General features: G+C 65.8%; 105 protein-coding genes and 2 pseudogenes (1 of these 107 only partly in view). 45 read left to right on the top strand and 62 right to left on the bottom strand.

Features of this window, described 5'->3' with window-relative positions; translation table 11 throughout:
* Positions 1-1,047, bottom strand: the 5' portion of a protein-coding gene (locus tag QW861_RS06170) for an ATP-binding protein (protein ID WP_316192828.1). The gene continues 321 nt to the left of window position 1, outside the view; only the first 1,047 of its 1,368 coding nucleotides appear in the window; the start codon lies at positions 1,045-1,047; its stop codon lies off the left edge, out of view.
* A complete protein-coding gene (locus QW861_RS06165; RefSeq protein ID WP_316192827.1) occupies positions 1,034-1,804 on the bottom strand; it encodes a response regulator in 771 nt (256 codons plus the stop codon). Before QW861_RS06165 ends, QW861_RS06170 begins: the two co-directional genes overlap by 14 nt.
* A 230-nt stretch (positions 1,805-2,034) precedes the next feature.
* On the opposite strand from QW861_RS06165, the gene QW861_RS06160 reads away from it, so the two are divergent.
* The 3 genes from QW861_RS06160 to QW861_RS06150 are packed head-to-tail and all read left to right on the top strand — an operon-like array spanning position 2,035 to position 6,796.
* A complete protein-coding gene (locus tag QW861_RS06160; protein WP_316192826.1) occupies positions 2,035-3,510 on the top strand; it encodes an efflux transporter outer membrane subunit in 1,476 nt (491 codons plus the stop codon).
* Positions 3,511-3,551: 41 nt separating this feature from the next.
* Positions 3,552-4,835 carry an efflux RND transporter periplasmic adaptor subunit gene (locus tag QW861_RS06155; protein WP_315713464.1) on the top strand — a complete coding sequence of 428 codons (1,284 nt, stop codon included), beginning with the start codon at positions 3,552-3,554 and terminating at the stop codon, positions 4,833-4,835.
* Positions 4,835-6,796 (top strand): MacB family efflux pump subunit, encoded by a 1,962-nt coding sequence (locus QW861_RS06150; RefSeq protein WP_316192825.1) that lies wholly within the window; start codon positions 4,835-4,837, stop codon positions 6,794-6,796. Before QW861_RS06155 ends, QW861_RS06150 begins: the two co-directional genes overlap by 1 nt.
* Positions 6,797-6,842: 46 nt before the next feature.
* Here the strand turns inward: QW861_RS06150 and QW861_RS06145 are convergent, their stop codons facing one another.
* Genes QW861_RS06145 through cyoA form a run of 7 tightly spaced genes read right to left on the bottom strand, consistent with a single transcriptional unit; the run spans position 6,843 to position 13,789 of the window.
* Positions 6,843-7,376, bottom strand: coding sequence for a response regulator transcription factor (locus QW861_RS06145; protein ID WP_315713466.1), 534 nt, complete (start codon positions 7,374-7,376; stop codon positions 6,843-6,845).
* Positions 7,366-8,718, bottom strand: coding sequence for an ATP-binding protein (locus QW861_RS06140; RefSeq protein ID WP_315752399.1), 1,353 nt, complete (start codon positions 8,716-8,718; stop codon positions 7,366-7,368). Before QW861_RS06140 ends, QW861_RS06145 begins: the two co-directional genes overlap by 11 nt.
* Before the next feature lie 46 nt (positions 8,719-8,764).
* Complete coding sequence (locus tag QW861_RS06135; protein WP_316192824.1) at positions 8,765-9,598, bottom strand: SURF1 family protein; 834 nt, start codon at positions 9,596-9,598, stop codon at positions 8,765-8,767.
* Positions 9,598-9,957, bottom strand: coding sequence for a cytochrome o ubiquinol oxidase subunit IV (cyoD, locus tag QW861_RS06130; protein WP_315752397.1), 360 nt, complete (start codon positions 9,955-9,957; stop codon positions 9,598-9,600). Before cyoD ends, QW861_RS06135 begins: the two co-directional genes overlap by 1 nt.
* Positions 9,954-10,583 carry a cytochrome o ubiquinol oxidase subunit III gene (gene cyoC / locus QW861_RS06125; protein ID WP_316169827.1) on the bottom strand — a complete coding sequence of 210 codons (630 nt, stop codon included), beginning with the start codon at positions 10,581-10,583 and terminating at the stop codon, positions 9,954-9,956. Before cyoC ends, cyoD begins: the two co-directional genes overlap by 4 nt.
* Positions 10,580-12,589 (bottom strand): cytochrome o ubiquinol oxidase subunit I, encoded by a 2,010-nt coding sequence (gene cyoB, locus QW861_RS06120; protein WP_316192823.1) that lies wholly within the window; start codon positions 12,587-12,589, stop codon positions 10,580-10,582. Before cyoB ends, cyoC begins: the two co-directional genes overlap by 4 nt.
* 24 nt (positions 12,590-12,613) lie before the next feature.
* The gene (cyoA, locus tag QW861_RS06115; protein ID WP_315752394.1) at positions 12,614-13,789 is read right to left on the bottom strand and encodes a ubiquinol oxidase subunit II; all 1,176 of its coding nucleotides are present in this window, start codon (positions 13,787-13,789) and stop codon (positions 12,614-12,616) included.
* A gap of 154 nt (positions 13,790-13,943) precedes the next feature.
* Here cyoA and QW861_RS06110 point away from each other — a divergent pair, with 154 nt between their 5' ends.
* Positions 13,944-15,254 (top strand): MFS transporter, encoded by a 1,311-nt coding sequence (locus QW861_RS06110; RefSeq protein ID WP_316192822.1) that lies wholly within the window; start codon positions 13,944-13,946, stop codon positions 15,252-15,254.
* 4 nt (positions 15,255-15,258) lie between these two features.
* On the opposite strand, the gene QW861_RS06105 is transcribed toward QW861_RS06110, so the two are convergent.
* The 7 genes from QW861_RS06105 to QW861_RS06075 all read right to left on the bottom strand — a co-directional run bounded on the left by QW861_RS06105 (position 15,259) and on the right by QW861_RS06075 (position 23,232).
* The gene (locus tag QW861_RS06105) at positions 15,259-16,971 is read right to left on the bottom strand and encodes a thiamine pyrophosphate-binding protein (protein ID WP_316192821.1); all 1,713 of its coding nucleotides are present in this window, start codon (positions 16,969-16,971) and stop codon (positions 15,259-15,261) included.
* A 28-nt stretch (positions 16,972-16,999) separates the two neighbouring features.
* Positions 17,000-17,938 (bottom strand): AEC family transporter, encoded by a 939-nt coding sequence (locus tag QW861_RS06100; RefSeq protein WP_316192820.1) that lies wholly within the window; start codon positions 17,936-17,938, stop codon positions 17,000-17,002.
* A gap of 37 nt (positions 17,939-17,975) precedes the next feature.
* Positions 17,976-19,529, bottom strand: coding sequence for an AMP-binding protein (locus tag QW861_RS06095; RefSeq protein WP_315752390.1), 1,554 nt, complete (start codon positions 19,527-19,529; stop codon positions 17,976-17,978).
* Between the two features lie 81 nt (positions 19,530-19,610).
* Positions 19,611-20,243: a hypothetical protein gene (locus QW861_RS06090; protein ID WP_315752389.1), complete on the bottom strand. Its 633-nt coding sequence runs from the start codon at positions 20,241-20,243 to the stop codon at positions 19,611-19,613.
* A complete protein-coding gene (locus tag QW861_RS06085) occupies positions 20,240-20,770 on the bottom strand; it encodes a c-type cytochrome (protein WP_315752388.1) in 531 nt (176 codons plus the stop codon). Before QW861_RS06085 ends, QW861_RS06090 begins: the two co-directional genes overlap by 4 nt.
* Positions 20,771-20,837: 67 nt before the next feature.
* The gene (locus QW861_RS06080; protein ID WP_315825300.1) at positions 20,838-22,616 is read right to left on the bottom strand and encodes a PQQ-dependent dehydrogenase, methanol/ethanol family; all 1,779 of its coding nucleotides are present in this window, start codon (positions 22,614-22,616) and stop codon (positions 20,838-20,840) included.
* Positions 22,617-22,707: 91 nt separating this feature from the next.
* Positions 22,708-23,232 carry a copper chaperone PCu(A)C gene (locus QW861_RS06075; RefSeq protein ID WP_316192819.1) on the bottom strand — a complete coding sequence of 175 codons (525 nt, stop codon included), beginning with the start codon at positions 23,230-23,232 and terminating at the stop codon, positions 22,708-22,710.
* Positions 23,233-23,372: 140 nt separating this feature from the next.
* On the opposite strand from QW861_RS06075, the gene QW861_RS06070 reads away from it, so the two are divergent.
* Positions 23,373-24,086 (top strand): GntR family transcriptional regulator, encoded by a 714-nt coding sequence (locus QW861_RS06070; protein ID WP_315713481.1) that lies wholly within the window; start codon positions 23,373-23,375, stop codon positions 24,084-24,086.
* A 100-nt stretch (positions 24,087-24,186) separates the two neighbouring features.
* On the top strand, positions 24,187-24,873 hold the full coding sequence (locus QW861_RS06065) for a GntR family transcriptional regulator (RefSeq protein WP_315825303.1): 687 nt from the start codon (positions 24,187-24,189) through the stop codon (positions 24,871-24,873).
* A gap of 121 nt (positions 24,874-24,994) precedes the next feature.
* Here QW861_RS06065 and QW861_RS06060 read toward each other — a convergent pair whose 3' ends face one another.
* The 29 genes from QW861_RS06060 to QW861_RS05920 form a co-directional block, all read right to left on the bottom strand.
* Complete coding sequence (locus QW861_RS06060; protein ID WP_316192818.1) at positions 24,995-26,362, bottom strand: sensor histidine kinase; 1,368 nt, start codon at positions 26,360-26,362, stop codon at positions 24,995-24,997.
* Positions 26,337-27,794 carry a sigma-54 dependent transcriptional regulator gene (locus QW861_RS06055; RefSeq protein ID WP_315713484.1) on the bottom strand — a complete coding sequence of 486 codons (1,458 nt, stop codon included), beginning with the start codon at positions 27,792-27,794 and terminating at the stop codon, positions 26,337-26,339. The genes QW861_RS06060 and QW861_RS06055 overlap by 26 nt, the downstream gene beginning before the upstream one ends.
* Positions 27,795-27,802: 8 nt before the next feature.
* On the bottom strand, positions 27,803-28,843 hold the full coding sequence (gene hypE / locus QW861_RS06050) for a hydrogenase expression/formation protein HypE (RefSeq protein WP_315825305.1): 1,041 nt from the start codon (positions 28,841-28,843) through the stop codon (positions 27,803-27,805).
* Positions 28,840-29,967, bottom strand: coding sequence for a hydrogenase formation protein HypD (gene hypD / locus QW861_RS06045; RefSeq protein ID WP_315825306.1), 1,128 nt, complete (start codon positions 29,965-29,967; stop codon positions 28,840-28,842). The genes hypE and hypD overlap by 4 nt, the downstream gene beginning before the upstream one ends.
* Positions 29,964-30,200 (bottom strand): HypC/HybG/HupF family hydrogenase formation chaperone, encoded by a 237-nt coding sequence (locus QW861_RS06040; protein ID WP_315713487.1) that lies wholly within the window; start codon positions 30,198-30,200, stop codon positions 29,964-29,966. The genes hypD and QW861_RS06040 overlap by 4 nt, the downstream gene beginning before the upstream one ends.
* Positions 30,200-32,467, bottom strand: a complete 2,268-nt coding sequence (gene hypF, locus QW861_RS06035) for a carbamoyltransferase HypF (protein WP_316172368.1) — start codon at positions 32,465-32,467, stop codon at positions 30,200-30,202. The genes QW861_RS06040 and hypF overlap by 1 nt, the downstream gene beginning before the upstream one ends.
* A complete protein-coding gene (gene hypB, locus QW861_RS06030; RefSeq protein ID WP_315752376.1) occupies positions 32,464-33,438 on the bottom strand; it encodes a hydrogenase nickel incorporation protein HypB in 975 nt (324 codons plus the stop codon). Before hypB ends, hypF begins: the two co-directional genes overlap by 4 nt.
* Positions 33,438-33,779, bottom strand: a complete 342-nt coding sequence (gene hypA / locus QW861_RS06025; RefSeq protein ID WP_315752375.1) for a hydrogenase maturation nickel metallochaperone HypA — start codon at positions 33,777-33,779, stop codon at positions 33,438-33,440. The genes hypB and hypA overlap by 1 nt, the downstream gene beginning before the upstream one ends.
* Positions 33,772-34,872, bottom strand: a complete 1,101-nt coding sequence (locus QW861_RS06020; protein WP_315752374.1) for a nickel-dependent hydrogenase large subunit — start codon at positions 34,870-34,872, stop codon at positions 33,772-33,774. Before QW861_RS06020 ends, hypA begins: the two co-directional genes overlap by 8 nt.
* The gene (gene hybE, locus QW861_RS06015; protein ID WP_315752373.1) at positions 34,869-35,369 is read right to left on the bottom strand and encodes a [NiFe]-hydrogenase assembly chaperone HybE; all 501 of its coding nucleotides are present in this window, start codon (positions 35,367-35,369) and stop codon (positions 34,869-34,871) included. The genes QW861_RS06020 and hybE overlap by 4 nt, the downstream gene beginning before the upstream one ends.
* The gene (locus QW861_RS06010) at positions 35,366-35,578 is read right to left on the bottom strand and encodes a rubredoxin (RefSeq protein WP_315752372.1); all 213 of its coding nucleotides are present in this window, start codon (positions 35,576-35,578) and stop codon (positions 35,366-35,368) included. The genes hybE and QW861_RS06010 overlap by 4 nt, the downstream gene beginning before the upstream one ends.
* A complete protein-coding gene (locus QW861_RS06005) occupies positions 35,575-36,438 on the bottom strand; it encodes a hydrogenase expression/formation protein (RefSeq protein ID WP_315752371.1) in 864 nt (287 codons plus the stop codon). Before QW861_RS06005 ends, QW861_RS06010 begins: the two co-directional genes overlap by 4 nt.
* On the bottom strand, positions 36,435-36,881 hold the full coding sequence (locus tag QW861_RS06000) for a hydrogenase accessory protein (protein WP_315752485.1): 447 nt from the start codon (positions 36,879-36,881) through the stop codon (positions 36,435-36,437). The genes QW861_RS06005 and QW861_RS06000 overlap by 4 nt, the downstream gene beginning before the upstream one ends.
* Before the next feature lie 237 nt (positions 36,882-37,118).
* Complete coding sequence (locus QW861_RS05995; RefSeq protein WP_315736711.1) at positions 37,119-37,409, bottom strand: HypC/HybG/HupF family hydrogenase formation chaperone; 291 nt, start codon at positions 37,407-37,409, stop codon at positions 37,119-37,121.
* Between the two features lie 22 nt (positions 37,410-37,431).
* Positions 37,432-38,019, bottom strand: coding sequence for a HyaD/HybD family hydrogenase maturation endopeptidase (locus QW861_RS05990; RefSeq protein WP_315752370.1), 588 nt, complete (start codon positions 38,017-38,019; stop codon positions 37,432-37,434).
* Positions 38,020-38,033: 14 nt separating this feature from the next.
* Entirely contained in the window at positions 38,034-38,777 is a 744-nt protein-coding gene (gene cybH / locus QW861_RS05985; RefSeq protein ID WP_315752369.1) for a Ni/Fe-hydrogenase, b-type cytochrome subunit, read from the bottom strand.
* A gap of 13 nt (positions 38,778-38,790) precedes the next feature.
* On the bottom strand, positions 38,791-40,581 hold the full coding sequence (locus tag QW861_RS05980; protein ID WP_315713498.1) for a nickel-dependent hydrogenase large subunit: 1,791 nt from the start codon (positions 40,579-40,581) through the stop codon (positions 38,791-38,793).
* A 21-nt stretch (positions 40,582-40,602) separates the two neighbouring features.
* Positions 40,603-41,694, bottom strand: coding sequence for a hydrogenase small subunit (locus QW861_RS05975; RefSeq protein WP_315713499.1), 1,092 nt, complete (start codon positions 41,692-41,694; stop codon positions 40,603-40,605).
* Between the two features lie 233 nt (positions 41,695-41,927).
* Positions 41,928-43,367 carry a nickel-dependent hydrogenase large subunit gene (locus QW861_RS05970; protein ID WP_316192817.1) on the bottom strand — a complete coding sequence of 480 codons (1,440 nt, stop codon included), beginning with the start codon at positions 43,365-43,367 and terminating at the stop codon, positions 41,928-41,930.
* Positions 43,364-44,380, bottom strand: a complete 1,017-nt coding sequence (locus QW861_RS05965; protein ID WP_315752484.1) for a HupU protein — start codon at positions 44,378-44,380, stop codon at positions 43,364-43,366. Before QW861_RS05965 ends, QW861_RS05970 begins: the two co-directional genes overlap by 4 nt.
* 15 nt (positions 44,381-44,395) lie before the next feature.
* A complete protein-coding gene (locus QW861_RS05960) occupies positions 44,396-45,517 on the bottom strand; it encodes a HoxN/HupN/NixA family nickel/cobalt transporter (RefSeq protein ID WP_315752367.1) in 1,122 nt (373 codons plus the stop codon).
* 176 nt (positions 45,518-45,693) lie between these two features.
* The gene (locus tag QW861_RS05955) at positions 45,694-47,010 is read right to left on the bottom strand and encodes a trypsin-like serine protease (RefSeq protein ID WP_315713502.1); all 1,317 of its coding nucleotides are present in this window, start codon (positions 47,008-47,010) and stop codon (positions 45,694-45,696) included.
* 146 nt (positions 47,011-47,156) lie between these two features.
* Positions 47,157-47,864, bottom strand: a complete 708-nt coding sequence (gene phoB / locus QW861_RS05950) for a phosphate regulon transcriptional regulator PhoB (protein WP_315713503.1) — start codon at positions 47,862-47,864, stop codon at positions 47,157-47,159.
* A 16-nt stretch (positions 47,865-47,880) separates the two neighbouring features.
* Positions 47,881-48,597, bottom strand: coding sequence for a phosphate signaling complex protein PhoU (gene phoU / locus QW861_RS05945; RefSeq protein WP_315713504.1), 717 nt, complete (start codon positions 48,595-48,597; stop codon positions 47,881-47,883).
* Positions 48,598-48,627: 30 nt separating this feature from the next.
* Positions 48,628-49,449, bottom strand: a complete 822-nt coding sequence (gene pstB / locus QW861_RS05940; RefSeq protein ID WP_315713505.1) for a phosphate ABC transporter ATP-binding protein PstB — start codon at positions 49,447-49,449, stop codon at positions 48,628-48,630.
* Complete coding sequence (gene pstA / locus QW861_RS05935) at positions 49,446-50,327, bottom strand: phosphate ABC transporter permease PstA (RefSeq protein ID WP_315713506.1); 882 nt, start codon at positions 50,325-50,327, stop codon at positions 49,446-49,448. Before pstA ends, pstB begins: the two co-directional genes overlap by 4 nt.
* A 3-nt stretch (positions 50,328-50,330) precedes the next feature.
* Positions 50,331-51,329: a phosphate ABC transporter permease subunit PstC gene (gene pstC, locus QW861_RS05930; protein WP_315713507.1), complete on the bottom strand. Its 999-nt coding sequence runs from the start codon at positions 51,327-51,329 to the stop codon at positions 50,331-50,333.
* Positions 51,330-51,426: 97 nt separating this feature from the next.
* On the bottom strand, positions 51,427-52,437 hold the full coding sequence (pstS, locus tag QW861_RS05925) for a phosphate ABC transporter substrate-binding protein PstS (protein ID WP_315713508.1): 1,011 nt from the start codon (positions 52,435-52,437) through the stop codon (positions 51,427-51,429).
* Between the two features lie 949 nt (positions 52,438-53,386).
* Entirely contained in the window at positions 53,387-54,316 is a 930-nt protein-coding gene (locus QW861_RS05920; RefSeq protein WP_315752365.1) for a LysR family transcriptional regulator, read from the bottom strand.
* Between the two features lie 117 nt (positions 54,317-54,433).
* Between QW861_RS05920 and QW861_RS05915 the strand changes: the two genes are divergently transcribed.
* The 9 genes and pseudogenes from QW861_RS05915 to QW861_RS05875 all read left to right on the top strand — a co-directional run bounded on the left by QW861_RS05915 (position 54,434) and on the right by QW861_RS05875 (position 62,892).
* Positions 54,434-54,760 (top strand): Dabb family protein, encoded by a 327-nt coding sequence (locus tag QW861_RS05915; RefSeq protein WP_315713510.1) that lies wholly within the window; start codon positions 54,434-54,436, stop codon positions 54,758-54,760.
* Between the two features lie 68 nt (positions 54,761-54,828).
* Positions 54,829-55,731, top strand: a pseudogene (locus QW861_RS05910) (NAD(P)-dependent oxidoreductase); the annotation flags it as partial.
* A gap of 13 nt (positions 55,732-55,744) precedes the next feature.
* Positions 55,745-56,629, top strand: coding sequence for an intradiol ring-cleavage dioxygenase (locus QW861_RS05905; RefSeq protein ID WP_316192816.1), 885 nt, complete (start codon positions 55,745-55,747; stop codon positions 56,627-56,629).
* A gap of 64 nt (positions 56,630-56,693) precedes the next feature.
* A complete protein-coding gene (locus QW861_RS05900; protein ID WP_316166180.1) occupies positions 56,694-58,088 on the top strand; it encodes an FAD-linked oxidase C-terminal domain-containing protein in 1,395 nt (464 codons plus the stop codon).
* On the top strand, positions 58,085-59,608 hold the full coding sequence (locus QW861_RS05895) for a sugar ABC transporter ATP-binding protein (protein ID WP_316165907.1): 1,524 nt from the start codon (positions 58,085-58,087) through the stop codon (positions 59,606-59,608). The genes QW861_RS05900 and QW861_RS05895 overlap by 4 nt, the downstream gene beginning before the upstream one ends.
* Positions 59,601-60,551, top strand: coding sequence for an ABC transporter permease (locus QW861_RS05890; RefSeq protein WP_315713513.1), 951 nt, complete (start codon positions 59,601-59,603; stop codon positions 60,549-60,551). The genes QW861_RS05895 and QW861_RS05890 overlap by 8 nt, the downstream gene beginning before the upstream one ends.
* Positions 60,548-61,525: an ABC transporter permease gene (locus QW861_RS05885; protein WP_316169848.1), complete on the top strand. Its 978-nt coding sequence runs from the start codon at positions 60,548-60,550 to the stop codon at positions 61,523-61,525. The genes QW861_RS05890 and QW861_RS05885 overlap by 4 nt, the downstream gene beginning before the upstream one ends.
* Before the next feature lie 38 nt (positions 61,526-61,563).
* Positions 61,564-62,538: a sugar ABC transporter substrate-binding protein gene (locus QW861_RS05880; RefSeq protein WP_316192815.1), complete on the top strand. Its 975-nt coding sequence runs from the start codon at positions 61,564-61,566 to the stop codon at positions 62,536-62,538.
* Positions 62,539-62,604: 66 nt separating this feature from the next.
* Positions 62,605-62,892: a YciI family protein gene (locus QW861_RS05875; protein ID WP_315752359.1), complete on the top strand. Its 288-nt coding sequence runs from the start codon at positions 62,605-62,607 to the stop codon at positions 62,890-62,892.
* 156 nt (positions 62,893-63,048) lie between these two features.
* Here the strand turns inward: QW861_RS05875 and QW861_RS05870 are convergent, their stop codons facing one another.
* The 7 genes from QW861_RS05870 to QW861_RS05840 form a co-directional block, all read right to left on the bottom strand.
* Positions 63,049-63,942 (bottom strand): NAD(P)-dependent oxidoreductase, encoded by an 894-nt coding sequence (locus QW861_RS05870; RefSeq protein WP_315752358.1) that lies wholly within the window; start codon positions 63,940-63,942, stop codon positions 63,049-63,051.
* Complete coding sequence (locus QW861_RS05865) at positions 63,939-64,343, bottom strand: carboxymuconolactone decarboxylase family protein (protein ID WP_315713518.1); 405 nt, start codon at positions 64,341-64,343, stop codon at positions 63,939-63,941. The genes QW861_RS05870 and QW861_RS05865 overlap by 4 nt, the downstream gene beginning before the upstream one ends.
* 210 nt (positions 64,344-64,553) lie before the next feature.
* On the bottom strand, positions 64,554-66,014 hold the full coding sequence (locus QW861_RS05860) for an aldehyde dehydrogenase family protein (protein WP_316184072.1): 1,461 nt from the start codon (positions 66,012-66,014) through the stop codon (positions 64,554-64,556).
* A gap of 361 nt (positions 66,015-66,375) precedes the next feature.
* Positions 66,376-67,353 (bottom strand): HEAT repeat domain-containing protein, encoded by a 978-nt coding sequence (locus tag QW861_RS05855; protein WP_316192814.1) that lies wholly within the window; start codon positions 67,351-67,353, stop codon positions 66,376-66,378.
* Positions 67,354-67,355: 2 nt separating this feature from the next.
* Positions 67,356-67,589 carry a ferredoxin family protein gene (locus QW861_RS05850; RefSeq protein ID WP_006609939.1) on the bottom strand — a complete coding sequence of 78 codons (234 nt, stop codon included), beginning with the start codon at positions 67,587-67,589 and terminating at the stop codon, positions 67,356-67,358.
* A 21-nt stretch (positions 67,590-67,610) separates the two neighbouring features.
* Positions 67,611-69,353, bottom strand: a complete 1,743-nt coding sequence (locus QW861_RS05845; RefSeq protein WP_316192813.1) for a fumarate reductase/succinate dehydrogenase flavoprotein subunit — start codon at positions 69,351-69,353, stop codon at positions 67,611-67,613.
* Positions 69,354-69,459: 106 nt separating this feature from the next.
* Entirely contained in the window at positions 69,460-70,233 is a 774-nt protein-coding gene (locus QW861_RS05840) for a ferredoxin--NADP reductase (protein ID WP_316192812.1), read from the bottom strand.
* A 254-nt stretch (positions 70,234-70,487) separates the two neighbouring features.
* Here QW861_RS05840 and QW861_RS05835 point away from each other — a divergent pair, with 254 nt between their 5' ends.
* The 6 genes and pseudogenes from QW861_RS05835 to QW861_RS05810 all read left to right on the top strand — a co-directional run bounded on the left by QW861_RS05835 (position 70,488) and on the right by QW861_RS05810 (position 76,038).
* Positions 70,488-70,778: a gamma-butyrobetaine hydroxylase-like domain-containing protein gene (locus QW861_RS05835; RefSeq protein WP_315713523.1), complete on the top strand. Its 291-nt coding sequence runs from the start codon at positions 70,488-70,490 to the stop codon at positions 70,776-70,778.
* Positions 70,779-70,852: 74 nt separating this feature from the next.
* Entirely contained in the window at positions 70,853-71,638 is a 786-nt protein-coding gene (locus tag QW861_RS05830) for a Crp/Fnr family transcriptional regulator (RefSeq protein WP_315752353.1), read from the top strand.
* Positions 71,639-71,801: 163 nt separating this feature from the next.
* Positions 71,802-73,217: an ABC transporter substrate-binding protein gene (locus QW861_RS05825; RefSeq protein ID WP_315752352.1), complete on the top strand. Its 1,416-nt coding sequence runs from the start codon at positions 71,802-71,804 to the stop codon at positions 73,215-73,217.
* On the top strand, positions 73,214-74,101 hold the full coding sequence (locus tag QW861_RS05820) for an ABC transporter permease (protein ID WP_315752351.1): 888 nt from the start codon (positions 73,214-73,216) through the stop codon (positions 74,099-74,101). Before QW861_RS05825 ends, QW861_RS05820 begins: the two co-directional genes overlap by 4 nt.
* Entirely contained in the window at positions 74,098-74,970 is an 873-nt protein-coding gene (locus tag QW861_RS05815; protein WP_315752350.1) for an ABC transporter ATP-binding protein, read from the top strand. The genes QW861_RS05820 and QW861_RS05815 overlap by 4 nt, the downstream gene beginning before the upstream one ends.
* 308 nt (positions 74,971-75,278) lie before the next feature.
* A pseudogene (locus tag QW861_RS05810) lies at positions 75,279-76,038 on the top strand (SDR family NAD(P)-dependent oxidoreductase).
* Between the two features lie 13 nt (positions 76,039-76,051).
* Here the strand turns inward: QW861_RS05810 and QW861_RS05805 are convergent.
* Positions 76,052-77,077, bottom strand: coding sequence for a LacI family DNA-binding transcriptional regulator (locus QW861_RS05805; protein ID WP_316192811.1), 1,026 nt, complete (start codon positions 77,075-77,077; stop codon positions 76,052-76,054).
* Between the two features lie 18 nt (positions 77,078-77,095).
* Positions 77,096-77,362, bottom strand: a complete 267-nt coding sequence (locus QW861_RS05800) for a hypothetical protein (RefSeq protein ID WP_316192951.1) — start codon at positions 77,360-77,362, stop codon at positions 77,096-77,098.
* Between QW861_RS05800 and QW861_RS05795 the strand changes: the two genes are divergently transcribed.
* From QW861_RS05795 to QW861_RS05775, 5 genes are all read left to right on the top strand, one after another.
* Positions 77,301-78,440, top strand: a complete 1,140-nt coding sequence (locus QW861_RS05795; RefSeq protein ID WP_316192810.1) for a sugar ABC transporter substrate-binding protein — start codon at positions 77,301-77,303, stop codon at positions 78,438-78,440. The two genes, QW861_RS05800 and QW861_RS05795, sit on opposite strands and share 62 nt — an antisense overlap.
* A gap of 76 nt (positions 78,441-78,516) precedes the next feature.
* The gene (locus tag QW861_RS05790; protein WP_316192809.1) at positions 78,517-80,058 is read left to right on the top strand and encodes a sugar ABC transporter ATP-binding protein; all 1,542 of its coding nucleotides are present in this window, start codon (positions 78,517-78,519) and stop codon (positions 80,056-80,058) included.
* On the top strand, positions 80,055-81,035 hold the full coding sequence (locus QW861_RS05785; protein ID WP_315713531.1) for an ABC transporter permease: 981 nt from the start codon (positions 80,055-80,057) through the stop codon (positions 81,033-81,035). The genes QW861_RS05790 and QW861_RS05785 overlap by 4 nt, the downstream gene beginning before the upstream one ends.
* The gene (locus tag QW861_RS05780; protein ID WP_316192808.1) at positions 81,032-82,012 is read left to right on the top strand and encodes an ABC transporter permease; all 981 of its coding nucleotides are present in this window, start codon (positions 81,032-81,034) and stop codon (positions 82,010-82,012) included. Before QW861_RS05785 ends, QW861_RS05780 begins: the two co-directional genes overlap by 4 nt.
* A gap of 389 nt (positions 82,013-82,401) precedes the next feature.
* A complete protein-coding gene (locus QW861_RS05775; RefSeq protein WP_316192807.1) occupies positions 82,402-83,457 on the top strand; it encodes a phosphatase PAP2 family protein in 1,056 nt (351 codons plus the stop codon).
* 74 nt (positions 83,458-83,531) lie between these two features.
* On the opposite strand, the gene QW861_RS05770 is transcribed toward QW861_RS05775, so the two are convergent.
* The 7 genes from QW861_RS05770 to QW861_RS05740 form a co-directional block, all read right to left on the bottom strand.
* Positions 83,532-84,227 carry an ABC transporter ATP-binding protein gene (locus tag QW861_RS05770; protein ID WP_315713534.1) on the bottom strand — a complete coding sequence of 232 codons (696 nt, stop codon included), beginning with the start codon at positions 84,225-84,227 and terminating at the stop codon, positions 83,532-83,534.
* Complete coding sequence (locus QW861_RS05765) at positions 84,227-84,976, bottom strand: ABC transporter ATP-binding protein (protein ID WP_316192806.1); 750 nt, start codon at positions 84,974-84,976, stop codon at positions 84,227-84,229. The genes QW861_RS05770 and QW861_RS05765 overlap by 1 nt, the downstream gene beginning before the upstream one ends.
* The gene (locus QW861_RS05760) at positions 84,973-86,265 is read right to left on the bottom strand and encodes a branched-chain amino acid ABC transporter permease (RefSeq protein ID WP_316192805.1); all 1,293 of its coding nucleotides are present in this window, start codon (positions 86,263-86,265) and stop codon (positions 84,973-84,975) included. Before QW861_RS05760 ends, QW861_RS05765 begins: the two co-directional genes overlap by 4 nt.
* Positions 86,262-87,209 carry a branched-chain amino acid ABC transporter permease gene (locus QW861_RS05755; RefSeq protein ID WP_315713537.1) on the bottom strand — a complete coding sequence of 316 codons (948 nt, stop codon included), beginning with the start codon at positions 87,207-87,209 and terminating at the stop codon, positions 86,262-86,264. The genes QW861_RS05760 and QW861_RS05755 overlap by 4 nt, the downstream gene beginning before the upstream one ends.
* A gap of 117 nt (positions 87,210-87,326) precedes the next feature.
* On the bottom strand, positions 87,327-88,559 hold the full coding sequence (locus tag QW861_RS05750; RefSeq protein WP_315713538.1) for a branched-chain amino acid ABC transporter substrate-binding protein: 1,233 nt from the start codon (positions 88,557-88,559) through the stop codon (positions 87,327-87,329).
* Positions 88,560-88,805: 246 nt separating this feature from the next.
* The gene (locus QW861_RS05745; protein ID WP_316192804.1) at positions 88,806-90,077 is read right to left on the bottom strand and encodes a serine hydrolase domain-containing protein; all 1,272 of its coding nucleotides are present in this window, start codon (positions 90,075-90,077) and stop codon (positions 88,806-88,808) included.
* 119 nt (positions 90,078-90,196) lie between these two features.
* Positions 90,197-91,417 carry an ABC transporter substrate-binding protein gene (locus tag QW861_RS05740; RefSeq protein WP_316192803.1) on the bottom strand — a complete coding sequence of 407 codons (1,221 nt, stop codon included), beginning with the start codon at positions 91,415-91,417 and terminating at the stop codon, positions 90,197-90,199.
* 282 nt (positions 91,418-91,699) lie between these two features.
* Here QW861_RS05740 and QW861_RS05735 point away from each other — a divergent pair, with 282 nt between their 5' ends.
* Both QW861_RS05735 and QW861_RS05730 read left to right on the top strand, forming a co-directional pair.
* Positions 91,700-92,392, top strand: a complete 693-nt coding sequence (locus QW861_RS05735; protein ID WP_315713541.1) for a TetR/AcrR family transcriptional regulator — start codon at positions 91,700-91,702, stop codon at positions 92,390-92,392.
* Between the two features lie 51 nt (positions 92,393-92,443).
* Positions 92,444-94,489 (top strand): acetoacetate--CoA ligase, encoded by a 2,046-nt coding sequence (locus QW861_RS05730; protein WP_316192802.1) that lies wholly within the window; start codon positions 92,444-92,446, stop codon positions 94,487-94,489.
* A 21-nt stretch (positions 94,490-94,510) separates the two neighbouring features.
* Here QW861_RS05730 and QW861_RS05725 read toward each other — a convergent pair whose 3' ends face one another.
* Positions 94,511-95,416 carry a ribonuclease Z gene (locus QW861_RS05725; RefSeq protein ID WP_316192943.1) on the bottom strand — a complete coding sequence of 302 codons (906 nt, stop codon included), beginning with the start codon at positions 95,414-95,416 and terminating at the stop codon, positions 94,511-94,513.
* Positions 95,417-95,648: 232 nt separating this feature from the next.
* Here QW861_RS05725 and dinB point away from each other — a divergent pair, with 232 nt between their 5' ends.
* The 17 genes from dinB to QW861_RS05640 all read left to right on the top strand — a co-directional run bounded on the left by dinB (position 95,649) and on the right by QW861_RS05640 (position 114,733).
* Positions 95,649-96,755, top strand: a complete 1,107-nt coding sequence (dinB, locus tag QW861_RS05720) for a DNA polymerase IV (protein WP_316192801.1) — start codon at positions 95,649-95,651, stop codon at positions 96,753-96,755.
* Positions 96,756-96,920: 165 nt separating this feature from the next.
* A complete protein-coding gene (locus QW861_RS05715) occupies positions 96,921-97,742 on the top strand; it encodes a sulfurtransferase/chromate resistance protein (protein ID WP_315713545.1) in 822 nt (273 codons plus the stop codon).
* Entirely contained in the window at positions 97,739-99,130 is a 1,392-nt protein-coding gene (gene chrA, locus QW861_RS05710; protein WP_316192800.1) for a chromate efflux transporter, read from the top strand. Before QW861_RS05715 ends, chrA begins: the two co-directional genes overlap by 4 nt.
* Before the next feature lie 51 nt (positions 99,131-99,181).
* Positions 99,182-100,096 carry a DUF1259 domain-containing protein gene (locus QW861_RS05705; protein WP_315752338.1) on the top strand — a complete coding sequence of 305 codons (915 nt, stop codon included), beginning with the start codon at positions 99,182-99,184 and terminating at the stop codon, positions 100,094-100,096.
* A 262-nt stretch (positions 100,097-100,358) separates the two neighbouring features.
* Positions 100,359-101,027, top strand: coding sequence for a Crp/Fnr family transcriptional regulator (locus QW861_RS05700; protein WP_315752481.1), 669 nt, complete (start codon positions 100,359-100,361; stop codon positions 101,025-101,027).
* Positions 101,028-101,115: 88 nt separating this feature from the next.
* Positions 101,116-101,319 (top strand): DUF2892 domain-containing protein, encoded by a 204-nt coding sequence (locus QW861_RS05695; RefSeq protein WP_315752337.1) that lies wholly within the window; start codon positions 101,116-101,118, stop codon positions 101,317-101,319.
* Between the two features lie 70 nt (positions 101,320-101,389).
* On the top strand, positions 101,390-102,277 hold the full coding sequence (locus QW861_RS05690) for an MBL fold metallo-hydrolase (RefSeq protein WP_315752336.1): 888 nt from the start codon (positions 101,390-101,392) through the stop codon (positions 102,275-102,277).
* 151 nt (positions 102,278-102,428) lie between these two features.
* Positions 102,429-102,776 carry a hypothetical protein gene (locus QW861_RS05685; RefSeq protein WP_315752335.1) on the top strand — a complete coding sequence of 116 codons (348 nt, stop codon included), beginning with the start codon at positions 102,429-102,431 and terminating at the stop codon, positions 102,774-102,776.
* 177 nt (positions 102,777-102,953) lie between these two features.
* Complete coding sequence (locus tag QW861_RS05680; RefSeq protein WP_315752334.1) at positions 102,954-105,068, top strand: protein-disulfide reductase DsbD family protein; 2,115 nt, start codon at positions 102,954-102,956, stop codon at positions 105,066-105,068.
* The gene (locus tag QW861_RS05675; protein ID WP_315752333.1) at positions 105,065-105,703 is read left to right on the top strand and encodes a DsbA family protein; all 639 of its coding nucleotides are present in this window, start codon (positions 105,065-105,067) and stop codon (positions 105,701-105,703) included. The genes QW861_RS05680 and QW861_RS05675 overlap by 4 nt, the downstream gene beginning before the upstream one ends.
* A gap of 497 nt (positions 105,704-106,200) precedes the next feature.
* Positions 106,201-107,103 carry a LysR substrate-binding domain-containing protein gene (locus QW861_RS05670; RefSeq protein WP_315713553.1) on the top strand — a complete coding sequence of 301 codons (903 nt, stop codon included), beginning with the start codon at positions 106,201-106,203 and terminating at the stop codon, positions 107,101-107,103.
* Positions 107,104-107,237: 134 nt separating this feature from the next.
* Complete coding sequence (kdgD, locus tag QW861_RS05665) at positions 107,238-108,182, top strand: 5-dehydro-4-deoxyglucarate dehydratase (protein WP_315752332.1); 945 nt, start codon at positions 107,238-107,240, stop codon at positions 108,180-108,182.
* A 156-nt stretch (positions 108,183-108,338) separates the two neighbouring features.
* Positions 108,339-109,694, top strand: a complete 1,356-nt coding sequence (gudD, locus tag QW861_RS05660) for a glucarate dehydratase (RefSeq protein ID WP_316192799.1) — start codon at positions 108,339-108,341, stop codon at positions 109,692-109,694.
* Positions 109,695-109,747: 53 nt separating this feature from the next.
* Positions 109,748-111,196: an aldehyde dehydrogenase family protein gene (locus QW861_RS05655; protein ID WP_315713556.1), complete on the top strand. Its 1,449-nt coding sequence runs from the start codon at positions 109,748-109,750 to the stop codon at positions 111,194-111,196.
* 147 nt (positions 111,197-111,343) lie between these two features.
* A complete protein-coding gene (gene garD / locus QW861_RS05650; RefSeq protein WP_315752330.1) occupies positions 111,344-112,885 on the top strand; it encodes a galactarate dehydratase in 1,542 nt (513 codons plus the stop codon).
* A gap of 174 nt (positions 112,886-113,059) precedes the next feature.
* Positions 113,060-113,863 carry a class II aldolase/adducin family protein gene (locus tag QW861_RS05645; RefSeq protein WP_316192798.1) on the top strand — a complete coding sequence of 268 codons (804 nt, stop codon included), beginning with the start codon at positions 113,060-113,062 and terminating at the stop codon, positions 113,861-113,863.
* Positions 113,864-114,154: 291 nt separating this feature from the next.
* Entirely contained in the window at positions 114,155-114,733 is a 579-nt protein-coding gene (locus tag QW861_RS05640) for a hypothetical protein (RefSeq protein ID WP_315752328.1), read from the top strand.
* The last annotated feature ends 317 nt before the right edge of the window (positions 114,734-115,050 follow it).

Genomic DNA, 115,050 nt, shown 5'->3' with positions numbered 1-115,050 from the left:
GACCACGTTGGTGACGGCGCGCGACAGCGCCCGCGCCCGGCCCTCGCAGACCAGCCGCGACGGTCCATCGAAGCTGACGGCGTGGCCGACATCGGCGAAGTCGCAGCAGATCGTCTCGAGCAGGCTCGCCAGCTCGATCCGCGCCGGCTGCTCGGCCTTGGTGTCGTCGCGCAGGTAGTCGAGCGTCTCGTCGAGCATGCGGCTGACCTGGTCGATGTCGCGCAGCATCGCGCTGCGCATCTCCCCCTGCCCGATGCGCTCCGAGCGCAGCCTGAGCCGCGTCAGCGGCGTGCGCAGATCGTGGCTGATGGCCGCCAGCATGCGCGTGCGGTCATCGAGCAGCGCGCGGATGCGCGCCTGCATCTCGTTCAGTGCGTCGGCGACCTGCACGATCTCCTTCGGCCCGCGCCGGCCGAGCGGCTCCTGCGCCCCCGGCGAGCGGCCGAACGCGGCCGCCGCGCGCGCCATGTCCGACAGCGGCCTGATGATCGCGCGCGCCGCGTAGATCGACAGCAGCACGCCGAGGATCAGGATGAGAAACAGGAATACGGCGGTCGGCTTGAGCACGATCGACCAGAATTCCAGCCGCGGTACGTCGTCAAACACCAGCGCGCGCTCGCCATCGACCTGGACGATGATCTGGGTCGGCGGCGCCGCGCCATAGCCGACGCCGTGCAGCAAGGTGACGTCGCGCAGCACGCCGAGCTGGCGGCGCGCGAGTTTCGATGTCAGCGGCACGCTGCGCTCGGGCTTTGGCAGCGAGGTGAGCGCCGTCAGAGGCACCAGCTCGACCTGGATGCCGGAGCTGCGCAGGCTGGACAGGCTGCTCTCGACGGCGACGGGATCGTTGGCGGCGCGGACGAAATGCACCGCCTCGCTGACGCGGGCGACACCATAGGCCGGCGATTCCTGCTCGTCGGGCGGATCGAAGAACAGCAGCACCGCCGCGATCATCACGACCATGCCGAACAGCACCGACAGCGACGCCAAGGTCACGATCTGCGTGGTGAGGCCGAGGCGCGGGCACGGCTTGCTATCTGGCGTCATCGGTGGTCTCGACTCTTGGCGTGAAGACGTAGCCGCCGAGGCGCACCGTCTTGATCAGGGTCCAGCTCCTGGCGCCGGGCTCGATCTTCTGGCGGATGCGGCTGATGTGAACGTCGATGCTGCGCTCGACCGGCCCGGCCTGCCCGCCGTGCGCAAGCTCGATCAGTTGCTCGCGCGACAGCACGCGGCCGGCATTGCGGCAGAACGCCAGCAGGATGTCGAACTCGGCGCTGGTCAGCGTGATCTTGACGCGGTCGGGATCGAACAGCGTACGCGTCGCCGGCTCGATGCGCCAGCCGTCGAACGTCATCGGCGCCTGCCGCGCCGCGATCACGGCGGGATGCAATTGCGATCGGCGCAGCAGCGCTCGGATACGCGCCACCAGCTCGCGCGGATTGAACGGCTTGACGACATAGTCGTCGGCGCCGAGCTCGAGGCCGAGGATGCGGTCGATGTCCTCGCCTTTTGCGGTCACCATGATGATCGGCACGGTCGAGATCTGGCGCAGGCGGCGGCAGATGCTCATGCCGTCGTCGTCCGGCAGCATCACGTCGAGCATGATGAGGTCGACCTGCTCGCGCTGCAGGAGGTCGTTCATCGCGGCTGCGGAGGACACGAAGCGCGGCGCGAAGCCGTGCTCCTGCAACAGCTCGGTGAGCAGCGCCGCAATCTCCCGGTCATCTTCGACGCAGAGAATGCGCGCGGCTGCCGGCATGTTTGCGTCTGCGGCCACGACGGTATTGTGTGACGACATCATGCGCGGAACATGGTCGATTTTGGTCGAAAAGAACAGCCCGAAGCGGCGCGCGATCGTGGCGAAAGTAAGCTGTATTGTTAAGGCGGAAACATTTCTTCACGCGACTTAACCCTGCGCAATCGTTAACCTGCCTAGGCTCTGCGCATCAAACAAACACCAACGGGGAAGTCCTGCGGCGTGGCCGACCAGCCGGCGCGGCCTCCTTTCGAACCGCGATAGTATCAGCCGCCGTGAAGCCCGTTTTGCTCGCACTCTGCCTCGCCACGCCGCTGCTCGCCGGCTGCGCCGTCGGCCCCGATTACGTGACGCCAGAGTTCGGCGTGCCGAAGCGCTGGAGCAGCGACCGCAATCGGCCGGCGCAGATTCTGAAGCTCGCGCATTGGTGGCGCAACCTCAACGATGACCTGCTCGATCAACTGATCAGCGAGGCGGTTGCCGGCAATCTCGACGTCGCCGCCGCCAAGGCGCGCATCCGCGAGGCGCGGGCGACGCAGCGCCAGGCCGTCGGCGCGCTGTTTCCCACGGTGAGCGGCACCGGCACCGCGACGGAGACCCGCAGCGCCAGCAGCTCGACGAGCGGCATCGCGATCGCTCCGACCACCTACAGCCAGTACCAGGCCGGCTTCGATTCGAGCTGGGAGCTGGATCTGTTCGGCGCCAACCGCCGTGCGGTCGAGGCCGCGACCTACGGCGTCGATGCCGCCGAGGACGATCTGCGCGCGACCTTGCTGACGCTGGTCGGCGACATCGCCTCCAACTACATCGATGCCCGCGCCTACCAGGCGCGCGCGGCACTGGCGCGGCGCACTGCCGCCTCGCAGCGCGAGACCGCGGCGCTGACCGAGCGCAAGCAGAATGCCGGTTCGGCCTCGGCCGTCGACACCGCCAAGGCGAGCGCGCTGGCCGCCAGCACCGAAGCAACCATCCCGACCTATGAGAGCAGCTATCAGCAGGCCGTGCACCGGCTCGGCGTCCTGCTCGGCCGCGACCCGACGGCCCTGAATCTCCGCCTGTCGCGCGCGACACCGATCCCATCGCCGCGCCTGCCGCTGCCGAAGGGCATCCCGGCCGACGTGCTGGTCATGCGGCCCGACGTGCGCAAGGCCGAACGGCAGGTCGCGCAGTTCACCGCGAAGATCGGCCAAGCCACCGCCGCGCTGTACCCGGATGTCAGCCTGACCGGCACGGTCTCGACCACGGCGCTGAAGCTCGGCGATCTCGGCAAGAGCTCGACGATCGGCTGGTCGATCGGCCCGAGCGTCTCGGTGCCGATCTTCAACGGCGGCAAGCTGCAGGCCGCCGTCGAGGTCGCGGAAGCGCAGCGTGACGAATACCACGTCGCCTGGCGCAGCGCGGTGCTGAGCGCGCTCGAAGACGTCGAGAACGCCATCGTGAGCCTCGGCCAGGAGCGCATTCGCATCCGCAGCCTGAGCGAGTCGGCGCGGCGCTATGGCGAGGCCGCGCGGCTGTCGCGCTCGCTCTACCAGACCGGCTCCAGCACGTTCCTCGACGTGCTCGATGCCGAGCGCTCGCAATTCACCGCCGAGGACAGCCTGCTCGCGAGCCGCGCTACGCTCGCGAAGAACTACGTGGCGCTGGCCAAGGCGCTGGGCGGCGGTTGGACCGCAGCGATCGACAGCTCGCTGCCCGAGGTCGTCGACAGCGGCACCGGCCCGCATCTCGCACAGGCCGTCGCGCCCAAATAATCTACGATCTGAACTTCAAAAAGTGCCTCCGAAGTGATCCGATGAACGCACCCTTATCCCACATGCCCCGACCGGTCGCGGTCGATGGCGGCCTCGCGCCGGCGCCGAAGCCGAAGCGGCCACGCCGCTGGCCGCTGCTGATCGCCGGAGCGCTCGTCGTTCTGGCCGCCGCGATCGTGCTGGTCATGAGGCTGACCAGCAATCCCAACGCCAATCTCGTCACCGCGCCCGTCACGACCGGCGACATCGAGCAGACCGTGCTCGCCACCGGCACGCTGAAGCCGGTCAAGCTGGTGGCGGTCGGCGCCCAGGCGTCGGGACGGCTGGTCGCGCTCAACGTCAAGCTGGGACAGAAGGTCAGGGCCGGCGATCTGATCGCCGAGATCGACTCGCTGACGCAACAGAACACGCTGCGCACCAACGAGGCGAGCCTGCGGAGCGTACGGGCGCAGCGTGACGAGAAGGTCGCCACCCTGGCGCTGGCCGAGGCGAACCTGGCGCGGCAGCAGGTCACGCTGGCGCAGAAGGCCTCGTCGCGCGCCGACTACGACAGTGCCGAGGCGACCGTCAAACAGACCCAGGCCCAAATCGCGCAACTCGACGCGCAAATCGTCGAGGCCGAGGTCGCGATCGAGACCGCGCGCGTCAACCTCGGCTACACCAAGATCACGGCCCCGATCGACGGCACCGTGCTGTCGATCGTCACCCAGCAGGGCCAGACCGTGAATGCGGTGCAGTCGGCGCCGACCATCGTCGTGCTCGGCCAGGTCGAGACGATGACCGTGCGGGTGGAGATTTCCGAGGCCGATGTCGTCAAGGTCAGGCCCGGACAGAACGTCTATTTCACCGTGCTGGGCGAGCCCGATCATCGCTACGAGGGCACGCTCGGATCGATCGAGCCGGCGCCCGAATCGATCAAGAGCGATTCGAGCTTCTCGTCGAGCACGACGACCACGTCGAGCAGCAGCTCGTCCTCGTCCACCACGTCCTCCGCGATCTACTACAACGGCGTGTTCGACATCGCCAATCCGGACGGGCGGCTGATGACCTACATGACGGCCGAGGTTCACATCCTGCTCGGCGAGGCCCGCAAGGTCCCGACCATTCCGTCGTCCGCGCTTGGCAACGCCAATCCCGATGGCAGCTACACGGTGCGCGTGCTGACCGGCGCAGGAACGCTGGAGAAGCGCACCATTCGCGTCGGCCTCAACAACAAGATCCGGGCCGAGGTGCAGTCCGGCCTGCGCGAGGGCGAGCGGGTCGTGATCTCGGCGCCCGAGGAGGGCACGAAGCGAACCGTGATGCCCCCGCCCGGAGGCGCGTGATGACGGAGGTCCTGATCGACCTGCAGAATGTCGGGAGGCGCTACGCGTCCGGCGAAGGCACGGTCCATGCTTTGCGTGGCGTCGACCTCCAGATCGCGCGCGGGGAGATGGTGGCGATCATCGGCCAGTCGGGCTCCGGCAAGTCGACGCTGATGAACATTCTGGGCTGCCTCGACCGCCCGACATCCGGCAGCTACCGGATCGCCGGCCGCGAGATGGGCTCTCTCGATCCGGACGAACTGGCGGCGTTGCGGCGCGAGCATTTCGGCTTCATCTTCCAGCGCTACCATCTGCTGGGCGAGCTCAGCGCCGCCGACAATGCCGAGGTGCCTGCGGTCTATGCCGGGCTCGGCCCGGCGGCACGCCACCGCAAGGCCGAGGCGCTGCTGCAGCGGCTCGGCATGGGCAGCCGTACCGACCACAAGCCGGGTCAGCTCTCGGGCGGCCAGCAGCAGCGGGTCTCGATCGCCCGCGCGCTGGTCAACGATCCCGACGTGATCCTGGCCGACGAGCCGACCGGCGCGCTCGACCGCGCCAGCGGCGAGGAGGTGCTGCGCATCCTCGACGAGATCAGCGCCTCCGGGCGCACCGTCATCATCGTCACGCACGATCCGAGCGTCGCGCAGCGCGCCCGGCGCATCATCGAGATCGAGGACGGCCGCGTCATTTCAGACCGGCTCAATCCGCGGACTTCGGAACCCGCGCCAGCCGCAGCGACCGAAGACCACGCAGCGCAGGCGGCGTCGTGGTGGCGCAGCCAGCTCTACCGTTTCCGCGAGGCCGCGCGGATGGCGCTGCTCGCCATGAATGCGCACCGGATGCGCGCATTCCTCACCATGCTCGGCATCATCATCGGCGTCGCCTCGGTCGTGCTGGTGCTGGCGCTCGGCAAGGGCTCGCAGGCCAAGGTGCTGAAGGACATCAACCGGCTCGGCACCAACACGCTGGAATTCTTTCCCGGCAAGGATTTCGGCGATACGCGCTCCAGCAAGATCAGGACGCTGGTGCTCGCCGATGCCAAGGTCATGGCGCAGCAGCCTTATGTCGATGCGATCTCGCCGACGGTCTCGACCACCAGCACGCTGCGGTTCGGCGCGATCGAGGTCAGCGCCCAGATCTCCGGCGTCGGCGAGCAGTATTTCCGGGTCAAGAACACCGAGCTTGCCGAAGGCAGCTATCTCGATGCCGATACCGTGCGCTCCTACGCCCAGGACGCCGTGATCGACGACAATGCGCGCAAGGCGCTGTTTCCCGATCCCGACGTCAGTCCGCTCGGCAGCGTGGTCCTGATCGGCAAGGTGCCCTGCCGCGTCGTCGGCATCACCAAGCAGCAGCAGGCCGGCTTCGGCTCCAGCTCCACGCCGATCGTGTACCTGCCCTACACGACCGTGCAGGCGCGCTTCCTCGGCAACCAGGTGCTGCGCAGCATCAGCGTCCGCGTCGACGAGGCGACGCCGATGGCGGCGGCCGAGCGCGCCGCAACGGCGCTGCTGACGGCGCGGCACAACGCCAAGGACTTCTTCGTGCTCAATACCGACGACATCCGCAAGACCGTCGAGAGCACGACGCAGGTGCTGACCCTGCTGGTGGCGGCCATCGCCGTGATCTCGCTCTTGGTCGGCGGCATCGGCGTCATGAACATCATGCTGGTGTCGGTGTCCGAGCGCGTCGGCGAGATCGGGGTGCGCATGGCGGTCGGCGCCCGCCGCAGCGACATCCTGATGCAGTTCCTGATCGAGGCGGTGCTGGTCTGCCTGCTGGGCGGTGCGCTGGGCCTTGCGCTCGCGGTCGGCTTCGGCACGGTCTTCAACGCGCTCGACGTCGGCTTCCAGCTGATCTATTCGCCGCTCGCCATGGTCGGCGCCGCCGTCACGTCGATGGCGATCGGCATCGGCTTCGGCTACATGCCCGCCCGCAGCGCCTCGCGGCTCGATCCGGCAACGGCTCTGGCAAGGGAGTAGGTCGGAAAGAATGAGCTCCACTCCTCCGGACAACAACCGGATCGATCTACTTCACCGGGCGCTTCTCCAGCTTGCGCGCGAGCGTCCGGCGATGCATGCCGAGCCTCCTCGCAGCTTCGGAGATGTTGAAGTCGGTCTCGATCAGGGTCTGGTGGATGCGCTCCCATTCCAGGGTCTTGATCGAGGTGGAGCGCTCCGCCAGGGCCACTTGCGCATTGCCCTGCGCCTTGCGGAACGCCTCCTCGATGTCGTCGGTGTTCGACGGCTTGGCCAGATAGTGGCAGGCGCCGAGCTTGATCGCCTCGACAGCAGTGGCGATGCTGGCAAAGCCGGTCAGCACCACGATCAGCATCTCCGGATCGTGCGCATGCAGCTTCTCGACGCAGACGAGGCCGGAAGCCCCGCCGAGCTTGAGATCGACGACGGCATAACCGAACGTCTTCTCCTTGAGGATCTCGTCGACGTCCTCGAGCGAGCCGGCGACGACGGCCTCGTAGCCGCGCCGTTCGAACGAGCGCTTCAGGGTGCGTGCAAAACCGTCATCGTCCTCGACGATCAGGAGGGACAGGTCATTCGCCATCGCGCTCTCCAATGACAAGCGTCGACAACGGCAGTGACAGCCGGACGGTCGCTCCACGTCCCCGGTGGTTCCAGGCGGAAACGCTGCCGCCCAGCTTGCGGATCACGTTGACCACCAGGAAAAGGCCCAGGCCGCGGCCCGGGCGGCCCTTGCTCGACTGATAGGGACGTCCGAGTTGCCCCAGCATCGCCGGATCAAAACCCGGCCCGCGATCGCTGACGCTGAGCAGCAGCTGATCACCATCTCGTTCGACCACGAACTCCACCCACTCGCGCGAGACTTCGAACGCGTTGTCGAGCACGTTGACGATCGCCTGCTTCAGGGCGACGTCGGAGACGATCGCCGGATCCGAGCCGAACTCGTTGCGGAACATCAGATTGCGCGCCGAGCGCGCCGCGCTCCATTCGGCGACCAACGTCGTCAGGAACGCCTTCAACGTCGTCGGCGCCGAGCCTTCGCCGCGCGCCTGACCGGCCGAGACCAGGATGTCAGTCACGATCGACTTGCAGCGCTGCACCGCCGCTTCCATTTCGGTGAAATCCTCCGCGAGCGTCGGATCGGCAGAGATCACGGTCATGCGCCGCCAATCGTTCAGGATGACCGAGATCGACGCCAGCGGCGTGCCGAGCTCATGCGCGGCGCCTGAGGCGAGCAGGCCCATGCGGATGATGTGATCCTGCTCGACGGCGTGCTGGCGCAGATCGGCGAGTTTGGCGTCGCGCTCGCGCAGGTTCCGGTTGATGCGGGTGACGAAGACGACGAGCAGCACGGCGTCGAGCATGAAGCCGACGAACATGCCGGTGATGTGCAGGGTGAAGGCATCGCTGACATGATGCTGCGGCAGTTGCAGCGGGCGGTACTCGATGGTGAGCCAGATGAAGCTGAGCACCGTCAGCGCAACCAGCGACCAGGACGAGCGCGCGTCGAGCAGCACGGCCCCCAGCGTCACCTGCAGCAGATAGAGGCACGTGAACGGGTTCGACGCGCCGCCGGTGAGATAGAGCTCCGATGTCAACGCCACCACGTCGAGCATCAGCGCGATCAGCAAATGGCGATTGCCGACGTCGTCGCGCCTGCGCAGCCAGATATGGCTGGCGATGTTGAGCGCCACCAGCGCGCAGATGATCGCCGCCATCGGCAGCACCGGCAGCGCAATGCCGAACCAGGTGGTCACGAAGCCGATGGTGACGATCTGGCCGACCACGGCGATCCAGCGCAGCTGGATCAGCAGCACCATGTTCTTGCGGTTGGTCGCGTCCTTGGTCGGCAGCGGCGCGTTGATCTCGGGTGTGGCGATCGCGGCCACGACTCCGAACGGCAGATTGGGGGCCTCGCTGCTCATGAGGGCCCGTCCGATCTCCGCCGGCAGAACGGCAAGCGTCGATCGCTCAAGACGCCGTCCCGCATCCACCCATGTCCTGCCGCTGCTGATCCCATTCCACATCCTGCGCTGCCGGCGCGCCGGGCTCACGCTGCGCGCGGCGGAGCCGCTGCAGCCCGGCGCCGGCCAGCATGAGGGCCAATGTAAACCAGGTCAGCGCGTAAACCAGATGGTTGTTCGGAAACGAGATCACGGTGAGTCCGCCGATTGGAAGTCCGCCAGGATTCGGGGTCGCATCGGCGTCGACGAAGAATGGTGCGACGTCGGACAGACCGCGCGCCGCCGCGATCGCCGCGACGTCACGTGAATACCAGCGATTCTCCGCGGGATCGTTGTGGCGCAGGAAGCCGCCGCCAGGCTCGGAGATCCGCAGCAGTCCGGTCACGCTGACCGTGCCATTCGGGTTCCCGGCGCTGCGGCTTGCGGGCGCGCGGCGATCCGCGGGCACGAAGCCACGATTGACGAGCACGGCGCCGCCGGCGGTCTGCAGCGGCGTCACCACCCAATAGCCGGAGCCCTCGACCGTCAGCGCCTGGACCAGCGTCTCGCGGTCGTTGAGGAAGCGGCCGCTCAACGTTATCAGCTTGTACTCGTCGCGACTGCGATCGATGGCCGGCCAATCCGCCGGGCTCGGCGCCGGCACGGGCGCGGCATGAACGCGGCGCTCGACGCGATCGATCAGGTCGAGCTTCCAGGCCCGCCGCTCGATCTGCCAGACGCCCAGCGCCAGCAGCATCGCGACGCAGGCAACCCACGCCGCACCGATCGCGAGCCGCTGCGCGCCGGATCGCCCGCGGCTGGCCTCGTCGCGTTCCCCTGCCCCGTCGGCAGGAGCTGACATCACGGCGTCTGGCCCATCTCGTGCACCGGCATCATGTTGGTGGTCAGGTGATGCATGACCCAGAGCGAGCCGCTGAGCGCGATCACCACCATGATGATGGTGAAGATCAGCGCCATCATGGTCCAGCCGCCCTCGGCCTTGGTGTTCATGTGCAGGAAGAAGATCATGTGGACGACGACCTGCACGGCCGCGAATGCCATGATGATCAGCGCCGTGGCCTGCTTGTCGAGCGACCCGTTCATGACCAGCAGAAACGGAATCGCCGTCAGGACGACGGAGGCGCCGAAGCCGATCAGTTGGCCCGAGCGCGTGCCGGCATGGTCGTCCGCCGAACCGTGCGCATGTGCATCAGAGCTCATCGAAGCATCCCCATCAGATAGACGAAGGTGAAGACACCAATCCAGATCACGTCGAGGAAGTGCCAGAACATGCTGAGGCAGACCAGCCGGCGGCGGTTGGCCTCGATCAGGCCGTGGGTCCTGACCTGCACCATCAGGGTGACCAGCCAGACCAGACCGAACGTCACATGCAGGCCGTGGGTTCCTACCAGCGTGAAGAACGACGACAGGAAGGCGCTGCGCTGCGGCGTCGCGCCCTCGTGGATCATGTGCGCGAACTCGGTCAGCTCGATGCCGAGGAAGGCGAGGCCGAACAGCCCGGTCACCACGAGCCAGGCCTGCATCGCGCCAACGCGGTTCCGCTGCATCGACAGCATCGCGAAGCCATAGGTGAGCGACGACAGCAGCAGGAACGAGGTGTTGACCGCGACCAGCGACAGGTCGAACAGATCCTTCGGCGCCGGCCCGGCGGCGTACTTGGCGCCGAGCACGCCATAGACGGCAAACAGGATCGCAAAGATGAGACAGTCGCTCATCAGATAGATCCAGAAGCCGAGCATCGTGCTGCTGCCTTCGGGATGCTCGTGCTCGTCGACGACATAGAAGACCGGCTCCCCGGCCTTCATCGTGCCCATCGCAACGGTCATGACTTGGCTCCTGCCACGAGCAGCTTGGTGCGCGCGCGCTCGACGCTTATGACCTCATCGGCCGGAATGTGGAAGCTGCGGTGATAGTTGAAGGTGTGGCCGATCGCGACCGCGAGCAGCGCGACGAAGCTGCCTGCCGCCATCCACCACATGTACCAGATCAGTCCGAATGCCATGGTGGTGCTGAGGCCCGCCAGAATCACGCCGGTACCGGTGTTGCTCGGCATGTGGATCGCCTTGAAGCCGGCGAGCGGACGCGCGTAACCGCGGCGCTTCATGTCCCACCAGGCGTCGTTGTCGTGGACGACGGGCGTGAAGGCGAAGTTGTAGGCCGGCGGCGGCGACGACGTCGCCCATTCCAGGGTGCGCGCATTCCAGGGATCGCCGGAGACGTCGGCGAGCTGCTCGCGGCGGAGGATGCTGACCGCGATCTGGATCAGGAAGCTCGCGATGCCCAGCAGGATCAGGAACGCGCCGATGCCGGCGATGATGAACCATATCTGCAGGCTCGGATCGTCGAATGTGCGCAGCCGACGGGTCACGCCCATCAGGCCGAGCACGTAGAGCGGCATGAAGGCGAAGTAGAAGCCCACCGTCCAGAACCAGAACGACATCTTGCCCCAGAACGGATCGAGCCTGAAGCCGAACGCCTTGGGGAACCAGTAGGCGATGCCGGCGAACAGGCCGAACAGCACGCCGCCGATGATCACGTTGTGGAAATGCGCGACCAGGAACAGGCTGTTGTGCAAGACGAAGTCGGCCGGCGGCACGGCGAGCAGCACGCCGGTCATGCCGCCGATCACGAAGGTCAGCATGAAGGCGACCGTCCACATCATCGGCAGCTCGAAGCGGATGCGGCCGCGATACATCGTGAACAACCAGTTGAACATCTTCGCGCCGGTCGGGATCGAGATGATCATCGTGGTGATGCCGAAGAACGAGTTCACGCTGGCGCCGGAGCCCATCGTGAAGAAGTGATGCAGCCAGACCAGGTAGGACAGGATGGTGATGACGACGGTGGCGTAGACCATCGAGGTGTAGCCGAACAGCCGCTTGCCCGAGAAGGTCGAGGTCACCTCGGAGAAGATGCCGAAGGCCGGCAGGATGAGGATGTAGACCTCCGGATGGCCCCAGATCCAGATGAGGTTGACATACATCATCGGATCGCCGCCGAAATCATTGGTGAAGAAGTTGGTTCCGACGTAGCGATCGAGCGATAGCAGCGCCAGCACCGCCGTCAGCACCGGGAAGGAGGCGACGATCAGCACGTTGGTGCACAGCGAGGTCCAGGTGAAGACTGGCATCTTCATCATGGTCATGCCGGGCGCACGCATTTTCACGATCGTGCAGATCAGGTTGACGCCGGACAACAGCGTGCCAACGCCGGCGACCTGCAGCGCCCAGATGTAATAGTCGACGCCGACATCCGGACTGTAGGAAAGGTTCGACAACGGCGGATAGGCCAGCCAGCCGGTGCGCGCGAACTCGCCGACGAACAGCGAGCACATCACCAGAACGGCGCCCGACGTGGTCATCCAGAAGCTGAAATTGTTGAGGAACGGGAACGACACGTCGCGTGCGCCGATCTGCAGCGGCACGACATAGTTCATCAGGCCGGTGACCAGCGGCATCGCCACGAAGAAGATCATGATCACGCCGTGCGCCGTGAACACCTGATCATAATGGTGCGAGTTGAGATAACCTTCGGAGCCGTTGAAGGCGATCGCCTGCTGCAGCCGCATCATCAGCGCATCGGCGAAGCCGCGCAGCAGCATGACGATGCCGAGCACCATGTACATGATTCCGATGCGCTTGTGGTCGACGGTCGTGAGCCACTCCTTCCAGAGATAGCCCCACAGCCGGAAATAGGTGATGGCGCCGAACAGCGTGAGGCCGCCGAGCGCGACCATCGCGAAGGTGCCGACGATGATCGGCTCGTGCAACGGCAGCGACTCCAGCGTCAACCGGCCGAAGATGAACCTGGTGAGATTGGCAGTGTCGAACATGATGTGACCCTCGCGAATCCGACGTCACGAATCCGATTTGGAGGTTGTTCCCGTGATGAAGGTTGCCTTGGACGGCCGCAGCAGGCCGGGCCGCTCCAATCCACGGCCCTGCAGCGGCGTCCAGTCGAGCGGCGCCAGGACCGTCGGCGAGGAATCGTCGGCCATCCGCGTGACCTGATCGCCCGGTAGGCAGACGCCGCCGGCAACGAAGCTCGGCTCGGCGCCGAACACGGCGCCGCGCCCGGCGAACTTGTCGTAGGCGAGCGGCAGCGTGTTGCGGACGCCGGCCATGCCCATGCCGCCTCTCGCGTCGATCGCCATCATCTCGCTCATGCACATCTTGCCGGGCTCGACGCACATGTTGAGGATGGCGCGAAACAGGTCGCTATCCACCGATGCGTAGTAGCGGACCGGCTCGTTCGCGCTGGGACGCTCCAGCTTGAGATAGTCCGGCTTGCCAAGCCCGGCACCGCTGGCCTTGGCCTTCTCGATCCAACCGGCGAATTCGACATCAGACAGGCCATGAAAGGCAAAGCGCATGCCGGAGAAGCCGGCGCCGCTGTAGTTCGCCGAGAAGCCGCGATAGACGCCGGGCTTGTTGATGATGGCGTGCAGCCGGCTCTGCATGCCCGGCATCGCATAGATCTGGCCGGCGAGCGCGGGGATGTAGAACGAGTTCATCACCGACGACGAGGTGATCCTGAAATCGAGCGGCCGGTTCACCGGCGCCGCAAGCTCGTTGAGGCTGGCGATGCCATATTCGGGATAGATGAACAGCCACTTCCAATCGAGCGCGACGACGTCGACCTCGAGCGGCTTGTCCTGCGGCGTCACCGCGCGCTCGGCGGAGATGCGTCCGAGCGTGCGATAGGGATCGAGCAGATGCGTGCCCATCCACGTCACCGCGCCCAGGCAGATGATGATCAGCAGCGGCGCCGCCCAGATCAGAAGCTCGAGCTGGGTGGAGTGATCCCAATCCGGCGTGTAGGCCGCCGCCTGGTTCGACTGGCGGTAGCGCCAGGCCACGATGGCGGTTGCGGCCATCACCGGCACCACGATCAGCAGCATCAGCACAGTTGCGATGATCACGAGATCGCGCTGCTGGGCGGCCACGTCACCGGAGGGCGAGAGCACGACCAGATTGCAGCCTCCGAGCGCGAGCCCCAGCGGCAGCAGTGCCAAGAATTTCCAGTAACGCACGCTCAACCTCGTCGCACGGCGGATCTCTGAACGAGGCCTCACGTAGCGACCGGACGACACGGCCGACATTGGACAATTTGTCCAATACCGGAGCGGCGCCGAGGACGACAATTACGGGGCAACAATAGAGTATGAGAGGACTGCAGGCAGCGCGATGACACAGGCAGCGGCGACCGCCGACGGCGAAACCCATCTCTCCCGCACGCATGAGGCGCATCCGGGCGAGATCGCGATCGGCGTGATCATCGGGCGCACGTCGGAATTCTTCGACTTCTTCGTCTATGCCATCGCCTCGGTGATCGTGTTTCCGCGCCTCGTGTTTCCGTTCGCCGACGAGCTGACGCAGACCCTGTATTCGTTCGCGCTGTTCGCGCTCGCCTTCATCGCACGCCCGTTCGGCAGCGTGATCTTCATGGCGATCGACCGCCGCTACGGCAAGAGCGCCAAGCTGATCACCGCATTGTTCCTGCTCGGCACCTCGACCGTCGCGATCGCGTTCCTGCCGAGCTACCACACCGTCGGCGCCGCGGCGATCTGGCTGCTGGCGCTGGCGCGAATCGGCCAGGGCCTCGCCTGGGGCGGCGCCTGGGACGGCCTCGCCTCGCTGCTCGCCATGAATGCGCCGGAGCACCAGCGCGGCTGGTATGCGATGATCCCGCAGCTCGGCGCGCCGCTCGGGCTGATCGTCGCCAGCGTGCTGTTCGCGTTCTTCGTCGGCTATCTCTCCGCGGCCGACTTCTTCGACTGGGGCTGGCGCTACCCGTTTTTCGTGGCGTTTGCCATCAACGTCGTGGCGCTGTTCGCGCGGCTGCGCATGGTGGTGACGCCGGAATATGACGAGCTGTTCCAGTCGCGCGAATTGCAGCCGGCACGCGTCATCACCACGATTCGGCACGAGGGCCGCAACATCGTGATCGGCGCCTTCGCGCCGCTGGCGAGCTTCGCGCTGTTCCACATGGTGACGGTGTTTCCACTGTCCTGGGTGTTCCTGTTCACCAAGGAGACGCCGGCGCGCTTCCTGCTTATCGAGGCCGTCGGTGCGGTGTTCGGCGTCGTCGCGATCGTGGTGTCCGGCATGCTGGCCGACCGCATCGGGCGCAAGTCGCTCCTGATCGGCTCGGCGATCGCGATCGCGGTGTTCTCCGGCTTCGCTCCGCAACTGCTCGACGCCGGCCCGGTCGGCGAGACCATCTACATGGTGCTCGGCTTCATCCTGCTCGGCCTGTCGTTCGGCCAGTCCTCGGGCGCGATCGCCGCCAACTTCGCGCGCACCTATCGCTACACGGCCTCGGCCCTGACCGCCGACCTCGCCTGGCTGTTCGGCGCCGGCTTCGCGCCGCTGGCGGCATTGGTGCTCGCCGCCAATCTCGGCCTGATTTCGGCCGGCGGTTATCTCTTGTCCGGCGCCGTCTGCACCCTGCTCGCGCTTTGGCTCAGCGCGCCGCGGCAGATCCAGCAGGTGTAGGGCGCTACGAGCCCCGCCACTTCCGTTCCGCCTCGTCCCACGCCGCGAGCGGCTGCAGGTCCGGCACCCAGGCGAGGCCGGTCTTGGCATCCGACGACACCGCTTCCGGCGTCACCACCATGTCGAGCAGCGCCGGGCGGTTGGCCAGCGCGCGCTGGATCGCGGGGCCGAGCTGCTCCTCGGTCTCGACGCGCTCGGCATGCATGCCGAAGGCGCGCGCCAAGGCGGCGTGATCGGCGAATTGCAGCCTGGTGCCGACGACCTTGCCATGTGTCACCGCCTGGTCGTGCACCTCGATCTGCCAGGCGCCGTTGTTGGCGACGACGATCAGCACCGGCGCCTTGTGGCGCACGGCGGTGTCGACCTCAATCGCGTTGAAGCCGAAGGCGCCGTCGCCGGTCGCGACCACCACGGGCTTGTCCGGAAAAGCGAGGCTCGCGGCGATGCCATAGGGCACGCCGATGCCGATGCAGCCGAACGGGCCGGGATCGAGCATCAAGGGCGCGCTCAGGCCGACGCGGGCAAAGGACAGGAAATCACCGCCGTCGGTGATGACCACGGCGTCATTGCCGATCGCGTCCTGAATGGCCGAGAGCACGCGATTCGGATGCAACCGGCCGTCGGAGCCGGCCGGCGCCATCGCCATGCTCTGCTTCAGCTTGGCCGCGCGCTCCTGATGCGCCGCCCGCAGTCTTGCAGCCCATTGCCGATCGACGGCCGACTCGCGATTGCCCGCCAGCGACACCATCGCGTGCAAGGTCTCCGCTGGTGTCGCCAGGATCTCGGCCGCACCGCGACGGTTGTCGCGCAGCTCGCTGGCGGTGTCGCTGATGCGGACGAATTTGGCGTCCTTGAACACAGCCGGGGAGCCGTAGGCGAGCTGGAAGTCGAGCCGGCGGCCGACCGTCAGCACGACATCGGCATCGCCCATCACGGCGCCGCGCATGGCGCCGACCACCGAGGGGTGATCGTCGGGCACGAGCCCCCTGCTCTCGCCGGTGTCGAGATAGACGGCGCCGAGCCGGTCGAGCAGCGCGATCAGCTCAGGGCCGGCGCCGCGCGCGCCGCGGCCGGAGATGACGAGCACGCGGCGCGCCGACCACAACAGCTCGACCGCCTTCTCGACCTCGGCCGGATCAGGCCGCGCTGCCGAGCGCGGCTTCGGCGCGAGATGCTCCTCCAGTTGCAGCGCCTTGGGCACGATGCCGCGCAAAGTATCCACCGGGAAATCGATGAAAACGGGCCCGGGCTCGCCGCCGTCGCCGAAGGCGCGGGAGATCGCCTCGTCGAGCTCCTGCAGCACCAGCGACGGCTCGCGCACGGTGCGCGCATAGCGCGTGATCGAGCGCACCAGCTGAGTGTGGTCCATGTCCTGCAGGCCGCCGCGGTTCTCCTGCGGCCGCGGATTGCCGCCCGAGATCACCAGCACCGGCGCGCGCGAGACATGGGCATTGGCGATGCCGGTGACCGCGTTGGTCATGCCCGGCCCGGCGGTGACCAGCGCGACGCCGAGCTCGCCGGTGAGCTCCGTATGCGCCTGCGCCATGTGCACGGCGGCGCGCTCGTCGCGCACGTCGATGATGCCGATGCCTTCCGCGTCCAGCCGCATCCAGATCGGCATGATGTGGCCGCCGCACAGCGCGAACACGCGGCTGACGCCGCGGCGCTTGAGCAGGCGGGCGATCAGATCGGCGGCACTGTCGGGAGAGATCTTCATCTGACGACTCCTGCGGATGGTGACGTGATCAGCCCGGCGCGAGCCAGGCCACGAGCAGCGAGACGGTGAGAACGGCAAAGATGTGCGAGACGAGAATCGAGCCCGAGGTGACGCCGGCCTCCAGGCCGTAGAGCTTGGCGATCGTGAATGGTCCCGAGCCGATCGGCAGCGCGCTCAGGATCACGGCCGAATGCGACCACAGCGGCGGCATCGAGAACACGTGAAAGGCGAGCAGCGCGGTCACCGCCGGCTGCATCACGAGCTTCAGCGAGACGAGGATGACGATCGAGGTCGCATCGCGCGTCGCGACGCGCTCCTGTGCCAGGAACAGCCCGATGCAGACCAGCGCGGCCGGCGAGGCTGCGCCGCCGAGCAAGGTCGTGAAGCTGAGGAATGGCGCCGGCAGTGAGAATCCGCTGAGGCCGACCGCGAGTCCGGCGACGGGCGCGATGAACAGCGGGCTGGTCAGCAGCGAACGCGCCACCTTGGCGACCGTCGCGCCCAGCGTGGCGCCCTTCTGCAGATCCATCTCGACGACCACGATCGCGAACAGGAACAGCACGCAGGCCGTGAACAGGGTGGCGATGATCGAGGCCGGCGCGCTGTCCGGACCGAACACCAGGAGGCACATCGGAATGCCCATGAAGCCGACATTGCTGTAGCCGGCGTCCAGCCCCTCGATGCCGGCGTTGGCAACGCGACGGCCGCGCAGACGGCTGATCACGAAGCCCGTCGCGAACGTCGCGGCGATGCCGCCGCAGAACGCGCCGATGAAGCCGAACTGGCTGACCTGCTCGACGCCGATCTTGGACATCGCGGTGAAGATCAGCGCCGGCAGCGCCAGATAGACGGCAAAACGGTTGAGATTGTCGGTCGCGGTGCGATCGAACACGCCGAACCAGCCACACAGGAATCCGGTCAGGATCAGCGCGAAGATCGGAAGGGCGGAATTGAGGACGGCCTGCATCGCAACTACATATCAGACCGTAAGCCATTGCAGCGACTCACTGCGAGAATCTCTTCTTCAGCTCGCGATGCAGGATCTTGCCCGTCGCGTTGCGCGGCATCTCGGCGTCGGTGATGAAGGCGTAGGAGCGCGGCCGCTTGAAGCCGGCGAGTCGTTCTTTCGCCCATTCGACCAGGTCGCTCTCCTTCACCGCCATGCCGTCGCGCGCCACGATCACGGCATGAACGCGCTCGCCCCATTTGTCGTCGGGCAGGCCGATCACCGCGATGTCCTTGACACCCGGATGCGCGCCGACCTGCGCTTCGACCTCGGAGGGATAGATGTTCTCGCCGCCCGAGATGATCATGTTGCTCTTGCGGTCGGCGAGATGGATGTAGCCGTCGGCATCGCGGCGCGCCATGTCGCCGACCGAGCAGTAGTCACCGCGGAACGCCTCCGCGGTCTTCTCCGGCAGGCGCCAATAGCAGTCGAAGGTGTGCGCGTTCGACGAATAGAGCTCGCCCGCCTCGCCGTCCGGCACCTCGTGGCCGGCCTCGTCGAGGATGCGGATCGGTGCGGCGCCGACACACTCGCGCCCGACCGAGCCGGGCTTGGTAAACTGCTCATGCGGATGCAGCATGGTGACCCAGCCAGTCTCGGTCGCGCCATACAGCTCATAGAGCCCGGACTTCGGAAACATCTCCATCACCTCGCGCTTGGTCTCCGGGCGCGCCGGCGCCGAGGAGATCATCAGCTTGGTGACGGCGCTGAAATCATGCTGCGCGCGCACCCCGCGTGGCAGGTCGAGCATCATGATGTAGTGCGTCGGCACCAGCGAGGTGAAGGTCGAGCCGCCGTCGGCAAGCGTCGTCACGGCGTGTTCGGGATCGAAACTCTTGCGCGAATAGATCGAGTTGACGCCGCCGATATAGCCGAACGCGCCGAAGAAGTTCAGCGAGTTGGCATGGCACATCGGCATCACCAGCAGCGCGCCGTCGTTGCGGCTCAGCTTCAGTTCGATCTCGGTGACCATCGACAAGAGGACGGCGCTGCGATGGCTGCGCAGCACGCCCTTGGGCTTGCCGGTGGTGCCGGAGGTGTACATCAACGTCCAGGGATCGGACAGCGCGACCTGCTGGTCCGGCTCGCGGTCCGCAGCCGCGGCGATGACGTCCTCGTAGCCGCGATAGCCTGCCGGACGCGGCCTGGTGCCAAAGTGGATGAAGCGGTCGTCGGCGATGCCGAGATCCTTGCGCGTCTCCTCGACCAGGCCCACGAGTTCGTCCTGCACGATGACAGCGGCCGCTTCGGCATTCTGCACGATGAACTGCATCTCGGGCGCGGTGAGGCGGAAATTGATCGGCAGCGCCACCAGGCCGGCCTTGGCCGTGGCCGCATAGATCTCGCACCATTCGACACAATTGTAGGCAAGGATCGCAACCCGATCGCCCTTGGCAAGGCCGAGCCCGAGCAGCGCGTTTGCGAGCCGGCACGCGCGCTCGTTCCACAGCGCAAAGCTCATCGCACGTTCGAGATCTCGGGCACCTGTGCGCTCCGGCGACATGCGCGCATGGGCCGACAGCATCTGCCCGAAATTCAAGAGATCCCTCATCGTCGTTTCCTCCCGGCAACCGGGTTCACGACGCCGACTGGCGCGCGCCTCCAGCGGAGCGCGATGAAGGTCGGCGGCGGATTAGTTGATATCCTTGGTGATCCGCACCAGCGTCTGATCGACGAAGCTCTTGGCGTCCTGATCCGGCTTGCGGAACAGCTCGCGCTCGACCGTCAGCGTCCGGCCGGGCACCGTCTTCTTGCAGACCTCGCGCAGGAACACGCCCCCGACGGGCTGCTCGCCTGCGGTCGGCTGCTGCTCCTTGCACTCCCAGCCCTCGGCGCCATAGCGCGACTTCACCTGGTTGCCGAGCAGGAACGCCTTCTTGCGAATATAGAGCCGCGCCTTCGGATCGGTCTCGATCGTCAGGCCGGTGACGGTGCCCTTGTCGTCGACCAGGACCGTCAGCAGCACGGGATGACCGGCCACCTTTGTGCCGTCCTGGCTGGTCTCCGGATCGAAATCGAAGCGCACCGCATGCCGCGCCTGCTCGTCCGCGGGACAGTCGCGCCACGCCGACCACGCATTGAGCTTGCGATTCGGGTCCTTGGCGCAAGTCAGATTGACATAGCCCTCATTGGGCAGGTCGCCGACCGCCATGCCGACGGTGATGTCACGCAAATCGTAGTTCGGCACGGCCTGCGCGGAGGCCGCGTGCATCACGAACGACAGCACGAACGTGGCGAAGATCGCAGCGCAGGTTGACCGCTTCATTTCGATGGCTCGCTTGCAGGCTTGGTGGCATTTGCCTTGTAGATATCGCAGACCCGCGACGTGTTGCCGAAGAAGGCGGTGCACTCGTCGTAGGTCGGCTCGCCGCGCCCCTTGATGTGGGCGAGCACGTAGTCCGCGACCGCCTCGATGTCGTTCGGCCGCAGGAATACGCCGCCTTCGGGCGGCATGCGCTCGCCGACATCCTGGCGGCTCATGCCGTAGCACTTCGCCGTGTCGTAGGAGCCGCGCGCGAAGTACGGCATGCCCGTCCCGGGCCGGCCGCAGGTCACGGTCTCGATGATCTGGTCACGAGTGAGTTGCGTCCTGCGCAGCGACAGCGCGTCACCGCCATAGCCACCACCGCCATTGCCGTGCCATTTGTGGCAGCCGACGCAGTTCGCGCGCTTGAACACGGCCTTGCCGGCCTCGGTCGGATCCGCCGACGCCGCGGACTGCGCCAACGCGAGCGAAGCGGAGCCGAGGACGAGAGCCGACGTTACGGCGAACGTGATCGCACTGAGTTTCATCTGATTTTCTTGTCGAACAGGGGATGGGGGGCGGAGCGGAGGCCATGCCTCCGCTCCGCAGCCGACTTCACAGCGAGAAGACGTAGAGCATCGAGCCGGGCTGGATTTTCTTCAGCTCGGGCGTGGATTCGATGAACCACTTGTCCCAGGCGCCGCCGAGACCGACCAGGATCGCGACATACTGCTTGCCGTCGACCGAGAACGTCACGGGAGGCGCATTGACGCCGCCACCGGTGTTGAACTCCCACAGCTTCTGCAGGGTCTTGGCATCGAGCGCCATCACCTCGCCCGAGGGCTGGCCGGTGAAGACGAGATCGGGCGTCGACAGCATGCCACCGAGATTCGGGAACGGCGTCTCCATCTTGCCGGCGATCTTGCCGGTGGTGACGTCGATCGCGGTCACGCTGCCCGTGATCTTGAACGGCTGGCTCGGTCCGCCGCCGGTCCAGAACTCGCGCGGCTTCAGCTTGTCCTTGGTCGCTTCTTCCACGGTGATCCGGTTGCAGCTCTCGATGACGGGGATGTACCAGAGCTTCAGGTCCGGATTGTACGAGGTCGGCGGCCAGTTCTTGCCGCCCATGTTGCCTGGGCAGATGTCCGCGACCTTGTTCTCACGATGCGGCGACACCGACGCATTGTAGCGCTGCACCGGGTTCTTCGGGTCGTACTCGATCGGCTTGCCGGTCTCGGCATCGAGCCCCTTGGTCCAGGTCACCTTCTTGACGAAGGGCAGGCCCCAGATGAACTTGCCGCTGGTGCGGTCGATCGCATAGGCAAAGCCGTTGCGGTCGGCCTCGAGCGCGAGCTTCAGGGTGGAGCCGTTCGGCGCGGGCACATCGACCAGGACGTTCTCGGCGACGCTGTCATAGTCGAAGGGATCGTTCGGCGTGTGCTGATAGTGCCACTTGATCTTGCCGGTGTTGGCATCGAGCGCCAGCGAACTGTCCGTGTAGAGGTTGTCGCCCGGACGATAGGCGTTGTCCCAGTCCGGACCGGGATTGCCGACGCCCCAGATGATGGTGTCGGTCGCCGGGTCGTAGGTGCCGGTGACCCAAGTCGAGCCGCCGCCGGCCGCAGCCGCGTCGTTGCTGTCCTTCCAGGTCTCGCTTCCCGGCTCGCCCTTCCCCGGAATGGTGTGGGTGCGCCAGACCTCCTTCTGCGTGCCGAGATCGGTTGCCGCGATCCAGCCGCGGATGCCGTATTCGGCGCCGGCCACGCCCGAGATCGCCATGTTCTTCACGATCAGCGGCGCGCCGGTGATCACTTCGCCCTTGTCGGGATCGGCGACCTGACGCTGCCAGGCGACCTGTCCGGTCTCCTTGTTGGTCGCGATCAGACGGCCGTCGAGCGTGTGCGAAATGACCAGATTGCCCCACAGCGCGACGCCGCGATTGTCGACGCCGCAGCAGGCGATGGCGCCGGCCCAGTCGTGATCCGTCTTCGGATCCATCTTCCAGACCAGTTGGCCTTTGCCGCCGCGCGCGTCGATCTTGTAGACCGAGCCCCAGCCGTCGGTCACGTAGATCATGCCGTTCTCGACGATCGGCGTGCCTTCGAGACCGCCGTGGCTCCAGATGCCGCCGCCCTCGACGCCGCCGAGATGCATCGTCCAGGCGACCTTCAGGTTCTTGACGTTATCCTTGTTGATCTCCTTCAGCGCCGAGAACCGTGTGCCCGAGTAGTTCTTATGATGGTGCAGCCAGTTGCCGGCTTCGTTGTCGGCGTTGAGAAGCCGTTCGGGGGTCATCTCGTCGGCGGCCTGCGCCGGCGATGCAAGCTGGAAACAGGCGAAGGCTGCGCTGGCCAGCAGCACCGCCCGCAGGGTCGACCTGACGTTAGTCCTCATCGTTTCCTTCTCCCATTATATTGATTATGAGTTGGAGCGAATACCGCTCCGCCAAGCGCGACGGCGGAGGGCAGCAGGCGACAAACACGCTTCAAGGGGACTTGCGAACCTCGACCTCCGTTTCGATGGATCCTGCTTTCTGGAACACGATCGTGCAGGTGAAGCGCTGGCCTGGCTCGAGCGGCTCCCGCGTCTGCAGCAGCATCACGTGATAGGCGATCGGCAGCAGCACCAGCGTGCTGCCCGCGGCAATTGGAATGTTGGGAATGGAGCGCATCGCCGGCGCGCCTTCGCCGCGGTCGACGGTGTGCCGCTCCGAAAAATTGGCGATCGGACAACGCACGCGCATCAACGCTTCCGGCGCGCTCGTGTCATTCTTGATCGTGATCAGCAACGGGATGTCGCGTCCCACCTCGGGCGCCGCCGGCACCCACGCATCCGACAGGGTCAGGCCTTCTCCGGCCACCCCGAGCGCAGGCGCCATCGCTGCAACCGACGCCACAGAGGCCGCCAGCAATGCGCGCGAGACCGCCGGCATCACGCCGGCGCGCACGCTGCCCTCCGAGCGCGCGGACCAAACCTGATCGCGCTCCAGACTGGTCGGATCTTCCGACAACGGAGTCCCTCCCCTATATGGCCGCCTCTTTAACTTGCCCTAGGGCGGCGCCCTTTTTTGAATTCGTACTCTGAATTCGAATACGTCGCAAATGGATTTTCTGTCTTGACATGCTAATGTCCGGCAAAATGTGATGACCCATGCGAATCGTGCCCGCCGCTCCCTCTCTGGTCGACCAGGTCGTCGAAGCCATCACTGACGAGATCGTCAGCGGCGTTCTCGCGCCGGGCTCGCGGCTGATCCAGGACGATCTGGCCCAGGCTTACGGAGTGTCGCGCCAGCCGGTTCAGCAGGCGCTGATCCTGCTGCGCGGCTGCGGGCTGGTGCAGAGCGCGCCGGGCCGCGGGTTGATCGTGGCGCCGCTCGACCCCGGCTTCGTCCGGGACCTCTATGAGATGCGGGCAGTGCTCGAAGGCCTCGCGGCGCGACTGGCCGCCGAGCGGGCGAGCGATCGCGCTGCGCGCGAAGGTCCGGCCTACATCGCGGCCGGCTACGAGGCGGTGAAGAGCGGGCTCGTCAACCGCAAGATCGAGACCGACATCGCCTTCCATCGCTTCCTCGGCGACCTCTCCGGCAACGCGCTGATCGGCGAGACGATGGCACCGCATTGGCCGTGCCTGAAGCGGGTGATGTCCGACGTGCTGCAGAAGGAGCAGAGCATGTCACGGATGGTCTGGGACGAGCATGAGGACATTCTTGCAGCCGTCATCGAGGGCCGCAGCGCCGAGGCCGAACGGCTGAGCCGGGAGCACATTTCGCGCGCGGCCAGCGTGTTCATCCATCACCTCGAAATCCAGCAGGACAGCAAGTCCAAGCAGCGGCGGACGCTCACTGCGCGGAAATTCCCACTATGACTCCGTTCAAACCGACAGCGGCCGCAATGCGAACGCTGGGCTCCGGCACGGCAGCCTCGCATCCGCGACCGGACATCACACCTGATCCCGTGGAGGCCGTGTGCCGCCGCTGAAGACCCAGCCGAGCCTGACCGAACGCGTCTACGAGCGCATTCTCTCCGACATCGTCGGCGGGGAGTTGCCGGAATCTGCCCGCCTCATCCAGGACGATCTGGCCCGCGACCTCGGCGTCTCGCGCCAGCCGGTGCAGCAGGCCCTGCTGCTGCTGCGCAATCAGGGCTTTGTGCGCGAGGCGCCGGGCCGCGGCCTGGAAGTCGCGCCGATCGACACCGACTTCATCCGCAACCTCTATGAAATACGCGCGGTCGCCGAGGGCCTCGCCTGCCGGCTCGCGGCGACCCGCGGCGCCAAGCGAGCGGCCGAGGAAGGCCCGAATTTGATCGAGCAGGGCCGGCGCGCCGAGCGCGAGCATTCGGTCGAGAAGCTGATCGAGGCCGACGTCAGGTTTCATGAATTCCTCTACGAGATCTCCGGCAACTCCGTCATCCAGGACACCACCCTGCCGCATTGGCTGCATCTGCGCCGGCTGATGGGCGAGGTGCTGATGCGCGACGAGACGCCGCGGCGGATCTGGGATCAGCATGAGGACATCCTGCGGGCGGTGATCGCGGGCGATGCGCAGACAGCCGAGGATCTTGCCAGGCAGCACATCACGCGAACCGCAACCGTGCTGCTGGCGCGGTTGACCAATCAGCGCGAGCGCGTGCCGGTCGCAACGGCGTCCTGATCACCTCGGGCTTGGCTTCTGCCCGCAACATCCGACGGCACCGCCGTCAGGAACCCCAGCATCGTTTCGAAGGGATACCCAGCATCCCACTTCAGCGTCGGCAGCAGCGCCGCCGCTATGGTCAAGCCGCCGGCAAGCTGAAAGAGAACGTGGCGCCGCCCTGCGGCTCGTTGCTGGCCAACAGCTCGCCGCCGTGCTCGCGGACGATGCCGTAGCTGATCCACAGCCCGAGCCCCGTCCCCTCCCCGACGCGCTTGGTCGTGAAGAACGGCTCGAAGATGTGGGTCAGATGATCCTTGTCGATGCCCGGGCCGTTATCGGTGATGCGAAAGGCGATCTCGCTGCCCTGGCGCGCCACCGCGACCAGAAGGCGCGGCAGGTCGGTCGATCGCATCGCGTCGATCGCGTTCTCCACGAGGTTGACGATCACCTGATGCAGCTGGCCTTCGTTGCCCAAGATCCACAGATCCGGCTCGACCTCGATCTGGATGTCGACACGATGCTGCTTGGTGCGCCCTGCCCACAGCACGGCGGTATTGATCAGTCGCTCGATGTTGACGCGCTCGACCTCGCCGAGCTTCGAGAACGACAGGCGGCGCAGGTTCTTGACGATCTCGCTGATGCGCACCGCGCCTTCCAGCGTGCCGTCGATCAGCGGCCCGAAATCCTCGAGGATGGCGTCGATCCTCAGATCCGAGCGAAGCGCGGCGATGTCCTCGCTGACCGGCTGCTCATGGATGGCATCGAGATAGCCGACCAGCGAGGTGCGGTAGCGCATCAGGGTGTGGATGTTGCCATAGACGAAGCTGATCGGATTGTTCAGCTCGTGGGCCACGCCGGCGACGAGCCGGCCGAGGCTCGCCATCTTCTCCTGCTCGACCAATTGCCGCTGCGCCCGCTGCAACTCCTGATGCGCCTTGTGCAGGGCCTCATAGGCGCGGCGCAGCTCGCCGATCGGACGGCCCGTCAGCACGACGCCGATGAAGCGGCCGCGATGGTCATGCCGCGGCGAGCTGTTGATCGCGAACAGATCGGAGCTGACGCCGGCTGCCGCGGCAAAGCGCAATTCACCGTCGACCACATCGGCGCTGCTGCGCGGCTTCAGCAGCGAGGCGAGCTTGGGCCGATGATCGGGATCGATCATCTCGGCGATATCGCGACCGGCGATGTCGGCCAAGGCCCGTCCCGATGTCTGCAGGAATGCGGAGTTGGCCTGCTGTACCGTGCCCCTGGCGTCGCAGACGACCAGGATGTCGGAGACGGACTCGATGACGTTGGTGACGAAGGCCTGGGCTTCCTCGAGCTCGGCGTTCTTGTGCTCGAGATCGACCTCGTAGCGCAGCAGGTCGGAATAGACCTCGTCCATCTTGCGGATCACTTCGATCCACACGCCTTCGCGCTCGCTGTCGAGTTCGAGCGTGCTGCTGCTCGCGATAAGCTTGAGCAGCGTGTCAGCCCCGGACTCAGGAGAGTGAGTGGCCTTTACCATGTTTCTTCAGATCGTATCTCGACAATTTGTTCCGGAGCCCCACCCTTGACAGGCCGAGCTCGCTGGCGACGCGACTGATGTTACCATCATATTTCTCCAGACAGTGAACGATGATGGTCTTTTCAAGATCCTCGACCCTGTCCTTCAGGCTCCCTGAACCGTTGAGCTTGCCATTGGCGATCGCGGGCGCGGCGCGGCGGCCGTTGCGCCGGCCGGCGAACGGCGGACAGCGCAGTTCGTCGGCATCGGCCAGCACGGCCATGCGCTGGATCTCGTTCTGCAACTCGCGAACATTGCCGGGCCAGTGATAGCGGGAGAATTCCTCCAGCGCCGCCGGTGCGAACCGCAGATGCGGCCGGTTGAACGATGTCTTCACCGCCGACAGCACGCCCTCGGCGATCAGCGGAATGTCCATCGGACGCTCGCGCAAGGACGGCATGTGCACCGGAAACGCGGCGAGCCGGTAGTACAGATCGCGGCGGAAGCGGCCGGCTTCGACTTCGGCCTCGAGATCCCGGTTGGTGGCCGCGACCACGCGCACGTCGACCTGGCGCACGCGCTGCGCGCCGAGCGGCCGGATCTCGCTCTCCTGCAGCACACGCAGCAACTTGACCTGAAAGGCGGGGGATGTCTCGCCGATCTCGTCGAGAAAGATGGTGCCGCCGTCGGCGACCTCGAACAGGCCGATGCGGTCCTGATAGGCGCCGGTGAACGCGCCCTTCTTGCAGCCGAACAGCTCGCTCTCGAGCAGCTCATCGGGTAGCGCGCCGCAATTCTCGACCACGAAGGCCTTGGTGGCGCGCGCAGAGCCATAGTGAATCGCACGCGCCAGGAGCTCCTTGCCGGTGCCGGATTCGCCGGTGATCAAGACCGAGATGTCGTAGTCGGCGGCGCGCCGGCCGAGCTCGATCACGTTGCGCATCGGGCTCGCCGCCGAATGCACGATGCGGTCGAAATCATAGAGCTGCTTGGCGGCGCCGCGCTTGACCGACACCACCTTCTTGATGTGGGCCGGCGTGGCCTTCACGTCGACGCCGGCGGTCTCCGTCTCCTTCTGCAGCCGGTACAACTGCACGGCCTCGCGGACGATCTCGATCAGGCGATCCGGCTGCCAGGGCTTTGTGATGTACTGATAGATGCCGGCCTCGTTGAGGCCGGCGATGATGTCCTCGGAGTCCGAATAGCCGGAGATGATCATCCTGACAGGGTCGGGCCACATCTCGCGCACGCGCTTCAGGAAGCTGACGCCGGATTCCTGCGGCATGCGCTGGTCGCAGATCACGGCGTGCACGATCTCGCCTTCGAGCAGCTTCTCCGCGTCGTTCGTGTTGCCGGCACACAAGACCTCGAAGTCCTGGTTGAGGACGCGGCGCAGCGCCTCCTGCGACCGGACCTCGTCATCCACGACCAGTATCGTTCCCTGGATCCCCATCGCGCGTCTCAGCAGATCCGCGGCAACTGCTCGCCGGACAGCCAGTCGACGATACGGCCGCCGCCGAAGCTCGTCGCCATCTGGACGAAGCGGTGATCATCGGCCACCGCTTCGCCGATGTCAGCCGCATCGCGGCCGAGCGGATGCGCCCTCATGGCGGCGAGCACGGCGCCGGCCAGCTCCGGCGCGACCACCGCGACGAGCTTGCCCTCATTGGCGACGTGGAGCGGATCGAGCCCGAGCAGCTCGCAGGCGGCAGCGACCGCAGGCTTCACCGGAATCGCTTCCTCCTGCAGACGGAAGCCGAGATTGGACTGCTGCGCGATCTCGTTCATCGTGGCCGCAACCCCGCCGCGCGTGGGATCGCGCATCAGCCGGATGCCGGCGCCGCCGGCTGCAACCATGTCGGCGACGAGCCCGTGCAGCGAGGCCGAGTCGGAGATGATCTCGGTGTCGAAGGTGAGGTTCTGCCGCCGCGACATGATCGCCACGCCGTGATCACCGAGGCTGCCGGACAACAGCACGCGGTCGCCGGGCCTGGCCTTGTCGGCCGAGAGATCGAGGCCGTCCGGCAGCACGCCGACGCCGGCGGTGGAAATGAACACGCCATCCGCCTTGCCGCGCTCGACCACCTTGGTGTCGCCGGTGATGATCGCAATGCCCGCCTCGCGCGCCGCCTCGCCCATCGCATCGGCGATCCGTTTCAGGTCGGAAAACGCAAACCCCTCCTCGATGATGAAGCTCGCCGACAGATACAGCGGCCTGGCGCCGGCCATGGCGATGTCGTTGACCGTGCCGTGCACCGCCAGCGAGCCGATATTGCCGCCGGGGAAGAACAGCGGCGAGACCACATAGCCGTCGGTCGTCATCACCATGCGGCCGGCGGCGACGTCGAACGCCGACTGGTCGTTGCCACGCGCCAGCCATTCATTGCCGAACGCCTCGTGGAACAGGCCGGCAATCAGTTGCGCCATCGCGCGACCGCCGGCGCCATGCGAGAGATCGACGCAGCCGTTCTTCATGTCGAGCCGGCGCTGATGCATGCTCATGATGCAAGCCTCCGCTGATGGTCGCGGAAGCGGCCATAGGTCCAATGCGCCGCGCAGGCACCTTCCGACGACACCATGCAGGAGCCGATCGGCGTCTCCGGCGTGCAGGCGGTGCCGAACAGCCGGCAGTCCACCGGCTTCTTCAGGCCGCGCAGAATGGCCGGACATTCGCAGGCCGGATTGTCGGCCACAACCAGCTCGGACATGGCAAAGCGCAGCTCGGCGTCGAGATGCGCGAAGGCGGGCCGCAGTTTCAATGCGCTCGCCGGAATGCTGCCGAGGCCGCGCCATTCGAACTGGTCGCGCAGTTCGAAGATCTCGGCGACCTCGCGGATGGCGCGCTGGTTGCCGCTGGCGGTGACGGCGCGACGGTACTGGTTCTCCACCTCGTGGCGGCCGTCATTGACCTGCTCGATCAGCATCAGGATCGCCTGCATCATGTCGAGCGGCTCGAAGCCCGCGATCACGACGGGCTTGCCATCATCGCGCGCGAACGGCGCGTAGGGCTCGGTGCCGATCACGGTCGAGACATGCGCCGGCCCGACGAAGCCGTCGATCTCGACCGTGTCGTCGCTGTCGAGGATCGCGCGCATCGCCGGCGGTGTCAGCACGTGGTTGCAGAACACGGTGAAGTTCGACAGCTGCTTCTTCTCGGCGGCCCGGATCATCACGGCGGTCGGGGGCGTCGTGGTCTCGAAGCCGATGGCGAAGAACACCACCTCGCGACCAGGATTCTGCTCGGCCAGCGCGATCGCATCCAGCGTCGAATACACCATGCGGATGTCGGCGCCGCGCGCTTTCGCCTTGAGCAGCGAGGACCCGCGCGAGCCCGGCACGCGCATCAGGTCGCCATAAACGCAGAGGATGACCTCGGGCCGTTCGGCCAGCGCGGTCGCCATATCGATGCGCCCGGCCGGCAGCACGCAGACCGGACAGCCGGGGCCATGGATCATGCGCACATTGTCGGGCAGCATGTCCTCGAGGCCATAGCGCGCGATCGCATGGGTATGGCCGCCGCAGAACTCCATGAAGCGATAGGCGCGCGCCGGCTCGGCCTTGGCGCGGATGGCGCGCGCAAGACCCGTCGCCAGCTCCTTGTCGCGAAACTCGTCGGCATATTTCATGGTCTGACCTCCGCCACAGCCTCGCCCATCTGCCGGAGCAGGTCGAGCGTCTCGCGCGCCTCCTCCGGATCGATCTTGGCCAGCGCGTGGCCGACATGAAGAATGACGTAGTCGCCGACGGCGATCTCCTCGATCAGCGCGACCGAGACCTCCTTGCTGACACCGTCGATCGAGACGATCGCCATGTCGTCAGGTAGAAGCTTGATCACCTCGGCAGGAATGGCCAGGCACATCAGACGGTCCCTCCAGACATCATGTTGTTTTGTGTGAGATGCAGACCGGCCACCCAGGCCTGCCCGAGGCTGAGGCCGCCGTCATTGGGCGGCAGACGGCGCGGCAGCAGCGGATCGAGGCCTGCGGACCGGCAGCCGCGCACGATCTGTTCGGCCAGATGCGCATTGAGAAAACAGCCGCCGCTCAGCACGATCGTACCGATGCCGGTCGCACGCGAGGCTCTCACGATCCAGTCGACGCAGGCCGCGGCCAACGTGCCGTGAAACAGCCCCGCGGCTTCGACGGCGTCGAGATCACGCGCGATCAGATGCGCGAGCAGCGGCCGCAGCGACAGCACGCCATCGGCAATGGTCCAGCCGCGCTCCAGCGCTGCCGGTTCGCGCACCAGCGCCTCCAGCTTCATGGCCGCCTCGCCTTCGTAGCTCTGCACCGTGGTGACACCGAGCAGTCCGGCCACGGCATCGAACAGCCGGCCGGCGCTGGTGGTGACCGGAGCATCGGCACGATCCAGCAGCATGGAGATGTTGCGCGACTGTGTCTGGGCCGCGAAACGCCGCCCGATCTCGTCACCGCGACCGATGTCGTGCAGCACGGACGCCGCCATCCGCCACGGCTCCCGTGCGGCCCGGTCGCCGCCCGGCATCTTCAACGGTGCGAGATGGCCGACGCGCCGGAAGCCCGCGCCGTCGCAGGACAGCAGCTCACCGCCCCAGGCGCCGCCATCGCTGCCATAGCCGTAGCCATCCAGCACCAGCGCGAGGGCGGGGCTGGTCACGCCATGCTCGGCCATGACGGAGGCCGCATGCGCCTGGTGATGCTGCACCGGCAGCGTCGGCAGACCGTGTGCCTGCGCGAACCGCGTCGACGCCATGTCCGGATGCAGGTCATGAGCGATCGCGACCGGCTGGACATCGAGGATGGCGGTGAGATGCGCAATCGTCTCCTCGAAGAAGCGGATCGCCGCCGCCGTGTCGAGATCTCCGAGATGCTGCGACACGAACGCCTCGTCGCCGCGCGTCACCGTCACCGTCGCCTTCAGCTGAGCGCCGACCGCGAGCACCGGCGGCATGGTGCGCGCGAGCCGGATCGGCTCCGGAACATAGCCGCGCGCACGCCTGACGAAGCGGGGAACGCCGGCCACGACGGCAAGCACGGAATCGTCGGCTCGGATGACGATGTCCCGGTCGTGGGTGACGATCAGATCCGCAATGCCGGCAAGATCCGCGAGCGCCTCGGCGTTGTCGGTCAGCAGCGGCTCCCCGCTCGGATTGGCGCTGGTGCAGACCAGCGCCCATGGTCCGTCGGCAGCCACGCGGCGGCCCGCCTCCAGCACATGGAAGATCAGATGATGCAGCGGAGCGACCGGCAGCATCACCCCGATCTTTGCGAGCCCTGGTGCGACCGAGGACGCAACACGCTGGCGTGAGCGCAACAGCACGATCGGCCGCGCCCCCCGCTCCAGCAGCGCGCGCTCAGGCGCATCGATCTCGGCAATCTCAGTTGCGGCGTCGACCGTGGCCAACATCACGGCAAACGGCTTGCCGTCGCGCTGCTTACGCGCGCGCAGTCGCCGGACCGCCTGCTCATCCTGGGCGTCGCAGAGCAGCTGATAGCCGCCGAGACCCTTGATGGCGACGATCCTGCCATTCGCGAGCGCGGCGGCAATATCATCGATGCCATGGCTGAGCCGCGGACCGCAGCGCGGACACGAGATCGCCTCGGCATGAAAGCGGCGCCCTGCAGGATCTTCGTAGTCGGACCGACACGCCTCACACATCGGAAAGTGCTTCATCGCCGTGGACACGCGATCGTAAGGCAGGCGCTCGGCGATGGTGAAACGGGGGCCGCAATGGGTGCAGTTGACAAAAGGATAGAGATGGAAGCGGCTGCCGGGATCGAACAGCTCGGCCAGGCATGCGGCACAGGTGGCGGCGTCCGGCACGATCCGCGTCGTGACGCGCCCGCCCACGCTCCCGGCGATCCGGAAGCCCGTGCCGATACCGGCCGCGATCGGCTCGACGGCGATGTCGTCGATGCGCGCCAGCGGCGGTGTCTGCCGCGGCAGAGCCTCGACGAATTCGGCGACCTCGTCGCCCTCGACCTCGATCAGCACGCCATCAGCATCGTTGGCGACGAAGCCGCCGAGCCGATGGCGGGTTGCCAGACCATGGACATAGGGACGAAAGCCGACGCCCTGCACGGCCCCGCGGACGCGGAGCCGGAGGCACGTATGGTTCGCCGCCGATGTCCGGCCGGGCGTGCTCATCCCCGCACCGCGTTCGCTGCGCCCGCCCGCATCCGCTCAGACTGCTTCCTGATCCAGGCGTAGAACGCCGAAAGGCCCTCGCCTGTCTTCGCGGAGATCGTCAGTACCTCGATCTTCGGATTGACTCGGCGGGCATATTCGATCGTCTGCGCAAGATCGAAATCGAGCACCGGCGCCAGATCGATCTTGTTGATGAGCATCAGCGATGACGCTGCAAACATGTCGGGATATTTGAGCGGCTTGTCCTCGCCCTCGGTGGTCGAGAACACGACGATCTTGCAGGCCTCGCCGAGATCGAAGGCGGCCGGACATACGAGGTTGCCGACATTCTCGATGAACAGCAGCCCGCCGCGCAGAGCCGGCAGCCGGCCATAGGCCTCGCCGACCATGGCCGCGTCGAGATGACAGCCCTTGCCGGTGTTGATCTGGATCGCCGGCACGCCGGTGGCGCGGATGCGCTCGGCATCGTTGGAGGTCTGCTGGTCGCCCTCGATCACCGCGACGGGCCGACTCTGCTTGAGATCGGAGACGGCGCGGACCAGCAGCGAGGTCTTGCCGGCGCCCGGGCTGGAGACGAAGTTGAATGCCAGCACGTCATGCGCGGCGAAGCGCGCGCGGTTTTCTGCCGCGAGCCGGTTGTTCTTGCCGAGAATGTCGCGTTCGATCTGGATGATGCGCCCGCTGGAGAGACCGGCAACCTCCTGCCCGGCCGGATTGGCCGAACAGTCGACGTGGTCGGCAGCATGATCATGTTGATGATCATGCGCGCGACCGTGATCATGCGGGTCATCATCGTGATGGGGACCATGCTCGTGCTCGTGATCATGATAATGGCCGTGATGGTGATGATGATGTCCGGACTCATCATGGCTGTGATCATGTCCATGAGCATGATGATGCTCGTGATCGTGATGATCATCACCGGATTCGACGGAGGACTTGCCGTCGCTGCAGCCACACACCGTGCACATTACTCGACCTCCAGCTCCTTGACCCGCATGTCCTCACCGCCCGTGACCTGCAGCTGATGACTGCCGCAGGCCGGACAAGACTGATAGCGTTGACTGATCTCGACGCCGCGCGAGCAGCCCAGGCACCATGCCGTGCCCGGCTGTTCGATGATCTCGAGCGCTGCCCCGTGCAACAGGGTTTTCGCGGTCACCGCCTCGAAACAGAATCGCAGCGCCTCCGGCGCGACATGGCTGAGCGCACCGATCTCCAACCACACGGTCTTCACCGTGGAGAAGGCGCCCTTACGTGCCTCCTGCTCGACGATCTCGACGATGCCTTCGCACAGCGCCATCTCATGCATCGGCCATCCCCCGGAACGCCAGGTGATAGCCGACGCAAGGATCGAACGATCCGACCATCGTATGGATGGCCTGGCGATCGACGGTGCCGCGCAGCGCAACCCCCGTGAGGCTCCTCACGACAGGACCGCGCGGGTGAAAATTCCATTCCGTCGGCGCCAGATACTCGAAACGCGAGACCGCGCCGTGCGCATCCAGCTCGATCGCGTGATGCAGCCGGCCGCGCGCGCATTCGACTGCGGCGGCGCCGCGCCGCGCCCCGAGCGCGTAGCTTGCGACGGCATGCGGGTCGGCCGCCTGGTCCTCCGCCTCGCCGGTCTCGATCCAGCGGAACAGCTCAGCAATCTCAGCTATCTTGGCTGAGAGACGTTCGACGGAACCAGCCGATGCCAATTGATGGCGCTCCGCATAGCGGGCCCAGACTCCGGTCTCCGGAACGCGGCCGTCGAGCTCGGGAGCCTCAGCAAAGGCAGATCCCACGTCGATCAATTGCGTGACGATGGCGCCATCATCGGCGGCCGACAGGATGTCATGCTCGGCCGGCATGTGCCTCCATCCTCCATCATCGGCGGCCTTCCGGGCCGCGTCCATCATCGATGCAAGCGGAGTTCCCGGCAGAACCGGCTCCGCTGGCAAGCCTATGCCCAGAGCCACCATGCCCGTCTTGATCTGAGACAAGGTTGCAGCGCGAGATTGCTGCGAGACGCCGGAATGCGTCTGTAGCGCCGCGATCGCCTGCAAGAGCCGTGGCACCGGCTGCGCAGCACTACGATTGTCCGCCATTGAAGCGATCAGCAGACCGCGCATGAGTTCGGCGAAGCGTTCCGTCAGCACGGCCTCGATCCGACGATGACGCGTCGACGGCTTCGCCTGCTCGCCGCGCGCCGCTTCCAGCGCCGAGAGCAGCGCGACCTGATGCGCACCGGCGCACAGCGAGAACAGCCGCGGCAGGGCCGCAAGCAGCATTTCGGCCGGCTTGCCGGCGAACAGCCGTCCCAGCGGCGGCCGCGTGCGCGGCCGAATGTCGACGCCTGTGATCCGCCGATCGGCGACCGACAGCGTCACGTCGATGCGGTTGCGAAAGCCGAGGGTCATGCGCGGCCCTCGGAGAGGGTGCCGCGCAGGAACGCGCGGCGATCGATCGTCGACGCCTTCGCGGCGCGTTCGGACAACGCCTCGTCCTCAGGTGCCGCCATCAGCGCGGCGAGCGCGGCCTCCGCCGCGGCACGCGCCGCGGCCATGTCCGCGAACTCGAACATCGGCGAGAACAGCGAGCAGCTCGCGATCCGCCCGATCCCGGCGATATCGCCGATCGTGAACTCGAACGAGCCGGCCGGAAGCACGATCTTGACGACGGATCCCGCGGAGTCCTGGGCGGCCGGAGTGACCACGTTCATGAACCAGGGCGTGACGACGATGCCGAGGATGCGGCCCTCAACCACCGAAAATCCGATCGCCTCGACGTCGAGCGCGTCGTGATAGATCGGCAGCTCGCGCATCGCACGCGCGCCGATCCCACGATAGACGCCGGCGAGACGCTCGCCCCACGCGACCGGCGTGACGTCAGACGTGCCCTGCGCGTCCGCGCTCATTGCTCGACCACCATGAACTTGGTCTTCGGCGCGTCGCAGTTCGGGCAATGCCAGTCGTCCGGCAGCGCCGCGAACGGCGTGCCCGGCGCAATCTGCGCGACGCCGTCACCGTCGGCCGGATCGTAGCGCGTCCAGCAGATGCCGCACTCCAACAGCGCGTCATCAGCGAGATCGCTGCGGACACCGTAATTCTCGAAGCCGCCGTTCATGTGAAATAGGCCTCGATGATCTGGGTCAGGCGCTCGGCCGAATCCTCGAAATCCTCGGCCGCGGCGAGCGCGACCACCGGCACGCCGCCGACTTCGAGGGTGTCGAGAATGATCGTATCCATGGCGTTGAAGAATTGCACCGACCAGACATGGCGGATGCCGGTCGCGAGCACGCGGCAGGTGCCGTAGCCGCGCGACATCAACTGGATCGGGCCGTTGCCGAGCGTCTGCTGCAGGAAGCTCATGTCGGCCGGGCTCATCGGCAGCAGCGTGAAGTTGATGGTCTGCGAGCGCTGGCCCGGTCGCCAGGACAGCGCGCGCTCGCGGATCTCGGCGAGCACCGGCAGCGCGTTCATCGTGCCCTCGGGCACCGGTCCGATCGCGATGTCATTTGCGGTCAGGTCGGCGGCCGCGCGCGACACGATCTCCGGCACGGCGCCGACTTCGATGTAGTCGTGGCGCTCATCCGCTTCCAGCCGCACCCGCCAGATGCCGGCGAGCACCGATTCCTGGATCTGGGCGAGCGTCCCGTCGGGAAGAGCCACGACGCCCGCGACCTCGCCCTCGCCCAGCACGTCGTCGATCAGCCGCCGCTCGAGATCGTTGAGGCCTTCGAGACGGAATAATTGCGTCAGTGCGCCGGCCGTCTGCGCCGCGGTGGCGGATGCAATCGTCGACAGCAGTTCGACCGCGCGCGGACAGCTCCGCGCCAGCGCCTCCGAGTCGAGCGAGGCCAGCTTGGCCAGCGCTCCGGAGGCGGTCAGCCCCTTGTGGGAGGTATCGAGCGCCTCTTCGCCGATCGGAAAGATGTTGACCGGCTCCTCGGCTCCTTCAGGCGCGATCCAGAATCCCGGCTTCATCGCTCGACTCCCGCAGGCTGATGGACTGGGACGATGCTGGCGACGACCGCCGCCGTCGCGCCCTGCGGCCGGTCGATCAGCCGCGAGATGCGATCGACATAAACAGACCAGTCCTGGATCTTGGCGATCAGGCCGAGCGTCTCTCCCCCGCGGCACAGGATCAGGCTCGGCTGCACACGCACGCCGAATCGCGCCCCGATCTCGGCCTCCGCTTCGCGCGCGACGACCGCGCCGCGCAGCCGGCCCTGAAACGCCGTGATCAGCTCCGGCAGCACGATGGCCACGTCCAGTGCCTCTGGAAACCGCGCGGGATCCCCGGCCGACAGCAGCACGGTGACAAGCCCGGCGCAATCAGCCTCGGAGAGAAAGGCATCGACGGTGCCGGTATCGACCTCCGGCAACCCGCCTCGCGCGCGCGCGGGGTCACGCTGCTGCATTTCCATCGGTGTTTCTCCCTGACCAGTTATCGTTGCCATATTCCCCATGATCAGCAATCGACGTGCCAGACGCCCACGCGGGGCCAAGAATGCTCAAGGCATTGAAATATATTAAGTTTTTATTGCAACTAAAGGATTGCGCGAGAAATCGGAAAGGTGCTTTCCAGGCAAGGCCTGCAAACTTACTTCGTCTGTGGAAATCTTGTTATCAGCAATTTGGCGATGCCCGAGGGCATGACGCCGCTACCGCAAATGCTCCGGAAGCTCCGGCTCGCGCCCGATCAGATCCGCGAAGAAGTCATCGCAATTCTCGCCGTTCACGGCCGCCTGCAGGCCGCGCAGCGCTTCGCCGATCAGCCGCGCCTCTTCGTCATCGAGCAAGCGAACGGCGTTGTCGATATAGACGAGCACCTTGGCCCCCACTGGCGGGTTCGACAGCAGCAACACCGAGACGCGGCGCTCCTCGCCGTCGAAGCTGCACAGCGCCGAGACGCCATCGGTCTCGAGGATTGTCATCGGCAGGCCAAGACACATGGCGGATTCCCTCGCGGCGCGGTCAATCGGCCGGGCGCGCCCGCAGCTCGTAGCTATGATGGTCGATGTCGTTGGCAAGCAGGCGTTCGTCGCCGGCGAGCGGTTCACGCCGCGACACGGCCGGCGAGCCCCATTCCGCCAGGAGGGTGCAGGCCAGCTCGATCGCCGGCGCGATCTGCGCACGAACCGGCGCAGTCAGCGGGCCACCCCAATCCTCAAGGTCGAGCGGCTGGCAGCCGATCAGCGCAAGCCGCTGCGGATAGCGGCCGAGCAAGTCGGCCGCGCTCAGTACTTCCTGAAAGCCCGTCTGGTGCAGGCTCATCTTCTTGGCGCCGGTGAAGCGCGGCACCTCGTCGTCGCGGACGAGCTTGAGCTCGCCCGGCACCAGGCCATAGTCGATGGCGTCGAACACGATCAGGCCGTCGGCTTCCTCGACATAGTTGACGAGGTAAAGCCCCTGCGTGCCGCCATCGAGGATCGTGACGTTGTCGGGCACGGTGAAGCGGCGGTGGAATTCCTCCACCACCCGCACGCCAAAGCCTTCGTCCGCCCAGAGAATGTTGCCGATCCCGAGCACCAGAATGCGATCGCGCCCGCGCTCATCGACCATGCCGGCTCCCCCTGCTACTCGCGGAACTGTCGCTCGCCCGAGATCATCGAGGAGATGATGCTCTGACGTGACATGATGTCTTCGCGAATGGCGGCATAGACGTGTACCATCACGAAGGTGACCAGCGCCCACATCCCGAGATGATGCCAGGTGTGGACGTCCTGGCTGTTCGGCCAGATCGCGAACACCCAACCGAACAATTTGTGCTGCCAACTGTCGATGCCGGTGCCTTCCGAATAGAGCGCAAAGCCGGTGATGATCATGAAGGTCACGAACAGCGTGAAGCCGGTAAACATGGCTGTCTGCGCCAGGGGATTATGGCCGACATACATCTTCGGCTCACGCTCGAGGAAAGCGTACCAGCGGATCTCGTGCAGCACCTCCTTCCAGAACTGCTTGCGGTGCACCGGAATGTAGAAGATCTGCCGGGAATGGTGGTTGCCGACGAAGGCCCAGAAGATGCGGGCAAGGAAGAACACCGCCAGCACCTGTCCGGCCGCGAAATGGGCAAAGCGGATGTAGCCCATCACGAAATTCGCCGACGCCTCGCCTTCGACGCTGGGGAGCGGAGTCCCGATCAGATAGCCGGTGATCATCAGCACGACGATCGCGAACGCATTCACCCAATGGCAGATGCGCACTGGTGCTTCGTACACATAGACCGTGGGCCGGCCGACCGCGTGTTCACCGGCGGCGTCGGCCGCGATCGCCGCAAGGTTGGGCTCTGCCTCGGCGGGACGTGCAATGGCATCCATCATGGTGCGTCTCCCACTACCTGACCGTGACCGTCGCCATTTGCTGGCCGTCCGGGCTCATCACGTGGGTCGAGCACGCGAGGCACGGATCGAACGAATGGATCGTGCGCAGGATCTCCAGCGGCTTCTCCGGATCCGCCATCGGCGTATCCATCAGGGAGGCCTCGAAGGCGCCGATATTGCCCTTGGGATCGCGCGGCGAGCCGTTCCAGGTCGTCGGCACGACACACTGGTAGTTGTCGATCTTGGTGTCCTTGATCTTGATCCAGTGCGCCAGCGCGCCGCGCGGCGCCTCGGTGAAGCCGTAGCCCTTGGCCTCCTTCGGCCAGCTCTCCGGCTTCCACTTCTCGATGTTCGCGGTCGAGGAATCGCCGGCCTTGATGCGTGCCACCAACTTGTCCTGGAAGTAGCGCATCTGGTTCGCCGCCCATTCGCATTCGAGCGCCCGTGCCGCGGTGCGGCCAAGCGTGGAGAACAGCGCTGTGACCGGCAGGTTCAGCGTCTTCAGAAGCCTGTCGGTCGGCTCCTTGAACTCCGGTCGCCCTTGCGCATAACCAATGATGTAGCGCGCCAGCGGTCCGACCTCGACCGCGTTGCCGCGCCAGCGCGGCGCCTTGATCCAGGAATATTTTCCGCCCTCGTCGAGCTCCTTGATGTCCGTCTTGGTGCCCTTGGCGTTGGGGCCGAGCTGGTAGTTCGGCTCAGTGACGCCGTCCCAGGGATGCAGCCCCTTGCTCTCGTCGGGATATTTGTACCAGGAGTGGGTGACGAACTCCTGGATCTGCTCGGGGTCGCCGTGATCGATCGGCAGGATCTCGTTCAGATTCCCGTTGAGGATCACGCCACGCGGCAGCTTGAGATTCTTCCCTGAATAATCGTTCGCATTCTCCGGAATGTCGCCGTAGGACATCACGTTCTTGCCGGAGAGACCGCCGCCATAGAGCCAGTCCTTGTAGAAGGAGCCGATCGCCGCCACGTCGGGCAGATAGACCTTCTGCACGAACTCGATCGAGCGATCGATGATCGAGGAGACGAGGTTCAGCCGCTCCATGTTGATCGCACCGACCGCGCCGGTGCCGTCGACATTGATCGCACACGGCACGCCGCCGACCAGCCAGTTCGGATGCGGGTTCTTACCGCCGTAGATGGTGTGGATCTTGACGATCTCCTTCTGGAAGTCGAGCGCTTCCAGATAGTGCGCCACCGCCATCAGGTTCGCCTCCGGCGGCAGCTTGTAGGCCGCATGACCCCAATAGGCGTTCTTGAACGGACCGAGCTGACCGGACTCGACGAACTTGGTCAGCCGGATCTGCAGGTCCTTGAAATAGCCCGGCGAGGACAGCGGCCAGTCCGAGACCGACTGCGCCAGCGCCGAGGTCGCCTTTGGATCGGCCTTGAGCGCCGAGACCACGTCGACCCAGTCGAGCGCATGCAGATGATAGAAGTGCACGAGGTGATCGTGCACCTGCAGGCAGAGCTGCATGATGTTGCGGATCGAGTTGGCATTATCGGGGATCATGATCCCCAGCGCGTTCTCGACCGCGCGGACCGAGGTCAGCGCGTGCGTGCCGGTGCAGACGCCGCAGATCCGCTCGGTGAAGGCCCAGGCGTCGCGCGGATCGCGGTTCCGCAGGATGGTCTCGATGCCGCGCCACATGGTGCCGGTCGAGACCGCGTTGCGGATCACGTTATTGGAATCGACATTCACCTCGACGCGCAGATGGCCCTCGATGCGCGTCAGCGGATCGACGACGACACGCTTGCCGGAATTGTCGAGATTGAAGCCGTTGGGAGTCTGGATGCCCATCGTTGCCTGCCCTGAATTCGATTAATGATCTTGCTTGGCGTCGTCGCGCTTGCCGGCGAGCCGCTTCACGGCCGTCACCGCCGCGTGCGCCGCAACCGCTGCGCCCACCGTGCCCGCGGCCACCATGCCGACCTGGTCGGCGTTGTGCTCGATGCCGAACTGCTTGATGTTGGTGAGGCGGTCGTAGAACGAGCCCTTGTCCCAGAAGCCGTCCTCCGAGCAGCCGATGCAGCCGTGACCGGACTGGATCGGGAACGACACGCCGCCGTTCCAGCGCACCGTCGAGCAGGCGTTGTAGGTGGTCGGGCCCTTGCAGCCCATCTTGTAGAGGCAGTAGCCCTTGCGCGCGGCCTCGTCGTCCCACTCCTCGACGAACTGGCCGGCGTCGAAATGCGGTCGGCGATAGCACTTGTCGTGGATACGCTGTGAGTAGAACATCTTCGGCCGGCCCTGGCGGTCGAGCTCGGGCAGCTTGCCGAACGTGGTGATGAAGGTGACGACGCCGGTCATGACCTCGGCGATCGGCGGGCAGCCCGGCACCTTGATGATCGGCTTGTTGGTGATGACCTTGTCGATCGGCGTCGCCTGCGTCGGATTCGGCTTCGCCGCCTGCACGCAGCCCCAGGACGCGCAGGCGCCCCAGGCGATGATCGCCATGGCGTCCTCGGCCATCATCTTGAGCTTCTCGACGAACGGCTTGCCGCCATCGATGCAGAACATGCCGCCCTCGTTCAGCGGCGGATTGCCCTCGACCGCAAGAATGTACTGTCCCTTGTACTTCGCACGCGTCTCTTCGAGGATGGCCTCCGCCTGGTGGCCGGCCGCCGCCATGATGGTGTCGTCATAGTCGAGCGAGATCATCGACAGCACGGCATCCTTCACCAGCGGATGAGCCGAGCGGATGAAGCTCTCCGAGCAACACGTGCATTCGAGCCCGTGCATCCAGATCACCGGCGTGCGCGGCTTGGTTTCGAGCGCGTTGGCGATGCGGCTGGCCGCGAGCGGCCCGAGGCCGAGGCTCGTTGCGGTGAGGCTGCAGAACTTGTGAAAGCTGCGCCGCGTGATGCCCTGACGCCTGATGACGCTGTAAAAAGTTTCCGTTGCCGCGCCCATGAGTCCTCCCCTGACATCGCGTTGGCGATCATCTGATCGCGTTCTGGCGAGAAGGACAGCAAGATGCGGGCCAGCATCATTGCTGGATTTGAATCATAATGATTCCAGATGCTTGCAGCAGCGAGGCCGCGGTCGTGGATCCTTGGAAGGCGGATCGCGCGCGATAATCGGAAATCACGCGCTTTGCACCGACAAGCTTGTTTCCGCCCGCTGCCTGCCCGTGTGCAGCGCGCTCAATGGGCCGTGCAGACCATGCAGGGATCGAACGACCGCACGACGTGCTGAATGCCGACCGCACGCGCGCCGGCGGTGCCGACCTCAGTGCCGACCAGCGCCTGTTCGAGCGGGCCCGCGACCCCATCCGCGTCGCGCGGAGAGAAATTCCAGCTCGTCGGCGCGATGATCTGATAGCGCTCGATCCGGCCGGAGCGCAACGCGAGCCAGTGGCCGAGGCTGCCGCGCGCAGCTTCCACGAGCCCGACGAAATTGCCGTCGGCCGCGCTGGCGCTGTTGTCGCAGAACGGCTCGTTGAGACGCAGCCCCTTGATCCAGTGCTCGATCGACAGCGCGAGCCGCGCAGTTTCGATCAGCCGGGCGATGACACGATTGCGGACGTTGCTGCGACCGCTCGCGAGCAGCGTAGTGATCAACGGCTGACCGTCGATGGCCTGCCTTGCGAGAGCGCCGACCTCGACCGGTTCTCCCGCGAGACGCGGCGCCTTGCACCAGCTATAGGCGTCGGCTTTGTCGGCATCGGGCACGGTGCGGCTCTCGGCCGGATCGAGCGACGTATCGTGCATCCAGGCGTGCGAGACGTCCTCGGTGATGCCGTCCGACGGCAAAGCGTGGACCTCGCCGCTGCTCGTGCGGACACCAGCGCGAAAACGAGCCCCATTGAAGTCGTGATACGCGCCGAAGCTCATCAAGAGACCTGGTCCGCTGCCGAGGTCGGCCAGCGCGAGCGCATCGGCCAGCCGAAGGAAATGCGCGAAGTCGCCGGCGCGGCCCTCGCGCCAACGGTCGAGTTCGTCCGGCGTCGACAAGGCGAGTACGTTCTCCAACTTGTCGGCGAACAGGACGCGCTCAAGGAAACCGCGAAACGACGCCGCGATCGCGTTGAGCCGCACGCGCTCGCCGAGCTCGATCGCGCGCGTCGTCCCGCCTGGCTGGAAGGCGAGACTGTGCGGCCATTTGCCGGCGATCAGGCCCATGATCTCGAGCAGCCGCGCGCGGGCAGGCAACGCATCGCGGGCCGCGCTGCCCTTCGTCGCCGCGAAGCGCTCGGCCGTAGCCGAATGCCAGGCATGCGAGGCGTAGGCGTCGCGGGCGAAGTCCGGCATGAAGAAGATGTAGAAGTGCGTCAGATGGTCCGCTGCGTTCTCGGCCGCGTGCGCGATGTTGGCCGCGAGGACGCCGTTTGGCGCTGCCGCAATACCCATGGCCTGGCGCAACGCCGCGGCGGCGGCGATCGATTGCGACACCGAGCAGATGCCGCAGATTCGCGGTGCGATCACCAGGGCGTCCAGCGGCGGCCGCCCCTCCAGGATCTGCTCGAAACCGCGATAGAGCGGCGCCGTCACCTCTGCCCTGGTGACGCGACCGCTCTCGATATCGAGCCTGACCTCGAGATCGCCTTCGACACGATTGAACGGTCCGACCGTGATCCGCGTCATGGACGGCGCTTGTCGCCGGCACGGCCCGGCGGCACCACGACATGATCCGCCGTCGCATTGACTCGGACGCGACGCGGCGTGGCCGATTTCGACAGCGCTGCGAGCGCGACGAACCAGGCCTTGGGCATGTCGGTCGGAAGCCCCACGGGAATGCCGGCGAGCTTGGCCGTCTGCAGATAGTTCTGCGCGCTCTCGAAGCCCGGCGAGGTGCAGGCGATGCAGGCGTAGCCGCCCTTGGTGCAGGAGCCGCCGCCGTTCCACGAGCGCTGATTGCAGTCGCCGACCGCTTGCGTTGCGCGGCAGCCGAGATGCTCCATCAGGCAGCCGCGCTCCGACATCGTCTCCGCGCTCGCCTTGAACTCGTAGAACTCGTTGCGCGAGCAGCCGTGATGCGCCAGGTGATTGGCGATGAAGGTCGGACGGCCGACTGCGTCGAGGCCGTCTGCCGACAGATCGCCCGAGGTGAGCGCCAGCAGGCTTTCCATCATCCAACCCGGATGCGGCGCACAGCCTGCGACGTTGATCACCGGCAGCCCGCGTTTCGAGCGGAAGCCCGCGCCGAGCGCGCCGCCGATGTCGCTGCCCTCGAACTGCAATCCGACCGCATCGGTCGGGTTGATGCCGGCAGCAGGAATGCCGCCATAGGCGGCGCAACTGCCGACGGCAACGACGTAGTCGGCCAGCGGCGCCAGATCGAGCAGCCAGTGATAGATCGAGCGGTTGGTGCCGGCGAGCATGTTGAAGCGGCCGGTCAGGCCAGGTCCGCGCGCCACCGAGCCTTCGAGCACCAGCAGATCGAGCCGCTCGCGACCGTCGCGGATCGCCTCCAACAGCTCCACCACCTCGTCTCCGGTCTGCTCGCTGACGGAGGGATGCCATACCAGATCGATGCCGGATTGGCGCAGCTCGTCGAACCAGCCGGACGCGCCGCTTTCCAGGATCGACATCGTGCAGCCGCCGCAGCTCGCACCCTGCAGCCATAGCATCCTGATCGTTCCCTCAGAGCCGACCATCATAAGGCCCCGCTCCTAGCCCGTCTTAAGCGTTCCGCTTCGTATCACCGGCGGGTTTAGCGCCCCCGCATGAACACTGGCAAGCGCTTCCCCGGGGATAGCCTCGGAACCGCGCTGGCTGCGACCGAGCAGCATGGCGACCGCCCAGATCAGTCCGAACAGGCCAATCGCGACGATCCCGAGATTGGCGACATCGTCGCCCAGCGCGGTGGCGACCCCCGTCCATCCCCCGGTCAGGCCAAGCCGCGGCGCCAACAGCGTGATCGCCTCGAAGCCGCCGATCACCAGCGCGATGGCAACGGATGCGCCGGTGATCACGAGGTTATAGCGCAGCTTGCGTGCGGGATCGGTCAGCGCCCAGCGATAGGCGCCCGCCATCAGCATGCTGTCGGCGGTGTCGACGGTGGCCATCGCAGCCGCGAACAGCGCCGGAAACACCAGGACATGGGCGAGGCTCGCGCCGCGCGCTGCCTCGGTTGCCGACAGGCTGAGAAGCCCGATCTCGCTCGCAGTGTCGAAGCCGAGACCGAACAGGAAACCGAGCGGATACATGTGCCAGGCGCGTCCCACCAGGCGGAGCACCGGGCGCAGCAGGCGGATGAGGATGCCCCGTCCGGAGCTTCCGGCGGTTTCCATCTCGGACTGCGGCTGTGCGGCGCGGCGCCAGAGGTTCACGAACAGAATGAGGTTCGCCAACGCGATCAGCAGCAGGAAGCCGGCCGACACCGACGTGCCGATGACGCCGCCGATCGCCCTGATCGCGCTCTCTTCATCCAGGAGGTCGGCGCCGGCGATGAGGCTCACGACGATGGTGGCGATGACGACGACGCTGGAATGGCCGAGCGCAAAATACAGGCCGGCGGCGCGCGGGGCGCTACCGTCCTGCACCAGCTTCCGCACGACGTTGTCGATCGCCGCGATGTGATCCGCATCGACCGCATGGCGCAGTCCGAGCAGCCAGGCCAGCATCGCGGTGCCGACGATGGCGGGCCGGTCGGCGTAGAGCGCGAACGCCCAGGCCCAGGCGAGCGCGTTGGCGGCGACCAGCCCGCCGACGAGCGCAACGTTGCGGCCGGGCTGCGATCGCCACCACAGCAGCCGAGGGGCACGAGGATGATCAATTTGAACAATCGTCATACTCGGACTATAGCAAGAGCCAGGCCAGTTCGGTAAAGCCCCCCGCTGCAGGCAAAAGCTGCAGGAAAACGTGGGCGGCCCTTCCCGGATTGCCCTCTCGCTTGGCAACCCGCTATCCAGTCACGCACAGTTCATGACCAGCGGCGGGACATCTTCTTCTCTCGCCCCTCCTTCGCTCACCGCATCGAGGCACTCTGTGCCGTGATCTCGCGCCGCACGACCGCCTCGAACTGGCTCGCGGGGGCTGCGAACATCAGCCGGGTCTCCTCGTGGAACGCCGAGAAGATGCCGACCACGGCCGGCTGTCCGCCGACTTCGGCCATGATGGGGGAGCCCGAATAGCCGAAATTGGCGAGGCAATGCACCGTCAGCAGCATCCCGTCCTTGGTCATGCCGGCGCTGCAATTGCGCTGGCCGGTCGGCGAATAGCGCCGCTCCTGGCCGTAGCCGATCTCGGAGATGGTTCCGGCCGAGGTCGCAGCCTGCAATTCCTCGCGCGTCAGCGCCTTGACCGCGACCGGCTTCGACGGCAGCGCGTCCTTCAGCACGATCAATGCCCAATCGGCGGGCGAGCGGTCGAGCGACCACCTGTCGTGCCGGGTCGGGACGAAATCGGGCGCCACGATCAGCTTGTCGGCGACCGACGATGCCGCCGGCGTGCCCCTGTTCATGCCGGCCAGGAAGCGGACGTTGCCGGGGCTGACCTGCGCCACGCCGTTGAACACGCAATGCGCCGCGGTGAGCACGACGCGCGGCGCGACCAGCGTGCCGGTGCACCAGCCGCCGGTCGAGTATTGCGCGACGGTGACGACGCCGATCGACGACGCCGGCCACGAGGTGGGATCGACGACCTCGCCGATGTGACGGTCGAGCCCGAGCAGTTGCTCCGGACGCGGAGCGGCGATGCCGGCCTCCGCCGATTCCGGCTTCGGCCGCCAGGCCGCAATGGCAGTCTGAGCCTGGACGCGCTGCGGCTCGGTCAACTTGACCCGCTGCACGTCGCGGCCGGCCGATCGCACGCCGCTACGGCCCGCCATCACCAGCCAGGCATAGCCCTGCACGACGTCCTGTTTCACACCGCGGCCGTCGAGCAGCATCAGGCCGAGCATGTATTGCGACTGGGCGAAGCCCTGCGCCGCGGCGCGGCTGAACCAGCGGCCGGCTTCGCCGTAATTGCTCGCAACACCTTCGCCGTTGACGTAGGCGATGCCGAGATAGTGTTGCGCGACGGCGAGCCCCTGATCGGCGGCCTTGCGGTACCACGCCAGCGCCTCGGCGGGGTTGCGCGGTTGGCCCCAGCCGAAGGCGTGCATGAAGCCGACGTCGAACTGCGCCCGCGCATCGCCCTTGGCGGCCAGCGGCAGCAGCCGTCGCATCGCCGCCGCATGCTGCCCGTTGCCTGCCGCCGCGACCGCGTCTTCGAGCTCGGCGGCCGTGGCGCCCGCCGCGCCGCCGAGCAGCACGGCAAGAGATATGATGATGGTCTTGATCAAGGGCGTCCGCTGGGACCGAAACATCGTGACGGCCACGAAGCAGACACGATCAAGACGGCGGCGGCGTGGCGGAAAGCGGACCGCGATCTCCTCAATCGGGCCGCCTCGCGTCTCACACCTGCTGCGTCCTCACGCCGGATCGCCCCTTACACCTGCTCGCTCTTGGCGAAGCGATCATCGAGCGCATAACCGGCGCCGCGCACGGTGCGGATCGGGTCCTGCTCGCGGCCGGGATTGAGCAGCTTGCGCAGGCGGCCGATATGGACGTCGACGGTGCGCTCGTCGATGTAGATGTCGCGGCCCCAGACACTGTCGAGCAGCTGCTCGCGGCTGAACACGCGGCCGGGATGCTCCAGGAAGAACTCGAGCAGGCGGTATTCGGTCGGGCCGAGATCGATCGGCCTACCAGAGCGCGCCACGCGGCGCTTCTCGCGGTCGAGCTCGATGTCGCCATAGGACAGCACGGTCGCCAGCCGCTCCGGACTCGCCCGCCGCAGCAGGCCTTTCACCCGCGCCAGAAGCTCCGGCACCGAGAACGGCTTGACGATGTAGTCGTCGGCGCCGGTCGCGAGGCCGCGCACGCGCTCGCTCTCCTCGCCGCGTGCGGTGAGCATGATGATCGGCAACTGCCGGGTCTCGGTCCGCGCCCGCAGGCGGCGGCACAGCTCGATGCCGGACAGGCCCGGCAGCATCCAGTCGAGCACGACGAGATCGGGAACACGCTCCTTCAGGCGCGTGTCGGCTTCGTCGCCGCGCGCCACTGTCTCGACCTCGTAGCCTTCGGCCTCGAGGTTGTAGCGCAGCAGCGTCGTCAGCGCCTCCTCGTCCTCCACCACCAGAATTCGGGCGCCCATGTCTGAACCGTCTCTCTCAGTTGCCGGGGATCGTCGATGCGAAGCTCGTCATGTCGCCCTTCGGGCGCTTGTCCATGATCTGCTGGCCTTCGATCATATAGAACACCGTCTCGGCGATGTTGGTCGCGTGATCGCCGATGCGCTCGATATTCTTGGCGCAGAACATCAGGTGGATGCAGAACGAGATGTTGCGCGGATCCTCCATCATGTAGGTCAGGAGCTCGCGAAACAGCGAGGTGCAGATGGCATCGACTTCCTCATCGCCCTTCCACACCGTCATCGCCGCCGGCAAATCGTGCGCGGCATAGGCGTCCAGCACCGTCTTGACCTGCGACTGCACGAGATCGGTCATGTGCTCGAGCCCGCGGATCAGCTTCAGCGGATGGAAGTCGCTCTCCAGCGCCGCGACGCGCTTGCCGATGTTCTTGGCGAGGTCGCCGATGCGCTCCAGATCGGTCGCCACGCGCATCGCGCCGACGATCTCGCGCAGGTCGACCGCCATCGGCTGTCGCCGGGCGATGGTGAGAACGGCGCGCTCCTCGATGATGCGCTGCAGCTTGTCGACCTCGGCGTCGGTGGCGACCACCTTCTGGCCGAGCGCGATGTCGCGTCGCACCAGCGCATCGACGGAATCGACGATCAGCCGCTCGGCGAGGCCGCCCATCTCCGATACCAGACGGGTGAGGTCCTGCAGATCGCTGTCGAACGCCTTGGCGGTATGTTCACTGGCCATGATGATCTCCTGAAGACAATGTCGTCGGCGTCAGCCGAACCGGCCGGTGATGTAATCCTGGGTCCGCCGATCGCTCGGCGAGGTGAAGATCTTGCTGGTGTCGTCGAACTCGATCAGCTCGCCGAGATACATGAAGGCGGTCTTGTCGGAGACGCGCGCCGCCTGCTGCATGTTATGCGTCACGATGGCGATCGTATAGTTTTCGGCGAGTTCCTGGATCAGCTCCTCGACCTTGGCGGTCGAGATCGGATCGAGCGCCGAGCACGGCTCGTCGAACAGGATCACCTCCGGCCGGACCGCCACGGTACGCGCGATGCACAGCCGCTGCTGCTGGCCGCCGGACAGCGACAGGCCCGAGGCGTTGAGCTTGTCCTTGACCTCGTTCCACAACGCGCCGCCGCGCAGCGCCTTCTCGACCCGGTCGTCCATCTCCGACTTGGAGATCTTCTCATAGAGGCGGATGCCGAAGGCGATGTTCTCGTAGATCGTCATCGGGAACGGCGTCGGCTTCTGGAACACCATGCCGACCCGGGCACGCAGCAGGTTCAGATCGAGCTTGGGATCGAGGATGTTGGTGTTGTCGAGCATCAGCTGCCCGGTCGCCCGCTGCCCCGGATAGAGATCGTACATCCGGTTGAAGATGCGCAGCAGCGTGGACTTGCCGCAGCCGGACGGGCCGATGAACGCGGTGACGCGGTTGGTGCCCAGCGACAGGTTGATGTTCTTCAGCGCATGATGGTCGCCGTAGTAGAAGTTGAGGTTGCGCGCGGTCACCTTGGCCGGCGCATCCGGAAGCGCCTTGCCGTGAAGAGCGTGATTGGGCTGACTGACGGAGACGGACAGTTCGGTCATTTGGTGTTCCTCTCGGCGCCGAGAATGCGTGCACCGATGTTCAGGGCGAGCACGGCCAGAGTGATGAGAAGGGCTCCGCTCCAGGCCAGTTGTTTCCAGTAGGCATAAGGGCTCTGGACGAAATTGTTGATGGTGACGGGCAGGTTCGCCATCGTCTTGGAAAGGTTGAGGCTCCAGAACTGGTTCGACAGCGCGGTGAACAGCAGAGGCGCGGTCTCGCCGGCGACGCGGGCGGTCGCCAGCAGCACGCCGGTGATGAGGCCCGAGCGCGCCGCCCGATAGGCGATGCGGCGGATCACCAGCGAGCGCGGCAGGCCGAGCGCAGACGCCGCCTCGCGCAGCGGGTTGGGCACGAGCAGCAGCATGTCCTCGGTGGTGCGCAGCACCACCGGGATCACGATGACCGCCAATGCAAGGGAACCCGCGAGTGCCGAGAAGCCGCCCATCGGCACCACGACCGCACCATAGATGAACAGGCCGATGATGATCGAGGGCGCCGACAGCAGGATGTCGTTGATGAAGCGGATCACCGAGGTCAGGCGGTCGTTGCGGCCGTATTCGGCGAGATAGGTGCCGGCGAACAGGCCGAGCGGCGCGCCGATGCCGACGCCGATGATCGTCATGATCAAGGAGCCGACGATGGCGTTGCGCAGGCCGCCTTCGCTGGAGCCGGGCGGTGGCGTGTCGGCGGCAAAAACCTGCAGGCTGAGGCCGGCGAGTCCGTTATAGAACAGCGTGAACAGGATCAGCGCCAGCCAGGTGACGCCGAACATCGCGGCAGCAACGCAGAGGCCGCGGATCACGATGTCTCTGCGGCGCCGGCGCGCATAGATCGGATTGACCGGCGCATCGAGTGTAAGCGTGTCAGCGCTGGACATGGCTTATTTTCCCGCCTTGGCTTCGAGCCGCATGAGCATCAGCCGCGCGCTCGCCAGCACGAAGAACGTGAGCACGAACAGCAGCAGGCCGAGCAGGATCAGGCTCGACTGGTGCAGCCCGTCGCTCTCCTGGAATTCGGAGGCGATGGCGGCCGAGATCGTGGTGCCCGGTGCGAAGATCGAGGATGAGATACGGAACGAGTTGCCGATGATGAAGGTCACCGCCATCGTTTCGCCGAGCGCACGCCCCAGCGCCAGCATGACGCCGCCGATCACGCCGACACGGGTGTAGGGAATGACGACGCTGCGCACGACCTCCCAGGTGGTGCAGCCGACCCCGTAGGCGGCTTCCTTCAGCACCGGCGGGACCGTCTTGAACACGTCGACCGAGATCGAGGTGATGAACGGAAGCACCATGATCGCCAGGATCAGCGAGGCGTTGAACAGGCTGAGATAGGACGGCGGACCGGCGAAGATGTCCTGCAGCACGGGGATGCCGGCGCAGAGATTGATCATGAACGGCTGGAACGTATAGGCCAGGAACGGCCCCAGCACGAAGAAGCCCCACATGCCGTAGATGATCGAGGGAATGCCGGCGAGCAGCTCGATGGCAAGTCCGATCGGACGGCGCAGCCATTGCGGGCAGAGCTCGGTGAGGAAGATCGCAATGCCCAGACCGACCGGAATGGCGATCAGCATCGCGATGAAGGACGTGACCAAGGTGCCGTAGATCGGGCCGAGCGCCCCGAGCACCGGCGGATCGGCCGACGGCGCCCAGCGCCGCGTCCACAGGAATTCGAAGCCATATTCTCTCATGGCCGGCCATGCGCCGACGATGAGCGACAGGATGATGCCGCCCAGGATCAACAGGACGGAGATCGCGGACAGCCGCGTGATCCAATAGAAGGTCACGTCGCCGAGCTTGAAGGCGCTGAGCGCGCGTGCCCGGTCATAGGGGCCGGCAGCAGCCGCGATATCGCTGACTTCGGTCTGAACCGCCATCTCTGCCAATTCTGCCCCCTGTTCCTTGGACACGCCTCAACCCCGGTAGCGCCCCTCCCCCGGAGGCCGGGAGAGGGGGATTTTCGATACGTCCAGCTCAGCTCTTGATGTCGGCCGACCAGGTCTTCTCGATCAGCTTCACGACGCTGTCGGGCATCGGGATGTAGTCGAGCTCCTCAGCCATCTTGGCGCCCTTCTCGAACGACCACTTGAAGAACTTGATGGCTTCGCCGGACGCCGCCTTGTCGGCCGGCTCCTTGTGCATCAGGATGAAGGTCGCCGCCGTCATCGGCCAGGACTTGTCGCCGGGCTGGTTGGCGAGGATCACGTAGTAGCCCGGGGCCTTGGCCCAGTCGGCATTCGCGGCCGCGGCCTGGAAGGCCTCGACGGTCGGCTGCACGGTCTTGCCGGCCTTGTTGATCATGCCGGTGTAGGTGAGCTTGTTCTGCTTGGCATAGGCGTACTCGACATAGCCGATCGAGTTCTTGGTCTGGCCGATGTTGCCGGACACACCCTCATTGCCCTTGGCGCCGACACCGACCGGCCACTCGACGGCGGTGTTGAAGCCGATCTTGCTCTTCCAGTCTGCGCTGACCTCGGAGAGGTAGTAGGTGAAGTTGAAGGTCGTGCCCGAACCGTCGGAGCGGCGCACCACGGCAATCGCGTCGGACGGCAGCTTGACGTTGGGGTTCAGCTTCTTGATCGCGGCGTCATCCCACTTGGTGATCTTGCCGAGATAGATGTTGGCGAGCGTCTCGCCGTCCAGCACCATCTCGCCCGGCTTCACGCCCTCGAGGTTGACGACCGGCACGATGCCGCCCATCACCATCGGCCACTGCACCAGGCCGTCCTTCTCGAGCTGCTCGGCCTTGAGCGGCGCATCGGTGGCGCCGAAGGTGACGGTCTTGGCCTGGATCTGCTTGATGCCGCCGCCGGAGCCGATCGACTGGTAGTTCAGACCGTTGCCGGTCTCCTTCTTGTAGGCGTCGGCCCACTTGGAATAGATCGGGAACGGGAACGTCGCGCCCGCACCGGTGATGTCGGCAGCGAACGCCGACGTCGATGCGGCGACCAAGCCGGCAGCGACGATAGCTTTGATGAAATTCATAGCTGGTCTCCATGCTTGGGAAGCGAAGCGCCATCTGCGCCCGATTGCGCTTCCCCGGCCGCTTTACGGGGCCTCAGTGTGGCTTTTATAAAGGTTCGATGACAGTCGGATGACAGTCACAAGCCGTTGATAATTCTAGGTATTTAGATTTTCATCCGAGTTTTTACGGATCGAGGGCGGTCGTTCGGGGAGGCATCGCCCCTGGCCTTTCGCAAGCATCGCTCAATCAAGATGGGCCTCCTTTGCCCGTGTCGCCCGCCGCACCTTTCGGTGTCGTCCCGGCCTTGCGCAGGGACCCATAGCCACCGGCGGATGTGGCCGGACGGGATCGGTCGACCATCGTGCCTCGCACGCCTCCCTGGAGTTTTCGGTCCCGGACCGGCGCACGCGGTGCGCGCTTGTCCGGGACGACGCCATGAGGATTGGGTTGGCGCCGTTGGCCAACGAGACACGATCTCGCCGTCTCGCGGCTGGTGAGACCCGAGTGATGCATTCGTCGTGTCCCTCTGAACAACGAGAGGGCGCGAGGAAGGCCGGACCTCGGCTGAGGCCCGTGGCCCGCCTGCTCAAAAGAATGCAGGCGGCAGGTACCACAGGTACAGCCGGACAGACCCGGCCTTCCCCGCGCGACGGTGTTAACGGTGTCCTTCGTGCTCTCCCTGGGGATCGGCTTTCTTGCCCCCATCGCCCGCGCGTGCCGTCAAGCAACGACCACGGACTTGACCTCAGCATCGAGAGGCCAGGACCACACGACTTCGCCGTCCGTGCCGCCTGCGCTCGTCTGGCACAGCCGTCACGTCCATCGCAGCCCGCCTCCACGTTCGTGACGACGCGTACGTCCCTCTGCTCGAGGCGGGTTGCACGCAAGAGACCACGATTTCCGAAAAATAGCAAGATAATTATTTTTCTCAGAACATGATCCGCCCTCCCCCCGCACGCGGGCATCGGCTCAATCCGGCTTGGGCGGCTCGATCCAGATCCCCGGGTCGGAATGGGCGCGGATGTGGTCGACGAGGAAATCGGCGAACACCCTGATCTTGGCCGGAAGCCTGACGCGGTTCTGGTAGGCGATGTTCATCGTCAAGAGCGGCAGCTCCCAGTCGAGCAGGACCGGCACCAGCCTGCCGGCCAGAATGTCGCTCTGCACGATGTAGAGCGGCTGGATCAGGATGCCGAGCCCGGCAAGCGCCGCCCCCTTGATCACCTGGCCGTCATTGCTGTCGAGCGTCGGCGCGATCCGAATGCTCTGGGCTGTCGCGCCGTTGCGCAGGGACAGGGAATACGGATCATTGGCAAGATTGTAGATCAGCATGTCGTGGCGCACGAGATCACCGGGAACGACGGGACAGCCACGGCTCGCGAGATAGGACGGCGCCGCCGCCAGCACGCGCCGCATCTGCCCGATGCGACGGACGACGATGCCCGAGTCCGGCTCATGCTCGCGGGTGCGGATCGCCACGTCGATGCCCGCCTCAATGAAATCCGGATAGCGGTTGGCGGCGATGATCTGCAGGTTCAGCTTCGGATACATCGCGCGGAACGCCGGCAGCATCGGCGCGAGATAGATCGTCGCGAACGACAGCGAGCTGGTGACGCGCAGCATGCCCTGCGGCGACAGCGCGCGATCGCTGACGGCATCCTCGGCCTCGGCCAGCTCGTTGAGCAGCGGGCCGCAGCGCTGCAGCAGTTCCTGCCCGGCTTCGGTCAGCCAGAGACGGCGCGTGTTGCGCTCGATCAGGCGCACCGCGAGCCGTTCCTCCAGCGCGCTGAGATGCCGGCTCGCCGCGGCGTTGGACATCCGTAAGGACTCGGCGGCCTTGGACAGGCTGCCCAGCTCGGCCGTCCGGGAAAACACCTCGAGTTGGAGCAGACGGTCCATTGTTACGCTAAGCGGAAAACAGAGTTACAATTTTTGTCCTTTATTTCCATTTCCTGCAAGGCAAAATCGTCCGACAAGAACAAAGCCCAAGAACAAAGCTCAGGTGAGGACGCTGGAATGACGGGGCCGATCAGGCACATCGTGATGTGGCGGCTGCGCGCCGAGACGGCCGCCGAGCGCGCGGCGGCCCGGCTCAAGGTCAAAACCCTGTTCGAGGGCCTCAAGGGCCGCATCGACGGCCTGACCCACATCGAGGTCGGTCTCGATGTCAGCGACGTCGACTATGCCTGCGACGTCGTCCTGTTCTCCGAATTTGCCAGCAGCGCCGCGCTGCGGGCCTATGCCTCGCATCCCGAGCACCTGCGCGTGCGCGAGGAGCTCGGCGACCTCAGGATCGGCCGCTTCCAGGTCGATTATCCCATCGCTGCAGCGCCCCGCGCGTGACGGAGGCGTTCACCTTCGACGGCCTGCCCGGCCGCGGGCCCGGCACGTGAAGCAAGCAACGGACGGCATCGATGTCATTTCCTGATAAGCGCCTCGCCTTCATCGGCATCGGCAAGATCGGCCTGCCGATCGCGGCGCGGCTTGCCAAGGCCGGCTATGACGTCACCGCGTTCGATCCCAACGCCGCCCGGCTCGATGAGGCACGTGCGCTCGGCATGGCCGCCGCGTCGTCCGCGACGGAGGCGGTGCGCGACCATGCCGTGGTCATCTCGTCGCTGCCCGACGACGCCGCACTGCGCGCGGCGATGCTCGGCAGCAACGGACTGATCGCGGTCATGGCGCCGGGCGCGATCCTGATCGAGACCAGCACCGTCGGCGTCGACGCGTCGAGCGCAGTCGCTGTCGCCGCCAACGCCCGCGACGTCGCCTATCTGCGCACGCCGATCTCAGGCAATGCCAGCATCGCCCACACCGGCGAGCTGACGTGCTTCGTGTCCGGTCCAAGAGAGGCGTTCACCCTGATCACGCCGGTGCTGGCCGGCTTCACGCGCGCGCAGACCTATCTGGGCGCGGCGGAAGAGGCGCGCTACGCCAAGCTCGCCGTCAACCTGATGATCGCGACGACGGCGGCGATGATGGCCGAAAGCCTCGCCCTCGCACGCAAGGGCGGCATCGCCTGGCCCGACATTCTGCAGGTGCTGCATGACAGCGCAGTCGCCTCGCCGATGGTGAAGTACAAGACCGCGCCGCTGCTGGCGCGCGACTTTGCCGCGACGTTCTCCTGCGCGCAGATGGCCAAGGATCTCGATCTGATTCTCGGCGCCGGCCATGCCGTCGGCGTGCCGCTGCAGCTCGCGGCGCAGGTCCGTGAGACCTATGGCGCGCTGATCGCGTCAGGCGATGCCGACACCGACTTCCTCGCCACCGTCCGGCATGTCGAGCGGCTGTCCGGGCTCGGCGAGCCTCTCTGAAAGGAGCCGCCTCTTGCGCAACTTCAACGAGACCACGATCACAGATGCCGTGCTCGAACGCCTGGCGGGCGCGCGTGATGCGCGGATCAAACAGGTCAGCGAGGCGCTGGTGCGGCATCTCCATGCCTTCGTGCGCGAGGTCCGTCCGACCCAGCAGGAATGGGAATACGGCATCGACTTCCTGACCCGCACCGGCCAGATGTGCGACGACAAGCGCCAGGGGTTCATCCTGCTGTCGGATACGCTCGGCGTTTCGATGCTGGTCGACGCCATCAATCATCCGGTGCCGGAAGGCGCCACCGAGACCACGGTGCTCGGCCCCTTCTTCGTCCAGGCGGCGCCAGAACGCGCCAACGGCGACGATATCGCGGGCCCGATGAAAGGCGATCCGCTGCTGGTGACCGGCTCGGTGTCGAGCGCGGACGGCGCGCCGCTGGCAGGCGCCGTGGTCGACGTCTGGCACTCCGACGACGACGGCTATTACGACGTGCAGCGGCTCGAGCAGATCGGCGATCTCGCCATGCGCGCGCGCTTCCACACCGACGCCGACGGCCGCTTCCATTTCTGGTCGATCAAGCCCGCCGCCTATCCGATCCCCAACGACGGGCCGGTCGGCGACATGCTCACGGCGCAGGGCCGGCATCCGTGGCGGCCGGCGCATGTGCATTTCATGATCTCGGCGCCCGGCTTCGAGCGGCTGGTGACGCATGTGTTCGTGGCCGGCGACCAGTATCTCGATTCCGACGTCGTGTTCGGCGTCAAGGACAGCCTGATCCGCGACTTCACGCGCTGCCCGCCGGGCCGTGCGCCAGATGGCCGCATGGTGGCGCAGGGATATTTCCATCTCAACTATGATTTCGGCCTGAAACGGCTTGCGGAGCGCGCCAATCAGGTTTGAGCTGAGCGGACGACAAGGACCGTCAAGAGTCCTGTCATCGTCGAGGAAGCGGACGGGAGGAATGATGGAGTTGCGGGTCGGCACCGGCGCATTGGCCGAGCGGCTTTCGAACCTGATCGGGCCACGCGCGAGTCTCGCGCGGGGCGTGCTGGATCAGCACGGCCGGAGCGAGTCGTACTATCCGGCGATGCCGCCCGACATCGTCGTGTTTCCCGAGACGACGCAGGAGGTCGCCGACATCGTCAGGCTGTGCGCCGAGGCTGCCACGCCGATCGTGCCGTTCGGCGCCGGCACGTCGCTCGAAGGCAACGCTGCGGCTGTCGCGGGCGGGGTCTGTTTCGACTTCGCCCGCATGAACAAGGTGCTGGCCGTGCATGACGCCGACATGGACGTCGTGGTGCAGCCCGGCATCACCCGCAAGCAGCTCAATGCGGCGCTGCGCACGACCGGCCTGTTCTTTCCGATCGATCCCGGCGCCGACGCCTCGATCGGCGGCATGAGTTCGACCCGTGCCTCCGGGACCATGGCGGTGCGCTACGGCACCATGAAGGACAACGTCCTCGCATTGGAGGTGGTTCTGGCCGACGGCCGGGTGATCCACACCGCGAAGCGTGCGCGCAAATCCGCCGCCGGCTACGACCTGACACGGCTGTTCGTCGGATCGGAGGGGACACTCGGCGTGATCACCGAGATCACGCTGAAGCTGCATCCCCTGCCCCAGGCGATCTCGGCCGCAACCTGCAGCTTCCCGACTTTGCACGACGCGGTCGACACAGCGATCGCGCTGATCCAGTCGGCCGTCCCCGCCGCCCGCATCGAGCTCGTCGATGACGTCATGATGCGCGGCATCAATGCCTATTCGAAGCTCGGCTATCAGGAGACGCCGACCCTGTTCCTGGAATTCCACGGCTCCGAGGCCGCCGTCGCCGAGCAGGCGCAGACGGCGGAGGCGATCGCGATCGAGCATGGCGGCCGCGGCTTCGCCTGGGCCAAGGCGGCCGAGGACCGCAGCCGGCTCTGGCACGCCCGCGACAATACGCTGTACGCCGGCCTCGGCCTGCGGCCGGGCGCCCGCGCCGTCATCACCGATGTCTGCGTGCCGATCTCCCGGCTGGCCGAATGCCTTACCGAAACGCGCCGGGACGCCGACGCCAACGGCTTCCTCGCACCGATCGTCGGCCATGTCGGCGACGGCAATTTCCACATGCTGATCCTGATCGATCCAAGCGATGAAAGCGAGCTCGCCGGCGCCAAGGCGCTGCAGGCCCGTATGGTGGCGCGCGCGATCGCGATGGACGGCACCTGCACCGGCGAGCACGGCATTGGCCTCGGAAAGGTCGACTATCTCGAGGACGAGCTCGGCGAAGCCGTCGCGGTGATGCGCGCCATCAAGGCCGCGCTCGATCCGGATGGCCTGATGAATCCGGGCAAGATCTTCGCCGGCGGAGCGCAGGCATGAGCGCCGCAGCCGCCATCGCATCCCCATCGCCTGCGCCGCTGCTGGAGCTGCGCGGGATCAGCAAGACGTTTCCCGGCGTCAAGGCGCTGGACGACGTCTCGTTTGCGATCTACCCGGGCGAAGTCCACATGCTGCTCGGCGAGAACGGCGCCGGCAAATCCAGCCTGATGAAGATCCTGTGCGGCGCCTATAGCGCCGATGCGGGTGAGGTCTATTACAAGGGTAAGAAGGTTGCGATCGCCTCGACGGCCGATGCGCAAGACCTCGGCATCGCCGTGATCTTCCAGGAATTCTCGCTGGTGCCATTCCTCGACATCGCGCAGAACATCTATCTCGGCCGCGAGCCGAAGGGCCGCCTGCCCGGCACCATCGACCGCCGCAAGATCCTGGCCGACGCCAAGCGCGTGCTCGACAGCATCGGCTTCGACATCGATCCTTCTGTCATCGTCGACACGCTCGGCGTCGCGCAGCAGCAGATGGTCGAGATTGCGAAAGCGATCAGCCAGAATGCGCGGATCCTGGTGATGGACGAGCCGACGGCGGCGTTGTCCGACCGCGAGGCGGAGCTATTGTTCGCGCTGATCCGACGGCTCAAGGCGGACGGCGTGGCGATCGTCTACATCTCGCACCGCATGGCCGAGGTGTTCGCGCTTGGTGACCGCATCACCGTGCTGCGCGACGGCCGCCGCATCGGCGATGTCAGCCCCGCCGACGTCACGCCCGACCAGCTCGTGCGCATGATGGTCGGCCGCAATGTCGACATGACCTATCCGCGCCAGTTCGCGGAAGCACCCGGCGAGCTGCTGCTCGAGGTCAAGGGACTGAGCGCCACAACCGGGATCGCCGACATCAACATCGAGGTGCGGCGGGGCGAGATCGTCGGCCTGTGCGGCCTCGTCGGCTCCGGCCGCACCGAGGTGGCGCGCGCGATCTTCGGCGCCGATCCCGTCAGCGAAGGCGAGATCATCTTCGACGGCAGGCCGATCGCGGGCGAGCCCGACATCGCGGCCCGCCGCGGCATCGCGCTGATCCCCGAGAGCCGCAAGAGCGAGGGCCTGGCGCTGCTGCGCTCGGTCGGCGACAACCTCGTGGTCTCGGCGCTGAAGAAGCTGTTTCCCAGCGGGCTCTACGATCCCCGCGGCGCACAGCGCACGGCGGACGGGCTGATCCGGCAATTGCGCATCGCAACACCGAATGCGCGGCAGACGGTCGGCCTGCTCTCGGGCGGCAACCAGCAGAAGGTCGTGATCGGCAAGTGGCTGGCGGCAGGCGCCAGGCTGTTCATCTTCGACGAGCCGACGCGCGGCATCGACGTCGGCGCCAAGTCCGAGATCTTCGCGCTGATCGACCGGCTGGTCGCCGATGGCGCGGCCGCGCTGATGATCTCGTCCGAGCAGATCGAGATCTGCCACGTCTGCGACCGCGCCTATGTCATGCGCGAAGGCCGCATCGCCGGGCACCTGGCGCGCAGCGAGCTGACCGAGGAGAATATCGTGCGACTGGGGATGCATGATGAGTGACGCCACCATCGTCGCGCCGCTCCGAACGCTGCAGCGCATCCCGGGCGTGGCGATCGTGCTGGTGCTGTTGATCGCGCTGTTCGGCGCGATCGCGCCGGGCTTCCTGTCGGCCGCGAACCTGTCCAACGTGCTGGTGCAGTCGACGATCCTGACCATGCTCGCGCTGCCGATGACCCTGATCATCATGACCGAAGGGCTCGACCTGTCGATGGGCGCGGTGCTGACGCTGACCTCGCTCTGCGTCGCCATCGTCTCGCTCGCGACCAAGTCCGTGCTGCTGGGCCTCGGCGCCGCGGTGCTGGTCGGCACGGCGTTCGGCACCGTCAATGGCTGGCTGGTCGCGATCGTCGGGATTCCGCCGTTCGTGGCCACCCTCGCCACGCTCGGCATGGCGCAGGGCCTGTCGCTGATCGTGAGCGACGGCCAGAGCGTGGTCGGCATTCCCCACGGCGTGCGCGACATCTATTCGGCGACGCTGCTCGGCATCCCCGTGCCGATCGTGATGGGGCTTTTGACCTACGCTGCGTTTCACGGCCTGCTCTATCACACCAGGTTCGGCACCTACATCTTCGCGCTCGGCGGCAATCGCGAGGCGCTGCGCTATGCCGGCCTGTCGCCGACACGACTCCTGATCGCGGTCTACGCGATCGGCGGCACGATGGCTGGCATCGCCGGTCTGCTGATGACCGCGCGGATGAATTCGGGACATCCGACCGCAGGGCTCGGGATGGAGTTCGACGCCATCGCGGCGGTCGCGGTCGGCGGCACCTCGTTCGAGCGCGGCAATGGCTGGCTGCTCGGCACCGTGCTCGGCGTCGTCGCCGTCGGCGTGCTGCGCAACGGACTCAATTTGGTATCGCTGCCGTCCTCGGTGCAGGTCGCGAGCGTCGGCGCGCTGGTCATCATCGCGATGTTCCTCGACGGCCTGCGGAGCCGGTCATGACCGACATCGCCAAGGACACGCTGCCGCCGCCGCGCTCGCTCCTGTCGCAGAACGCCGCGCAGGTGTTCTATCGGATGCTCGCCGCGCTGCTGATCTGCGCGGCGCTGACCGTGCTGAGCGACTCCTTCCTCAGCCTCGGCAACATCCTCAACGTGCTCAGGCAGGCGAGCCTGACCTTCTTCATCGCCTCCGGCCTCACCCTGGTGGTGCTGACCGCCGGCCTCGATCTGTCGGTCGGCGCCAACGTTGCCTTGTCGGCGTGTCTCGCCGGCACCGTGATCCATCAGACCGGCTCGCCCGCACTCGGGATCCTGACCGGGCTGCTCGCCGGCGGCAGCGTCGGCTTCCTCAATGGCTTCATGGTCACGGCGCTGCGCATCCCCTCCTTCATCGCCACCTACGGCATGCTCTGGGTGCTGAACGGCGTCACCTACTGGTACATGGCGGGCGAGACGATCCACGGCTTTCCCGCGGGCTTCCGCCAGATCGGCAGCGGCTATCTGCTCGGGCTGCCGATCCCGGTCTATCTGCTGCTGGTGTTTCTCGCGATCGGATCGTTCTTCGCGCAACGCACGATCTGGGGCCAGGAGATCTACGCCATCGGCGCCAATCCGGTCGCGGCCCGGTTGTCCGGCATTCCGGTCGCGCGCCGGCTGCTGCTCGTCTACACCGTCTCCGGCACCATGGCCGGGCTCGCCTCCATCATCTTCCTGTCGCGGCTCAACTCCGCCGAAGCCGACATCGGCGAGAGCCTGACCTTGCCGGCCATTGCCGCGGTGCTGATCGGCGGCACCTCGCTGTTCGGCGGCGTCGGCACGGTGTTCGGCACCTTCATCGGCGCCCTGATCCTGACGCTGGTGCTGAACGGCATGAACCTGCTCGCGATCAGCGCCAACTGGCAGCCGCTCGTCACCGGAATCATCGTGATCGTCGCCGTCTGGCTCGACATGAAGACCCGGCGCCGGGCGCAATGAACCTGGAAGACAACCAAAAAACGAGGGAAGGAAACGATATGCAACAACGGATCACGCGCTGTCTCGCTCTGTCACTTCTGATCGCCGCAGGCGCGACGCAGGCCCGCGCCGACGGCGAGACCATCGCCGTCTTCACCAAGAACCAGACCAATCCGTTCTTCCAGACGGTGCGCGTCGGCGCCGACAACATGGCGAAGGTCCTCAACGCCAAGATCCTGCACTACATCCCGACCAAGTCGGACTCGATCCCCGAGCAGCTCAGCCAGATCGAGGACGTCGTGGTAAAGAAGCCGAGCGCGATCGTGTTCACGCCGGTCGACTACAAGGCGATGGTGCCCGGGGTCGAGAAGATCAACGACGCCAAGATCCCCGTCGTCAACATCACCGACCGCTCCGCCGGCGGCAAGTTCGTCGCCTTCGTCGGCGCCGACGACTACAGCCTGGGCCTCGAGACCGGACGTTTCCTGCTCAAGACGCTCGGCGGCAAGGGCAACATCGTCATCATCGAAGGCGTCAAGGGCTCGCTGACCAATGTCGACCGCGTCCGCGGCTTCAACGACGCGCTCAAGGAGAACCCCGGCGCCAAGCTGCTGGCGTCGCAGCCCGGCAACTATCAGCGCCTGCAGGCCCTGCAGGTGATGGAGAACCTGATGCAGTCCAATGCGCAGATCGACGGCGTGCTCGCCGCCAACGACGCCATGGCGGTCGGCGCGATCGAGGCGCTGGACGGCGCCGGCCGCAAGGCGCAGGTGATCGGCATCAACGGCACCAAGGAGGCGATCGACGCCATCAAGTCCGGCAAGCTGCTCGCCAGCGGCGACTACAACGGCTTCGCCCAAGGCTGCCTCGGCACCATGATGGCCGTCCGCGCATTGCGCGGCCAGCCCGTCATCAACGAGATCGTGCTGAAGCCGACCGTCATCACCAAGGACAACTATCAGCCGTTCGACGTGACGCTGGAGCAGCGCACCTGCCCGAGCTTCGAGGATGCAGGCAAGCTCAGCGCGAAATAGGATCAGCCATCAGTCGGGAAGCAGGACGGCACGCAGCCGTCCTGCTTCACTTTGCGGAGAGAATTCATGCTGTTTGCGATTCACGCGCTCGACAAGCGGGACGCGCTGCCGGTCCGGCTTGCCAACTACGACGCGCACAAGGCCTATCTCGGCGACAGCGCCCGCCTGCCCGTCACCATCGTGATGTCCGGCCCGCTCGTCTCCGACGATGGTTCGACGATGATCGGAAGCCTGTTCCTGGTCGAGGCTCCCGGCCGCGCCGAGGTCGAAGCGTTCAACCGCGCCGACCCGTTTGCCGCGGCCGGGATCTGGGAGAAGGTGACGATCACCGGGTTCCTGCGGCGCCAGGGTTAATCCGACTGCGTCACGCGGATCTCAGCAGTTGCAGTTTCCGCCGTCACCCGGAATCTGGAAATTGTCAGGTGTGGACGCAAAACAATCTCGAGATTCCGGGTTCAAGGCCCGCGGCCTTGCCCCGGAATGACGGTGGTTGCGACGCAGTAGTACCAGTCACCCCTTCAGCTCGACGCCGGCCAGCGCCTCGCTCAGCTTCGCCAGCGCCGTGTGATCCTGCCCGGGTCCGAGCATCCCCTGCGCGCTGGCGCTGAGCTCGCGGCAGAGGTTGGAGAACGGCGCGGCGACGCCGGCTGCACGCGCGACCTCGAGCGCGATCGACAGGTCCTTCACCATCAGGTCGAGCCCGAAGCCGCTGTTGAATTGGCGCGACAGCACGAACTGCTTGAACTTCTTCTGCGTCGAGTTGTTCATGCCGGTCGAGGCGTTGAGCACGTCGGTCATCAGGCCGGGGTCGATGCCGAACTGCTGGCCGATCAGCAGCGCCTCGACGCCGATCAGGAAGCCACCGGCCGAGACGAGGTTGTTGAGCGCCTTCATCGCCTGGCCCGAGCCGAGGCCGCCGATGCGGTGGATCGTGGTGCCCATGGCGCGCAACAGCGGCTCGACGCGGTCGAGCGCGCCCGGCTCGCCGCCGGCCATGATCGCGAGCTCGCCGGTCACGGCGCGCGGCACGCCGCCACTGACCGGCGCATCGAGCATGGTGACGCCGAGCGGGGCGAGATCGGCGGCGATCGCCTGCGTCGCCGCCGGCGCGCCGGAGCTCATGTCGATGACGATGTGATCGCGCGTCAGGCCGGCGCGCAGCGCGCCGACGGCGTCCGCGACATGTTTGCTAGTCGGCAGCATCGTGATGATGACATCCGCCTGCCCCGCCGCGGCCGCGAGGTCGCCGGCCTCGACACCGCCGACCTTGGCGACGAACTCAGCAGCCCGCCCGGGCACGGCGTCATTGACGGCGACCGCAAAGCCGGCGCCGAGCAGGCGCGCGGCCATCGGCCAGCCCATGTTGCCGATGCCGACGAACAGGACCTTTTGCGGCGCGCTCATGCGCCGTCCTTCTTGGCGATGGCACCTTCCGCGACCAGCACCTCATGCGCGGCCTTGAACGCCTCGAGGCCCGCGGGAATGCCGCAATAGACGGTCGCGTGCAGCAGGATCTCCTTGATCTCGTCGACCGTGACGCCGTTGGTGAGCGCGCCCTTGACGTGCAGCTTCAGCTCGCTCGGCTTGCTGAGCGCGGTCAGCATCGCGAGATTGATGATGCTGCGGGTGCGGCGATCCAGTCCTGGCCGGGTCCAGGCATAGCCCCAGCACATTTCGGTGGTGATGTGCTGGAAGGCCATCATGAAGTCGTCGGCCTTGGCGAGGCTGCCATCGACATAGGCCGCGCCGAGCACCTCGCGGCGCACCTTCAGGCCCTTCTCGAACAGTTCTTTTTCGTCGCTCATCCACTCGTCTCCTTCTGCAAACCCTGATGTCATCTCGTTGTTTGCGCATGATCTCCGCGCAAACGCCTTCGGCGTTTGTCGCGAGGGAAAACCGGCTTCCACTTTCCCGGATCATGCTCTGGCGCCTCGCCGCGCGGACTGACAACAACAACGCCGGGCGGCATTGTCAGTGACGTCCACACGGCGGAATTGATCGGAGATGCGAATCCGCTAGCCGTGCTTGACGATCAAGGTTTTCATCGCGGCAAGCTCGTACAGCGCCTCGAAACCCTTCTCGCGGCCGTGTCCCGATTTCTTCATGCCGCCGAACGGCAGCTCGATGCCGCCGCCGGCGCCGTAGCCATTGACGAACATCTGGCCGACCTTGACCTTGCGCGCGACGCGCATCGCTCGCGAGCCGTCGCCCGACCAGACGCCGGCGACCAGGCCGAAATCGGTGGCGTTGGCGAGCCTGACGGCGTCGGCCTCGTCGTCGAACGGCATCGCCGCCAGCACCGGACCGAACACCTCCTCGCGCGCCAGCTCGGAGTCGCGCGCGACGTGCTGATACAGCGCCGGCGCCACATAGAAGCCCTCGCTCGGCACGCCCTCGGCGATCCTGCCGGTCGCCACGCGCCTGGCGCCGCCGCTTTCGGCACGCGCCAGCATGTTTTCGATCCGCGTCTTCTGGACCGCGCTGATGACCGGACCAAGATCGAGATCCATCTCCGGCGTGCCGGCCGTGATCTTCTCGAAGCGGAGCGTGAGGTCGGCCAGGAAGCGGTCCCAGATCGAGCGCTCCACCAGCACGCGCGAGCCGGCCGAGCAGGTCTGGCCGGCGTTCTGCACGATCGCCGCGGCCACCGAGGTCAGCGCGGCATCGAGATCGGCGTCGGCGAACACGATCTGCGGCGACTTGCCGCCGAGTTCGAGCGTGCAGCCGATGTGGTTCCTCGCGGCCGCCGTCTGCACCAGCGTGCCGACCTCCGGGCTGCCGGTGAAGGAGATGAAATCGATGCCGTCATGCGCCGACAGCGCCGCACCCGCCTCCTCGCCAAGACCCGGCACGACATTGATCGCACCGGCCGGGAAGCCGGCTTCCGCCGCGAGCTCGGCAAGACGCAGCGGCACCAGACAGGCCTCCTCGGCCGGCTTGATCACGGTCGCGTTGCCCATCGCCAGCGCCGGCGCGACGGTGCGGCCGAACATCTGGCCCGGATAGTTCCAGGGAATGATGTGGCCGGTGACGCCGAGCGGCTCGTACACCGTGGTGACGAAGAAGCCGTCGAGGAACGGGATGGTGTCGCCATGCACCTTGTCGGCGGCGCCGCCGTAATATTCGAAATAGCGCGCGACGGCGACGACGTCCGCCTTGGCCTGCTTCATCGGCTTGCCGGTATCGGCCGCTTCGAGCTTCGCCAGCTCCTCGGCATTGTCCTCGACGAGGCGGCCGAGCTTCGACAACAGGCGCCCGCGGTCCACCGCGGCGAGCCGGCCCCACGGGCCTTCCAGCGCGCGGCGCGCCGCCGCCACGGCAAGATCGATGTCGGCCGCGTCACCGGCGGCAATCGAGGCGATCACCTGTCCGGTCGCCGGCGCCAGCATCGCAATGCTGCGGCCCGACTGCGCGGGCTGCCACTTGTTGTCGATGAAGACGCCCTTGGCGGCAGGCAGTTTGACATTGGCGTTCATGGCAGCTCTCCGGCTTCTCTTTGCAGCTCGTCCGCGGGTCATATCAGACCTCGGCACGGCGCATCCCCTCGCGGCCGCGCGACAGCCGGTCGGCAATGGAGGCGTGTCACCAGGGCCGGACTGACCGGCCCCTCTCTCCGTTTGCGCTGCAGCGGTCATGATGCCCGATGGATGCGTCCGACGTTTCTGTCAGACAATCCGGGAGCCGTCCAGAACGGGACGTGGGGCGCACGAGAACGTGCGGCGCGCGGCCCTGCGGGGCTCGCGCGCGATCGGCCGCGACATGATCGTCGCAAGGCTCGTCATCTGGCTGACCGCCCGGTCCGCCATGCGGTCGGGAACGCTCGTGGCCGGCGCGCGATTACGCGCCGGTTCTCGCCTTGCTCGCCGCGATCTGGTGCAGCGCCCATCTCGCATTCTTGCGCACGTCGGGATCGAGATCGTCGGCGACCAGCGCGAGGTACGGCTCGCCGTCGGGCGCGGCGATCTCGCCCAGCGCAGCCGCCGCCTCCTTGCGCAGATTGGCCTGCTCGTGGGTGATGCAATGGCCGATCGGCCGCACCGCATGCAGCACCTTCATGCGTCCGAGGCTGCGGATCGCCTTCAGGCGCACCTGCCAGAACTCATCCGCCAGGCAGGCGATCAACGGATCGGCGGCGACTGCACCATTGACGTTGAGCCCGAGCGTCTCGGCCGCCATCTCCCGCACCATCCAGTCGGAATCCTTGAGCGCGCGTGTGATGGTCTCCGCGGCGATCTTCATGTGCGAGAAGGCGAGCGCGCTGACCGCCGCGCGCCGGACATGCGCATCGGGATCACCGATCAGCGCCGTCAGCGCCGGAATCGACTCCTCGAGCTTGAGGAAGCCGATGACGCCGATCGCCTGCACGCGGACCGCCGCATCCGGATCCTGCAGCGCCTCCAGCGCCGGCTTGAGCGTATCCTTGCGCCGCAGCTCCTTCAGCGCGCGCAGCGCGCCCATCCGGACGAAGGCATGGGCATGCTTCACCAGCGTCAGGATGGCGTCGGCCGAAGCGGGATCCTTGAACTCGGCGAGACTGTCGGCGGCTGCCGATGCGACGATCCGCTCGGGATCGACGAGCAGTTGGACCAGCGCCTCCGCCGCCTCCGGTCCATCGAACTCGCCGAGCGCCATGGCGACCTGCTGGCGCACGCCGGCGTCGGGATCGGCCACCATCTTCGCCAGATGCGCGACCGCGGCGGGATCGCCGGAATGTCCCAACGCGATGATGGCGACCCGCCGCTCCGCCGGATCGGCGGCACCGAGCCGTTCGTCGGCGTCGTCGAGATCGTCGTAGGATTCGAACGGGCTCGACATGATCACCTCAACAGATAGGGAATGTTGACGGTGACGGCGCCGGTCGGGCAATCCGCCTCGCAGGGCATGCAGTACCAGCATTCGTCATAGGCCATGAACGCCTTGCCGGTCATGTCGCTGATCCTGAGCACGTCGAGCGGGCAGACGTCGACGCAGACCGTGCAGCCCTTGTCGGCGATGCATTTGGCGTCGTCAACGACGACCGGGACCGACGTCTGATAGGTTGCAAGAGGCATGTCTCGTTCTCCTTCTGATCGTCAGGCGCTGGCGCGGATGCGCTGCTTGTCGTAGAGGTCCTTCTCGTCGTCCGCGATCGGCACGACATAGGGCTGCACCGCCCGCTTCTCGCTGGTCATGCGGCCGTCCTGCTTGCTCAGCAGCGTGTGGCAGAACCAGTTCTCGTTGTCCTTCTCCGGAAAATCGGTGCGCCAGTGATAGAGTCCCCAGCGGCTCTCCTCGCGGAACAGCGAGGCATGGGCGGCCATGTCCGCGCAATCCATGATCGACTGCACCTCCAGTGCGCGCAGCAGTTCATGCGCGTTGCGCGCGATCATGCGCTCCTGCATGTCCTCGCGGACCTCGGCGAGCCGGCGCATCCCGAGCTCGTACTTCCGCGTCACCTTCGGCGGCTGCAGATAGTCGTTGACCAGGCGCCGCGTCTTGTACTCGATCTGGTTCGGCGGAATGCCGTCCTCGCGCTTCGTCGGCGCCAGCACGCGCTCGCGCTCCAGCGCGATCTCGGCGGCATCGATGTCGCCGAAATCATGATTGTCGGCGAACTCCATCGCATCAAGCCCGGCGAACGAACCGTTGGTGAATGCGCCCAGCATGTAGTTGTGCGGAACGCTGGCCATGTCGCCGGCCGCATAGAGCCCGGGGACGGTCGTGCGGGCATTGTCGTCGACGAACACGCCCGACGCGCTGTGGCCCGAGCAGAAGCCGATCTCGGAGATGTGCATCTCGATCGACTCCTTGCGGTAGTCGACGCCGCGGCCCTCCTGGAACAGTCCGCGCGTGGGGCGCTCGACCTTGTGCAGGGTGTGCTCGATCTCCTCGATGGTCTTGTCGTGCAGGTGCTTGAGCTGCAGGAAGACCGGCCCCTTGCCCGACAGCAGCTCGTTGTAGAACTCCAGCATCATCTGGCCGGACCAATAGTCGCATTCGATGAAGCGGCGATCCTCGTTGTTGGCGGTATAGGCGCCGAAGGGACCGGCGACATAGGCGCAGGCCGGACCGTTGTAGTCCTTGATCAGCGGATTGATCTGGAAGCATTCGAGATTGGCGAGCGCCGCGCCCGCGTGATAGGCCATCGCATAGCCGTCGCCGGAATTGGCGGCGTTCTCATAGGTGCCGAACATGTATCCAGAGGTCGGCAGGCCGAGCCGTCCCGCCGCGCCCATGCACAGGATTACGGCCTTGGCCTTGATCACCAGCATCTCGGCGGTGCGGGTGTTGACGCTGACGGCGCCGGCGATGCGGCCATCGCTCGACTTCAAGAGCCGCGTCGCCATGTAGCGGTTGGAGATCAGGATGCGTGCGCGGCGCAGTTGCCGATATAGCGCCTTCTTGACGGTCTCGCCGTTCGGCATCGGCAGCACGTAGGTGCCGATGTGGTGCACCTTCTTGACGGCGTAGTCGCCGTTCTCGTTCTTGAGGAAGCGGATGCCGAAGCTGTCGAGCTCTTCGATGATCCCGTGGCAGCTCTGGGCGTATTTGTAGACCGCCTTCTGATCGACGATGCCGTCATTGGCGATCGTGATCTCCTTGGTGTATTGCTCCGGCGTTGCATAGCCGGGGATGACGGCGTTGTTCAGGCCGTCCATGCCCATCGAGATCGCTCCGGAGCGCTTGACGTTCGCCTTCTCCAGCAGAACGACGTTCGCCTTGGGATTCTTCAACTTGGCCTTCAGGGCGGCCATCGGACCGGCGGTGCCGCCGCCGATCACCAGCACGTCGCAGGACACCTCCGAGAGGCCGTCGACGATCTCATCCATTGCCATTCTAAGCTCCTGCTTGGCCACACCGGTCCGGATCAGACTTGTTCAGCGGGGGCACCCGGCGATAGCAATTAGTTGTCGCCTGAGCGCATTTCTTCGCGCCGGCCAATCAGCGCTCGACGAACGCCTTCTCGACCACGAAATGGCCGGGCGTGCTGTGGTTGCCTTCGACGAAGCCGCGGCCCTCCAGCATGGCCTGGAGCTCGGCCAACATCGCCGGGCTGCCGCAGAGCATGACGCGGTCGGCTTCGACATCGAGGTCGGGCTCGTCGATGTCGGCGAACATCTGCCCCGATGCGATCAGGTCGGTGATGCGGCCGCGGTTGCGGAACGGCTCGCGGGTCACCGTGGGGTAATGAAGCAGCCGGTTACGGACCAGCGGTCCAAAGAATTCGTGGCCGCGCAGGCCATCGACGAGCTGCTCGCCATAGGCGAGCTCCGAGACCTGGCGGCAGCCATGGGCCAGCACGATGGTCTCGTAGGTCTCGTAGATGTCGGGATCCTTGACCAGGCTGGCGAACGGCGCCAGCCCGGTGCCGGTCGACAGCAGCAGCAGACGCCTGCCCGGAATCAGGTTGCCCGCGATCAGCGTTCCCGTCGCCTTGCGCCCCACCAGGATGCGATCGCCCTCTTTGATCTTCTGCAGCCGGGAGGTCAGCGGCCCGTCCGCCACCTTGATGCTGAAGAATTCCAGCTCCTCCTCGTGATTGGCGCTCGCCATGCTGTAGGCGCGCATCAGCGGCCGGCCGTCGACCTCGAGCCCGATCATCGCGAACTGGCCGTTCTGGAAGCGGAAGCCGGGATCCCGCGTGGCGGTGAAGCTGAACAGCGAATCGGTCCAGTGCCGGACCGACAACACCGTCTCGGTCTGAAAAGCGCTCATCGTCGTCTCCTGAGGCGCGGGGCGCGCCGTGTGGCGGTTGCTGACGACGATGTCGCGGAAACGGCGCGGTTCGGCAATTTCGAACGCGCCGCGGCGGTGGATTAGTTGCAAAGATTGTTCCGCGGGAAGGCGAGCGCGCGGCAACGAAGCACCTCGCGCTCCACATTCCGTCGAACAAGGCAATTAGTTGCTGGGGGCCCCGGTCCGTCTCCCCTAGCGTGACGACGCCGGCTTCGGCACAACCAGGAGGCGCCATGATTCCAGCCGATACCCTCAACAGCGAAGTCAGTCCCGACCTGGCGTCGTTACGGCTGCGGAATGCCGGCGGCGCTCCCGCGGAGCTGTCCGCCGAACGGCTGCGGCTGTCCTGCATGTGCGCGCATTGCAGGCGGGCCCGCCTCGACGGCCGCTTCCCGGCGCAGTTTCCCGGGATCGGCATCGTCGGGGTCGGAGATCTCGGTTACGGCTTGAACATCGCGTTTTCCGACGGCCACAATCGCGGCATCTATCCGAAATCATACCTTTGGGAACTCGTTGCCGCCTGAGGTGCGTCGCGCGGTGACGGATGGCACGAACATTGCTCCGCTTCTGATCAGTATGATCAATGCGGAGGCAAGACATGTTGCTGCAGGCAGCCAAATCAGCTGCGGACGCCGTGCCCTCTCCCATGACGTCAGCGCGCGCGGTGACCAGTTCGTCGCTCCTGCTCACCGAAAGCCAGCAATCCATCGGCGGCCCGCCGTCGCTGATCGAAAGGCTCAGCCTGCGCGAGCGTGAGCAGGTGCTCAAGCAGGGCCGCCGCAAGGTGCTGAACCGCGGCCAGACGCTGTTCAGCCAGGGCGCCAGGCACGACGGCATCTTCCTGGTCGAGAGCGGCCGCATCCGCGTGTTCTATACGTCGCCGCAGGGGCGCGAGATCACGCTGGCCTATTGGCATGTCGGCAATTTCGTCGGCGGTCCCGAGGTGTTCGACACCGGCGTGCATCAATGGTCCGGCATCGCCGCCAGCAATGCCAGCGTGATCCAGCTTCCCGGCAAGGAGCTGCGAACGCTGGTGGCGGAGATCCCCAATCTCGCGATCGGACTGATCGAAGGGTTGAGCTTCAAGGGAAAATGCTACTCCGCCCTGGCCCAAATGCTGGGGACGCGTTCGATCACCGAGCGGCTCGCTCATCTGCTGCTGCATCTCGTCGACCTCTATGGCGTGGATGATCCCGACGGCAAGGTCATTGCCGCGGCCTTCACCCATGCCGACATCGCCCACATGGTCGGGGCGACGCGGCAGTGGGTGACGATCAGCCTCAAGCGGATGCAGGAAAAGAATATCGTCCGCACCAGGCGTTCGCAGATCGTGGTCTGCCGGCCCGACGTCCTGGACGAGATGCGCGGCCAGGCCGCGGATTAGCCGGCCTGCTCATGCAAGCGGCTGTCATGAGCGAAATTGCCCAAGGAGTACGCAACCGGATTTTGACGGCAACTAATCCACCCGCTGCCGAACTCCGGATTTGCGCTCGTGGACGCGGCCTTCATCATGGCGCCATCAGCCATCCAACCGAACGGGGATGAGAATGGTCCGCTGCCGTCACGCGCTCTTGCTATCCGTCACCTGTCTGTCCCTGATCGCGGCGCAGCCCGTCGCAGCAGAGACAGTCACGATCGGCATAGGCACCCAGGACACCACGACCAACACGGTGACGGCCGGCACCATCGTGCGGCAGCTTCACCTGCTGGAGAAGTATCTGCCCAAGGACGGCAAATACGCCAACATCAAGTTCGAGATCGAGTGGCAGAACTTCACCTCCGGTCCGCCCGTCACCAACGGGATGATGGCGAACAAGCTGCAGTTCGGCATGATGGGCGACTACCCGCTGATCGTGAACGGCTTCACCTTCGAGAACAATCCCGAAAGCAAGAGCCGGCTGATCGCCGTCGCCGCCTACAGCCTCGCCGGCTCCGGCAACGGCATCGTCGTTCACAAGGACTCGCCCTACTACGAACTCTCCGACCTCAAGGGCAAGCTGGTCAGCGTGCCGTTCGGCTCGGCCGCACACGGCATGGTGCTGAAGGCGCTTCAGGACGGCGGCTATCCGGCGGATTTCTTCCAGCTGGTGAGCCAGACGCCGGAGGTCGGCTCGACCAACCTGCAGGAAAAGAAGATCGACGCGCACGCCGATTTCGTGCCGTTCGCGGAACTGCTGCCGTTCCGCGGCTTTGCGCGCAAGATCTTCGACGGCGTCCAGACCAACCTGCCGACATTCCATGGCGTCGTCGTCCGCACCGACTTTGCGGAGAAATATCCCGAGGTCGTCGTCGCCTATGTCAAGGCCGTGATCGCCGCCAACCAGTGGCTGCGCCAGGATCCGAAAGCGGCGGCCGAAAAGATCCAGGAATGGACCGGCATCAACAAGGAGGTCGTCTACATCTTCCTCGGCCCCGGCGGCAACATGACCACGGATCCGACGATCAAGCCGGCGCTGGTGGATGCCGCCGCAACCGACGTCAAGGTGTTGCAGAGCCTCGGCCGCATGAAAGAGTTCGATCCGAAGACATGGGTCGACGACAGCTACATCCGCAAGGCCTATACCGAGCTGAAGCTGGACTACGACAAGGATCTCGCCAGCACCGCGAACTACGAAATCTCCGGCGAGGACAAGTTCTGCAACAGGCCGATCACCGAGCCGCGCAAGGCCGGCGAGGTCTGGGTCGAGGGCGAGGGCATCATAGCCTTCAGCAGCGCGACCTGCACGCTCGGCGCCTATGCCGACTACAAGGCCAAGGGCAAGAAGATCAACGTCGCCTACGTCTTCGACACCGCGCGCGGCATCAAGCTGTTCGCCGACCAGGCGTTCTTCGCCGCGGCCAATGGCGAGATCGCGCCGTTCCTGCTGAAGAAGGATGCCGAGGCCTATGCCGCCAAGATCGGCGGCAAGGTGATGGGACTTGATGACGCCGTGAAGCTGGCGGTCGCGGGAGGCAAGACTTGAGCAGCCCCGCTTTGATGACATCCCCCGACCAGGCTGCGGCGACCGCCGCGCCTGGCACCGCGATCCCGCCGAGCCGTCCGGACGTCTCCGCCCGCGCGGCACGCTGGTTCCGGCTGAACCAGGACAGGCTGCAGTCGGTGCTGATCGGCACCGCGTCGCTGATCCTGTTCCTGATCGGCTGGCACCTGCTGACGACCTACCGCGTCGTCTTCTTCGTGAAGTTCACCAACGTGCCGGCGCCGCTGGCGGTCTATGCGAGCTTCACCAAGGCGATCCACGATCCGAAATTCCTGATGCACATCCTGCTCAGTTGCCGCCGGATCTTCATCGGCTTCTCGCTGGCCGCATTGGTCGGCGTGCCGCTCGGCCTGATCATGGGCCGGTTCAAGCTGGTGCACGAGATCGTCTTCCCGGTCGCCGAGGTGCTGCGTCCGATCCCGGCGATCGCCTGGGTGCCGATGGCGATCATGCTGTGGCCGACCAACGAGCAGAGCATCGTCTTCATCACCTTTCTCGGCTCGTTCTTTCCGATCCTGGTCAACACGCTGCACGGCATGACGCTGGTCGACCCCGTGCTGGTGCGGGCCGCCAAGTGCCTCGGCGCGCGGGAGACCGCGATCTTTCGCGAGGTCTATTTCCCGGCATCGCTGCCGCACATCTTCACCGGCCTCACCGTCGGCATGGGCGTCGCATGGGTGTCGCTGATCGCGGCCGAGATGATCTCGGGACAGTTCGGCATCGGCTATTTCACCTGGGAAGCCTATTCGCTGGTCCAGTATGCCGACATCGCGCTAGGGATGATCGCGATCGGCGTGCTCGGGCTCGGCTCGAGCCTCGTGATCCGCGCAGCCGGACAGTTGGTGATGCCCTGGAGGTCGCGATGAGCCAAGCCGCAGCGGATACGAGACAGGGCCATATCGAGGTCCGCAACTTCGCCCTGAGCTACGAGACCATCGACGGCGCCGTCGAGGCCGTCACCGACACCCAGATCCACGTCGAGCCCGGTGAGTTCGTCTCGATCGTCGGACCGTCGGGTTGCGGCAAGTCGACACTGCTCAACGCCGTCGCGGGTTTCCTCAAGCCCACCAGCGGCGGCGTCACGGTCGACGGCCATGCCGTGACGGGTCCGAGCGCCGAGCGCGGCATGGTGTTCCAGCAATATTCGCTGTTTCCCTGGAAGACGGTGCGCGAGAACGTCGAGTTCGGGCTGAAGATGCGCGGCATGCCGAAGTTCGAGCGCGCACGCGCGGCGCGCACTCTGCTCGGGCTCGCCGGCCTCGAGGCGTTCGAGAACCATTATCCCGAGCGCCTCTCCGGCGGCATGAAGCAGCGCGTCGGCATCGTGCGCGCGCTCGCCACCGGTCCCAAGGTGCTGCTGCTCGACGAGCCGTTCGGCGCGCTCGACGCGCAGACCCGCATCATCATGCAGCAGATCCTCACCAACATGTGGCAGCGGCTGAAGATCTCGGTGCTGTTCGTCACCCACGACATCGACGAGGCGATCTTCCTGTCCGACCGCGTCTACTGCATGACCGCGCGCCCGGGCTCGATCAAGGCCGAAATCCAGATCCCGCTCGAGCGCCCACGCCAGCAAGCGATGATGATGTCGTCGGAGTTCCTGGCGCTGCGGCGCGGGCTGATGTCGCTGATCCGCGAGGAAAGCCTGAAGGCGATGGGCGGCGAGATCACCGATCTCGGCATGCAGGGACTCAGCATCGAGCTGCAGGGTCAGTCGATCGCTGAAATCCTCTGAGGCGCTCGATCCGCGACGTCCGCTCCAGCTACGCCCGAAAGCGCCCGATGGTCGCATCCCGGCGAGCGCATCAGTGCTGGCGTCCCTGCCGGTCCTGACGCAGAATGCCGGAAAGCCAAACAAGGGCATCGCAGGGGGAGCGCCCGGATCCGTCGACATCGGGCGCGAGAGTTGCTCGCAGGCGCACATGAAGGCGTCCAGGCGAACGCGCACCGCGCCGTGCATCGCACGGCACGGACGACGTTCGAGATCCGGCCAGTGTCGTCGTCGGGCGCGGCTGCTCTCCAGGCGCAACTGAGAGGAAGCCAATGCAGGGCACCATCTATCCAAGCCTCAAGGATCGGGCCGTCCTCGTGACCGGCGGCGGCTCCGGCATCGGGGAAGCCATCGTGCGCAATTTCGTCGGCCAAGGCGCGCGTGTCGGATTCATCGACATCGATCTGGAGGCGTCGCAGCAGCTGCTGGCGAGCCTGCCCGCGGAGGCGAAGGTGCACTTCGCGCATGCCGACCTTCGCGACATCGGTGCGCTGAGGGCTGCGGTCGCCGGCGCCCGTGCGGCGCTGGGGCCGATCACCATTCTGGTGAACAACGCCGCGCGCGACGACCGCCACGCGATCGAGGACGTCACGCCGGACTATTGGGACGAGCGCATCGCCGTGAACCTCAAACATCAGTTCTTCGCGGCCCAGGCGGTCGCGCCGGACATGATCCAGGCCGGAGGCGGCGCGATCGTCAATCTCGGCTCGGTGAGCTGGGTGCTGGGCCAGGGCAACATGCCCTGCTACACCACGGCGAAGTCGGCGATCCAGGGACTGACCCGCGCCCTCGCCCGCGATCTCGGACCCAGCAACGTGCGGGTCAATTCCATTCTTCCGGGCTGGATCATGACCGAGCGGGCAGCAGAGACTCTGGCTGACGCCCGAGGGCGAGGCCGAGCTCATGCGCCGCCAATGCCTCAAGCGCAAGCTCGTGCCGGACGACATCGCCCGCGTGGTGCTGTTCTTCGCCGCCGACGACAGCGGCGCCTGCACCAACCAGAACTACATCGTCGACGGCGGCTGGGCCTGAGGCTCGACCATCATCACGAAGCCACGAGGTGCGGTCCGGTGCTGCCGCGTGCGACGATCTCGAAGCCGAGGTCGATCCGCCGCGTTCTCGGCCGCTTGCCGGTGGCGATCACCTGAAGCACCAGTTCGGACGCCACGCGCCCCATGTCGGCGCGCGGCGTCAGCACGGTCGACAGCGGCGGATTGGAGGCCGCCGCGAATTCCAGGTCGTTGAAGCCGATCAGCGAGATCCGGCGCGGGACCTCCAGCCCCGCCTGCTGGCAGGCGAATAGCGCACCAAGCGCGATGTTGTCATCGCAGCAGAAGATCGCATCGGGAGCTCCGCTCGCGAGCATCTCCTCGGTCAGCTTCCGCCCCAGCGAGATCGTCGCCTGCGCCGGCAGCCAGGCCACCAGCGACGTGCCGTCCAGCCCCGCTTCGGCCAGCGCCGCGCGATACCCCTCGAGCCGGGCGCGGGCCCGGTCGTCGCGCTGTCCCGAGAGATAGGCGATCCGCCGATGTCCCAGCTCGATCAGGAAGCGGGTCGCGGCGTAGCCGCCCTGGCGCTGCGAAAGTCCGACATTCAGATCGATCGGATCGTCGGTCAGCTCGAACGTCTGCACCACCGGAATCCGCGAACGTTCGAGAACGCGCCGCGCGGCCCGCGTCTGGTTCGCTCCGACCAGGATCAGCGCCTCGATGTTCTGGCCCAGCAAGGTCCTGATCGCGCCCTCTTCCTCCTCCGCCGAGTAGCGGCTGCTGACGACGACGGGGCGAAAGCCGAGCGGCAGCAGGGTGTCGTAGATCGCCTGCAGGTAGTCCGCGAAGATGCCGTTGGAGAGCGACGACACGACGATGCCGATCGAATGCGTGCGGGTCGAGGCGAGCCGGCTCGCCGCGAAGTTCGGCACATAGGCCAGCCTGTCGACCGCGGCATCGATCCGCTTGCGCAACTCCGGCGACACCATATCGGGCCGCCGCAGCGCCCGCGACACAGTGACAGCGCTGACATGGGCGATGCGCGCGACGTCCTCCAGCGTGGTGCGACGCTTCTGAGACATGATCCTTGCAACATTGATTCACGCGGATTTGTCCGAACCATATTCATGACATGCGACCGGCCGCTTGGCAAAAGCCGCGCGACGGTAATTGACAGCGCTGTCATTGATCAGTAACGCTTGGCGGGTCGAGATGACGAGCAATGCTCGCACAACCTCAGGAAACAAAGAGGCGTCTCGCACATGCGTCATTGATTTGGCGCCACAACAACAGGGGAGGTCACGAATGTCGTCCATGTCGATGAGGGCGCGATGCCTTGCCACTTGTGCATCGCTGGTGTTGGTCACGGCGTTTGCCGGCAAGGCGCTGGCGGAGCCGGAGATGGTCAAGGGACCGGCGACCGAGCCTGAATGCATGGTGCCGTGGACCACGGACACCAAGTTCTTCAAGTTTCCGGCCAAGAAGGGCCCGTACCGCATCGCACTGGCGAACGGCTACATCGCCAATACCTGGCGCATCCAGATGATCCAGACCGCGAAGGCCTATGCGGCGCAGCCGGAGGTCAAGGCCAAGCTGAAGGAATTCAAGGTCGTCTCGACCGGCGAGGACGTACCGGCCCAGATATCGGCAATCAACAACTTCATCGATTCCGGCTATGACGCCATCGTCGTCAACGCGCAGAACCCGACCGCGTTCGGGCCGGTGATCAAGCGCGCCAAGCAGGCCGGCGTGATCCTCGTCGCCTTCGACAACATCCTCGCGACGGAAGATGCGATCAACGTCAATGTCGACCAGAAGGGTCTCGGCGAACTCTGGGCGAAGTGGCTGGTCAAGAACGTGCCCGGCGGCGGCAAGGTGCTCGAGGTGCGCGGCGTCGCCGGCACCTCGGTCGACACCGATCGGCACAACGGCTTCCACTCCGTTCTCGATGCCTCCGGCAAGAAGTGGCAGGTCACCGAGGTCGTCGGCAAATGGGACGACGGCGTCGCCCAGAAGGCCACGGCGGATGCGATCGCGACCAATGGCCCGTTCGATGCGATTTCCGGCCAGGGCGGCGACACCGGCATCGTGCAGGCCATGCTCGACGCCAAGCACAAGATGGTGCCGTTCGGCGGCGAGACCGAAAACGGCTTCCGCAAGTTCTGCGCCGCCAAGGCGTCCGAAGGCCTGAAATGCTCTTCCGCCGGTACCGGACCTGCGCAGGTCGCGGTCGCGATCAAGGTCGCGCTCGCCGCGTTGGAAGGCAAGGTGGTGCCGCAATCGGTCAAGCTGCCGCTCGCCGTCGTCGAAGATCCGAACTTCAAGAAGGATCAGGACTACTTCCCGGCCCAGTCCGACAACTTCTTCGTCGGCAACTCCTTCCCGACCTGCGGCATCAACTTCACGGCGCAGGAGATCATGGGTCAGTCGAAGGAAAATCAATAGGCCGGTGTGATCGCTGGTCCGCGAGTTCTCTCGCGGCCAGCCCGTCCCTATTGACCAAACGACTGAGGGAGCAAGCATGATCGCGGCCGAGCCGCTGTTTCGCGCCGAAGGACTGTCCAAGCGCTACGGCGGCGTGATCGCTCTCGACGGTGCGGACCTGGAGGTCCATCCCGGCCGCATCCACGCCATTCTCGGCGAGAACGGCGCCGGCAAGTCGACGCTGATCAAGCTGATGGTCGGCGTGGTCGCGCCGGACGAAGGCCGGATGACGCTTGAAGGACGCGCGGTCGCCTTCAGCGGTCCCTCCGCCGCGAACGATGCCGGCGTCGTCTGCATCTTCCAGGAGCTGTCGCTGATCCCCGACCTGTCGGTCGCCGACAACATCATGATCTCGCATCCGCCGACGCGGTTCGGCATGATCGACCGGCGCGCCCAGCGCCGACTTGCCGAGGAGGCGCTGCACCGCGCCGGCGCCAGCGACATTCATCCGCGCGCGCTGGTGAAGGACCTGCCGCTGTCGCGCCGCCAGATGGTCGAGATCGCGAAAGCGCTGTCGCGGCAGCCGAAGATCCTGATCCTCGACGAGGCAACCTCGGCGCTGACCGCTTCCGACGTGACCAAGGTGTTCAAGGTGCTGAAGCGCCTGCGCAGCGAGGGGCTGGCGCTGCTCTACATCTCCCATCGCATGCACGAGATCGCGGAGCTCGCCGACGATTGCAGCGTGTTCCGCAACGGCCGCCGCATCTCGACCTTCCCGGCCGGCACCAAGACGGATGCCGAAGTGATCGAGCTGATGATCGGCCGCGAGTACAAGCATGCCTTCCCGGAAAAGCCGCCGCGCAAGACCGATGGGCGGCCGCCCGCGCTGCAATGCAGGAGCATCAGTTGGGGCGACCGGCTGAAGGACATCTCGTTCTCGCTGCAGGCCGGCGAGATCATCGGTCTCGGCGGGCTCGACGGCCAGGGCCAGCGCGAGCTGCTGCTGGCGCTGTTCGGCGTGCTGCGCGACTGTCGCGGCGACATTCTGATCGACGGCAACAAGGTGACGATCGACAGCCCCGTCACCGCCAAGTCGGAGCGCATCGGCCTCGCGCTCATTCCGGAGGACCGCAAGACCGAAGGACTGATGCTGCCGATGTCGGTGCGCGACAATCTCTCGGCCGCCGCCTTCGACCGGTTCGCGACATTCGGCATCATCGACCGGCAGCGGCAATCGATGCTGATCGAGGAGATGATCCGCCTGATCGAGATCAAGACCGCCTCCCCCGATCTCGCCGTCAGCGCGCTCTCCGGCGGCAACCAGCAGAAGGTCGTGATCGCGAAATGGCTGATGAACAAGCCGCGCATCATCCTGCTCAATGATCCGACGCGCGGCATCGATGTCGGCACCAAGCAGGAGATCTACCGGCTGCTGCGCCGACTTGCCGACGAGGGCGCCGCGATCCTGCTCTATTCGACCGACTATGACGAGCTGATCGGCTGCTGCGACCGCGTGCTGGTGATGTACGATGGCGCGATCAGGCGCGAGCTCACGGGCGCCGAGATTACCGAGCGCGCGCTGGTCGGCAGTGCGCTCAATGTCGACGAAGGCGAGCGAGCGGAAGCGAGTCTGGCATGACCGAGTGGCGGTACTGGCTCTCCGAACAGCGCGGCACCCTGCTCGCGATCGGGATCTTCGTCGCGATGTTCCTGCTCTATGCGACCAATCATCCGGCCGGCTTCAGCGCCAACATGGTGCAGACCGCGGCCAACAAGGCGACGCTGCTGGCCTTTGTCGCGATGGCGCAGGCGATCGTGGTGATCACCGCCGGCATCGATCTGTCCGTCGGCATGATCCTGACCCTGACCAACTGCCTTGCATCCTGGATCGTGGTCGGCACCGCCACCGAGACCGCGCTCGGCGTGGCCGGCGTGCTCGGCACCGGCATCGTCTGCGGCATGATCAACGGCGCGATCGTGATCTTCGGGCGCCTGCAGCCGATCGTGACGACGATCGCCACCGGGGCGATGTACTACGGCATCGCGCTGTTCCTGCGGCCCAATCCCGGCGGATCCGTCAACGAGACGCTGGCGGATGCCTTGACGGGAAGATTGTTCGGCGTGCTGCCCACGAGCCTCGTGGCACTGGCTGCGGCGGCGCTGCTGATCTGGGTACCCTATAGCCGCTCGGTCATCGGCCGCGCCGCGTTCGCGACCGGCTCCTCCGAGGTCGCAGCCTACATGTCCGGCGCGCCGATCCGCGCGGCCAAGTTTGTCGCCTACACCTTGGCTGGCCTATTGTCGGCGATCGGCGGCCTGTTCCTGACGTTCTTCTCCTACACGGGCGAAGCCGCCTATGCGAGTGGCAATGCCTACACGCTGTTCTCGATCGCGGCCGTGGTGCTCGGCGGCGTATCGCTGATGGGCGGACGCGGCAGCGCGATCGGGGCGATCTTCGGCGCGCTCGCGTTCCGCACCATCGGCGATCTGCTGTTCGTGTTCGATTTCGATCCGCTGTGGCAGCCGCTGTTCCAGGGTCTCGTGCTGATGCTCGCGGTCTCGATCGGCGCGTTCGGTCTGGTGCGGGTGCGCAATCGGCTGGAGTGGTTCGGATGAGCGACGCAACGGCACCACGACCGGCTCATCGCGGGATCGCCATGCTGCGTCGGATCGATCCGGCGGTGGCGGCCTCGTTCGGCTGCATCCTGCTGCTGCTGCTGGTGGGCAGCCTCTATTCGCGCAGCTTCCTGTCGCCGGATTATCTGCTGCAGCAGTTGAAGGTCGCGAGCTTCCTGGGCGTGATCGCCACCGGCATGATGCTGGTGATCCTGCTCGGCCAGATCGATCTCTCGGTGCCCTGGGTTGTCACGACGGGCGCGATGATGGCCTGCGCGGCGGCCGCCCATGGCACGACCGGCGCCATCATCGCGATTCCCTGCGGCATTCTCTGCGGAGCCGCCATCGGTCTCCTGAACGGCATCGGCGTCGCCTATCTGCGCATTCCCTCGATGATCATCACCCTGGCGACCAACGCGGTCGCGCAAGGGCTGATGGTCGCCTACACCGGAGGCTTCGCGCCGCAGGATTCCGCCTCCAAGGCGATGCGCTATCTCGCCACCGGCAATATCGTGCCCGGCCTTCCCAACGCGGTGCTGGTGTGGGCGATCATCGGCGGCGCCGCGATCTGGCTGCTGTCGCGGACCACGTTTGGCCGCGCCATCTATGCCATCGGCAATCGCGAGCGCGCGGCCTATCTCTCAGGGATCGATACACGCCGCATCACCATGCTGGCGTTCGCGCTGTCCGGCGCCCTCTCCGCCTGCGGCGGCGTTCTGCTCGCGGGCTACGCCTCGAAGGCGGCGCAGTCGATGGGCGACGCTTATCTGCTGCCCTCGATCGCGGCCGTCGTGCTCGGCGGCACGCACATCCTCGGCGGCCGCGGCAGCTATCTCGGCACCGTCGCCGGCGTCGTGCTGATCACCCTGCTGCAATCCATTCTGTCGGTGATGCAGATCAGCGAGGCCGGTCGCCAACTGATCTACGGCGCGGTGATCATCCTGATGCTCCTGATCTACGGCCGCCAGAAGCTGTGATGCATGCGACGTCGCGACGGACTTTGCTGACGGCGACCACCTCTCGCGCAAGCCCGCGAGCGATCGGCCGCTGACCCCACAGCACCACCACAAGTAGCTCGCCCGCAACGACTGGCGAAGCCCTTCAAACCAAAGCTGCCTCGGATTCGCTCTCGGTCTCTTCTCACCGATTCACCCGCTTTCTATGGGCGCAAAGGCGGCCTCATCGCCGAATGTGCTTTCCTGTCCGGCACAACCGAAACAGGGTTCCAGGCTACGCTTGATTAAGCATCGTTGCACGGTATTTGCGTATTTTACCCGCCGAGGTTGATTTATTGGCCCGACCGGCCGTAACAAGACACCGACGGGAAACAAATCGAAATCCATTTGAAATGTGAGAGCGGACGACAATGTCGGACACCGCAGCCGGTGGTCTATTGCCTGATCTCAGCCGCCGCTGGCTCCCCCGGACAAAGAGCGTCTTGCAACGGGCGCATGACAGCGAGGATGCCGCGACGGCCTGGGCCGTGTTCCGGTTCAACTGGGCTGTCATGACAGCTCTTTGGGTGCTGTTCGGACTGTGCCTGATCTTCACGGATTTTCGCATCGAACCCGTCGGCTACATCATCGTGCTATCGACATCGGCCATCTATGGTGTCATCGGCTACGCCAACGCACGGTCGGCGCGGCGTGCCAAACCCTGGATGTTCTCATTCCTGACGGGAATGGCCCAGACCACACTGGCATCCACCGTGCTGGCATCACTGTCCTACATTGCGACGGCCGCCAACCTGCCGCTTCAGGACGCCAACCTGCTCGCCCTCGATCGCGCCCTTGGCTTCGACTTTCGCGACTACTTGTCGTTCGTCAATGACCGCCCCTGGGCCGTCCTGAGCCTCGCGTTCGGCTATCGATCCATTTCCTGGACGATCTGCATCATCGTCGTGGCCCTTCCCTTGCTGGGCCACTATCGCCGGTTCGCGGAGTTCAACCTCGCGATCAGCCTGACGCTGGCGCTGACCTGCATCATCACCTTGTTTGTTCCTGCACTCGGCGTGTACCACGCTCTGGAGCTACCACCGTCGGCCTACGCAAACCTCATTCCCCAAGCCTATTTCGACACGGCGCGCGAGGTGCCCCTGGTTCGCGATGGGACGCTGCGCCTGTTGGATACCAGCCATCTCGCGGGGATCGTGACCTTCCCGAGCTTTCACGCGGCAGCCGCGGTCCTCGACGGCTGGGCATTGTGGTCATTGCGCTGGTTGCGACCGTTCAATGTCCTGATCCACGGCGCGATGCTGCTCTCGACCCCAATCGGCGGCGGACATTTCCTCGTCGACATGATCGCCGGCATCGCGATCGCGACGGCGTCGATCTGCATCGCGCGCCTTGTTGCCCTGAGGCTACGCGAACGCCACGCCACGTTTCCGCGCCGCATGCTGCGACATCCATTGCCTCAGACCTGAAGGATTTGGACAAGGCGGGTGTCTGTGGCACATCCGCCAGAGCTGCATCGGCGAAAACGTGCCGGCGGCTCCTCTCATACTTCGAGCCACTCCTGCCGGACCGCGGTGTTGGCCTTGAGCTGATCCGGTGTCCCTTCGAACACGACGCGGCCGTGGCCCATGACATAGACGCGTTTCGAAATGCGCATCGCGATCGAGAGCTTCTGCTCGACGAGCAGGATCGCGACGCCCGCCGCTGCGATCCGGGCAATCAGATCGCCGACCTGCTGCACGATCAGCGGCGCCAGACCTTCGGTGGGCTCGTCGATCATGATCAGGTCGGGGTCGCCCATCAGCGTGCGGCAGGTGGTCAGCATCTGCTTCTCGCCGCCCGACAGCACACCCGCAGGCGTATCGGCGCGCGCGGCGAGATTGGGAAACATGTCGAGCATGTCCTGAAGGCGCCACTTCCCCGGCCGCCGCGTGTCCTTGATGCCGAGCACGAGGTTTTGCCGAACGGTGAGGCTCGGGAAGATGTCACGGTGTTCAGGCACATAGCCGAGCCCAAGGCGCGCGATCTTGTAGCTCGGCAAGCCGGCAATGTCCCGGCCCTTGAAGCGGATCGTCCCCTGCGGACTGACCTCGCCCATGATCGCCTTCACGGTGGTCGAGCGGCCGACGCCGTTGCGGCCGAGCAGGCTCACCACTTCGCCGGCGGCGACGTCGAGGTCGACGCCCTGCAGAATATGGCTCTTGCCGTAGTAGGCGTGGAGGTTCCTGACCTCGAGCATCAGTGGGCCTCCTCGCCGAGATAGGCTTCCCTCACCTTCGGGTCGCGACGGATCTCCTCCGGCGTGCCCGACGCGATGATGTGGCCATAGACCAGCACCGAGATGCGATCGGCGAGACCGAATACCACGCTCATGTCGTGCTCGACGATCACCAGCGTCCGCCCCTCGGTGAGCCGCCGGATCAACGAGACGGCGCGCTCGGTCTCCGCGTGGCTCATCCCGGCGGTCGGCTCGTCGAGCATGACCACCGTCGCGCCGCTCGCGATGGTGACGCCGATCTCCAGCTCGCGCTGCTCGGCATAGGTCAACAAACCCGCGGGAATGTCACGCCGATGCGTGAGATGGATGTCATCGAGGATCTGGGCGGTCCGCTCGCGCACCTCCGGCAGGCTGTCGACATTCTTCCAGAACGCGTAGCAATGTCCGGTCGCCCACAGCACGGCGCATCGGACGTTCTCCCAGACGGTCATGCGGGCGAATACGTTGGTGACCTGGAACGAGCGCGACAGGCCGCGCCGATTGATCTCGAACGGCCGCAGGCCGGAGATGAGCGTGCCGTTCAGCCTCACCTCGCCGGAGGTCGGCCTGATGTGTCCGCTGATCAGGTTGAACGTCGTGGACTTGCCGGCGCCGTTCGGGCCGATGATGGCGTGGCGCTCGCCCTTGGTGACGCTGAGATTGAGGTCGCGGATGACGCCGACGTTGCCGAAGCGCTTTTCGACGGCGCGAACTTCGATCGCTGCAGTCATGCCAGATACCCCCGATCACGCGCCACGGTGGCGGCCCTGTCCCAGGCTCCGGCGATCCGCTGCCACGTCGACCGCGCGACAAAGAAGCCGGCGACCACCAGAATCGCGGCGATGCCCCATGTCGCCGGCGATTGCGGATTGAAGGCCACGCCGAACAGATTGATGGCGTCACCGCCCGAATAGCGCGCGACCGTCTCGATGGTCAGGATGACGCCGTAGGCGAGCGCCGCGGTCGGCACGATGGCAACGAGATAGGACGGGATCACCATTCCGAGCGTTCCGGCACGGACCAGCGGCCGGTGCATCATCAGCAGACCGGCAATGCCACCGGGTGAGAACATGACGATGCCGATGAAGATGATGCCAAAATAGAGCTGCCATACGCTGGTGAGGCTCGTCAGCCCGAGCTGGAGATAGGTCACCAGGATCGCGCCGAGGATCGGACCGAAGAAGTAGGCCGTCCCGCCGATGAAGGTCGCGAACAGCACCAGGCCCGACTGGATTGCACCGAGATAGGCGGAATTCGCGATCTCGAAGCTGATCGCCGCGAGGCCGCCCGCGACGCCGGCGAAGAATCCGGCAAAACAATAGGCGAGATAGCGGACGACGTGCGGGTCATAGCCGATGAACTGGACCCGTTCGGGATTGTCGCGCACCGCATTGCTGATCCGCCCCAGGGGCGTCCGTGTCAGCGCATACATCGCGACTGCCGACAGCACCAGCCAGAACGCGATCAGGTAATAGACCTGCAGCTGCGGCCCGAAGGTCCAGCCAAACATGCGCGGCAGAGCGGTGCGGTCCGTGGTGATGCCGGCTTCGCCGCCGAACACCGAGCGCAGGATCAGCGACGACGACGCCACGAGCTCGCCGATGCCGAGCGAGATCATCGCAAACACCGTGCCGGCGCGCTTGGTCATGACCCAGCCGAGGATGATCGCGAAGGCGAGGCCGCCCAGCCCGCCGAACAGCGGAATGAAGGGCAGCGGAATCGGCCAGCCATGCGCCACCACCGCATTCATCATGTGACAGGCCGCGAAGCCGCCCAGGCCGTAGTGAACCGCGTGACCGAACGACAGCAATCCGGTCTGACCGAGGAGGATGTTGTAGGAGAGCGCGAAGACGATCGCGATCCCGATGAGGCTGAACGAGGTCAGCGATCCGCCCGAATTGAAGAGCAGCGGCAGCACGATCAGCGCCGCCATGCCGATCACCCAGACGGCATAGAAGCGGAGACGGGATCCGGCGGGCTTTGCCGCGAGACGAGACGCGGAGGTCACTGCTGCGGTCATGATTCGCGAGTCCCCATCAGGCCCACGGGGCGCACGATCAGGACGAGCACCAGCAGCAGGTAGGGAACGATCGGCGCGACCTGCGCGATCGTCACGTTCCAGATGTCAGTGAGCACCGATGGCCCGGCGGACGGATCGAGCGGGCCGAAGGCGCTCGCCAGCGAGCCGTTCAGCGCGACGGCGAAGGTCTGCACCAGGCCGATCACCAGCGAAGCGATGAAGGCGCCCGGCAGCGAGCCCAGGCCGCCGAACACGATCACCACGAACAGGATCGGCCCGAGCGCCGCGGCCATGTCGGATTGCGTCACCAGAGCGGGACCGGCGATGACGCCGGCGAGACCGGCGAGCGCGCTGCCGACCCCGAACACCACCATGAACACGCGTCCGACATTGTGGCCGAGATGGCCCACCATGTGGGGGTGGGTCAGCGCCGCCTGAACGATCAGGCCGACCCTGGTGCGCTTGAGCACGATCAGCAGCGCCACGAAGATCGTCACCGACACCGCCAGCATGAACAGCTTGTAGGCCGGATAGTTGGTCGAGAAGATCGTGAACGCGGGAAAGTCCAGCAGCGCCGGCACGCGATAGTCGAGCGGGGTCCTGCCCCAGATCATCGAGACGATCTCCTCGATGGCGAATGCGAGGCCGAAGGTCAGCAGCAGCTCTGCGACGTGGCCATGCTTGTGCGTGTTGCGCAGACCGTAGCGCTCGACAGCCATGCCGATGGCCCCGACGAGGAGCGGCGCCAGCAGCAGGGCCGGCCAGAAGCCGACCCATTTCGTGAGCTGGAAGCCGAAGAAGGCGCCGAGCATGTAGAAGCTGGCGTGAGCAAAATTGAGCACCCCCATCATGCTGAAGATGACGGTCAGCCCGCTCGACAGCAGGAACAGCAGCATGCCGAACAGCACGCCGTTGAGGGTCGAAATGACGATGAGTTCAAGCACGGCGCACTCGCGAATGTCCCGGGCTTCAATGCCCTGCCGCTCATTCTCTGACGGACCGACGCACGGCCGGCGCCACTTCCCGCACGCTGACCTCGTGCGGGAAGCCGGCGCGGATCGTTACGGCCGCGCCATCTTGCACGTCGTCGACACCATGGCCTGGGGCGTATCGACCCTGGAGACCAGGTGCCATCCCCAGCCGGTGTTCTCCTCGTCGAACGTCTCGTTCGCCGCGAGCTTGCCGAAGGACGAGACGTAGATCGGCTGCAAGAACTGGTGATCATCCTTGCGCATGAAGCCGGTGCCGCCATCCAGCACCTCGAGCTTGAGGTCCTCGAGCGCGGCCGCGACCTTCACCGGATCGATGGAGTTGGCCTTCTCGGCCGCCGCCTTGAACATGCGCATCTCGTTGACCGCCCGCGGATACCACAGCGACATGTTGACCTTGGCGCGGAACGCCTTCTCGTAGTCCATCGCAGCCTGATGGCCCGAATTGGCGAAGCCTTCCGTCAGCTGGAAGACCTGATGATCCAGGCCCGTCTGCTTGATGGCGGTCGGGCCGCCGGCGCCGCCCGCATAATAAGTGTACCAGTTGACCTTCAGGCCGGCATCCGCGGCGGCCTTGAGCAGCAGCGCGATGTCCTGGCCCCAATTGCCGGTGATGACGCTGTCGGCACCGGACGCCTTGATCTTGGCAATGTAGGGCGAGAAGTCCGTGATCTTCAGCAGCGGATGCAGCTCGTCGCCGACGATCTGGACATCGGGTCGCTTCGCCGCCAGCATCTTGCGCGCATCGCTGCGGACCGACTGGCCGAACGAATAGTCCTGATTGATCAGATACACCTTCTTGATGGAAGAGATGTCCTTCATGTAGTTGGTGAGCGCCTCCATCTTGATGTCCGAGCTGGCGTCCCAGCGGAAATGCCAGTAGCTGCATTTCTCGTTGGTCATGCTCGGATCGACGGCGGCATAGTTGAAGTACAGCACTTCCTTGCCGGGGTTGCGCGTGTTGTGCTTGTTGACGAAATCCTCCAGCGCGAGCCCGACGGATGATCCGTTGCCTTGCGTGATGTAGCGGACGCCGGCGTCGATCGCCTTCTGGGCCTGGATCAGGCTCTCTTGCGGATTGGTCTTATTGTCGAACGGCACGATCTCGACCTTGTGGCCGAGAATGCCGCCCTTGGCGTTGAGCTCGTCGGCCAGGTATTGGAACGTCTTCAGGCCACCCTCGCCGATGCTGGCGCCGCCGCCGGACAGCGGATCGATATAGCCGATCTTGACGGTGTCTTCGGCCTGCGCGGCATGACCGAGCATAGGGACGATCAGGGCAATGGCTAAAGTTAACTTGCGCATAGTCTTGTTTCCTCGCTGGCTGTCGACTTCAGTCGATCGATACGCATGATCGCGCAATTTGAAGAAGCACTGAGCAGAATAACGGCCGGATGACAAGCTCGGCATGACGTGAACGCCAGTTGCAGCTCCGGCAATGTGGAGGACAGGCCGCCCGCCGCCGATCGGACGTTTCATTCGGCGGAATGTTGGCGTCCACATATTGGACGACCCCGCCGGGCACCCGGGGGGTGACAAGCGCTGCCCCGTTCATGTCGCTTGTTCCGCAAGCTGGGACAGCGCGGCGTAGGTTCCACGCTGATAGACAGGAAGAGCACGGCGGCCGGCAGCACCGCGCCCAGTGGCAATCGTGGCCCCTGTTCCCGCCGAGACCGGCACGTGATGCTGAATCAGATAGATCATGATCAGGTCATTGACGGGATCGGCCTGCCACCAGGTGCCGAAGATGCCCGGCCAGGTGATCGTGCCCGGTGCGCCACAGGCATAGGGATTGCCGGCGGCATCCTCGACGATCGCAAGCCCGAGCCCAAATCCGCAGGTCTGCCACAGCGGCATGCCGGCGAAGGGAATCTGGCGCTGCGCGTCGATCAGCCGGTTGGTGCGCATCAGGTTGACGGTTTCGGGCCGCAACAGCCTGACGCCGTCCAGCTCGCCGCCTCCGAGCAGCATGCGCGCGAACCGATGATAATCGGGCGCGGACGAGATCAGCCCGCCGCCGCCCGGCGTATAGGCCGGCGGCTCGTCATACATGACCGGCTCGACCTTCGCGAGCCGCCCCGCCGTCTCGTCATGTCCGTACAGGCACGCCAAACGATCTCGCTTGGCGTGCGGCAACCAGAAATCGCTGTCGACCATGCCGAGCGGCGCGAAGATGCGCTCCTGTAGCACCTGCCGAAGCGGCCTGCCTGCGACCCGGCCGATCAGGAAGCCGAGCACGTCGGTCGAATGACCGTAGTGGAAGCAGTCGCCGGGCTGATACGCCAGCGGCAGCGTGCCGAGCGCCGCGAGCCATTCGTCGGGCGTCGACCGGTTCATCGCGGGATCACCGAGCGTGCGCTCATAGGCGACCTTCAACGGGCCTTCCGAGAAGAACGCGTAGGCGATGCCCGAGCGGTGCGTGAGCAGATCCTCGATGGTGATCGCGCGCCGGGCGGGCACGGTCTCGTCGAGCGGGCCGGCGGCGTCGCGCAGCACCCGCAGATCGGCGAGCTCCGGAATCCAGCGGGAGATCGGGTCGGCCAAGGCGATCCTGCCTTCCTCGACCAACATCATCGCCGCCACCGAGGTGATCGGCTTGGTCATCGACGCGATCCGGAACAACGTATCCGGGCGCATCGGGCTCCTGGTTTCGACATCGCGCCAGCCGATCGTCTCGGCGTGAACGACCTCGCCGCCGCGCGAGGTGAGAGACACGATGCCTGCGAGCTCGCCGCGATCGACGAATTCGGCGAGTGCCGGGCCGATCGCCGCAAGCGCCGCAGGATCGAAGCCCCGACAAAGGCGGACGGCTTCACTGGTCATGAGCGGCGCTCCGACGGACAGAGTTCAGTTTTCGGCGCCGGCCGGCGCGGGTGACGGAGAGACAGCGGGGGATCCTGGCGCGCAAGCGGCGCTCGGTCAGGCCATGGCCGATGAGAGGATTAGTCCGCCTTGACGTCGTCGGTCAGAATCGGACCCGATATGATCCAGCGCTGACCGTCGAATTTCATCATCTGGAATTGCTTGCTGATACGGTAGTCATCGGGAGTTGTCGTCACCGACATCCCCGGCAGCCCGAGATCGGGAACGAAGCCCTTGATGCTGGTCGCCTGCTTCATGATGTTGGCGCGCGTCAGCTCGTCGCCGCATTGCCTGAGAATGTGGACGAGCAGGGCCGCCGTCGAGTAGCCATAGGTCGCAAAGCCGCTGTTGGCGTCCTCGCTGGGCGCGTATTTCGCCATGAACGCCTTGTAGCGCTTCATGCCCTCGTCATCGGCCCATTGCGGATCGAGCGGATCCTTGCCGTAGGCGACCGAGATGATGTCCTTGGCATTCTCGAGCCCTGCGGGCACGAGCACCTGACCGACCGCCGTCGCGTTGACCTCCAGGATGTGGACGGGCTTCCAGCCAAGCTCGGCGGCCTTCCTGATCGATTGCGCCGCGAATTTCGGCGTCGACATGTTGTAGAACAGATCGGCACCTGAGGCCTTGAGCGTCACCAGCTGGGAATCGATCGTCGGATCGGACAGCTCGTAGGACATCTCTTTCACGATCATGCCGGCCTTGGCGCCGAGCCCGTCCTTCAGCCCCTTGACGTAGTCTTTGCCGAGGTCGTCGTTCTGATACAGGATGCCGATCTTCGCGTTCGGGTGGTTCTCCAGAATGTATCTGGCGTAGATGTGCGCTTCCGACTGGTAGTTCGGGTTGGCGGAGATCGTCCACGGAAAGTTCTTGGGATCGGTGAAGCGGGACGCTCCGCTTCCCGCCAGAAGCTGCGGAACGCCCTTGCCGTTCAGATATTTCTGGACCGCAGCGTTCGGCGGCGTGCCGATGATCTGGAACGTGGTCAGCACCTCGTCGCTTTCGACCAGCTTGCGCACCTGCTCGACGGTCTTCGGCGGGCTGTAGGCGTCGTCATATTGGATGAGGTTGATCTTGCGCCCGTTGACGCCGCCCTGCTCGTTGATCATGCGGATATAGGCCGCTTCCGCCTTGCCGATGGCTCCGAAAGCGGAAGCCGGCCCGCTGAGCGGGTTCGTCTGGCCGATCTTGATCTCGGTGTCGGTGGCGCCGACGTCGTATTTCTTCTGCGCGAACGCCGGGGCGGAAAGGGCCACGCCGAGCATCAGCAGGGCAGCCCCCGTCGACTTGATCCGTGTCATGTGTCCTCCCGTGAGCGGCTGATCCATGGCCAGCCGATTGTCTTTGATGATGTCCGCGCACGACGAGACTGGCAGCGCGTTGCCCGCCGCCCGATCGTCGACCGTTCTCCATCAGGTCTCCGAGACCTACCGTCCGGCCGGCCGCCGGTCAAGTTCATTCATTTAGCGCTAAATGAAAATGTTGGAAGCCCGAAGTCCTGCTTGACCGGGCGCGCCCACCCCCTCATCGTCAAACACCAACGGCGCCGTTCCTGTCTGCGCCGATCAGGGACCACGGAGAGCATGCCAGCACAGCCGAAATCCGAGGGACGCCGCACGCGCGCGGAACAGCGCGCGACGACGGTGAAGCTGATCCTCGACACCAGCGAGGAGCTGTTCGCGCAGCTCGGCTATTTCGGCGTGACGATCAAGGATGTGGCCGACAGGATGGGCATCCATCCCGCGCTGATCCATTACTACTTCGAGGGCAAGAGGGCGTTGTTCGATGCCGTGTTCGAACGCCGCATGGAATACGCTGTCACGGTGCGCACGGCCGGGCTGGATGCCTACGAGGCCAAGGTCGGAGATCGTCCGACCGTTGAAGGCGCGCTGCGTGCCTATTATGACGGCGCGTTCGACGTCTACGTCAACGAAGAGGACAACTGGCGACACTTCGGCCGCATCTTCGCGCAGGTCGCCAACGCGCCGGGCTATGGCGTGGAGATGATGGACACCTATCTCGATCCCATGGTGCTGCGTCTCATCGGGCTGCTGCAGAAGGCGTTGCCCGACGCCACGCCTGAGGACCTGTTCTGGAGCTTCCAGTTCACCTCCGGCGCCTACTCGCTGATCCTGTCACGGACCGGCCGGATCGACCGCCTGTCCGGCGGCCTGTGCAAGTCCGACGATTTCGCCGCGGTCCGCGAGCGGTTCGTGACCTTCATGGCCGGGGGCTTCAACGCGCTCTACAAGCGGCGGAAGCAGAAGTCGAAATGAGCGCCTCTTGGCGTCTCCTGGCCGTACCATGCAAACAAGCCGGAACGAACGATGATAGCTCCCTACGTCCCGCAAATGGCTCTCTATCGGCAATGGCTGAGGGACAATCGCGGCCTCCACTTCGAGAACTTCGAGCAGATGCGGCAATGGTCCATCCGCGACCTCGACGGCTTCTGGCGCAGCATCTGGGACTATTATGACCTGCAGTCGCCGACCGCGTTTTCGACCGTCCTGGGCAAGCGCACGATGCCGGGAGCGGTCTGGTTTCCGGGCGCTTCGGTCAACTACGCCCAGCAAGTCTTTCGTCACGTCGAAGCCGCCGATGCGGCGGGCCTGCCTGCGATCATCAGCAGTCACGAGGACGGCAGGCTCACGGAGACGACCTGGCCCGAGCTCCGGCGAAAGGCAGCCGCCCTGGCGCTGCATCTGCGCGAGCAAGGCATAGCGCCCGGCGACCGGGTCGCCGCCTATCTGCCCAATATACCCGAGGCCATCATCGCGTTTCTCGCTTCGGCGAGCATTGGCGCGATCTGGAGCGTTTGCGCCCCCGACATGGCCGCGCCCGCCGTGATCGACCGGTTCAAGCAGATCGAACCCAAGGTGCTGATCGCCTGCGATGCGGTCACCTATGCCGGCCGCCGGCACGATCGCCGCGGTGTCATCGAGGAGCTGCGCCGGTCGTTGCCGACACTCGGCCACGTCATCCTGCACAGTGACGATGCCGGCGCGCCGGTGAGCGGCGGGGTTCGTCTCTCGGACGTTCTGGCAAGAACGAGCCCTGGCGTCGATGCCTTCGAACCGGAGTGGCTTCCGTTCGATCATCCGCTCTGGATCGTCTACTCGAGCGGCACCACCGGGCTGCCGAAGCCGATCGTGCATGGTCACGGCGGCATCATCATCGTCACGCTGGCCCTGCTCGGGCTGCACAACGACATCGGCTGCTCCTATCAGCCCAATTCGTTCGGCGAGCGCTATCACTGGTACAGCTCGACCGGCTGGATCATGTGGAACAACCAGGTCGGCGCGCTCCTGAACGGGACCACGTGCTGCGTCTTCGACGGCAGCCCCGCCGGGCCGAAGGATCGTCCGGACTGGACCACGCTGTGGCGATTCGTGGCGAATTCGAAATCCACCTTCTTCGGTGCGGGCGCGGCGTTCTTCGCGAGCTGCGTCAAGGCGGAGATCAACCTGACCGACGCGGGCGATCTGTCCCGTCTGCGTTGCCTCGGGTCCACCGGCTCGCCGCTCAGCGCCGACACGCAGGCCTGGTTCGATCAGCGGTTCGCGGCGCTGTCGCAGGTCAATGGCAGCCGGGCGCAGGCGCAAATGTGGTGGGCCAACATCTCGGGCGGCACCGATTTCGCCGGCGCCTTCATCGGCGGCAACCGCGAATTGCCGCAGGTGCCCGGAACGATGCAGTGCCGCGTGCTCGGAGCAGCGGTCGAGGCCTTCAACGACCAGGGCAAGCCTGTCATCGGCGAGGTCGGAGAGCTCGTCTGCACCGCGCCGATGCCGTCGATGCCGCTGCGGTTCTGGAACGACGCGGGGAATGTGCGCTATCTCGCGAGCTATTTCGACGCCTTCGAGACGCGCGAGGGCGGGCCGGTCTGGCGGCACGGCGACTGGCTCAAGGTCGATCCGGACGGCTCCTGCGTGATCTATGGCCGCAGCGACGCGACCATCAATCGCCACGGGCTGCGCATGGGGACGAGCGAATTGTACTCGGCCATCGAAGCGCTGCCGGAGATCCTGGATTCGCTGGTCGTCGATCTCGAATATCTCGGCCGAGACAGCTACATGCCGCTGTTCGTGGTGCTGCGCGACGGCGTCGCGCTCGATGCGGCGATGAAGCGGAAGATCAACATGGCGGTGGAAGCCAGCCTGTCGCGACGCTTCGTGCCTGACGACATCTTCGCGGTTGCCGAGATTCCGCGCACGCTGTCCGGCAAGAAGCAGGAGCTCCCGATCAAGAAGCTCCTGCTCGGGCAGCCGCTCGACAAGGTCATCAACCGCGATGCGATGGCCAATCCCGGTTGCCTCGACTGGTACATCACGTTCGCCCAGAGCCGTTTGCAGAGCGGCTCGGGGGCGACGTAGCAGACGTACCCGAGCGAGCCGCTAGACCACCAGCCGGTCGAAATCGATCGCGACACGGCTGTCAGGAAAGATCTCCCGCGCCTCGGCGAGGATCTCCTCGTCGGGATAGCGGCCGGAAATGTGGTTCAGGACGAGCTGCCTGACGTTGCTGGACGCCGCCAGCCCGGCGGCCTCCGCGGCCGTCAGGTGGCCGTAGTCGCGAGCCATGGCCGAATCGCGCCGGAGGAAGGTCGCCTCGATCACGAGCATGTCCGCGTCGCGGACGTGCTCGTGCAGTCCCTCGGTCGTTTCCGCATCGCCGGCGATGACGAGCTTCTTCGCCCCCTGCGGAGGCCCCAGAACATCCTCGGGATCGATGGTTCGGCCGTCCTCCAGCGTGACCGGCCGGCCCTCCGCCAATGCCTTCCGCACGCGCCCATCAGGCACCGCGAGCGCTGCCAGACGATCTGGCTTCAGATGGCGGCGCGCTCGACTCACAAATGCGAAGCCGAAGCTGTCGGTGTCGCGGTGCCGGACGGGAAAGCAGTTGATCATAAACTCGCCGGCGTCGAGAACCTCCCCGCGCCTGAGCGGAACGAGCTCAAGCGAGATCGGCGCGCGGCCCTCGCCCCACAGCCCTGCGAGCATTCGGACCACCACATCGAGCGTCTCGGGGCCGCCGTGGACGCGCATGATGTCAGCGCTCCTGCGCAGCCGCAGGGTGGAAAACAGCCCGGGAATGCCGAGGACATGGTCGAAATGGCCGTGGGTGAGCAGGATCCGATCGAGCCGGCGAAAGCCTGCCCCACTGCGGAGCAGCTGACGCTGGGTCCCCTCGCCGCAATCGACGAGAATGCGATGCCGGCCTGCTCGAACGAGAAGGCCGGGATGATTGCGGTCCGCCGACGGAACGCTCGCCGAGGTCCCCAGGAAAGTGAGCTCGAACATCACAGCTGCTTCAGGCCCATGGTCGCAACGTCGTGAGCGGCTTTGACGGCAGGTCCCGACTGCGTTGCTTCGTCTCGATCACGGTCGGCGATCCCTTCTCATGAGCGTGCTTCCGTCGTCGCCGATTGAAGGCTGAGGGAGACCGACGTCGCAACGTCTTTGTAAGGGACGTTGTTGGCAGCCAGCACTTGGCTGTGCAGACTTCATCGCCGCGCTCTGATAGAGCTTGGCCATGCCAAGCTCCGGCCCGGAACAGGATGGCGCGCCGACGGCCATTCGCAAGATCATCCACATCGACATGGATGCATTCTACGCGTCGGTCGAGCAGCGGGACAATCCCGAGCTGCGCGGCAAGCCCGTGGCCGTCGGGGGATCGCGCGAGCGCGGCGTGGTGGCAGCCGCAAGCTACGAGGCTCGGGCGTTCGGCGTGCGCTCGGCCATGCCGTCGGTGACGGCAAAGCGCCAGTGCCCGCACCTGATCTTCGTCAAGCCGCGCTTCGAGGTCTACAAGGCCATCAGCCAGCAGATCCGCGCCATCTTCGCCGAGCACACGCCGATCATCGAACCTCTGTCGCTGGACGAGGCCTATCTGGACGTCACCGAAAACCTGCAAGGCATCCCGCTGGCACGCGACATCGCCTTGCAGATCCGGGCCAAGATCAAGGCCGAGACCGGGCTCAATGCCTCCGCGGGAGTCTCCTACAACAAGTTCCTCGCCAAGCTGGCCTCGGACCATCGCAAGCCCAATGGGCAATACGTCATTTCGCCGGAGATGGGTCCGGCCTTTGTGGAGGGGCTGCCGGTCGGCAGGTTTCACGGCATCGGGCCGGCGACCGCAGCGAAATTCAACGCGCTCGGAATTCATACCGGGCTCGACATCCGCAACCAGACCCTGCCCTTCCTCCAGCAGCACTTCGGCAAGGCCGGCCACCACTACTATTGGATCTCGCGCGGCATCGACAATCGCCCGGTCCGAGCCAATCGCATCCGCAAATCAGTCGGCGCCGAAAACACCTTCTCGAGCGACCTGACCGACTTCGAGCCGATGCTGGCGGAGCTGCAGCCGCTGATCGACAAGGTCTGGCAGCATTGCGAAGCCAGCGGCAACAGGGGCCGGACGGTCACGCTGAAGGTCAAGTTCGCGGACTTCGAAATCATCACACGCAGCAGGTCCGTCGCCAACCTGGTCGCGAGCCGGGAGGATCTGGCACGCTTGTCCGTCGCGCTGCTTCAGAGCGAGATGCCCCTAGCCAAGCCGGTGCGGCTCCTCGGCGTCTCGCTGTCATCCTTGCAGCAGCAAGACATCGCAGTGGAAGCCCAGCTGCCCCTGCTGATCTGAGGCGGGTCGACCCCAATGGCGACCGCGGCGGTCCCCCGATCGTTCCAGCACAGGGATGGGTTGACAGCCGAACAATCGAGCGCTTTATTCTGCCGCACGGGGATGTGCGATCTCCCCGCGAGGCGACATGCCCAAGAATCGCGTCCTGGTCACCAAGGGCGCAGCATGTCATCATCATACACCTCGATCTCACCCGAAAAATTGTCTCGACTGATCGGCACGGCGACCTCGCCACGGCTCGTCGACGTGCGTGTCGACGAGGATTTCGCCGCCGACCCACGCCTCATCCCCGGCGCCGTCAGGCGCTCCCATCTCGACGTCCAGCAATGGGCACCGAGCTTCACCGGCCAATCGGTTGTCGTGATCTGCCAGAAAGGCAAGAAGCTGAGCGAAGGTACCGCGGCCTGGCTCCGGTGCAGCAACGTCGCAGCCGAGGTCCTCGAGGGCGGCCACGTCGGCTGGACGGAGTCCCAACTCCCGACCGTGCCCGCAGACAGGATTCCCGCGAGGGACGACCGCGGCCGCACCGTCTGGGTCACGCGATCACGTCCCAAGATCGACCGCATCGCCTGTCCATGGCTGATCCGTCGCTTCGTCGACCCTGCAGCGGTCTTCCTGTTCGTGACGCCGGCCGAAGTCGAAGCCGTCGCCGAGCGTTTCCAAGCCACTCCCTTCGACATCGAGAATGTCTTCTGGAGCCACCGCGGCGAGCTTTGCACCTTCGACGTCATGGTCGAGGAGCTCGGTCTGCGGACACCACCCTTGGAACGACTCGCCACGCTGGTGCGGGCCGCGGATACGGCGCGACTTGATCTCTCGCCCGAGGCTCCCGGCCTCCTTGCCGCTTCACTCGGGCTGTCGCGAATGTACGACGACGATCTGGAGCAGTTGAGCGCGGGGCTGCTGCTCTATGATGCCTTCTACCGCTGGTGCCGCGACGCCACGAAGGAGGCGCACAACTGGCCGTCCAGCAAGGTGAAGTCATGACGGACCTCGTAGCATCGCGGAAGCCGGTTGCGGCCGAGCACGCCCATGGCATCTCCTTCAACGACGCGCTTCTCGTGTGGATCCGGGTGGCCTGTCTGAGTTTCGGCGGCCCCGCCGGCCAGATCGCGGTCATGCATCGCATCCTCGTCGAGGAGAAGAACTGGATCTCGGAGAGCCGCTTCCTGCACGCCCTGAACTACTGCATGCTGCTGCCGGGACCCGAGGCGCAGCAGCTTGCGACCTATATCGGCTGGCTGCTGCACCGGACCACCGGCGGCATCGTTGCGGGCACACTTTTCATTCTGCCCGGCATTTTCGCCATCATGGGCCTCAGCTACATCTATGCGGCCTATGGCAATGTCGGCGTCGTCGAAGCCTTGTTCTTCGGCCTCAAGGCGGCCGTGCTGGCGATCGTGATCCAGGCCGTCGTCCGCGTCGGCAAGCGCGCGCTACGCAATCGGATCATGATCGGACTGGCGGCCGCAGCCTTCGTCGCGATCTTCTTCTTCCGCGCGCCGTTTCCGATCATCATCATTGCTGCCGGAGTCATCGGCTTCGTCGCTGCCCGCCTCGGCCGGCCGGAATTCGCAGCCCTCGAACACGGCGGCAAGAACGCCGGTGCGATCGACAGCATGCTCGGCGAAGCCGTGCCGGATCACGTCCGTCCGAACGCTTCGCGCGCGCTGCGCGTGGCGGCCGTCTGGCTCGCGATCTGGCTCGCCCCCGTCTTCGCACTGCTGATCCTGCTCGGGCCGAACGACGTCTTCGGTCAGATCGCTATCTTCTTCAGCAAGATGGCGATGGTGACGTTCGGCGGCGCCTACGCCGTGCTCGCCTACGTCGCGCAACAGGCCGCGGAGTACTATCACTGGGTTGCTCCGCGCGAGATGCTCGACGGCCTCGGCATGGCTGAGACGACTCCCGGTCCCCTGATCATGGTCGTCCAGTTCGTGGGCTTCATGGCCGCGTTCCGCGGCGCGAGCGGGCTGTCTCCCATGCTCGCAGGCACGCTGGGCGGACTGCTGGCGACGTGGGTGACGTTCGCGCCCTGCTTTCTCTGGATCTTCGTCGGCGCGCCCTACATCGAGGCGTTGCGGGGAAACAAGGCGCTCGGCGGCGCGCTCTCGGCCATCACCGCCGCCGTCGTGGGCGTGATTCTCAATCTCTCGATCTGGTTCGCGCTGCACACCCTCTTCCGCGAGACCTTTCCGATCCGGGGATTCGGACTGTCATTCGACGCGCCCCGGCCGATGAGCATCGACCTGCCGGCCGTTGTCCTGTCGGTTGCGGCCGCCACGGCCATTTTCCGCTTCAACGTGGGAATGCTCGTCGTGCTCGCCGCCTCGTGCATCGCGGGCATCCTGATGCGCTTTGCGGGCGTCATCTGAGAGCACGCTGCGACGGAACACGGGGCAGTGCCAGACCAAAAGGAGCGAACGATGAGAAGCACGATCTGGAGTCTGTTGGGCCTCGGCGCCTGCCTCCTCGCACACGGCGCCGGACCGATCGTCTCGACGGCGCGCGCACAGGACATCGATTGGCAGAAGGTCGACGAGACATTGGGCCGGAAGCCGTCCGTGGCGGGAGACGTCCGCCGGTACGGCTTCCCGCGCACCGATCTCTCGGTGACCCTGGACGGCGTAACCATCAGGCCGGCGCTCGCGCTCGGCGGCTGGGTCGCGTTCAAGCCGGCGCATGGCGCCACCATGATCATGGGCGATCTCGTCCTGCTGGAATCAGAGATCAACCCGGTGATGGCGAAGATGATCGCCGGCGGGCTCGAAATCAGCGCCGTGCACAACCATCTGCTCCGCGCGAGCCCAGCAACGTCCTACATGCATGTCGTCGGTCACGGAGATCCGGTCAAACTCGCGTCCGCCATCCGCGACGCCCTCGCCGACAGCAAGACACCGTTGACGGTTGCGGCGTCGCCGACCACGCCGCCGCCGGCCATCGATCTCGACACGGCACAGCTCGATCAGATCCTTGCGGTCAAAGGACAGGCCAATGGCGGAGTCTATCAGTTCAGCGTGCCGCGACGCGATCCCATCGTCGAGGGTGGACTATCCTTGTCTCCCGTCGCGGCGATGGGCGTCGCGACGGGCATCAACTTCCAGCCGACCGGCGCAGGCAAGGCCGCCGTCACCGGTGACTTCGTGCTGAGCGGGGAGGAGGTGAACCCCGTGATCCGGACGCTCCGTGCCCACGGCATCGAGGTCACGGCGCTGCATAGTCACATGCTGGACGAACACCCCCGCCTCTTCTTCATGCACTTCTGGGCGAACGATGATGCGATCAAGCTCGCCAAGGGTTTGCGGGCGGCGCTCGACAAAACGGCAAGCACCAAGAGCTAAGAGCAAAGAGCCAGGAAAGGCGCGGTCCGAGAGTGTGCGGGCCTTGCTCTGTTGGCAGGTGCGACAACCTTTTGGTCTGGCCCGCCTGCAACTTCGCATGCGTGAGACGCCGATCGGTTGCAAGGCAACGCGCTGCCGGAGTCCATGCGAGCTCTCTCGTGGTGCCGAAGATTGGGGACGGGGGGCAGATCCCGTCCCTCGACCCACGCGCGATCCTATGGCAAGTCTGGACGACGCCGATGTGGCGCAGCCGGATGTCGTGATGTCGTCGAAGCAGGACTGGACGCTCGCTTTCCCGCCGTTGCGGCAATTGCCGGAGGAGATCTTCGCGCAGTTGCGCGAGGCCAGCCTCATTGTCGAGCTTCCGGAAGGCAGCCGGATCTTCGGCCCCGGCCAGGCGCCGGACTCCTTCCTGCTGCTGCTGGACGGGACCATCCGCGTGCAGCAGACGTCCGAGTCCGGCCGCGAGATCGTGCTCTACCGCGTCCAGGCAGGCGAGAGCTGCGCGCTGACCACGGCCTGCCTGATGGGTTACGAGGAATACCAGGCCGAGGGCATCGCGGAAACCCGGATCCGTGCCGTGGCGATCCCGCGCGCGCTGTTCGACCGGCTGATCGCCAGCTCGCGCGAATTCCGCCAGTTCGTCTTCACCGCGTTCAGCCGCCGTGTCACCAATCTCTTCCGCATCATCGAGGAAGTCGCGTTCGAGCGGATCGATGTGCGGCTCGCGCAGAAGCTTCTGGATCTCGCCGGGGCGAAGCAGCAGATCGCTGCGACGCATCAGGAGCTCGCCAACGAGCTCGGCAGCGCGCGCGAGGTCATCAGCCGGCAGCTCAATGAATTCGCAAGGCGCGGCTGGTTGCGAATGGCTCGCGGAATCGTCGAGATCACCGACAGACCGGCGCTCGTCCAGCTGGCCCAGCATGGCTAGGAACCGGCGTCTCTTGGTGACTTAGTTACATACCCGCGCAATGTCCCGCTCTATCGTCTGCATCATCGCAAGCCAAAGGGAGCGCGACATGACACAGAACATTGGCAAGATCGACCGGCTGCTCAGGATCATCGTCGGACTCGCCATCCTCAGTCTCACGGTCGTAGGGCCGCACACCTTGTGGGGCCTTCTGGGCCTGATCCCGCTCGGCACCGCACTGATCGGCTGGTGCCCGCCCTACGCGATGCTCGGCATCAATACCTGCGGAACGAAGTCCAATCCGACGTCTTAGACCGTTCTGGACGACAAACCGGGGCGTGGGCGGCGATGCCGCCCCGGAGCCAAATCGTGGAGCAGCAGCCATGTCCTATCCAATCGATCTCGGCGTGCAGCCGAAGGTGGCCGGATTCTTCGATCCTGACACCAGCACGATCAGCTACGTGGTGAAGGACCCGTCATCGCCGTCCTGCGCGATCGTCGATCCCGTCCTCGACATCGACTACGCGGCCGGCCGCATCAGCACCCGTTCCGCCGACATGCTGATCGACTACGTGAAGATCAACGGCCTCAGGCCGGAGTGGCTGATCGAAACGCATGCGCATGCCGACCATCTCTCCGCTGCGCCCTACATCCAGGACAAGCTCGGCGGCAAGATCGGCATCGGCGAACATATCCTGACCGTGCAGGAGACCTTCGGCAAGGTCTTCAACGAGGGCACGGAATTTCGCCGCGACGGCAGCCAGTTCGACCGGCTGTTCAAGGATGGCGACACCTATCAGGTGGGACAGATGACGGCCTTCGTGATGCACACGCCCGGCCATACGCCGGCCTGTGCCACACATGTGATGGGCGATGCCGCTTTCGTCGGCGACACCCTGTTCATGCCGGACGGGGGAACGGCGCGGGCCGATTTTCCAGGCGGCAATGCGCGCACGCTGTACCGCTCGATCCGGAAGATCCTTGAGACGCTGCGGCGCGAGACCCGACTGTTCATGTGTCATGACTATGCCCCAAACGACCGCGCGGTGCGCTGGGAAACGACCGTCGGCGAGGAGCGACTCCACAACATCCACGCGCGAGACGGGATGACCGAGAACGAGTTCGTCGCGCTCCGCGAGGCCCGCGACAAGACGCTCGGCATGCCGCGCCTGATCATTCCATCACTTCAGGTCAACATCCGCGCCGGACATCTTCCTCCCGCGGACGCGACGGGAAAGACATTCCTGAAGGTACCGATCAACGTACTTTGAGAACCACTCGCTTTGCTCACGCGATGCCGGCTTGGCCGCGAGCTCGCGGTGTCACGAAGATGTCAGTTGCCAAGAGCGGCCGGTCTGCGCGACCAGTCCAAATTGGAGAAATTGATCCAAGATGAGGCGTGCTGATTTCGAGATGCCAGCGATGACACGCCGCCTGATAGCGGCGCTGATCGCGCTCGTCTTGAGTCTGGCGCCTCTGCTCGGAACGTTCGAGGTTGCAACGGCAGACGCCGGCGCCGGTGCCGGTGCGCACCAATGGTCCCGAACGACCACGAGCGCGCCCAAGCCCTGCAGGAAGGCCGTCATCCCGGGCATGATCAACACGTGTCCGTTTGCCGCGGCTGGTCTGACCGCCGTCCCGGCGAGCGACAGTGCGGCGGCGCAGCCGGTTGCCGCCTCCCGGACGCTGTCCTGGCGCCCCTATGACGAGGCGCTGACAACGCAATGCGACGCGTCCTCGCCCTACCGTCCCCCCTGTCGCCACGCCTGATCCTTCCGTCGTCATCGGCTTACGGGCCGCGTAACGTCGTGACTTGAGCGGACGAATATCCACCATCGATCGTGCGTCGTGCAGGTCGGCTTAAGGTGCCCATTGCCAGGCGCGCCTTGCGCCGGGTCGCGCAGCGCAACTGCCACGCAATGCACGATCAGCGCGCGGGAGATCATCATGTCCATCCGTCATCTTGGCCGGCTCGCATGGCTGCTCGGCCTGCTCCATCTTGCGGCGACGACCGCTGTCGCGGGCGAGCTGCGCCCGCAGGCGAACGTCGACACGCGCCTGCTGGTCGGCGACGTCACGCGAGCAGACGGCGGCCCGGCCGCGGCATGGGCCGGACTGGATGTCAGGCTGGATGCAGGCTGGCACACCTATTGGCGCTCACCCGGCGATGCCGGCGCGCCACCCGAATTCGACTGGAGCGGCTCACGCAACGTCGCCGATGTCACCGTCGAATGGCCGGCGCCGAGCCGCTTCAGCGAGCAGGATATCGACACGTTCGGCTACGCTGAGCACGTGCTGTTTCCGTTGCGCGTGCGGCTCGAGGATGGAGCGGCGCCCGCACATCTCACACTGAAAACGGTGCTGTTCGTCTGCTCGGTCATCTGCACCCAGCAGGAGGCCCATCTCGAGGCCGACATCCCCGCCGTCTCGCACCGGCCGAACGATCAGGCGCTGATCGACGAATGGCGGCAGAGCGTCCCCCGCGCGAGCTCGCCGGGGCTCTCCATCACGGCGTTGCGCATCGATCGGCAACCAAAGCCGCATCTGCAGCTCGAGGCGCATGCGACGCCGCCACTGCACGCGCCCGACGTCTTCCTTGATGGGAACGATGCCGTGTCCGGCGGCCGTCCCCAGGTGAGCCCGATGTCGGACGGCGGCGTACGGATCACCGTGCCGGTGCAAGGCTTCGATCAGGCCGGTCCGGGACAACGCCTGCGGGTCACCCTGGTCGATGGCGACCGATCGATCGAGGCCATGCTTCCGGTGGATGCCGATCAAGCTGCTCGCGCTTCTGCGGCCAAAGCAGCCACACCGGCACCGCGTCCTTCGGCGGCATCGATCTGGACCATGCTCGGCGTGGCCCTGCTCGGCGGCTTCATCCTCAACTTCATGCCCTGCGTGTTTCCGGTGTTGTCGCTGAAGCTCGTTTCGCTGGTCGATCACGATCCCGCACACGCGCCCTCGCCGCGCCGGGCATTCCTGGCGACGGCGGCCGGCATCGTCGCCTCGTTCGTGACACTTGCCACCGTCCTCTCCGCACTCAAGGCCGCGGGCGCCGAGGTCGGCTGGGGCTTGCAGTTTCAGCAGCCCGCTTTCCTCATCGCGATGATCATCGTGCTCGCGGCATTCGGTGCCAACCTGCTCGGCCTGTTCGAGATCAGCCTGCCGTGGTGGATCGCCGGCCGCCTTGGCAACGCCGCGAGCCACAGGACGATGGCAGGTCATGCCATCAACGGCTTCGTCATGACGCTGCTGGCCACGCCGTGCTCCGCGCCGTTCGTCGGGACCGCCGTCGCTTTTGCGCTGTCGCAGGCCGCACCGCAAATCCTGCTGGTGTTCACCACGCTCGGGCTCGGCATGGCTGCGCCATATCTGTCTCTGGCCGCGGCGCCAGGCCTTGCCGCACTCTTCCCGCGGCCCGGCCGCTGGATGCTGAAGCTGCGCGTGCTTGCAGCGCTCGCGATGGCGGCGACCGCGCTATGGCTGCTGATCGTGCTCGCCGACATCAGTGGACCCTCGACTGCGGCCGTCCTTGCCGCTGCGCTGCTCGTCCCCGCTCTGATCATGGCGTCGCTCCGTTTCCCGTTGCGGCGAACGATCGCCGGAGCCGGCCTCGCCGGCACGATCGGACTGGCGCTGATCGCCGCCACCTCCGTCAAGCAGCCGGACGGCGCAAGCCGGCCGGCCGGAATCGCCTGGCAGCCGCTGGTGCCCGCCGAGATCACGGCGCAGGTGCGGGCCGGTCACACGGTCTTCGTCGACATCGGCGCCAGCTGGTGCGTCACCTGCAAGGTCAACGAGAAGCTCGTGCTCGACAGCACGGCCGTGCGCAGCCGACTGGCGTCGGGCGTCGTTGCCGTCAAGGCGGACTGGACCTCACCCAGCGACGCGATCGCGACCTATCTCCGATCCTTTGGCCGCTACGGCCTGCCGTTCAACGTCGTGTTCGGCCCCGGAGCTCCTAACGGCATCCTGCTCCCCGAACTGCTGACGCCGCAGACCGTGCTGGACGCCATCGACACCGCCTCGACCATCCCTCATCAGGAGAACGACAAGTCATGACCACGAAGACCTTTGCCGCATCGATCGCCATGCTGCTGCTGTTGACTGCGGCCATCCTGCCGATCCAGTCTCGCGCCGAGGACGACGACACCGACATTCTGAGCGAAGCGCGCATCCTGCACGATCCCGCCATCCCTGCTGTCGGAAACGCCGAGGGCGACATCACGATCGTCGAGTATTTCGACTATCAGTGTCCGTATTGCCGCAAGATCAGCCCGGAGCTCGCCAAGGTGGTTCGCGACGACGGTCACGTCCGTCTCGTCTTCAAGGATTGGCCGATCTTCGGCGGCGCCTCGATCTACGCGGCACGCCTCACCCTGGCGGCGAGATATCAGGACAAGTTCGCCGAGGCCCATGAGGCGCTGATCTCGCTCAATGAGAAGCTGTCCGAGGCCAAGGTCGATGCGGCGCTCAGCGGTGCCGGAATCGACCTCGCCCGCGCCAAGGCCGACCTCGCGGCCAAGCACGCCGACATCGACGCCGTGCTCGCGCGCAATCACGAGCAGGCCACGGGCCTCGGCTTCCGCGGCACGCCGGCCTTCATCATCGGCCATTTCCGCATCCCCGGCGTCCCCAATGCACAGGCTTTCAAGCAGGCCATTGCGGATGCCCGCGCTGCTGCATCCGCCAAGTGAGCAGGCACCTGACGCTCGCCATGGACAGCCGCAGCGCCGCGCCCGCAACGTGCGGCTCAGTAGCTGGCCACAACGGAGAAGGAGATCTCGTTCCGGACGTTTGGGACAGCGGAGCTTCCTGATTCACTTCCGCGATAGGATAGAGTGAGGTCGTGATGCGGTTGGCCGGCACGGTCAGGCCGATCTCGGCATTGGCGAGGTGGCAGCCGGGGTCGTCGGCCGCGGCATGGCCGGCGATGCGCGGCGCACGCCGCGGGCGTATTGCATTGCAGATGTCAACATGTGCGCGGGCACCACGGCGGCCGGCGACTCGGGATTGCATCATCGCTTCGCTCCGCGCATGACGGCCGCGGCAGGCAGTGGCCCCGCCTGATGCGAACCGCCGAGCTGGGCGCGTCTGCCAAGCCGCGGCCGATGATCCCGCCAACATTCCCACGGCACCCAATCGATGCTACCAAGCCCGCACAATCCGCCGTATCCATGCCGAGGACGCATCGATGTTCGACCTCAACCAGCTGCGCTGCTTCGTCACCGTGGCCGAGGAGCTGCATTTCGGCCGCGCCGCGATCCGGCTCAACATGACGCAGCCGCCGCTGTCGCGGCAGATCCAGGTGCTGGAGCACATCATCGATGCGGTGCTGCTGGAGCGCACCAGCCGCTCGGTCAAGCTGACGCCGGCCGGGCGCAGCTTTTTGCCCGAGGCACGGCGCATCCTGAAAATGGCCGAGAGCGCCGCCCAGGTGGCGCAGCGCATTGCCAGCGGCAAGAGCGGCTCGCTCAAGATCGGCTTCACCGCGGCCGCGGCTTACAGCTTCCTGCCCGATCTGGTCGCCGCCTGCCGCAGCGAGCTTCCAGAAGCCGATCTGTCGCTGAAGGAAATGGTCTCCGGCGACCAGATCGAGGCGCTGGCCTCCGGCCAGATCGACGCCGGCCTGCTGCGGCCGCCGATCGCGCGCCCCGAATTCGCCACCCGCCGCGTCGTCGCCGAGCCGCTCTGCGCCGCGCTGCCGCGCCGCCATCGTCTCGCCTCCGCCGAGGCCGTGTCGATCCGTGATTTCGACGGCCAGAACTTCATCATGTATTCGCAGACCGAGGCGCGCTATTTCCACGATCTCCTGGTGTCGCAGTTCATGCGTGCAGAGGTGTTGCCCCGCTACGTGCAGCATCTGAGCCAGATCCACTCGATCCTGGCGATGGTGCGCGCCGGCCTCGGGCTTGCGATCGTGCCCGAAGCTGCCTCCAGCCTGAAGATCGCCGATGTCCGGCTGCGGCCGCTGAAGCTGCGCAACCCGACGCCGGCCGAGCTGTTCCTGGTCTGGCGGCGCGATCACGACAATCCGCTGCTGCCGGCACTGGTCGAGCTGGCCGGCAATCTCGCCGTGCAGCACGCGGAAGATTGATATCTGATCCGCATCAATCGATACCGTCATTGGCTTGGACCGGCATCGAACTTGGTCCTACGACATCGCCCGGGGGAATGCGCGCCGGCGCCGGCCGCGCCCGTTCCCAAGGACATTCGTGAAGGACCCGCGCGATGAGCAAGATGACCCCGACGGAAATGGCTGCGAAGATCGGCAGCGGCCTGCTCTCCTTCCCCGTGACGCCGTTCAAGGCCGACTATTCGTTCGACGAGGCCACCTATCGCGCCAACATGGACTGGCTGTGCGGCTATGACGTCGCGGGCCTGTTCGCTGCCGGCGGCACCGGCGAGTTCTTCTCGCTGACCGCGGCCGAGGTGCCGGAGGTGGTCAAGGTCGCGGTCGACGAGACCAAGGGCCGCGTGCCCGTGCTCGCTGGCACCGGCTACGGCACCGCGATCGCGCGCGAGATCGCGATTGGCGCCGAGAAGGCCGGCGCCGACGGCCTCCTGCTGCTGCCGCCCTATCTGATGCATGCCGAGCAGGACGGCCTCGCCGCCCATGTCGAGGCGGTCTGCAAATCGGTCAAGATCGGCGTCATCGTCTACAACCGCGACAACGCCATCCTGCAGCCGGACACCCTGGCACGGCTGTGCGAGCGCTGCCCGAACCTGGTCGGCTACAAGGACGGCATCGGCGACATCGAGCTGATGACCCGTGTCTACACCAGGATGGGCGACCGCCTGACCTATATCGGCGGCCTGCCGACCGCCGAGACCTTCGCCCTGCCCTATCTCGACATGGGCGTGACGACCTACTCCTCGGCCGTGTTCAACTTCGTGCCGGAGTTCGCGACGAACTTCTATGCCGCAGTGCGCAAGCGCGACCACGCCACCATCCATGCCGGATTGAAGGATTTCATTTTGCCGCTGATCGCGATACGCAACCGCAAGAAGGGCTACGCGGTCTCGATCATCAAGGCCGGCATGAAGGTGATCGGCCGCGATTCCGGCCCTGTCCGCCTGCCGCTGACCGATCTGACCGCGGAGGAGATGGCGGAGCTGACGGCGCTGGTGAAGGCGCTGCCGGGCGCCGTCTCGGCACAGCAGGCGGCGGAGTGATCTTGCTGTCATTCCGGGGCAAGGCCGCAAGGCCTTGAACCCGGAATCTCCGAGTTGATGGATAAGAAGAGACGCAAGCCAATCTCTGGATTCCGGGTTCAGCCCTGACGGGCTGCCCCGGAATGACGGAGATAGGAAGAAGACCGGGAGGAGCACATGAGTCACGCAGCCACCAGCACCGGAATCTCCGGCGCGCCGATCGTCACCGGCATGGAGGTCATTCCGGTGGCCGGCCGTGACAGCATGCTGCTCAATCTCAGCGGCGCGCATGGGCCGTTCTTCACCCGCAACCTCGTCATCCTCACCGACAATGCCGGCCACACTGGCGTCGGCGAGGTGCCCGGCGGAGAGAAGATCCGGCAGACGCTGGAGGATGCGAAGAGCCTGATCGTGGGCAGGAGCATCGGCGCCTGTAACACCATCCTCGCCACGATGCGTACCGCCTTCGCCGATCGTGACGCCGGCGGCCGCGGCAAGCAGACCTTCGATCTGCGCGTCATGATCCATGCGGTGACCGCAGTCGAATCCGCGCTGCTCGACCTGCTCGGCCAGCATCTCGGCCTGCCGGTGGCGGCCCTGCTCGGCGAAGGCCAGCAGCGCGCCTCCGTCGAGGCGCTCGGCTATCTGTTCTTCATCGGCGACCGCAAGAAGACCGACCTGCCCTACGCCACCGGCGAGCGCGAGAAGGACGGCTGGTATACGCTGCGACATCAGGAGGCGATGACGCCCGAAGCTGTGGTGCGGCTCGCCGAGGCGACGCACGACGCCTATGGCTTCGCCGACTTCAAGTTGAAGGGCGGCGTGCTCCGCGGCGAAGCCGAGATCGAGGCGGCGACCGCCATCGCAAAACGCTTCCCGCAGGCGCGCGTTACGCTCGACCCCAACGGCGCCTGGTCGCTCGATGAAGCGATCCGGCTGTGCAAGGACATGCACGGCATCCTGGCCTATGCCGAGGACCCCTGCGGCGCCGAGGCCGGCTTCTCCGGCCGCGAGATCATGGCCGAGTTCCGCCGCGCCACGGGCCTGCCGACCGCGACCAACATGATCGCCACCGACTGGCGGCAGCTCAGCCATGCGCTGCGGCTCGGGGCGGTCGACATTCCCTTGGCCGACCCCCATTTCTGGACCATGCAGGGCTCGGTGCGCGTCGCCCAGACCTGCCGCGACAATGGTCTGACCTGGGGTTCGCACTCCAACAACCATTTCGACATTTCGCTGGCGATGTTCACCCACGTGGCCGCCGCTGCGCCGGGCAAGGTCACCGCCATCGACACCCACTGGATCTGGCAGGACGGCCAGGCGCTGACCAAGGCGCCGCTGCAGATCAAGGGCGGCAGGATCGCCGTGCCCGAGCAACCTGGGCTCGGTGTCGAGGTTGACCGCGGCGCCATCGAAAAGGCCCATGCGCTGTACAAGAGCCACGGGCTCGGTGCACGCGACGACGCCGTCGCAATGCAGTATCTGATCCCCGGCTGGACCTTCGACGACAAGCGCCCCTGTCTCGTGCGATGACGGGGGCGATCGGTTAGATTGTCCGAGCAATCGCGCAAAGTCTGGAGAACAACATGAACGCGATCCTCAAGAATTTCATCGCCGGCGAGTGGGTCGACGGCAGCGGGGTGACCCGCAACATCAACCCGTCCAACACCAACGACGTCGTCGGCGAATACGCCAAGGCCGACAAGGCGCAGACCGAGAAGGCGATCGCCGCCGCCAAGGCCGCCTTCCCGGCCTGGTCGCGCTCGACGCCGCAGGAGCGCTATGACGCGCTCAACAAGATCTCGGCGGAGATCCTGTCGCGCAAGGAAGAGCTCGGCCGCCTGCTGGCGCGCGAGGAGGGCAAGACGCTGCCGGAGGGCATCGGCGAGGTCGCCCGTGCCGGCCAGATCTTTGCGTTCTTTGCCGGCGAGGCGCTGCGCCTCACCGGCGAGAAGGGCGCCTCGGTCCGTCCGGGCCTCGACGTCGAGATCACCCGCGAGGCCGTCGGCGTCGTCGGCATGATCACGCCCTGGAATTTCCCGATCGCGATCCCCGCCTGGAAGATCGCGCCCGCGCTCTGCTACGGCAACACGGTCGTGTTCAAGCCGGCGGAGCTGGTGCCCGGCTCGGCGCATGCGCTGTCCGAGATCATCGCGCGCTCCGGCCTTCCCGCCGGCGTCTTCAACCTCGTCGTCGGCTCCGGCTCGGTGGTCGGCCAGACCCTGCTCGAGCATCCGGATGTTCACGCGATCTCCTTCACCGGCTCGGTCGGCACGGGGCGCAAGATCGCGCAGGCCTGCGTGCTGTCGAACCCGATGAAGAAGTTCCAGCTGGAGATGGGCGGCAAGAATCCGATGGTCGTGCTCGACGATGCCGACGTCAAGGTCGCGGTCGAAGCCTGTGTCAACGGCTCCTATTTCTCGACCGGCCAACGCTGCACGGCGTCCTCGCGCCTGATCGTCACCGAGGGCATCCACGACAAGTTCGTCGCGGCGATGACCGAGCGGCTCAAGGGCCTTGTGGTCGATGACGCCGTCAAGCAGGGCACCCATATCGGCCCGGTGGTCGACGCCAACCAGCTCGAGCAGGATCAGCGCTATCTCAAGATCGGCCAGGACGAAGGCGCCAAGCTCACCTGGGGCGGCGAGCTGCTCAACCGCGAGACGCCCGGCTTCTACATGCAGCCAGCGCTGTTCACCGAGGCCACCAACGCGATGCGCATTGCCCGCGAGGAGATCTTCGGACCGGTCGCCTGCGTCATCCGCGCCAAGAACTACGACGAGGCGCTGGCGATCGCCAACGACACCGAGTTCGGCCTCGCGGCCGGCGTCTGCACCACCAGCCTGAAATACGCCTCGCACTTCAAGCGCAACAGCGAGGCCGGCATGGTGATGGTCAATTTGCCGACCGCCGGCGTCGACTATCACGTCCCGTTCGGCGGCCGCAAAGGCTCGAGCTACGGCGCCCGCGAGCAGGGCTCCTACGCGCGGGAATTCTACACGACGGTGAAGACGGCCTACACCTTCCCGGTGTGAGCCTCGTCCGCCGTGAGCTAACAGACGGGCCGCATCGACGGTCCACTCCCTCTCCCCGTTCTTACGGGGAGAGGGGATGAAAGAAGGAAGTAGGCGGGCACGGCGCTCCGCGCCTTTGCCCACCCACCGGAGCGGAACGGAGCCAGCATGAACCAGCAGGTCGTCGCCAACCAGGAGCCCCGCATCATCAAGCTCAACGCGCGCGACAACGTCGCGATCGTGGTGAACGATTTCGGCCTGCCTGCCGGCACCAAATTTCCCGATGGCCTGACGCTGAGGAGCTTCGTCCCGCAGGGCCACAAGACCGCACTGGTCGACATCGCCGAGGGCGCGCCGATCGTCCGCTACGGCGAGATCATCGGCTATGCGAAGTCGCCGATCGCATCCGGCGAATGGGTGGACGAGGCTCGCATCGACATGCCTGAGGCTCCTGCCCTCGATCAGCTCGAAATCTCCACCGCGGTGCCGGGGCCGCTGCCGCCGCTCGAAGGCTACACCTTCGAAGGCTATCGCAATCGCGACGGCTCGGTCGGCACCCGCAACGTGCTGGGCATCTCGACCTCGGTCCAATGCGTCAAGGGCACACTGGAATTCGCGATCAAGCGCATCAAGAGCGAGCTGCTGCCGAAGTACCCGAATGTCGATGACGTCGTCGCGCTTACCCACGCCTATGGCTGCGGTGTCGCGATCACGGCGCCAGATGCCGTGGTGCCGATCCGAACCCTGCAGAACCTCGCACTGAACCCGAATTTCGGCGGCGAGATCCTCGTCGTCGGCCTCGGCTGCGAGAAGCTCGCGCCGGAGCGGCTGCTGCCGGAAGGCACTGAAGACTCGATCGTCCGAATGCAGGACGAGGCCTTCGACGGCTTCGGCGCCATCGTCGACGCCATCATGACCCAGGCCGATCGCCGCCTTGCCGAACTCAACAAGCGCACCCGCGAGACCTGCCCGGCGTCCGATCTCGTCATCGGCCTGCAATGCGGCGGCAGCGATGCGTTCTCCGGTGTGACCGCCAATCCCGCAGTGGGCTTCGCGGCGGACCTGCTGGTGCGCGCGGGCGCGACCGTGATGTTCTCGGAGGTGACCGAGGTTCGCGACGCGATCCAATTGCTGACCCGGCGCGCCATCAACGAGGACGTCGGCCGCGCGCTGATCCGTGAGATGGACTGGTACGATTCCTATCTCGCGCGCGGCGGCGCCGATCGCAGCGCCAACACGACGCCCGGCAACAAGAAGGGCGGCCTCGCCAACATCGTCGAGAAGTCGCTGGGCTCGATCGTGAAGTCGGGCTCCGGTCCGATCCACGGCGTGCTGGCGCCGGGCGAGAAGGCCAGGCAAAAGGGCATGCTGTTCGCGGCGACGCCAGCCTCCGACTTCATCTGTGGCACCCTGCAGCTCGCATCTGGCATGACCTTGCAGGTGTTCACCACGGGCCGCGGTACGCCCTACGGCCTTGCGGCGGCGCCCGTCATCAAGGTCGCGACCCGCAGCGAGCTGGCGCGCCGCTGGAAGGATCTGATCGACTTCGACGCCGGCCGCATCGCCACCGGCGAGATGACGATCGAGGAAACCGGCTGGGAGTTGTTCAAGCTGATCCTCGACGTCGCCTCCGGTCGCACCAAGCCATGGTCGGACCGCTGGGGCATCCACAACGATCTGACCTTGTTCAATCCGGCTCCGGTGACCTGAGGGAGGGCTCACCCTGCCATGCCAATTGCCTCGCTCAAACCTCTCCCCGTCATTGCGAGCGAAGCGAAGCAATCCAGGGTCCCAGCCACCATCCTGGATTGCTTCGCTTCGCTCGCAATGACGCGTATGTTGAAGCAACGAGCCTAGACAACGAAGGCCGGGAGGAAGAGCCAGATGTCCAGCTTCAGCCGCTTCGCCGCGATTGCCGTAGCAGCCTCCCTCCTCTCCCTCCTCTCCGCCGGCCCTTCCCGCGCCCAAGACGCCATCCCTGGTGTCCCCCGCGAGCTGCTCGAGGACATCGCGACCGGCAGCCGCATCCTCGCCGATCTCGGCGTCGTCGACGCCTTCGGCCATGTCAGCGCGCGGCATCCCACCAATCCGCACCACTTCCTGATGGCACGCTCGATCGCGCCGGCGCAGGTCACGGCCAATGACATCATGGAGTTCGACGAGAACGGCGAACCGGTCGATGCGAGGAACCGCGCCGTCTTCCTCGAGCGCTTCATCCATGCCGAGATCTACAAGGCGCGTCCGGACGTCAGCGCGGTGGTGCATACGCATTCGCCGGGCGTCGTGCCGTTCAGCGTCAGCCATACACCCTTGAAGCCGCTGTATCACAACGCCGCCTTCCTCGGCACCGGCGCGCCGGTATGGGACATCGGCAAGGAGTTCGGCGCCACCAACATGCTGGTCAGCAACAATGTGATCGGCAAATCGCTGGCGGCCACGCTTGGCGACAAATCGGTGGTGCTGATGCGCGGCCACGGCGACGTCGCGGTTGGACCGTCGGTCAAGGCCGCCGTGTTCCGCGCCTATTACACCGACGTCTATGCGAAGCTGCAGGCGCAGGCGATCGGGCTCGGCAGAGACGTCACCTATCTCAGCGCCGAGGAGGCCGCCAAGGCCGACGCGGTCAACATGGTGATCATGGACCGCGCCTGGGCGCTGTGGAAGCAGAGGGCGCAGTCGGCGAAATAGTCCCGGAGATTGAAGATCATTCCGCGGCAGCGCCGCCCCGGATTCCTGTGACGCGCCGAGCCCGCTGCACCGCGCCTTCCGTCTCGACATGGAGCGCGAGCGAGTGCGCGGCGTGCGCACGGAACTTTCCATTCCTTTTGCGGTATCGACCGACCACCCGTGCCGTACAGCGCCGGGCTTGCGCTGGCGCGATGTACGCTGCCGCACTGGCGTCCGACCTCTTTTTGCCGCAAAGCTGACACATCGCTTAACCTCTCGCGCCGTCATGATTCCTCCAGGCTCACCCCGCGGATGCCCCTGCATTTTCCTCGTCTTGCTGCCGTTGCGCTCGGTCTCTTCCTGGGTACGCCCTGCCTGGCTCAGCAGCCGATGCCGGTGACGAGCTCGCCGGAGGAGCGGCCCGACATCGATCTCTACGCGCTGATGTCCGGCACCTGCCGGACCGCGAAGGTCGACGGCCGCGAATTTTCCTGCAAGACGGTGGCGTTCTTTCACAGCGAGAAGGGGCGCGCCCATTTCACCGTCGCGCTCGACGATCCCGCTGACGAGAGCCACATCATCGCGTTCTCCGGCATCAATGGCCGCAGGTCGATCCAGAACGTCTACGAACTGCCGATCGACAGGATGCTGCTGAATTCCAAGCATCGCCCGAAGGTCGATGGCATTCCGGTGCCGGCGACGAAGAGCTCGGCCGGCATGTGCCGTCAGGTCGGCAACTTCGCGATGCTCAAGGTCACGAGCGTGACCTGCTCCGCCAAGGACGACAGCGGCCGCGCCTATGAGCTGCAGTTCGTCTCCGACGGCACGCCCATCACCTTGCGCCGGGTGCGCCAGACGATGACGAACGCCGAGCACAATCCCTATGAATGAGCGCGTCGCGATTGCGGCGACCGCGCGCATCCGCGTCGCCTGACGCGCATCTGCTCCAATCCGCATCTCGAACAGCCATGAACATGAGGGCGCGTTCTCGCGGCAGATGATGCCCGAGGCTTACGATCCGTCTCGCCCTCGGAAGTGCAAAGGGCGCAGGGAATGCCGGGTGAAGGCCCCACCCATGGCCCGCCTGCGAAAAAAATGCAGGCGGCAGGTACCACAGGCAAAGCCGGTTCAACCGGCGGATTCAATTGGTCGTCGCAACACTCGATGAGGAGGTTGCGATGGGCATTCGAAAGAAACGGTCAACGCGG

It is taken from the genome of Bradyrhizobium sp. SZCCHNRI1029, assembly GCF_032487555.1.
Taxonomy (GTDB): Bacteria; Pseudomonadota; Alphaproteobacteria; order Rhizobiales; family Xanthobacteraceae; genus Bradyrhizobium.
The sequence above is the reverse complement of the archived record's forward strand: the minus strand, read 5'-3'. Positions and strand labels throughout refer to the sequence as shown.

Bases quoted from the DNA above. Each gene is read 5' to 3' on its own strand.
- hybE (WP_315752373.1), bottom strand. From the start codon at position 35,369: ATGAGCGCGGACGCGCAGGGCACGTCTGACGTCACGCCGGTCGCGTGG.
- QW861_RS06060 (WP_316192818.1), bottom strand. From the start codon at position 26,362: ATGGTAAAGGCCACTCACTCTCCTGAGTCCGGGGCTGACACGCTGCTC.
- phoU (WP_315713504.1), bottom strand. From the start codon at position 48,597: ATGGCCAGTGAACATACCGCCAAGGCGTTCGACAGCGATCTGCAGGAC.
- QW861_RS05730 (WP_316192802.1), top strand. From the start codon at position 92,444: ATGATAGCTCCCTACGTCCCGCAAATGGCTCTCTATCGGCAATGGCTG.
- QW861_RS05785 (WP_315713531.1), top strand. From the start codon at position 80,055: ATGACCGAGTGGCGGTACTGGCTCTCCGAACAGCGCGGCACCCTGCTC.
- pstA (WP_315713506.1), bottom strand. From the start codon at position 50,327: ATGTCCAGCGCTGACACGCTTACACTCGATGCGCCGGTCAATCCGATC.
- QW861_RS05765 (WP_316192806.1), bottom strand. From the start codon at position 84,976: ATGACTGCAGCGATCGAAGTTCGCGCCGTCGAAAAGCGCTTCGGCAAC.
- QW861_RS05690 (WP_315752336.1), top strand. From the start codon at position 101,390: ATGTCCTATCCAATCGATCTCGGCGTGCAGCCGAAGGTGGCCGGATTC.
- QW861_RS05865 (WP_315713518.1), bottom strand. From the start codon at position 64,343: ATGAGCGACGAAAAAGAACTGTTCGAGAAGGGCCTGAAGGTGCGCCGC.
- QW861_RS05840 (WP_316192812.1), bottom strand. From the start codon at position 70,233: ATGAGCGCTTTTCAGACCGAGACGGTGTTGTCGGTCCGGCACTGGACC.
- QW861_RS05915 (WP_315713510.1), top strand. From the start codon at position 54,434: ATGACGGGGCCGATCAGGCACATCGTGATGTGGCGGCTGCGCGCCGAG.
- chrA (WP_316192800.1), top strand. From the start codon at position 97,739: ATGACGGACCTCGTAGCATCGCGGAAGCCGGTTGCGGCCGAGCACGCC.
- QW861_RS05920 (WP_315752365.1), bottom strand. From the start codon at position 54,316: ATGGACCGTCTGCTCCAACTCGAGGTGTTTTCCCGGACGGCCGAGCTG.
- QW861_RS05995 (WP_315736711.1), bottom strand. From the start codon at position 37,409: ATGTGTCTTGGCCTGCCGATGACAATCCTCGAGACCGATGGCGTCTCG.
- QW861_RS06005 (WP_315752371.1), bottom strand. From the start codon at position 36,438: ATGAAGCCGGGATTCTGGATCGCGCCTGAAGGAGCCGAGGAGCCGGTC.
- QW861_RS05860 (WP_316184072.1), bottom strand. From the start codon at position 66,014: ATGAACGCCAATGTCAAACTGCCTGCCGCCAAGGGCGTCTTCATCGAC.
- hypF (WP_316172368.1), bottom strand. From the start codon at position 32,467: ATGAGCACGCCCGGCCGGACATCGGCGGCGAACCATACGTGCCTCCGG.
- QW861_RS05685 (WP_315752335.1), top strand. From the start codon at position 102,429: ATGACACGCCGCCTGATAGCGGCGCTGATCGCGCTCGTCTTGAGTCTG.
- QW861_RS05880 (WP_316192815.1), top strand. From the start codon at position 61,564: ATGCAACAACGGATCACGCGCTGTCTCGCTCTGTCACTTCTGATCGCC.
- QW861_RS05890 (WP_315713513.1), top strand. From the start codon at position 59,601: ATGAGTGACGCCACCATCGTCGCGCCGCTCCGAACGCTGCAGCGCATC.
- QW861_RS06100 (WP_316192820.1), bottom strand. From the start codon at position 17,938: ATGCAGGCCGTCCTCAATTCCGCCCTTCCGATCTTCGCGCTGATCCTG.
- QW861_RS05640 (WP_315752328.1), top strand. From the start codon at position 114,155: ATGCCCCTGCATTTTCCTCGTCTTGCTGCCGTTGCGCTCGGTCTCTTC.
- QW861_RS06165 (WP_316192827.1), bottom strand. From the start codon at position 1,804: ATGATGTCGTCACACAATACCGTCGTGGCCGCAGACGCAAACATGCCG.
- QW861_RS05850 (WP_006609939.1), bottom strand. From the start codon at position 67,589: ATGCCTCTTGCAACCTATCAGACGTCGGTCCCGGTCGTCGTTGACGAC.
- pstB (WP_315713505.1), bottom strand. From the start codon at position 49,449: ATGACCGAACTGTCCGTCTCCGTCAGTCAGCCCAATCACGCTCTTCAC.
- QW861_RS05745 (WP_316192804.1), bottom strand. From the start codon at position 90,077: ATGACCAGTGAAGCCGTCCGCCTTTGTCGGGGCTTCGATCCTGCGGCG.
- QW861_RS06000 (WP_315752485.1), bottom strand. From the start codon at position 36,881: ATGGAAATGCAGCAGCGTGACCCCGCGCGCGCGCGAGGCGGGTTGCCG.
- QW861_RS05895 (WP_316165907.1), top strand. From the start codon at position 58,085: ATGAGCGCCGCAGCCGCCATCGCATCCCCATCGCCTGCGCCGCTGCTG.
- QW861_RS05675 (WP_315752333.1), top strand. From the start codon at position 105,065: ATGACCACGAAGACCTTTGCCGCATCGATCGCCATGCTGCTGCTGTTG.
- cyoD (WP_315752397.1), bottom strand. From the start codon at position 9,957: ATGAGCTCTGATGCACATGCGCACGGTTCGGCGGACGACCATGCCGGC.
- QW861_RS06020 (WP_315752374.1), bottom strand. From the start codon at position 34,872: ATGACCCTCGGCTTTCGCAACCGCATCGACGTGACGCTGTCGGTCGCC.
- QW861_RS05845 (WP_316192813.1), bottom strand. From the start codon at position 69,353: ATGGCAATGGATGAGATCGTCGACGGCCTCTCGGAGGTGTCCTGCGAC.
- QW861_RS05805 (WP_316192811.1), bottom strand. From the start codon at position 77,077: ATGTCTCAGAAGCGTCGCACCACGCTGGAGGACGTCGCGCGCATCGCC.
- QW861_RS06110 (WP_316192822.1), top strand. From the start codon at position 13,944: ATGACACAGGCAGCGGCGACCGCCGACGGCGAAACCCATCTCTCCCGC.
- QW861_RS05825 (WP_315752352.1), top strand. From the start codon at position 71,802: ATGGTCCGCTGCCGTCACGCGCTCTTGCTATCCGTCACCTGTCTGTCC.
- QW861_RS06040 (WP_315713487.1), bottom strand. From the start codon at position 30,200: ATGTGCCTGGCCATTCCTGCCGAGGTGATCAAGCTTCTACCTGACGAC.
- hypD (WP_315825306.1), bottom strand. From the start codon at position 29,967: ATGAAATATGCCGACGAGTTTCGCGACAAGGAGCTGGCGACGGGTCTT.
- QW861_RS05705 (WP_315752338.1), top strand. From the start codon at position 99,182: ATGAGAAGCACGATCTGGAGTCTGTTGGGCCTCGGCGCCTGCCTCCTC.
- QW861_RS05960 (WP_315752367.1), bottom strand. From the start codon at position 45,517: ATGACGATTGTTCAAATTGATCATCCTCGTGCCCCTCGGCTGCTGTGG.
- QW861_RS05700 (WP_315752481.1), top strand. From the start codon at position 100,359: ATGTCGTCGAAGCAGGACTGGACGCTCGCTTTCCCGCCGTTGCGGCAA.
- QW861_RS06080 (WP_315825300.1), bottom strand. From the start codon at position 22,616: ATGAGGACTAACGTCAGGTCGACCCTGCGGGCGGTGCTGCTGGCCAGC.
- QW861_RS05965 (WP_315752484.1), bottom strand. From the start codon at position 44,380: ATGGTCGGCTCTGAGGGAACGATCAGGATGCTATGGCTGCAGGGTGCG.
- cyoC (WP_316169827.1), bottom strand. From the start codon at position 10,583: ATGACCGTTGCGATGGGCACGATGAAGGCCGGGGAGCCGGTCTTCTAT.
- garD (WP_315752330.1), top strand. From the start codon at position 111,344: ATGAACCAGCAGGTCGTCGCCAACCAGGAGCCCCGCATCATCAAGCTC.
- QW861_RS05795 (WP_316192810.1), top strand. From the start codon at position 77,301: ATGTCGTCCATGTCGATGAGGGCGCGATGCCTTGCCACTTGTGCATCG.
- QW861_RS06140 (WP_315752399.1), bottom strand. From the start codon at position 8,718: ATGAGCAGCGAGGCCCCCAATCTGCCGTTCGGAGTCGTGGCCGCGATC.
- QW861_RS05655 (WP_315713556.1), top strand. From the start codon at position 109,748: ATGAACGCGATCCTCAAGAATTTCATCGCCGGCGAGTGGGTCGACGGC.
- QW861_RS05970 (WP_316192817.1), bottom strand. From the start codon at position 43,367: ATGACGCGGATCACGGTCGGACCGTTCAATCGTGTCGAAGGCGATCTC.
- QW861_RS05670 (WP_315713553.1), top strand. From the start codon at position 106,201: ATGTTCGACCTCAACCAGCTGCGCTGCTTCGTCACCGTGGCCGAGGAG.
- QW861_RS05835 (WP_315713523.1), top strand. From the start codon at position 70,488: ATGATTCCAGCCGATACCCTCAACAGCGAAGTCAGTCCCGACCTGGCG.
- QW861_RS06085 (WP_315752388.1), bottom strand. From the start codon at position 20,770: ATGAAACTCAGTGCGATCACGTTCGCCGTAACGTCGGCTCTCGTCCTC.
- QW861_RS06090 (WP_315752389.1), bottom strand. From the start codon at position 20,243: ATGAAGCGGTCAACCTGCGCTGCGATCTTCGCCACGTTCGTGCTGTCG.
- QW861_RS05830 (WP_315752353.1), top strand. From the start codon at position 70,853: ATGTTGCTGCAGGCAGCCAAATCAGCTGCGGACGCCGTGCCCTCTCCC.
- QW861_RS05855 (WP_316192814.1), bottom strand. From the start codon at position 67,353: ATGTCGAGCCCGTTCGAATCCTACGACGATCTCGACGACGCCGACGAA.
- QW861_RS05695 (WP_315752337.1), top strand. From the start codon at position 101,116: ATGACACAGAACATTGGCAAGATCGACCGGCTGCTCAGGATCATCGTC.
- kdgD (WP_315752332.1), top strand. From the start codon at position 107,238: ATGAGCAAGATGACCCCGACGGAAATGGCTGCGAAGATCGGCAGCGGC.
- dinB (WP_316192801.1), top strand. From the start codon at position 95,649: ATGCCAAGCTCCGGCCCGGAACAGGATGGCGCGCCGACGGCCATTCGC.
- QW861_RS05735 (WP_315713541.1), top strand. From the start codon at position 91,700: ATGCCAGCACAGCCGAAATCCGAGGGACGCCGCACGCGCGCGGAACAG.
- hypA (WP_315752375.1), bottom strand. From the start codon at position 33,779: ATGCATGAGATGGCGCTGTGCGAAGGCATCGTCGAGATCGTCGAGCAG.
- QW861_RS05875 (WP_315752359.1), top strand. From the start codon at position 62,605: ATGCTGTTTGCGATTCACGCGCTCGACAAGCGGGACGCGCTGCCGGTC.
- QW861_RS06010 (WP_315752372.1), bottom strand. From the start codon at position 35,578: ATGAACGGCGGCTTCGAGAATTACGGTGTCCGCAGCGATCTCGCTGAT.
- QW861_RS05725 (WP_316192943.1), bottom strand. From the start codon at position 95,416: ATGTTCGAGCTCACTTTCCTGGGGACCTCGGCGAGCGTTCCGTCGGCG.
- QW861_RS05780 (WP_316192808.1), top strand. From the start codon at position 81,032: ATGAGCGACGCAACGGCACCACGACCGGCTCATCGCGGGATCGCCATG.
- pstC (WP_315713507.1), bottom strand. From the start codon at position 51,329: ATGGCGGTTCAGACCGAAGTCAGCGATATCGCGGCTGCTGCCGGCCCC.
- hypE (WP_315825305.1), bottom strand. From the start codon at position 28,843: ATGAGCATGCATCAGCGCCGGCTCGACATGAAGAACGGCTGCGTCGAT.
- QW861_RS05815 (WP_315752350.1), top strand. From the start codon at position 74,098: ATGAGCCAAGCCGCAGCGGATACGAGACAGGGCCATATCGAGGTCCGC.
- QW861_RS06095 (WP_315752390.1), bottom strand. From the start codon at position 19,529: ATGAGGGATCTCTTGAATTTCGGGCAGATGCTGTCGGCCCATGCGCGC.
- QW861_RS06150 (WP_316192825.1), top strand. From the start codon at position 4,835: ATGACGGAGGTCCTGATCGACCTGCAGAATGTCGGGAGGCGCTACGCG.
- phoB (WP_315713503.1), bottom strand. From the start codon at position 47,864: ATGGGCGCCCGAATTCTGGTGGTGGAGGACGAGGAGGCGCTGACGACG.
- QW861_RS05975 (WP_315713499.1), bottom strand. From the start codon at position 41,694: ATGGGCGCGGCAACGGAAACTTTTTACAGCGTCATCAGGCGTCAGGGC.
- QW861_RS06145 (WP_315713466.1), bottom strand. From the start codon at position 7,376: ATGGCGAATGACCTGTCCCTCCTGATCGTCGAGGACGATGACGGTTTT.
- QW861_RS05870 (WP_315752358.1), bottom strand. From the start codon at position 63,942: ATGAGCGCGCCGCAAAAGGTCCTGTTCGTCGGCATCGGCAACATGGGC.
- pstS (WP_315713508.1), bottom strand. From the start codon at position 52,437: ATGAATTTCATCAAAGCTATCGTCGCTGCCGGCTTGGTCGCCGCATCG.
- QW861_RS05715 (WP_315713545.1), top strand. From the start codon at position 96,921: ATGTCATCATCATACACCTCGATCTCACCCGAAAAATTGTCTCGACTG.
- hypB (WP_315752376.1), bottom strand. From the start codon at position 33,438: ATGTGCACGGTGTGTGGCTGCAGCGACGGCAAGTCCTCCGTCGAATCC.
- QW861_RS05760 (WP_316192805.1), bottom strand. From the start codon at position 86,265: ATGACCGCAGCAGTGACCTCCGCGTCTCGTCTCGCGGCAAAGCCCGCC.
- QW861_RS05775 (WP_316192807.1), top strand. From the start codon at position 82,402: ATGTCGGACACCGCAGCCGGTGGTCTATTGCCTGATCTCAGCCGCCGC.
- QW861_RS05885 (WP_316169848.1), top strand. From the start codon at position 60,548: ATGACCGACATCGCCAAGGACACGCTGCCGCCGCCGCGCTCGCTCCTG.
- QW861_RS05990 (WP_315752370.1), bottom strand. From the start codon at position 38,019: ATGGTCGATGAGCGCGGGCGCGATCGCATTCTGGTGCTCGGGATCGGC.
- QW861_RS06055 (WP_315713484.1), bottom strand. From the start codon at position 27,794: ATGGGGATCCAGGGAACGATACTGGTCGTGGATGACGAGGTCCGGTCG.
- cybH (WP_315752369.1), bottom strand. From the start codon at position 38,777: ATGATGGATGCCATTGCACGTCCCGCCGAGGCAGAGCCCAACCTTGCG.
- QW861_RS06070 (WP_315713481.1), top strand. From the start codon at position 23,373: ATGCGAATCGTGCCCGCCGCTCCCTCTCTGGTCGACCAGGTCGTCGAA.
- QW861_RS05790 (WP_316192809.1), top strand. From the start codon at position 78,517: ATGATCGCGGCCGAGCCGCTGTTTCGCGCCGAAGGACTGTCCAAGCGC.
- QW861_RS05770 (WP_315713534.1), bottom strand. From the start codon at position 84,227: ATGCTCGAGGTCAGGAACCTCCACGCCTACTACGGCAAGAGCCATATT.
- QW861_RS05980 (WP_315713498.1), bottom strand. From the start codon at position 40,581: ATGGGCATCCAGACTCCCAACGGCTTCAATCTCGACAATTCCGGCAAG.
- QW861_RS06155 (WP_315713464.1), top strand. From the start codon at position 3,552: ATGAACGCACCCTTATCCCACATGCCCCGACCGGTCGCGGTCGATGGC.
- QW861_RS06135 (WP_316192824.1), bottom strand. From the start codon at position 9,598: ATGTCAGCTCCTGCCGACGGGGCAGGGGAACGCGACGAGGCCAGCCGC.
- gudD (WP_316192799.1), top strand. From the start codon at position 108,339: ATGAGTCACGCAGCCACCAGCACCGGAATCTCCGGCGCGCCGATCGTC.
- QW861_RS06105 (WP_316192821.1), bottom strand. From the start codon at position 16,971: ATGAAGATCTCTCCCGACAGTGCCGCCGATCTGATCGCCCGCCTGCTC.
- QW861_RS05750 (WP_315713538.1), bottom strand. From the start codon at position 88,559: ATGCGCAAGTTAACTTTAGCCATTGCCCTGATCGTCCCTATGCTCGGT.
- QW861_RS05740 (WP_316192803.1), bottom strand. From the start codon at position 91,417: ATGACACGGATCAAGTCGACGGGGGCTGCCCTGCTGATGCTCGGCGTG.
- QW861_RS05645 (WP_316192798.1), top strand. From the start codon at position 113,060: ATGTCCAGCTTCAGCCGCTTCGCCGCGATTGCCGTAGCAGCCTCCCTC.
- cyoB (WP_316192823.1), bottom strand. From the start codon at position 12,589: ATGTTCGACACTGCCAATCTCACCAGGTTCATCTTCGGCCGGTTGACG.
- QW861_RS05900 (WP_316166180.1), top strand. From the start codon at position 56,694: ATGGAGTTGCGGGTCGGCACCGGCGCATTGGCCGAGCGGCTTTCGAAC.
- QW861_RS05680 (WP_315752334.1), top strand. From the start codon at position 102,954: ATGTCCATCCGTCATCTTGGCCGGCTCGCATGGCTGCTCGGCCTGCTC.